The following is a 115,343-nucleotide window of genomic DNA, read 5'->3' on the forward strand; positions in this document are numbered from 1 at the left end:
ACGCCTGAACCTAGAACAGCAGCCTTTTTAATTTGGAACATCCAATTCTCCCCCTATTCTTGAATGAATGCTCATTCAATTTTTCGACATAAGTCGCAATCAATGAGTGAGCCTCTACTAATAAATATATGATACTGTTTAAATTTTCGCAATATATTTATTGATAAAATTTTCTGAAATAAATATTTTTCTTTCATTTGGCCATGCTATATATGTATTTTCTTCACTAAAATACACTTTCCCTTTTTATAATCTGACGAAACTGGAGGAATATATATGGCAAAACTTAAGAAGAACCCTTCAAAGGCTGGAATTAGTGCAGCTAGTGTAACTGGAAACGCAGGTCCGCATAACCACGGCGTGGAAAAAGGACGTCAAGGTAATAACCAACAATATAAAAAGCATAATATGGGCGAAAAATAACGCTATATTTTTGGGCAGAGAACGTGGCATAATGATTAATGGCTGCTTTTTCTGCCCAATTTATTTGTAACAAATGAGGGAATTATAATGAAACGAACAATAGTTATGATTGTAATGATTGCCACACTATTTACAGGGATGATTTTCTTCTCTTATGCACAAAGACAACAAGCTGTAAGAGCTGATCAACCCAACATTACTGGGCAATATGGGGTTACAATCGATGCAAACACAGGTGAAATTTTGTATGGGAAACGCGAAGACGAACGCTCTTATCCGGCTAGTATAGCCAAAATGATGACAACCCTTCTTTTACTAGAGAATGTAAAAGAAGATGAAGAAATTACGGTTACAGAAAACGCAATTAAAACAGAAAGTCAAAGCAAGAAAATTAAACTTCGTGCTGGAGAAAAATTAAAGCGTGATGAGGCATTAAAACTTATGCTTATCATTAGTGCAGATCCAATAGCTGAATCAATTGCAGAACATATTGCAGGATCAAAAAATGAATTTGTGAAAATGATGAATGCTAGAGCGAAGGAACTTGGTACAAAGCATGCGACTTTCAAAAACGCAAGTGGTGCTGATGCACTTGGAAATAAAGTATCGCCATATGACATTGCTATTATTACGAAAGAAGCATTAAAGTATCCAGTTGTTTTAGAATATATGAATTCAACACGTACAACTCTACATACTTCAGAACGCTCTCCAAACATCGCAAACTACGGACGAGAAGAACTATATGACGATCCATATGCGATTGGAAGTAAAAGCGGTCTATCAGCACTTGGCAAATATACAGTCGTAACAGTGGATGAAAAAGACGGTAAACGTGTCATTAATGTTGTATTATCTTCTACCCGCAAGCAACTGTATCCTGATACGAAGAAAATGGCACATTATGCATTTCAGCAATTAAAATAACCAAGGAGTATTTTCTCCTTGGTTATTTTTTAACCATACCTTTTAATACGAACGCAACGTTTGCTGGACGCTCTGCTAGACGACGCATGAAATATCCATACCAGTCGTTTCCATAAGGTACGTAAACTCGCATTTTGTAGCCTTCTTTTACTAGCTCAAGTTGACGCTCATTACGAATACCATATAACATTTGGAATTCAAATTGATCCCTTGGAATGTTGTGTTCTTCAGCAAGTTTTTTTGTATATTCAATAATCGCTTCGTCATGTGAAGCAATTGCAGTATAATTTCCATTTAATAAGTGCATTTTAATAATTTTTTTATAATTGTCATCTACATCTTTCTTGTCTGGGAATGCCACTTCTTCAGGTTCTTTATAAGCACCTTTTACAAGACGTAAATTAGGATTATAAGCATTTAAATCTTCAATATCTTTTTCTGTACGATATAGGTAAGCTTGAATAACAGTACCAATATTATCGTATTCAGATTTTAATTGTTTAAAGATATCAATTGTTTTCCCGCAGCGTGTATAGTCTTCCATATCAATGGTAACGAACACACCATTTTCTTTCGCCGCTTCTAAAATACGGCGCATATTGTTCATTACGATTTCATCAGAGATATCTAATCCCATAGAAGTCATCTTTAAAGAAAGCTGCGAATCAAGACCTTCTCTTCCAATTGCACGGATTGCTTCAATCGATTGGTTAGCCATTTCATTTGCTTCCGCTTCATTATCAACGAATTCCCCTAAATAATCGATTGTTACACAAAGTCCTTGCTTGTTCAATTGTTTAATAGCTGCTGTCGCTAATTCAATTGTCTCCCCTGCGACAAAGCGACCTGCACCAAAGCGTAAACCGTACTTTTTAGCCAGTTTTGTTAGCGCTTTATTTTTAGATAAGAAAAGAAACGAATTTCGCATTAATTGTTCCATGTAATTCACCCCTATGACTTGATTTATCTGTTTTTTACCCCTCTTCAAAATTATATCATTGTTTAAAATTATTGGATACAAATAATTATTTAGATAATTTATAAAATACTATAAAAACATTTAAAACCCTATATTTCCGCTTATAAATATAACTGAAATATTTTTCGACATTTAGAAAAATGGAGTTTACTAGGCATAAAATAGGCATGTCGAAAATATTCGACATGCCTATAAAACCCTTAATATTCCATGTAAATTATATAAGGATATTAATACAGAAAACTTACGATTATATTTCCCTCAGGTTTTTTTATTGCTCATTTCGCTTCTCTTCATTCAGCCTTTTAATATCCGTAATTAACTGCACCATCTCTTCTTTCGCATCGGGATACGTCTCATTCCAATGCTTCACTAAAGCTGGCATCGTCTTCGTTATGTAAGAATAAAGTGCCCACTTCTGTACCTGTTCTTTTCTCTCTTCATTGCTCTCTCCAAGTAACAGTTCCGTGTATTTCTCTAACAACCCGTCAAATTGTTCGTTAAACTTTTCACTCATCTTATTTACCTCCTATATGAAAAAAGCAGCGAAAATCGCTGCTTTTCTTTATAATTTTGATCGAACAGAGTTTAATTTTTTCTCCATTGTGCTTACTTTATCACGACGATCATCAATACGAATTGTTGTTGCAACGCGCTGCGCACCTTTCGTATATGGAACTTCATGCATTTGTTGAATTACTTCTAGAATGACAGGAAGATCTCCTTCAATAATTGTATTCATCGGTGTTAATTGATACTTCACGCGATCCGCATTTTTCTCTAGCACCTTTTGTACTTCTGCTACATATTCACTAACACTTGGATTACCTGTTCCTACTGGAATAATCGATACATCAACAATTGCCATAGTAGTCTTCCTCCTATAATCGTTTCTTATATATCCATTGTCTATTTTACCGAAATCCTCATCATTTTACTAATATGTTACTCTTCCACTTTAAACTGCTCGACTAATCTTTCTAAATCTCTCATATGTTCTGTCAAACTTTCCATCGTGTGAGCTACCTTTTCTAAATGATTCACCTGTGATTCCGTTGCAGCATGTACCTCTTCAGAAACAGCTGCACTTTCTTGACTCGTACCAGCAATTGTATGCATTACCGCTGTAATTTCCCCTTGCTCGTAACCTATGTTATGTACCTCTTCTACAATTTTTTCAACTGAAGTACTAATCGTATTTACGACTGACATAATTGTGCGGAACTCCATTTCCGCCTCTGTCGTCACTTTATTTTGCACATCTGCAATGTCTTTCAATTTACTTACAACTTCTACAACCCTTTTTACTTCTAATTGTACATCACCAATCATCGTTGTGATTTCTCCGGTTGCCTCTTTTGATTGTTCCGCTAATTTCCGAACCTCTTCAGCAACAACCGCAAATCCCTTACCTTGCTCACCTGCACGGGCAGCTTCAATCGATGCATTTAAAGCAAGTAAATTTGTTTGATCTGAAATGCCTTTTATAAGCTCAACAACATTTTGAATCGATCCAACTCTTTGTTCTAACTTATCCGATGCTTCTTCTGTATGAACAACAATCGAAGATGATTGTCCCCTCGTACGGATTAAATTCCTCATTGTATTTAATCCTTGCTTAGATGCCTCTTCCGCTTTGCCAGCCACTCCTTTTATTTCACCAACGGAGCTATTCATTTGTTCCACTGACTCCGCCATATTCTCGAGCTGAGCTGAAACTTCATCCACACTATTCGCAAGAGTAGAAGCTCCTCCACTCACATCATCCATTGCTCCTGAAACTTCTCTACTAGCCGCTACTGTTTCATTCGTTAAGTAATGTAAACTATTCGTTGATTGTTGCACCGTTGATACGCTGTTTTTAATTTTACTTACCATTTCATTCATTTGTTCAACCATATCATTAAAGTGCTTAGTCAACTCTCCAACTTCATCTTTACTTGTCACTTTCATTCGCAGCGTTAAATCGCCTTCTGCTACTTTTTGCACGTGATTCTTTAATAGTTGCAGTGGTCTTGCTAATCTTCTTGAGAACAAGTAGGAAGCTACGATTCCAACTAATAAACTAATACATGCCATTATAATAACTGTATTTCTCGTACTATTTAATAGCCCATCGATGGTTTCTTTCGGATAAAAGATTCCTATCGTCCATTTCATCGTATCAAATGATTGACTGTAAACAACTACATCTTCACCTTTTATTGTATTGACCGCATATTTTGTTACCTCTTTATTTAAGCTCTTTATAAGTGGCTCTTTAGAAACATCTTTTCCTATCTTTTCTGGATAAACAAGAGCCATATTTTTATCATTTATAATAAACATTTCTCCGTCATTATTGTATTGAATATTGTGAAGCAACTTCTGAATCGTCCCAAGCGATACATCCATCGCAACAACGCCTAATACAGATCCATCTTGAGCTGTAATTGCTTTAGAAACACCTACACTTAACTTTCCTGTTGCAATTTCATAAGAAGGTTGTCCCCAATGGACCTTTTTTACATCAGCCTCTGAATCTTTATACCATGGTCTTGTCGTTGGATCGTATCCTTCTGGCACTTGCCCACCTTCAGCAAGATTGGCACTTAATGTTTTTTTATCTTTCGTACCAATATATAAATCTAAAATACCAGGATGATTCTTTTTATACTCCGCAAACTCTTTCGTTAAAAACGCTTCCTCTTCTGGAGTAACCCCACCTTGAAGTATATTACGAATCATCTCACTGTTCGCGTAATACCCCATATCTTCATCCGTTCTTTGAACAAATGTCGTAAGTTGCTCTGTTACAAGATCCATCGCATTTTGAGAATACTCGTCTAAGGAACGCACTTCCTTTTCTTTCTGTAATTGATACACAGCTGTACCCAATATTACGAACATCATAGAAATAAGAACTGAAAACACTACCGCAATTTTTAAACGTAAACTTCTTAACATCTTCCCCCCAGCATCCCCTTCGCATTAAATTAAAATCTTATTAATCATTATATTAAGTATAATAGATAAAATTAAAAAATTGAAATTAATTCTCACCTTAATACAATTAGAAAACGGACTACCACTTGTGCAAAAACAAATAGTTCATTATCCTTAAAATATAATCTCATTCGTTCGGAGGGAACTATGTTACAAAAATTCGGTTTCTCACAATATGAAAGCCAAGCTTATGAAGTTGTCGTATCAAGCAATGAACCATTAGATGCTACAACGATTGTGAAGCATTCAGGTGTTCCAAAAGCAAAAATATATGAAGTGCTAGCACGCCTAATCGATAAAGGAATGGTAATGGATTCTGTTTCAGAAAAGAAAAAACTGTATACAGCATTACCACTAAAACTAGCAATTGAAAAATTAACGACAGAATTCCAATCAAATATTAAAGAACTGGAAACAAATATATCAAAAAAATCATTTACAGATGACCGTGTGTGGAGCTTAAAAATGCAATCTTCTATTCGAGTTCAAAGTAAGGAACTCATTGAAAGTGCAAAAGAATCAATCCGTATTTCAGCTTGGAATGATACTCTTTTAGAATATCTTCCTTTACTAGAACAAAAAGCAAAACAAGGTGTTCAAATTGAATCCCTTATTGTTGGAGAAGTAGAAACAGACTTAGAAAACATGCATTTTCTAATCCCAGCTGAAGAACCTAATGCATTAGAGCGCTACTTGCTACTCATCGTTGACGATCGTGAAATTTTATTTGCTGGCGTAGAACAAGAGTCATGGCAAGCAATGAAAACAATGTCACAACCATTCGTAAAGTTCTTTACAGAATTTTTCTATCATGACGTTGCACTTGCAAAGATTACCCAGAAACACCATGACCTCTTTATGGAAGATGAGGAAATTAAGAGTTTGTTAATGAAATTAAGATACTAATTAAATAATAAAAAGGAGTCTAGTTTTTCACTTAGACTCCTTTTCGTTTTGTTCCTTTATCTCAATCAACAGCTCAATGATTTTCTCATTTTGCTCCACTTGTTTCTCTGAATTTTTATAGATGAAACGAACCCATCTAAGTGCAAAAATAATAAGAAACAAAGGGAGCATTGAAATTAGAAGACCAATAATTGAAAAATTCGTATACATATACATCACCTCGCTACATACAAATTCTCCACCTTTCTACTAAAACCTGCAATTTTTTACAAATGAAAAAAGAACCTATCAAACGATAGATTCTTCTTTCACGAACTGAGTAGAGCGTCCTCTCGTAATCGAGAAAATCGCGCAAAGCAGTGCTAATACAATAAAGCCACCGCCTACCCAAGCATTATATATAACAGATGATTTTTCGATAACAACTCCGCCTACTGTTGAACCAAGGGCAATTCCTAAATGAAGGGCAGAGTTATTTAAACTTTGCTGAATACCAGCTGATTCTGGTGCAATTTCAATTAAATAGTTTTGTTGCGCTGGTGAAATCGCCCAGCTCAGCATACTCCAAAGTCCCATCATAATGATGAAGAGTGGGAATGAGAATGTCATTAATGGCAGTATGAAGATTGCACACGCAAATACGATAATGATGGAAATAATACTTTTCTTCGATCCCCATTTATCAGCAAGCCAGCCACCGAATCCGCCACCAATTACTGCTGCGATTCCGAAAATAAAGTAAAACACACTAATCCAGTTTGCTTCAACATACATGACATCTTTTAAAAACGGTGTTAAATATGCATACAATGTTAAATGCCCTGTTAAAAACAAAAATGATGTTAACTGTGCACTTACAATTTTTTTATCTTTTAAAGTAGCAAGTTGTTCTTTTATTGATAATACCGATGTCGGTGGTACTTTCGTTAAGAATAATGAAATACAAGCAATTGCCATAACTGTTAATACCGCAATTAATACAAATGGTGCACGCCATCCGTATGCATTTCCGAGCACAAGACCGAGCGGTACTCCAAGTACGAGTGATCCGCTAATTCCCATGAAAATGATTCCAATTGCACGCGCACGAAAATGCGGTTCTACAACACTAGAAGCAAGTGTTACCGATAGTGCAATAATTAATGAACCACTCGCCGCACAAATAACCCTTGAGAACATTAGCATTCCGTAATTCACACTAAATGCCGAAATAATATTTCCGATTAAGAAAATCGATAATGCTCCAACATACAATGTTTTTCTTTCAAACTTCCCTGTCAAAGCTAATAAAACTGGACCTGACAAAGCAAATACTACCGAAAATATTGTTATAAGCTGACCAGCTGCACTAATAGATACTCCTAAATCATTGGCAACTAAATCGAGCGTTCCTCCTATAATTAGCTCAACCGTTCCGACTACAAAAGCCGCGATAGCTAAAATATAAACACGAAAATTCAAGTCTTTCCCCACGCTTTCTGTTTTGGTTACTACGACTATAGTAACCAAAATAGAAAATGGACGCAAGTACAATTTTTTTACAGTAAAAAAGGTAGGCGTATAATACGCCTACCTTTTCATCATTCTGTTTCTTTCTTCTTATTTAAATACCAATACACCGGAAGTCCCGTAAATACAATTCCAATCGATAAGAAACAACTTACTGGATCGTTAATAATCGCACTACCGATTACAAAGAACGAACCTAAAATCGCTACGATTGGTACGATTGGAAATAACGGTACACTATATGCACGCTCTTTATTCTTATTACGTTTTCTTAAAATAAAGACACCAATAAACGTCATTACGTAGAAAATATAAATAATGAATACGGAAATCTCAGATAGCTTATTCGGATCACTAATAATCATTAAAATAATCCCTAAAATGATTTCAACAGTAATCGCATTTGCTGGTGTTTTAAATCTTGGACTTTCCTTTGCAATAAACTTAGAAAATGGAAGTTGTCCACGTTCCGCCATAGACATTGGAATACGTGGGAATGTTAAAATCTTTCCATTTAAACAGCCGAAAATAGAAACGATAATACCGATACTAATAATTTTTCCGCCATATTCTCCAAGTAACATGCCTGCAGCTGTCGCTGTTGCATTTTCTCCAAGGTCTACAATTTTCGCTGCTGATAATACATTTAATAATGCCAAGTTAATTAATACGTAAGCAGCCGTTACGATTAAAATCCCTACTGTCATTGCTTTCGGTAATAACTTTGTTGGATTCTTCATTTCTCCACCAATCGAAGCAAGTAAAATCCAGCCGTCATAAGCAAATAACGTTGCTAAAATTGCCATACCGATACTTTGATTTTCCGATATCGGCACAACTACGTTAAAAATATCGCTATTCCCTTTCCAGAAACCTAGCACAACAATTAACACAATCGGAATCATCTTCCCAATTGTCGTGATTGTTTGAACGATACCTCCGTATTTTGTTCCCATACTATTTACAACGCCAAGGAACACAACCGTTCCAATTGCGATTGGTAAATTCCACACTTTATCTAAATAGAAAAAATTAATCATTAAAGAACTAAAGTATAAACCTAATGTTCCGATAATAGCAGGTCCATAAACAATTGTTTGCATCCAACCTGATAAATATCCCCAAAAACTTCCGTAAATCTCCTCTAAATACGTATACAACCCACCATTTTTCGGGATTTGCGCTCCAATTTCAGCTACTGTTAAACCACTTGCTAGCGTCAACAGACCACCAATTACCCAAGCAAGAATGGCCATATTAGAACTCCCCGAGTAATCTAATACGCTCCCTGGTTTCATAAACACACCAGATCCAATAATCGTTCCTACTACGATAGAAAGTGCTACTGTTAAACCAATTTTGTTCTTCTCATCATGATGCATGCTGCGTATCCTCCTTCCAATCCTAGTGTGATGCAAAAATGAAATAAAAAAACACTCCTCCCTAAAAAAGGGACGAGTGTTGTATTCGTGGTTCCACCCTTGTTTCAATTCGTAAAGTAATACACTTCACCAATTTCTCAAGTCTAAATAACGGTTTTTGCCGGCAAGCAATTACTAGATGCTCGTTCACTGCTGCAGTTCAGAGGTGGTAATCTATTTTTCCGTATTAGGAAGCTCACAGCCAAAGGCTTCCCTCTCTGGAAATCGTAAAAAATTGATCGTGTCCTCATCATCACTTCTTGATGTCGAATTTTGTAGTTATTGTTCATTATATTGAATTGTTAGAAAAAATCAATATATTTTTTATATAACATAGGAAATATTTATCTTCTTATATTATAACAGAAGCTGTAATATTTCTCTAATTCCCTCGTATCTTTGGAGCAGTGTAGCTGTAAAAATTATATCAGCGATTTTTCAAATATATCGATTTACCAACAAAAAACGCCAACAATAAAAGGAGGTCTTTCAAAAGAAAGCCCCCTCACGCCTGTACCTTTCGGTTGCCCACACGAAAGATACGACTTCATTCAATTATTTCTCATCTTTTTTCATAAAAAACTTATGGTGCGGTAAATCAACATTCAATGCCTCTAATTGTTTCTTTTCATTGTCTAAAATCGCTTTTGCTTTTGTTTTTGTTGCTTCATCTAATCCTGCAAAGATGTCTTCATGCTTCTCTTTCTCTGGAAGTTTCACACCTAATTTTGTTAATTCTTCTTTTGCTTGCTCATGCGTTAATTTTCCAGATTTCTTTTGCTCTAAAATTGACTTTGCTTTTGCTTTTGCCTGTTCATCTAAGTTAGCAAACATGTCTCCATGTTTACCTTTCTCCGGCATTTTCACGCCTAGCTTTGTTAATTCCTCTTTTGCTTGCTCATGCGTTAATTTTCCAGATTTCTTTTGCTCTAAAATCGACTTCGCTTTCTCTTTCGCCTGTTCATCTAATTTAGCAAACATGTCTCCACGCTTACCTTTCTCCGGCATTTTTACGCCTAACTTTGTTAATTCCTCTTTTGCTTGTTCACGTGTTAGTTTTCCGGATTTCTCTTGCTCTAAAATTGACTTCGCTTTTTCTTTCGCCTGTTCATCTAATCCTGCAAACATGTCTTTACGCTTCTCTTTCTCCGGAAGCTTTACACCTAGTTCCTGTAACTGTTTCTTTGTATCGTCCATAATCGTTTTTACTTTTTGTTTTGTAGCGTCATCTAAATCTTTTTTCGCTGTTTTTGTCGCTTGCTCAGCTTTTGGAGTATTTGTTGCCGCGAATGCCGGAACACCGACTCCTCCAATGATTCCGAATGATAAAGCACCTGCAATCGCTAAATAACCAACTGTTTTCTTCTTCATAGGAAATTTCCTCCTTCATATTTCTAAAGCATGTACACTTTCGTATACACCGCCAATAGTAATATTGGTTTCTTAAAATTTCCTTAACGATTGAAATAAAAAACACCGCTCGTAATGAGCGGTGTTTCTCTATGCTTTTTGTAATTGTAACTCTTCACGTTCCATTATTTTTCTTAATACAATTGTTTGTGTCATTGTAAATAAGTTACCTGTTATCCAGTACAACACAAGTCCTGATGGCGCCGCAAACCCCATAAATAGAATCATTGCTGGCATCATAATTTGCTGCATCTTTAGCATCTGCACTTGTTCTCCAGGTGTAATATTCGATTGGAAAACTTTCATCTGAATAAATGTCGTTAACGCTGCAATAATCGGTAATATATGATATGGATCTGCATGTCCTAGGTTCACCCATAAAAACGAAGATGTGCGAATCTCTTCCGTTCTGCTAATCGCATAATACAAAGCAGAGAAAATCGGCATTTGTATAAAAATTGGCCAGCAACCAGCAAGTGGATTCCAACCGCCTGATTTCATTAGTTCTGACATTTCTTTTTGATACTGCTTTTGTTTTTCAAGGTCTTTGCTTACATCACCGTATTTTTTCTTTAGCTTCTGCAATTCAGGTTGCATTTTCTTCATTTTCGCTTGGCTGCGATATTGCGAAACAGCTAATGGAATCATGGCTGAACGAATAACGAGCGTCATAATAATGATAGCAACCCCGAAGCTAGCTCCCGGTATATGATGAGCAACAAATTGAATCATATACGAGATTGGATATACGAAATAATGGTTCCATATCCCCGTACTATGTGAATCAATTGTGCCTGCATTACTGCAGCCAGATAAAACAAAAACAAGTACTACTGATAAACTAATGAGCGCAGCTCGGTATGATTTTAACATGTTCATTCCTCCAATGTTTCGTAATTATTTAGCGAAACATTGGTGTATACGGACCAACCTCATCATTCTCTTCACTTGATTCTTGTCTGCGTACGGAACGAATCATTCCATATTTATAAAAAATTGAAAATAGCGGTACATTTCCCGCACTATCTTCACATGTATCAACTAACGTAAAAGCTCTTTGTCTACCGCTTGATGCTTGTTGACGCACAAAGCGAGAAACATTAGCAAGGAAGAAAACTTCTAATAAACAAAGTGCTGTCGTTACAAACGATATATATAGAATTGCATCCTGCAATAAAAATTCCATCGCTTCACATCCTTAATAAGGTCATTTTAGCACATCGGGCAAACATTCTCTATTTCCTTTTATTTTCAAAAAAAGTATTTTGCATATTTTCTCAAGAAAACAATAATTAAGAAACGTTGTATTCGCTTTCTTTAGTATATTCACACACATCAATGAATAGGCTTGATTTATTAGAAATTTATAAAATTTTTGCATTATAATAAAACTATTGCCAGTTTTTGAAAAAACCTTTATTCTCTTCTTGTAATCAAAAATGAATATGGAGATGAAACATACTATGGGTCAACTAGGAGACGCCGATTACGTTCCCGACACCGCCTTTTTATCCTTCCCAGCAGCTAAAACATTTCACTTAGAATTTATGATACAGTTGGTTGTTATTTTTATAGCTTCTATTTTGTATGCAATTTCTATGAATATGTTTTTTATCCCGCATAATATGATTAGCGGTGGATTCGCTGGTGTAGGGATGATTATCGGTTATTTAATGCACTACAATATCGGTGCACTTATCTTTTTACTAAACATTCCTCTTCTTATTTTAAGTCACTTTTACTTAGGAAAGAAGACAACCTTTTTAACAGCGTACTTTGTAGCTGTGTCATCGTTAGCGATGAACATTATCCCGGTACACCAAGTTTCAGACGATATTTTACTTTCTTCTGTATTCGGTGGTGTTATCTGCGGAGCAGCTTCAGGAATTATATTCCGATTTGCTTCTTCAACAGGTGGTTTTGATGTTGTTGGATTGATTGTAGCGAAATATCGAGATGTTTCAATTGGAGCAATCATATTTGTATTCAACTTAATCTTACTTGTAGCAGCAGGTTTTATTTTCGGATGGGATATTACACTTTATACGTTAATTAGTCGATTTGTAGTCAGCAAAGTTATCGACGCTGTGCATACGAAACATATTAAATTAACGATAATGACTATTACAGAAAAAGGCGAGGAAATAAAAAGCGCACTACTACATCACGGCATACGCGGGGTGACAATGGTAGACGCTGTCGGCGGCTATACAAACCATAAGAAAAAAATGATTTACACTGTCGTGACTCGCTATGAGTTAGGCGAAATGAAACGTATTATCCGTCAAGTGGATAACAAAGCATTTATGAACATTACTGAAACAGTTGAAATTGTCGGCCGTTTCAAACGCATATAAAACAGGTTAATAAATTAAAGGGCATAACATATTAGTCATATATGTTATGCCCTTTGTTATTCAACTAACGTACCTTTTAGCATAATAAAATCACTAAGTTTATTACTACAAATCGGAGGATAGCATTCCATATACAATACTATCTGTCCATTCATCTTTATTCCAAAAATCTTGTATGAAATGGGCTTCCTTTCTCATGCCTATTCGTTCACACAATTTTTGTGAAGCTGTATTACGTGCATCAAGATTAGCCTGTATACGATGTACATTACATTCATTAAATAATTTCAATACCAAACTACTTACTGCTTCTGTTGCCAAACCTCTCCCAGCTACTTCATTTGAAAAACTATAACCAATCTCAACAGTGTCTTTCATATTTGTGTACCATACTGATAAATCACCAACTACTTTAGTTTTGTATATAACTGCCAAACTTAATATTGTTTCTTTAGTAAGTACATTATTTGCTAGCTTCTTATTAAATCTTTCCTGCATATCTTCATGAGTCCACTTATTATGTAATAGGAACTTACATGTATCATCACTATTATAAATAGCAAATACATCCTGTAAATCAGTACTCTTAAAAGGTCTAATTATTAATCTTTCTGTTGTGAACTCCAAGTTAGCTCTCCTCCCTTACATTCATGCTATAAAACATTTTTTATAGTATTTAGGCCTCATTCTTAGATTTCACCTTGATTACATATTTCATCATAATAAATTAAAATCCTTCTTCCACTAAACTGCACCGTTAATGGTATTTCCTTACGCTTTTTATTTTTTACACTTATTACAAAATCAGATAATTCTATTATTATGTCCCTAAATGTGTTATAATGAAAGCAGACTCACAAAAAAAGAGTATATAGACTTGGAAGTTTCTCTTATTTTACAAGCAAAAAGAAACGAGCAGTCGGGTATATTTCAGACACCATACACGTAACGGTTTAAACAACCGATCATCTTAGTTACTCTTCAATGATCTTTTTATAAAAAGATACGTACAATTAAAACTCACTTCAATATACTATACCTACCTTTTTGACTTCCAAATCATCTTATTACATAGGGAGATGAACATATGAATCAATATATACGATATACAATAGCTGTCCTGTTTGCTATTATCGGCGGAACAATCTGCTTCTGGACAAACACTCAGCTTGGAGAGAATATCATTTTTAATGGAATCGAAACGCTTGTAAGCGCTTCAATTTTAGGCGGATACATTTACTTCCTCTTCAATCCAGAAGAAAATGCTCAAAAAACAATGTTATTAACAATGATCGGAATCGTTGGTGGATGTATTTCCTACTCAATGACAAACTATACATTACCACTTCAATTAAGCTCAGCTTTCTTCCACGGTCTATGGACTTGGTTCATTGCATTCTGCCTAGCAGACGTATTCAACCTATTACAAGACACTGAAGAAGATAGCGGTCGTCAAATTGAAAGTAACTCTTAAGCTGGAAGATACTCTTCCAGCTTTTTTATGTTGGTTTGCATACCCCGCATCACGATAAAAAGAAGTTGCCCTCACGGCAACTTCTTTCTCACATACCCCATCCAGTACCAACCGGATTATATCAGCGATTCTCCATATATATCGGCGATTTCTCCACTTATATCAGCGATTTTTTCATTATATCGACCGTTCGACACAGGATATCGACTTACCGGCAATTTTCGGCAACCTATTTATGCTCTATACCCTGCCACTACAATAAAAAGAAGCTACCCAACGGCAACTTCTTTTCCACATACCCCACTTCGTATTCACTAAAATATATCAACGATTTTTCAAATATATCGATCATTTCTCCACTTATATCAACGATTTTTTCATTATATCAACGGTTCAACACAAGATATCGATTTAACGACAACCTTCGACACTCGAAACGCACAATATACCCTATCCCCCAAGCAACTTACTGCCGAACTCTACGATTAAAAAGATAATTAATAGGATCGCGAGTATCTTTAATGCTACATATGCCACTTTAAAAACAACATAAATGAGCAAGACTATCAAAATAATTGATAAAATTTCCATATTTACTTCCTCCAAGCTTTGCTCTTCTTATCTCATTTTACTCGCCCCAGGCTATTTATGGAACGGCATAAGATGACATATAAAAAAGAGGATACCTCATCCATCGTAAGATACCCTCACCTTCAACTGCTCAAACCATTCTCTTTCTAATTGTAAATATCCAATCTCACTCTTCTCGGCGCTCTTTAATTCTTTATCAGCTTTCTTCATATAAGTATGGGAAGCTTCTAGATCATTCTCTAAATATTTGATAATTCCTTGTGTACGATAATATCCGTTTAAGTCCATTTTTGTAATAGCCTTTGCATGTTCCTTTGCTTCTTGCAAAGAAAGACTATCCATCTCATAAAGGGCTTTATATAAAAGATACCAACTATGAAAACTACTAACGAAAAACTTATTTTCTTTCGTTACAGGTAGTTGAACAATTCTTTCTATATACGGTATCGCTCTTTCCATTCCCTCTTGATCTGCACGAGCAAAAAAGACAAGCATAAGTCTACTCATTATCTCTCTTATCCCTTTATTCTCTTTTATTTTCTCCTCACTCAATTCTACTAATCTTTCATCCCAATCTTTCGGTCTTTTATAACTAAATAACTCACTCGATATTTGAATCTCATATAAATGATTTCTAGCTCTTTCATCATCTTTAATTAAAATAAGAAATTGCATCCCATCACTCATAAGCGTTCCTTTTATCGGCACAATTGTAACCGCAAAGATTGCAAAATGGAAAAAGGAAAAATATAAAAGATATTGATAATAACTCACCATGTATATGTAACCGGAAGTAATACCAAACAGTAAACTCGTAATTGGTCCACCTAAAGTGAGCCACGCCCATTTTTTCGAAAGATTCGGTGTCTCTATAGAAGGTGGTACTAGTGTTGCAACGCCTCCAAAGTAAGCCCATAATTTATTTGCTCGAATGCGTAATTTTCCCTTTTCTTTTTGAATAGTAATGGGTCCTACTGTCATAAATTTAAATGTTAAACCACCTATTACACCAAATACTACATGTCCTAGCTCATGAATGGCTAACACTAATAATGAAATTCCAACTATTGCCCATAGGTTCAAAATTACTTCTAATTTCCCAGTTCGGATTACTCCGTATAAAATGGACAGAATTAACGCCACTGTCATTGAGCCAGCTGGCCTTCTTAAAATATCCACCTTTTTCTCCCCTTAATAAATCATTTTCCTTTGCATTTCGTACATGAACTTCCCAAGATGCAATATCCAAATAAATGAGATTAAGCCAATTAATACAAAATCGATATTACTAGCAGCTGTATATATAACGGCAGCCCACCATACATATGCCAATATTGTATTCGTAAATTCATATGCTTTATATCCAGCCTCATGCACAATGTGCTTTAATCCTTCATCTGCGTTTTTCGTCCACATTTTCATAGATTCCATATACGTTACACCTTGTTCAGGATATAGCTTATTATAACGATTTTTTGTTATGAGTCCGATAATTACTACAGTAGTTAAACAAACAATAGAAGCTACTAAATTCCACACCGCAAATGAAACATTTGTATCCTGCAACAGTGCACGTCTACATGTAATAACTGCATATACAAACCATGCCTGCGTCACTATATCACCTACACGTAAATATATACTTATAATGCCTAATTTTCTGCCTTGTACGCTCTCTTCTTCATCGCGTGCCTCTGCTAACATACGTGTATTCTTCCAAGTATAGTACATCATTAAAATTCCAAAAATAGTACATATACCTATAAATGTATTGGATGATAATTTTCTCGGTTCATCCGAGAGTAAATTTAAAGCTATATAAGACGTTAAAAATCCTCCTATCATACTTAATGTTATTTTCCCCACAGAATCAAATTGTTTTTTTCGCTTACTCTTCATCGTCCTCTTCCCCCTCTACTAACGTAAATATTTCCTCCACCGGTACATTGAAAATTTGTGCAATTTTTAACGACAATACGATAGATGGTGCATAATCCCCACGCTCAATTAAACTAATCGTTTGCCGTGATGATCCAATCGCTTTCCCTAAATCCCCTTGTGATAAACGATGCTTTGCTCGCAATTCCCTCACTCGATTTTGAAGCTTCATGTCTTCCCTCTTTTTCATTTATTTAATTAAAATTGTAAATAATATCCTTATATTTGTCAATTATAATTGTCATTACGACTATAATAATTGACAAAACACTTATTTCTTATCCTGTATCAAATTCCTATAAAGAATGTAAAATGTGCATTAAACATAGTCTTAAAAATAAAATAAAAAAGGCAGTGCTTTTGCACTGCCTTCCTAAATTCTGACATAGAATGGATTTCATATTAACTTGCGTTTTGTAGTAATACTCGTTTTAACTGCTTACGGAAACGAATACCTAACGTAACCGCTACAATCACAATAACTCCAAAAATAATTTTACCGATATGACCTTCTAGCACTCCAAAGATATCATGTAAGTTTCCACCTAACCAGTAACCACCGATTAAGAAGAATGATACCCAAAATAGAGCGCCTGAATAAATTGTAATGGCCAAACGACGGAATGGTAAATTAATAATTCCTGCAAAGTATCCTGTGAAATGACGTACACCAGGAATAAAGAAACCAATAAAAATTAGGAAGTACCCATACTTATCAAACCACATTCTCGTTAAGTCAATTTTTCTTTGTGTTAAAAATACGTATTTCCCATACTTTTGAATGAAAGGCATACCTAATTTATTTCCTAAAAAGTATTGAATCGTCATTCCTACACTTGTCCCAATAAAGGATAGAATAATTAAAATCGGTAAACTTAAATCACCCTTATGTGCTAAAAATCCCGCATATGCTAATGTTGGCTCTCCCGGAAACGGAAGTGCAATATATTCTAACAGCAAGCCGACAAGTACAACATAATACCCGTATTGCTGAAATAATTCATGAATCCATTCCATGTCATCTCTCCTTTCAATCACGTACAACTTCTTACTATTATTGTATAAAAAAATTGTCGAAATAACTATCACAATAGCTTACATTTTTATTACATTTTTGTAAGGGTCACACTAATGATTTTCGTTCTTTATTAAATAGTAAAAATTATTTTCCAAGTCGCAATAGCGAAAAGACGCATTAATAACATGCAGATTTTATCCATTTTTTAGCACTAAAAAAGCTCTCTTATTTTGTTCTCAATAAAAAACCATCACAAACTCATGCTAACTTCATATTAGCTTCATATACGTATTGTAAGATTATATCGGAATTTGTTGAAAAATTTAACCAATATATGACTAGGCATTAATTTGAATAAATATAAGTCGTTTTTCGAAATTGAAAAAAGGGTGAATACGAAATGGAAGCATATAAAATGCACGATTTTATTAATACAAATGTTGAATCTCATCAAAATGAAACCGTTTTTAATTTACAAATATGTGAAACAAGTGAATTTGACGTAAGTTTAACAAAATCTACAACACTATCTTTTATCGTTTCAAAAAAGAATATTAAAATTGTCACGAAAAAATGGATTAATTCAAATCAAGAAAGCATGATTGGCAAAAGCTACATCATTCCAACAAAAGCTTTTCACTATTTCTTACCAATCATTTCTGAAAATGAAGATGAGCTAAATATTCAAGTTCAAAGTTTTGGACTACGTGGTGAGCTTTTATTAAATGAAAGATTACTTATTGATAACAACAAACACAACAGCAAAATCACTACATTCTTTGAAACATTAGATGAAAATGTAAATAAAGCATTACGAGGATTACAACTTCATTGTATGTAAGACTATTACGATAGTAAAAGGAGAATAACAATGAAAAAATTATTATTAAGCGCACTATTATCATTAGGATTTTTAACTCTTCCATTCGCTAGTGCAGAGGCAGCTACAACGAAAGATCAATTAATCGTAGACACTCAGTTAAATAAAATGGATTATTATCAGGATGGAAAATTTATAAAAAGTTTTACTGTCGCTACTGGAAAAGCTGCAACACCTACACCTAAAGGCACTTTTCAAATCGTAAATAAAATTAAAAACCGCCCTTATTATACAGGCAAAATTAAAGGCGGCGATCCACGTAATCCACTTGGTGACCGTTGGCTCGGATTAAATATGGCAGGAACTTACGGAACAACTTATGCGATTCACGGAACTAACAATAATCAAGCAATCGGCAAATGGACAACACTTGGTTGTATTCGTATGTATAACAATGATATACACTGGTTATTTGAGCGCGTTCAGCAGCAAGCTACTGTCACTGTAAAATAGCCTAAAAACAAGATTTATGTGTAGCCAAGAATTTTATGTCTTGGCTTATTTTATTTATTCATTTACAGTAGCAAAACAACTGTATTTACATATATAATAGGAATAGATTTGATTAGCTAATATCTAAACATTGATAAACGTAGATATTAAAATTATACAGTTATAATGTTTTATAAATTTTATAATACATACTATAATAGAACTACTGTAATTCTGAACTATTCAGTAACACTAAACTATTCCCCTTGCTACCTTCATGATTATTTTATAGCGGGGGCTTATTATATGTATAAACAATCTGAGTCACTCGAAAAATGATGAATTCGAATATTGCAGTAAAAAGCGTTATTTAGGAGGTGTTACTATGACGCATATACTGGTGATTGAAGACAACCCAGATATACAAGAACTTATTCGTGAATTTCTAATGGCACAAAACTTTACAGTTGATGTAGTTGGTGCTGGAACAGAAGGTATTCTTCTTTTCCAAAAAAATTCATACGATCTTGTCCTCCTCGATGTAATGTTACCAGATATAGATGGCTATAGTATTTGTAAAATTATGCGAGGACAATCTGATGTACCAATCATTATGTTAACAGGCTTACATAATGAAGAAAGTGAAATTAAAGGATTTGAGTTAGGTATTGATGACTATATTACGAAACCGTTCCATTACACTGTATTTATTAAGCGTGTAGAGGCTGTATTAAGAAGGGCAGCAACGAAGGAAGCAGAAGCTGCAACTATACTACAATTCCATGAATTGATGTTAAACTCTACAGCATATGCAGCTTATGTTCATGGTAATCAAATTGAATTGACAACAAAAGAATTTGAAATTATTTATACTTTACTGCAAAATCGAGGAAAAGTATTATCAAGAAGTGATTTGTTGAATAAGGTATGGGGCTATGAACATTATGGTGATGTAAGAGTTATAGATACACATATTAAAAACTTAAGAAAAAAATTAGGAATTCCTTATATTAAAACGGTGAAAGGCATTGGCTACAAAATCGAATCGTAGCAAAGACAACATCACCAAAAATATTTTCATCAAAACCTTATTATTTTGTATTCTTTTATCACTTTGTCTTTATCAAATTATTTACTTTCTAGCTTCAAACTACGATAAAGAACGTTTTGCGAAAGAAAATGGAACGCCGACTACAGAACAGGCCGATTCAGATAAGCAAAACGACGGAAGTAAAACGAAGCAAAATAAAGCTGTGTCAAAGGGGAGTATTTCTAATTTCCAATCTTCTATTATAGATTATAAATCTCTTTCTACAGCTATCAATCACCTTTTGCAGCCTAGCCAAACTGCAAAGGCAAAAGAACATACACAAAATCTTTCGGGGAAAAATAGCACTTCTAATCCGCCTACAGAAGCAGAAAAGAAAGCCGCTAATAATGATGCCTTACATACACAAAATGCAGCAAGTAAAACAAATGATACAAATGATAATCCAAAGTTAGCAGATGCGTTGCAGCAATTAGCTCCACATATTGGCGCGACAATGCTTGCATTATCACTACTCGGATCATTAATTTATACAAAACTAATTGCCAAACCTTTTCAATATATGAGTGATGCTTTAAAAGATATTATGAATCTTGATTTCTCCGATAAAAAGCTACTTAACAAAAATGCAGATCAAACAGATTTTAATTTGCAAGTAGCTGCTTCACAAGTACCAAATATTGTGAAGAATTTACATGCAAGCAATCAAGATTTAAGAAACGAGCTCAAGAAGGAACAACAATTAGAACAATCTCGTAAAGAATTTATGTCTATGGTGTCCCATGAATTAAAAACACCAATCGCAGCCGTTATGGGACAACTAGATGGCATGATTCACGGAATTGGAGCTTATAAAGATAGAGATAAGTATTTGAAACGTTCCTACGAGATGATGCAAGACATTAACATATTAACGGAAAAAATGTCGGAATTATCCAAAATACAAAACCCTCAATTTAAACCGAATTTAGAAGTCATTTCTTTATCTAATATTATTGAGGATGTTATGAAGAAAGTAGATTACTTTGTATCTGTAAAACAATTAAATGTACAATCTAATATTAAACACGACGTACAAATTTTAGCTGATCCTAAATTTATTCAAACTGCTATTTTTAACATTATTTCAAATGCAATTCATTATACAATTGACCATCAGCACGTATATATAAAGCTTTATGAAAAACCAAATGGTTACGCATTAGAAGTATTAAATACAGGTTCACAAATTGATGAAGATAAACTTGCTCATTTATTTGAGCCTTTTTATCGCGCAAACCCTGATAAACACGGTTTAGTACAAGGTAGTGGTCTTGGATTATATATCGTGAAACAAATATTAGATAAACATCAGTTTCCTTACGGGATACAAAACACAGCTCAAGGTGTAAAATGCTCCATTGTATTCCCAAAAGCAATGTAACATTCACTATAATTACATACCCCAAACTCATACTTCATGTGTGAGTGGCGGAATTTTGTAGAGTGTCTTACTCTGTTTCGTTCGCCCGTTATCCTTATTTGGATAGCGGGCGTTTTTTATTACTTAAAAGGAGGATTTTTTATGGAAAAGTTTAAATATTCATTGCTCGTTTTATTCGGTGCTTGCAGCTACGGCATACTTTCAACTATTTTCAAACTCGGATTCATAAATGGATTTTCAGCACATCAACTCCTAGGGGGACAATATGTCTTCGGATGGATTGGACTATTTCTACTCGTTCTTTTCTTTTCACATCATAAAGTAACAAAAAAACAATTTTTTTCATTACTAACCGTCGGAACAACAATGAGTATGACTGGGATTTTTTACGCTATTTCTGTAGAAGAACTACCCGCATCTATCGCTGTCGTCCTACTCTTTCAGTTCACTTGGATTGGTGTCATTATCGAAGCCATTGCAAATCGAACATTTCCAAGCCGCGATAAGATCATATCTATCCTTATTTTATTTGCTGGTACATTGTTTGCAGGTGGTGTATTTGAAGGCCTCGGACAAAGTTTTTCTACGAAAGGGATTATCTTTGGGCTATTAGCTGCGGTCTCTTTTTCATTCTATGTTTTTGCAAGCGGGCGCGTCGCTACGGATGTTCCGCCTTATACGAAAAGCTTTCTTATGACAACAAGTGCTACTCTTATCGTATGCCTATTCTTTCCGCCAACCTTTTTAACAGACGGTGCTTTGCAAGCTGGCCTATGGAAATATGCTTTCTTCCTCGGCTTGTTCGGTGTTGTCGTACCTGTCATTTGTTTTTCAATCGGTGTACCAAAGGTTGGAACAGGGCTTAGTACGATATTAGGTGCAGCTGAATTACCAACTGCTATTATTGCTTCAATTACACTTGTACATGAAGTCGTAACGTTCATGCAGTGGATTGGAATTATTTTTATATTGGTTGGGATCTTCACTCCTCAGCTGCTTACGGCTAGGAAAGAAAGGAAACACAATCGCGTGCACAGCGCTTGAAAAAATACAGAATTTATATAAAAGATATAACTGCAATTAAAATAAGTAAATTTATCTGGAGGTATAAATGACTATTTTAAGCATCGTATTTTTTGCTATTATGTGTATCTTCTTCCTAATAAGATATATGAAAGAAAAGAAATTTTACGATTTACTTCTCGTTCCCGTTTGTATATATGCAGGAGCAGTGAAAACTCCTTTCGTAGAGTACTTAAACTTTAATACTACATTTAAAATAACGTATGATATTGCAGCTATTATTCTTGTAATCCTTGCTGTACTTTTCTTTTTGAAAGATAAGAAAGAGAATCATACTGCATAACAAAAGACCTTTCATTTACTTGAAAGGTCTTTTTCTCTATCTCATTTTACCGCTCCATACAGCTTCTCTATCTCATGCTCAATTTGTTTTACATCGATTCGCTCAAATAATGGCTGCACGCTATCAATTCTACTTGGCAACGTATTTTGCGGTTCCCAATTTCGGTTCACAATCGACAATGTGTTTCGAACTCTTTCACTTGAAAATGGTAAAAATGGTTCAAGGAGATGGGCAAAATTAGCGATAAGATACACACAGTTATAAATCGTTTCTTCACATGAAACTGGATCATCTTCTCTTTGTTTCCAAGGCTGCTTTTCATCAAAATGTTTATTTGCAAAACGTACTGTATCAAATATTGTTTCTAGCGCCACCTTAAATTTAGTTTGCTCAATCGCCTCTCCTACACGCTTATATAATCCTTCTACTTTATCTTTGAGCTCTACCTCAATACTTCCCTTCGGCACGATACCACCATAATATTTTTCGATAAACTTTAATGTCCGGTTCACAAAGTTCCCGTATGCACCTAATAATTCACTATTATGACTGTAAATAAATTCCCGCCATGAAAAATCAGTATCGCGATTTTCTGGTGCGTTGACAGTTAAAAAGTAACGAATAGAATCTGGATCATAGCGTTCTAATATGTCAGGCACCCATACTGCCCAGTTTTTACTTGTAGATAATTTTCTTTTTTCAACTGTTAAATATTCATTCGAAACGATATGACGCGGGATTGCTTCCTCCCCTATTCCAAGTAATACCGCTGGCCAAATGACGGAATGAAACGGAATATTATCCTTTCCGTGCACATAATATGTTTTCGCTTCGCTATCCCAAAACTCTTGATCATCTTTCCCTGTTTCTTCAGCCCAATGTTTACTCGCTGAATAATAGCCTGTCACTGCTTCAATCCATACGTAAATTTTCTTATCTTCATACCCTTCTACTGGAATTGGTACCCCAATTGGTAAATCACGTGATACGGCCCTATCTAGTAATCCTTCCTTTACATATCTCTCTGTTAGTTGAATCGCATTGTCGCGCCATGTCCCTGTTTGTTTGGCAATTTCTACAGCTCTTTTAATTTGCTGCTGAAATGTATACAATGCAAAATAGAAATGCTCTGTTTCCTCTACAGATGGCGTACTACCACATAACTTACATTTCTTTTCTAACAAATCGAGAGGATCTAAAATAGCAGAACAAGCATCGCATTGATCTCCTCTTGCTGCTTCATGGCAATGTGGACATATTCCTTCTACATAACGATCCGGTAAAAACTGCGTACACGTTTCACAATACGCTTGTTCCACTGTTTTTTTATAAATATGTCCTTCTTCTAATAAACGTAAAAAAACATTTTGAACCGTTTCATGATGGTGCTCACTATCTGTACGTGTATAACAATCATAAGTAAAACCAAGGCTACGAAAACATCGCTGGAACTCTTCATGATACTTATCAGCAATTTCTTTCGCTGTCACACCTTCTTGTTTTGCTCTAATTGCAATCGGTGTTCCATTACAATCACTCCCTGAAACATACAGCACATTCTCACCTTTTGCCCTGTAATAACGCGCTAAAATATCTCCAGGTAACAAACTCGCAATATGGCCAAGGTGTAACGAACCATTTGCATACGGCCAAGCGCCTCCAATAAAAATACTCATCTTACATTCCTCCTTTTAAATATAAAAAGCCCCGCCCTTATCTTAAAAAAGATAAGGGCGGGGCTGTATAAACAGTCGCGGTACCACCTTATTTCGCTAATTACTCACATAATTAGCCTTAACAAGTACGGAGCAATATGCTCTTATACTGTGGTTTTGATAACGAGTACCAACTCTCGTCGCCGCCTACTATTATCATTTGATAAGTTCAGGACGAAGCTCAAAGGCCATTGTTCAAATGAATATTCTTGCTTCTTCTCAGCTACCGAAGCTCTCTGGAAAGAATGTGTTCATCCTACTTTTCCTTTTCAACGCTTTTACGTATAAAAAGTATTGTACGACTTAATCACGGAAAAATCAAACTTTTATCCAGAAAGAAAAGGAAATCCCATCCCCCTGCCGAATAACTATACGTTCACAAAAGGAGTGATAACATTGAACCAAAAACAACTAAGCACTATAAATGAAAAAAGCTGGAATGCAGCTGCTTATGAAGCTTAGACGAATCGCCACGGGGCACCAGCTGATTATGCGAAAAAAATCATGAAAGATCCCACGCGCGAAGTAGCACATTATTTACCTTACATAAAATCCCCAAAAGGAAAATGTATTATTAATTTACTCGGCTCAAAAGGAAATAAAGCTGTCGCACTCGCCCTTTTAGGCTCTGACGTAACAGTTGTTGATATTTCAGCAAGTAATGCAAAATATGCAAATGAACTTGCTGATGCCGCAGGCGTCTCTATTCATTACATCGTTTCTGATGTACTAGATGTAAATCTCTCCAAATCATTTGATATCGTATTACTGGAACTTGGTGTACTTCATTACTTTCTAGATTTAAAACCACTTTTCACAACAATCTCTCAACTACTAAAGCCCGGTGGAATACTTATCCTTCGCGATTACCATCCAATATACACAAAGCTATTAGGAGTAGACCATCCATCATTTCGAGCAAGTGGAAATTATTTCGATGAAGAATTAATTGAAGATGATGTTGCTTATAGCATCCTTCTTACAGAAGCACAGAAAGAATCGCTACCTAAAACAACCATCCGTCGCTGGACGTTAGGAGAAATCATTACAACACTCGCGGAAGAACATTTTAAAATTGAAAAACTAGTTGAAGAACACGGACCTCATCAAAGATGGCTCTTCCCTTCTACTGCACCGGAAAGAATCGAAGAACGTATCCCTGGTCTATATACAATAATTGCGACAGCATGCAAAAAAGGATCCCTTCACGGATAGGATCCTTTTTGCATGCTCACGCATATAAGTTGAGGTTGGAGATTACCATAATTCTGTAGAATAGGACACAAGATATTTCAACATTTCGTCTCTGACTTACGTCGTCAAAAAGGGGTATGACCAACATAACGAAGAGTAATGTTTTAGTTGATACTGATAATCGTTATCAACTAATTAGAAGTATACATGATGTCATTTCAAATTTCAATAGCATTTCTAATATTTATTTATGAATTTTATGATATGCAAATGTATACATTTTAAGAACTTTTTCTAATACCAATCTGACTCCTTCCATTATCTGCTATAATTTTCATTGAACAGATTAATAACTTCATAATAATGTTTTTATTAATTTCGTTTTAAATATCTATAAATTATAATAAATAGTTTAAATGAGGGTAGGGGTAACGATGAAATATGTTAGTATTCGAAAAAAACTACTGTTCACACTCTTAAGCATTTCTTCTTTATTTAGCATTGCTCTTATTGTTATTCTTTCATTCGCCATGAATCAAGCAAGTGAAATCGAAACGTTAAAAAATGATGTATCAAAAAGAGCGACGATTTTAAAAGAACGTGGCGATTGGTTCCAAGCACAAGTTGCTGGTTTACAAGAATATTTACTATCACATGATCAAAAAGGATTAGATAAGTTCAACCGAGAAGGGAAAAAATTAGCTGATACTAGAGAGAAAGTAACAAGTGACAAGAAGCTCCCAGAAGGAATGAAAGAAGCTATTTTAATGGGGGGAAAATGGCGTAGCGTCATAGATAATGAGGTACTACCTCTTGCGCATGAAGGAAAATGGGACGAAGCATCCAAAATTGCTTTAGCACAAACAGATTATGTAAATGATCTTTTAGGTCGTTTTAATAAATATACAAATGAAGAGAATGAGAAACGTGACGCATTAATTGCTGACGTCGAGTCTTCTTCATCACTTATTCAATATATTATTTTCTTCTCACTCATTACATGTACATTAACGTCTATTTTATTAGCATGGTGGTTCTCTGGTAAACTCGTTAAACCAATTCGACAAATTGATGAGAAATTAAAAGAATTAGCTTCTCAAGATGGAGATTTAACGGCTAGATTACACGTAACAAGTAAAGATGAAATAGGTGACATTGCAAATTCCTTTAATCAAATGCTCACTAACTTACAGCTTATAATAAAACAAGTTCAACAAACATCAACAAGTGTAAAAGAAGCTTCCGAAAATGTATTTATCGAAACGACTGCTTCTATGGAAAATACCGCAAGGACCCAAGAAACTATGAATGCTCTTGAACACAATATTCGTTCACAAGTTTCTAGCATTGAAGAAAGTTCAACTGCAATGGATGACATGGCAACGAGTGTTCAGCGTATCGCTGAGTCCGCCTCTTCTGTTACTAGTTTAGCTGTTACAACTTCAGAAAAAGCAGATGATGGGAATAAAGTCATTGAGAAATCTATTACACAAATGCACACAATTAACGAAGCTGTTAACGCTACATCACAAGTAGTTGAGCGACTCATTACACATACAAATCATATCGATACTGCACTTCAATCTATTTCGAATATCGCCGAGCAAACAAATTTACTCGCTTTAAATGCTTCTATTGAAGCAGCTCGTGCTGGTGAACATGGAAAAGGATTCGCTGTTGTTGCTGATGAGGTTCGAAAACTTGCTGAACAATCTCAACTAGCCGCAACTGACATTAACCATTTACTGCATCAAATTCAAGCCGATACTAAAATAGCAAATGACATGATGACACAAGGTCAAGCAGAAGCTTCTGAAGGAATTACTGTTATTCGTACTGCCGGATCTTCATTCTCAGAAATTGTTAACCACATTAACAAAGTCTCTACGCAAATGCAAGAAATGTCTGCAACTGCTGAAGAGATGGCTGCAAGCTCTGAAGAAATGAACGCAGCTTTAAATAATATCGCCTCTATTTCAAATGAAGTTGCTGCAGAAACATTACAAACAGCACATTCAGCTGGTGATCAAGTAAACAAAATGAGTATCGTGGCTAACAAATCATCTGAAATGAAAACAATCGTACAAGAACTTGAAGTTCTCGTCTCTCATTTCAAAACAAACGCTTAAAGTGAACCTTTCGCTTGTAATGATACAAGCCCAAAGGTATAGGAAAGAAAATTTTACAGTCTCTCTTTTTTCAATTTAAAATATCTCTTTCTATCTCTCATTCCGTCTGCTATAATTCCTAAAGGAAATAAGAAAGCTTTATTCCAACTGGAGTAAAGCTTTCTTTCAATTTTTTACATTTATTAATTCTAATACTAAGATTTCACAAAGGAGGCTTTTAATTATATGAATTTTGTAAGTATCAGAAAAAAACTTATGTTCATGATGGGAACGATTTGCGCTTTATTTGGCATCGCCTTAGCTTTTATTTTATTTTTTGCTATTGACCAATCTCGTAAAGCTGAAACATTACAAAAAGAAATTTCTCCACTGGCAACAGAATTGAAAGAGCGTGGAGACGCTTATCAAGTACAGCTATCTGCTTTAAGAGGTTATTTACTACAACATGATCAAGTCGAATTAGACAAGTTTAATGAGATGAGTAAACGTCTTGAGGATTCAAAAGATAAACTTCTTTCTAATCCAAATCTTCCTTCGTCCGTAAAAAGTACAATGGAATTAGGGTCTACTTGGAGAAAGTTCGTTGAAGAAAAAGTATTCACTCTTGCAAAAGAACAAAAATGGGAAGAAGCTTTACAAGTAGCTTCTTCAGAAAATGGCACTGTCTATAAAGTAATTGGTGACTTCACAAATTACAGTAATGAACAAGCTAAATTACGTGAACAATCTATTGAACAAATTGATCAATCTTCACTAGGAATTGAATATGCAGTCTTTCTATCACTTGTTATTTGTATTGTCGTTGCAATTATTCTTGCATGGTGGTTCTCTGGTAAACTGGTGAAACCAATTCAACAAATTGACACGAAACTAAAAGAATTGGCCTCTCAAGAAGGTGACTTAACGGCACGTCTACAAGTAAATAGCAACGATGAAATAGGTGCTATCGCAACATCATTTAATAAAATGTTAGAAAACCTACAACATATCATTAATCGTGTTCAAAAAACATCAGTGGAAGTGCAAACCGCTTCTGAAAATATGCTAGAAAAAACAAATACATCACGTGAGGCGACATTAAGAGTCCAAAGCTCGATGTCCAACTTAAATGCAAGTATTCAATCACAAACTTCTAGTATGGAAGAAAGTTCAACTGCAATGGACGATATGGCAGTAAGTGTTCAGCGTATTGCTGAATCTGCTTCATCTGTAGCGGAACTTGCTGTTGCCACATCTGAACATGCTAGCGATGGAAGTACCGTTATCCAAAAATCTGTTTCACAAATGACAACAATACACGAAGCTGTAAATGCTACGTCAGAAGTGGTTGAACGTCTAATCACTCATACGAAATATATTGATACTGCTGTACAATCTATTTCTAATATTGCTGAGCAAACAAACTTACTTGCTTTAAATGCTTCTATTGAGGCTGCTCGTGCTGGCGAGCAAGGAAAAGGATTTGCTGTCGTAGCTGACGAAGTTCGAAAACTTGCTGAACAATCTAAAACAGCTGCAACAGACATTAATCAATTACTACATCAAATTCAAAATGATACAGAAACTGCTAGCTCTATGATGTCTCAAGGCCGTTCTGAAGCATTTGAAGGTATCAATGTTATTCGTGAAGCTGGTACTTCTTTCACAACAATTGTGGAACAAGTAAATAAAGTATCTACTCAAATGCAAGATATATCAGCAACTGCTGAAGAAATGGCTGCAAGTGCTGAAGAAATGAATGCTTCACTTAATAACATCGCTTCTATCTCTACTGAAGTATCCAGCGAAACTGCCGCAACGGCACAATCTGCTGAACAGAAAGTTATCGTTATGAATGAAATGACAGTAACTGCTAGAAAAATGAAACAAACAGTTGAAGAGTTAGATCAGCTCGTATCTCATTTTAAAACAGAATAGATGTTCAAAAAATATCCCTCTTGCGAAGAGGGATATTTTTTTGAGCTCATTTCCTGCACATTATGCTCATTTCCGTTATAATGAGAATCGATATCATTAAAGTGTAGGAGGGGCTGCTTATGTCACAAGAAGCATTTGAAAATAAATTACTTGCCAATTTAGAAGCTGTTATTGACCCTGAACTAGGTGTTGATATCGTTAATCTTGGATTAGTTTATGATGTTACAGCAGATGAAAATAATAATGCTGTCATTACGATGACTATGACTTCTATCGGTTGTCCAATGGCTGGGCAAATCGTATCAGACGTTAAAAAAGTATTATCAACAAACGTACCTGAAGTTAATGAAATAGAAGTAAATGTCGTTTGGAATCCACCGTGGTCGAAAGAACGTATGTCACGTATGGCGAAAATCGCATTAGGTATTCGCGACTAAATAAAGTGGAAATTTCATCATTTGCGGATAGCGGGATAAAGAAAAGACCTGACTAGGATGTCAGGTCTTTTCTCTTATTATTTTACACCTACTGCATCATAAGCTTTCGTTACAGCTTGTACAGCTTTAGAGTTTTTACCGTATAAATCTTCAGCTGACTGAAGTGCCGCTTGACGCATCATTTTGAAGTCAGAGTTTGCAGTTAAATATTTCGTAAGAGCACGGTAGTAAATTTTTTCTGTCGCTTCACGGCCCACTCCAGTTACTTTCACGCCGTAATGATCCCCGCCTTCAGATACTAAGTATGCAGCTTTATTGTTAATACTGCTGTTAATATGAACGCCGCCATTATCAGCTGTTCCAGTGTAACGTTTACTATAGTGATCTGGGTAACCTTCACTTGGTTTTAATGGGTTTGGAATAGACGCTGGGTCTTTAAGAGAGCGAAGCGCATCACCAGGTTTATCAGGTGTATAAATATCAGCACCTAAATCCCAGCTCTTCTTCTCAACCATAACACCCATAATATCAGATAACGATTCATTTAACGCCCCTGACTCATTTTTGTAAACAAGGTTTGCTGTATGTTCAGTTACAGCATGCGTTAATTCGTGACCGATAACATCAAGTCCAGCAGATAATGGAATGAAAGTTTTTCCATCTCCATCACCATACATCATTTGCACACCATTCCAAGCTGCGTTATTCCAAGCTGTACCTACGTGAACAGTTGAAATAAGCTTCGCACCTTTATCATCGAAAGAGTTACGATTAAATGTCTTTTTGTAGTAATCATATACTTTCCCTGCATTTACATGCGCATCAACTGCAGCTTTATCTTCGAAGAACTTAGATTTACTTTCAACTTCTTCTCCTGTATATCCAAGCCATTGTGAGAATAAATTAAACCAGTTCTCGTCCATATTTTCTGCATCAAATGTATGAACACCTTGTCCTCGTTTACCATCAAACAAGTTGAATTGTCCTGTTTTCGTATCTTGAGCAATTTCAAATGATTGTCTAGCACCTAATACTCCGTAACCAAATCCAGTAATGTTATCTACAGCGTTATATTTCTCAATAACATTTCCATTCGTTGCATCAACAAAATAATGCCAATACCCTGGAGCTGGTTTTGAAATCGATGCCTTAACTAAGTATGCAAGGTAGTAATTACCGTCCTTTTCATATACAAATAAATCTTTTTTCACACCATCATAACTCTTTACTTTACCAATTTCTTTCTCAATATCTGCCTTTGCAATTGTTTCTGCTTGTTCCGCAGTAATGCTTGCAGCTGCAGGAATATTTTTATCATCTAAATTCGGAATAACTTGTCCGAAGAATGCTTTTACATTATTCTCTTTATCAAGTGTAACAGTTTGATCAGAACCGTACACAGGAATGTTATTATGTTTCTCAACTAGCTTCACATGTGTCGTATCAGATTCAGCGTCTTTTTCTTCCCCAACGATATTAAAATGCTTTTCAATATTTCCTGCTAATTTAAACATATCTTTCTTACTCTCTAAGTATTGAAAGACTGTCTCTTTTTTATCTAGTCCTTCCGGTGCTTTCCATTCTTCACCTATGTATGCAGGTGTTTTAAATTCTTGATGATATTGAATTTTTTGTTCTTCCGCTTTCGTTGTCGTTGCCCCAAACGCTCCAAATCCCCCGGCGATAACAGTTAACGCTAATGCTGATGAAATGACTTGCTTTTTCACTATAACATTCCCCATTCCCATAAAGATTTTTGACACTTTTATACAATTCTTATTTTCCCAGCCAATACCTCTACCCAAAATTTGAGAAACATTTTTCAGACAATTCCAATCAAAAAAAGAGGACATCTATCGGATGTCCTCTTTTCTATAAACCTTTTATTGTTTTTTCAATTCAATTGCTAAATAGTGTGATTGCTCTTTCGCTTGAATGTGAATATCTTCTTCTACAGATTCTGCCGCATCCCGCATAACAAACGTTTCACCATTGATTACACTGCTTCCTTCAATTTGTACAAGGTACAATTGACGGCCTTCTTTCACTGGAAAATGAATTTCTTTTCCAGCCTCTAATGATAAAGAATATAAATTCGCATCTTGGTGAATTTGAATTGGTGCATTTCCTTCTACTGAAGATACCATATGGAACCATTCATCTTCACGCTTGCTCCAATCAAATTTAAACTCACCATAGTTTGGTTTATGATCTGCGCGGTCTGGTAAAATCCAAATTTGTAATAAACGCAGCGTTTCATCGCCTAAATTATGCTCGCTATGAAATACACCCGTGCCAGCACTCATATATTGAACATGCCCACGCTCAATCGTTCCGCGATTTCCCATGCTGTCTTCATGTGTTAAAGCACCATCTACAACGTAAGAAATAATCTCCATATCACGGTGCGGATGCATATCAAAACCAGTTTGCGCCGCTACTAGATCATCATTAATAACACGTAACGCTCCGAAGTTCATTTTATTTGGATTGTAGTAATTGGCAAAAGAAAAATGAAAATGTGTATTTAACCAACCATGATTTGCTCTGCCCATATTTTTATGATCAACTTTTCTAAACATATCCTTCACCTCATACTATCTCGAATTCGAGATTTATTTTAAAATTTTTTCTTACTGTAACTTTTTTAATAGTGTTAATAACTGCTTTTGTTCCTCTATATTTAAATTATGAAACTTCTCTGCTTGGAACGTTTCTTGAGGTGGGACGATTTCCTCATATAAAGCTCTTCCCTTTTCTGTTAAAGAAATATATTTCGTAGTACCCTCTTGTTCACGCAAAATCCACTCAAGCTGCTCCATTTTATTTAAAAGCTGCGTTACATTTCCTTTCGTAACAAATAGCTTATTTCCAAGTTCTTGCTGCGTTAAACGATTATGTCCTCCAACTTGAGCTAACACATCAAACTGGGCGGCAGATATATTCCATTTTTTCAAATGCTGATTCGTCTCACGAATACTCTTATTATAAAAGCGTGACAAACGAAACCATAATAGTAGCCCTAGTCTATCTTCTGTTTTCATTTCATCACCTCGCTCGTTTCATATCATTAGTTTAGAACTAAACTTTATAAAAGTCAAATACTTATTTTTAATAAGTGAAAAAGCACAGCGCTATTTCTCCACTATGCTTTACTTTAACTTTCTACTCTTATATTCATCCAATTTCCTCTCCGCGAACTTCCTCGCATCTTTTTCAATCCACCGCTCTTCGTACCGTTCACTTCCCACATACAATATATCTCTCTTATGTTGCATCGCATGGCGAAATTCATGCAGTAGCGTTTTGAGAACTTGCTCATACTCTTCCCACATACAAACGAAAATTAATTTCTTTTCTTTATGATAAAAACCACCTACTGGGAATAGGAACTCTTCTTCCTCTTCCCCTAATGATAGAAGTACATCATTTGCATCACACGTATCACAAAAAATAACGGGTGTTTTACATACTTCAATAAGAGAACACAAATCCTCTCTCAGCTTTTTGACATCCCAAGGAAGCTCCGAATCCAACACATACCAATTCTCTACCTGTTGATATACATTTTGAAACTGGAGTTCCATTTTTCTTTATTCCCCTTTCCAAACTCCCTTTTCCTATATGTATGCCACAATATAGTAAATATTAAACGTATTCTTTCATCCTTGAAAAAATGCCAATAAAAAAAGAATCTATGTCGACATAGATTCCTTTTCTGTAATCACTTTTTTTTCATCATTTTTTTTAATACAAAATAACCAATTGCACAAACAATAGCAGCAAGTGCAAAGTATTTCACATATGGCCCCGCAACTTTATTAATACTTTCCCACTCTGTTCCTAATTTAAAACCTAAATATACAAACACAATTGACCACGGAATAACAGCTAATGTAGTTAGCGTAATAAACTTAGCATGTGACATTTTCGCAATACCCGCTGGTATCGAAATAGCATGACGCACAACCGGAATAAAACGTGCGGTAAAGATAACGCCAGTTCCATAACGATTAAACCAATCTTCAGCATAATCAATATGTTTCTTCTGAATTAAAATATATTTTCCATATCGCTCAAGAACAGGTCTTCCTCCATATCGACCAATCCAATAAATGAATAGTTGTGCAATTACACCACCAATTGTACCGAACGCGACAGCGCCCCAAAATGTAATGCTTCCTGTTGATACTAAATAGCCTGCATAAGACAATACGATTTCACTTGGAATAACCTCTAGCATTAATCCAAGCATAATTCCCCAATAACCAAGTCCTTCTAAAAAAACTAAAACCGAATGAATCAACTCTCCTAACATCATGTACCTCTCTTTACTGTTTTCATCACCAAAATAAAAGTACAAGCAGGAAATATCTTGTACTTTTATTTTTTTAATTTAGTTAGTCTTCGTATCCCACTTAAAGATTTTATTTAAGAATTTATATACATTCTTCGACTCTTTTGTCAGAAGTGGGCCTAAAATGGATAGTATAAGCACGTATAGTGCTGAGAATGGTTTCAGTACTGACATTAAACCACCGGCGATACCGATATTAGCCATAATGATGGAGAACTCTCCTCTTGAAACGATTGTTAATCCGATATTTGTTGATGCTTTATGAGATAATCCAGCTTGTCTTCCTGCAATCATTCCTGCTACAAAGTTACCGATTATCGTAAGAAGGACAGCACCTAACGTTAACCATATCGCTCCGCCTAATGAGAACGGATCAATACTTAACCCGAAGCTGAAGAAGAAAATAGCTCCGAAAAAGTCTCTAAATGGAACAACAAGATGTTCAATTCGGTCACTATGCTCTGTCTCAGAGAAAACTAATCCTAGAAGAAGTGCTCCAATTGCTTCTGCAACGTGAATTGTTTCTGAAAAACCAGCAATGAAGAATAACGAAGCAAATACTACAATAATAAAGATTTCATCTGAGCTAATATTGAGCAATTTATTTAATAACGGCGTAGCCTTTCTAGCTACTATAAAGAATAGAAGCATATATCCTAAAGCAATTCCAATTGAAGTAAGGGCACCTAAGAAGGAAGCGTGATCTCCAAGTACTAAACCAGAAACAACTGATAAATATACAGCAAGGAATATATCTTCAAACATAATAATTCCTAAAATTAATTCGGTTTCATTATTACCAGTTCTTCTTAAGTCCACTAACACTTTAGCAACGATAGCGCTAGAAGAAATCGTAATAATACCCGCAATAATTAAGATTTCTAGTAATGGGAATCCCATTATAAATCCGTATAACAAACCAAGTGAAAAGTTAATTAAAATATAAATCGTTCCGCCAATCGCAATAGAGCGTCCAGATTTAATTAGTTTTTTCATTGAAAATTCTAATCCTAGATAGAATAGAAGGAATAGAACCCCAATTCGTCCAAGGAAGGAAATTACACTTGCACTTTCAATAAATTTGAGATCGATAACACCTATTGTCGGTGCATGCGGTCCTACTAACATTCCAAGAACGATTAGAAAAGGAATTACTGAGAATTTAAATTTCCCAGCAATTACTGCTGCAATTGCCACTAAAACTAAAGCTGTACCAACTTCAAAAATTAACGTATCCATCTAATCAGTCCCCCCTATTTGAAAGTAATTCATTAATGATTTTTTTAATTTCTTCTCTCTCACCTGAAACTACAAGCATATCTCCTTCTTCAATTACTGTTTCTGGTCCTGGATTAAATAGCTTCTTCATGTTCTTCTTCATAACCGCGATTATTGTTACGCTATATGTTTTTCTTATTTCAAGATCGCCAATTGTTTTTCCGATTGCTGGAGCTGTATTCTCCACTTTGAACCACTCAATCGCTAAACCTTCAAAAACCATCTCAACATTTTCTAACGCCCTAGGCTTATATACCATTCCACCTAATATTGCAGCGATTTGTCTTGCCTCTGAGTCACGTAGTGAAATACTTGAGATGCTTTCTTCATGGTCTGAATCAAAATGATACATTTCTCTACGACCATCATCATGAATGACAATTACCATCTTTTCATTACCTTTCGTAACGATTTGAAACTTATAACCAATACCCGGAAGTTCACTTTCTCTAATATTCATTTTTAGCTCCTCCATAACTTGTTTATTTTAATTTTCTGTTTTTCTGTCTTTTATTCATCCAATCAACTTTAGAAATTCTAACCACTCAGGATATTTGTGATTTGGAAATCTTTTATTGTAATAATAAGTGGACCCTAAAAAGATACTTAAAGATGTAATGATAAAAAATATATTACTTCTCATTTTCAAACTCTCAAGGCTTACTTTCCATAAAGAATCTTCTTTCAAATTATCCCCACCTTCTCGCTTTAAATTTAGTTTTTTAAAATGTAAATAATTCTAAAAATATTACGATGTAACATAATCATAACACAAAAATGTTTTAAGTAACATAATTTTTTAGAAAAATTGATTCTCGTATATTTTTTGCATATAATTTTCTTATTACGAAAAAAAGGAAGTGTATTATATGGTTGATATCTTTAGCAGATTCCTTGAGGTAACGAATAATATTTTATGGTCATATATTCTTATTGCAATGCTAATCGGCTTCGGTCTTTACTTCTCTTTTAAATTAAAATTTGTCCAAATTACTCATTTCAGTGAGATGGTCAGCTTAATTAGTAAAGGGTTTAATCGAAAAGAAAAAAAGAAAGATAGCATCTCACCATTCCAAGCATTTTGCTTAAGTGCAGCAGCACGTATCGGTATCGGAAACTTAGCTGGTGTAGCATTAGCAATTTCAATGGGTGGACCTGGCGCAATATTTTGGATGTGGTTTATCGCAATTATCGGAGCAGCTACTAGTTTTGTAGAATGTACACTTGCGCAAATTTATAAAGTAAAAGATGGAAGTAGGTTCCGTGGTGGACCAGCATATTACATGGAAAAAGGGTTAAACAAACGCTGGATGGGCGTCTGGTTTTCACTTCTTATTACAGTTGCGTACGGATTAATTTTCAATTCAGTGCAAGCGAATACAGTAACAATAGCGTTTGAAAATGCTTTTGGACTAGAGCGAACAATCGTAGGAGCTCTATTAGCCTTATTAGTTGCAGTTATTATTTTTGGTGGCATTAAGAGCATTTCACGTATTACAGAAATGATTGTTCCGCCAATGGCAATCGTTTATATCGGCGTGGCTATTTTTGTCGTTATTAACAACTTCAGTATGTTACCAAGCATTTTCATGGAAATCTTTAACGGTGCATTCGGTTTAGACCAAGCCATCGCTGGTGGTATTGGAGCAGCAATCAAGTTCGGAATTCAGCGCGGTTTATTCGCTACAGAAGCAGGAATGGGTAGTTCTCCTAATGCAGCCGCAACATCTGATGTATCTCACCCTGTAAAACAAGGGCTTGTTCAAGCGTTAGGCGTTTTCGTAGATACATTCTTAGTATGTACATCAACAGCATTTATCGTATTATGTTCTGGACTTTACAAAGGATCAAATTTAGAAGGTATCGAATTAACACAAAACGCATTAAGTTCACAAATTGGACCGTGGGCAAGCACTTTCTTAGCGATTATTATTTTCCTATTCGCTTTCAGTTCACTTCTAGGAAACTACTATTATGGTGAAACAAATATCGCATTCATTAAAGAAAGTAAAACATGGTTAATGATTTATCGTGTTGCAGTTGTCGGAATGGTATTCTTCGGATCAATCGCTGCTCTTAAAACAGTTTGGAGTTTAGCTGATTTATTCATGGGACTAATGGTATTCACAAACTTAATTGCCATCTCATTCCTTAGCAAATTTGCTTACGCTGCATTAGTAGACTATTTGAAGCAAAAGAAACAAGGAAAAGATCCTGTCTTCGTTGCAAACTCTATCCCTGGCTTAAAGAATACAGAGTGCTGGGATGGGCAAGATGTAGAAGAAAAACAAAAGGCTGTTTAACAAATAAAAGCGGAAGCGGCTCGTTCAGAATCGCAGGACACTTCAAGCTCTCGCTCGACCTTGAAGCGCTTTTTGCTTCGAGCGAGAGAGCGAAATGACCGGAGATTCTAGCCGCTGGAGCTGGATATCAATTAAAAGCGGAGGTGACTTGCTCAGAACAGGAGGGCATTGGAGCTCCTGACGAAGAGGCGTTCTTTGCCTCACAGGAAGGCGCGAAATGACCGACTGGTCTAGTCACCGGAGCTGGATATCATTAAAAGCACAAGCGGCTCGTTTAGAACAAGAGCCATATCTCAAACAAAGGCCCTATTACTTCACCGTAATAGGGCCTTTTATTTACAACAGTTCATAATTTGTTCAAATTAATTCCAGCAAAAGGGTTGATTTATAGAGATTACTAGATTATAATGATTATAAATTAGTAATTGATATCACATAACAACTCAAAAGGAGATTGATCATAATGAACAAACAAGTAATCGAAGTATTAAACAAACAAGTAATCGAAGTATTAAACAAACAAGTAATCGAAGTATTAAACAAACAAGTAGCAGACTGGAGCGTTTTATTCACAAAACTTCACAACTTCCATTGGTACGTAAAAGGACCTCAATTCTTCACATTACACGAGAAATTCGAAGAACTTTACACAGAATCAGCTACTCACATCGATGAAATTGCAGAACGTATTTTAGCAATTGGCGGCAAACCAGTAGCAACAATGAAAGAATACTTAGAACTATCTTCTATTCAAGAAGCAGCATACGGAGAAACTGCAGAAGGGATGGTCGAAGCAATCATGAAAGACTACGAAATGATGCTAGTCGAACTGAAAAAAGGCATGGAAATCGCTCAAGACTCTGACGATGAAATGACATCTGACCTACTACTAGGCATCTACACAGAACTAGAAAAACACGCTTGGATGCTACGTGCGTTCTTGAATCAATAATATGTAAAAGCGGAGGCGGCTTGCTCAGAATCGCAGGGCATTGGAGCTCTCGACCTTGAAGCGCTTTTTGCTTCGAGCGAGAGAGCGAAATGACCGGAGATTCTAGCCGCTGGAGCTGGATATTACTTTAAAGCGGAAGCGGCTCGTTCAGAGTCGCTTTTTTCTATAGATTGGTCGCGCATGCTGGTACATGAAATTTATATCAGCGATTTTTCCAATATATCGGCGATTCCCTCCAATATATCAGCGATTTTCCAATTATATCGGCGATTCCCTCCAATATATCAGCGATTTTTTAATTATATCGACTTATCGACAAATCACGACAATATTAACAAACACCTCTCCCCTACTTTTATCAATATATTACAATCTCATCTATGTTAAAATATAGGAAACACCCTTTAGCTTTTCCAAATTCATCATTTACTACTTAAATGACGGGAGTGGTTCAGTTGAAAGACTACTTAATTAGAGCATTTTTTGCATTAATAACAGTTGGGATTCTCTTACTTATAGCTAATATTTTCAATATACGTGTCGAGGTTAAGGACTATGCTTTCCTCGTTGTCGTAGCAATTGGTGGCGGCTGGGGTGGCTGGTACCTGTATAAAAAACAAAGCAATCAAAATAATAAAGGCATTCCAAAGTAATACGGAATGCCTCTTTTTATTGCCTTCTGTAATAAATAATGAAATTCAGACCACTAATACAACCAATCGCAATAAGCATACAAAACGATTGTGGATCTCCACCTAGATTATACTCATCAACGATAAACCCAGACATAAACAACGTTATCGCGGAAACACCGATACACAATACCGAGATAAACCAAAGCGAAAATTCATTAATCAACTCTTTCTTCTGTCTCAAAACAATTAGCATAACAAGAATAGATGCTGCTAAAATACTTTTAAAGACCGGTCTTAAATACACAAACTCCTCCATCTCTTTCTCCTTTTCCAAAAACATTACATCTAAAATTAACATATTTAACCAAATTAAAAACACATGCCATCTTAAATTAAAACGACATGTGTTTCCGTATTTGCTATGATAGTTGCTTCCACTTCGTTCCCAAAACAGGACGCTCATAATTTTGGATTGCATGAATCAGTTTATCTGCTGTCTCTGCTGAAACGATCAATTCTTTATTTGATGGATTCATAAATCCTTCTTCCGCTGCACGTTCAACCATTTGCAAAATTGGTCCGTAAAAACCTTTTATGTTTAATAAACCAACCGGCTTATTATGTATACCAATTTGTGACCAACATACAACTTCAAATAGTTCTTCAAACGTTCCGTATCCGCCTGGAAGCGCAATAAAAGCATCTGCAAGCTCTGCCATTTTAGCTTTACGTTCGTGCATCGTCTCTACTTCAATTAATTCTGTTAATCCTGTATGCACAATTTCTCCTCGGAATAGACCGCGCGGCATAACACCTGTTACACGTCCACCTAAACGAAGAACTTCGTTTGCTACTTCTCCCATTAATCCGACACATGAACCACCATATACGAGCTCATAGTCGTTCTCAACAAACATTTTACCTAACTGAATTGCCTGCTCTTTAAATTCTGGTCTCTCCCCTAAATTAGAACCTGCAAACACACAAATCTTTCTCATCCCTACACCCCGAAACTATATATTGTTATGATACAATGAACATTGTACAACATATTGAGGAGATGAGGAAGAAATGGATATCGTTGCATTTCAAAGATGGGTTGAGGAATTTTACGAAAAACGAAGCTGGTCACAGTATAATGCCTTTATTCGCTTAAATTTCTTAACCGAGGAAGTTGGGGAAGTTTCACGAGTCGTTCGTGCTATTGAAATTGGCCGCGATCGCCCTGATGAAGATGCGAAAACAGAAGAAGAGCTAAAACAAGAACTAAAAGAAGAACTTGGCGATGTACTATCTAACCTTATTATTCTTTCGCAAAAATATGATTTAGACTTACAAGACATTATGGATGCACACGTCACAAAGCTTTCGAAAAGGTTCGAAGCATCTAAATGAGAATATTATCAATTATGTTATAATATTCTTGTCACAATACTAAGGGGGATTTTATGTTATCAAAAAAATTGCACGACGCATTAAATGAACAAATGAACTTTGAATTTTACTCTGCCCATGCTTATATGGCAATGGCTGCTTACTGTACAGCTGAGAGCTATGATGGATTCGCTAACTTTTTCCTTGTACAAGCTGAAGAAGAACGTTTCCACGCAATGAAGCTTTACAACTATATTAATGACCGCGGAGAGCGCGCTATTATTACTGGATTTGATAATCCGAATAACGAATACGAATCTGTATTAAACGCTTTTGAAGTCGCACTTGAGCACGAGCGTGAAGTAACGAAACGTATTTACAACTTATCTGATATCGCTTGGGACGAGCGTGAACATGCAACAATTACATTCTTAAAATGGTTCGTTGACGAACAAGTTGAAGAAGAAGCTTCATTCGATAGCATCATTCAAAAATTAAAACGTATTACAAGCGATTCAAACGCACTGTTTATGCTAGATGCTGAATTAGAGAAACGTACATTTACGCCTCCAGCTGAATAATATTTCAATCACCTTAATACATGAATTAAGGTGATTTTTTTGTTTGCTCTCTATCTTAAAATCACCTTAAATTTCCTCATATTTGACATAGTGCCAGCTATAAAATGGTATTATTTTCAATATAAAAACGAATATACGAGGAGAGGAAAAATGAATCAACGTGTAGAAGCTGTTGATGCAATTCGTGGTTTCGCTTTGTTTGGCATTTTACTAGTCAATATGACATTAATTCAATTCGGGTTCTTCACCAGTGAAAAACCAACTTATCTATTCGGCGATCTTGATAAAGGCGCTAATTGGTTTATTCAATTCTTCGGCACACATAACTTTATATCCCTATTTTCTTTTCTATTTGGACTTAGCATTATCTTGTTACAAAAAAGTATTATCGCAAAAGGAAAAAAATTCTTCCCCACATACATAAGACGTATTATCATTCTTTTACTACTCGGCTACATTCACGGCACTTTTGTTTGGGAGGGAGATATTTTATTTGCATACGGAATAATTGGGATTTTCTTAATGATGTTCATCAATCGAAAACCGAAAACTTTGCTCATTTGGGCGATTATTCTACTCGCACTTATTACACTTATGTCTTATCAAACTGATCCATCTACAAATATAAATGATTTTGCACCTTATACTGAAAAAGAACATAAAGTCCATCAAACTGGAAGCTATATGGATCACGTCAACTTTAGATTGACTGAAAATCCTTTTGATTACATGGGAATTGACGGTGCATTCGGATTATTTTTCATATCAGTTTTCGCAATAATTTTTATGTCTCCACTGTTCCTACTCGGAATGTATGTAGGGAAAAAAGGCTGGCTATTTGAGGTCAATAAACATATACCTGCTGTCAAAAAAATATGGTTTGCCACCGGTCTCTTCTCTTTTACAATTAAAATCTTAGCTATGTTCGTAAAGCACCCGCTTTTAATTATGTTACAAGATGGCCTTACACCAGTAACTATGACCTTCTTTTACGGAAGCACAATCATTTTATTATTCCATTACAAAAAAGCAACCCGTCTACTAACATACATGGCGAACATGGGGAAAATGTCCGTTAGTAATTACTTAGCGCAATCTATTATCGCAACAACTATTTTTTACGCATATGGATTTGGCTTATACGGGAAAATCGGCTATTTCTTCGGTATTCTTTTAACCATCGGAATTTATACGATTCAATTATTCGTTAGCACCTATTGGCTCCAGAAATACCGAATGGGGCCAGTGGAATATGTGTGGAGACTGGGAACTTATTTAGAGAAACCACGTTTTAAAAGAGACTTGGATAAAGCAAGTTAAACAAAAAAAGCAATGAGCCTACGCTCATTGCTTTTCTTAATTTATTAAAGCATAACCCCAACGATAATCGCTGATAATATACTTACTAATGTTGCACCGTATACAAGTTTTAAACCGAATGATGATACAACGTTTGCTTGTTTGCCATCGATACTCTTCGTTGCACCTGCGATAATTCCGATAGATGAGAAGTTCGCAAATGATACAAGGAAGATAGATAAAATACCTACTGTACGAGCTGATAAATCACCAGCTACTTTACCAAGGTCAAGCATTGCAACGAATTCGTTCGTTACTAATTTTGTTGCCATAATTTGTCCTGCTTGTAGCATCTCTGATGTTGGAATACCCATTACGAATGCTAATGGTGAGAAGATATATCCTAAAATGCTTTGGAATGTGATTCCGAAAATTGAATCGAATACACCGTTAATTGCTGTAATTAATGCTACGAAACCGATTAACATCGCCGCTACTGTTACAGCGATAGAGAAACCAAGCATAATATATTCGCCTAACATTTCAAAGAATGTTTGTTTCTTGTCTTCTTGTAATTCTAAAATATCGTCTTCTTCTTTTACTTCATATGGATTAATGATATGAACGATAATGAATCCACTGAATAAGTTTAATACAAGTGCTGTTACTACATATTTTGGATCAATCATTTTCATATAAGAACCGACGATTGACATCGATACTGTAGACATTGAAGATGCACAAAGTGTGTATAAGCGATTTTTCGGTAATTTGCTTAGTTGATCTTTTACCGTAATGAATACTTCCCCTTGACCAACGATTGCAGCTGCTACCGCATTATATGATTCTAGTTTTCCTAAACCGTTAACTTTACTTAATAGGAAACCGACTGCACGAATGATAATCGGTAAAACTTTAATATGTTGCAGAATCCCGATTAATACTGCTAAGAAAATAATCGGTAATAATACTGTTAAGAAGAATGGTGCTTGTCCATCGTTTGCTAGACCACCAAATACGAAATTAACCCCAGCTTCCGCAAATTTTAAAATGGCGCCAAATCCATCTGCAATCCCTTTTACTAATACGAATCCGACCTTTGTATTTAGTAAGAAATACGCAAGTACCAATTGAATGACAAGCATAAGTGCAATTGGTTTATATTTAATTTTCTTACGATCTGAACTGATAAGGAAACCTAGTACAAACACTACAAGTAAACCGACTAGAAACATTACGAACTTCATATGTGAATCCTCCACTTCTCCCACGAGTTATTGGTCGTATAACGTATAACGAATGACGTCTGACCATTGTTGTTAAAAAATTTAAAACCCCTAAAACTATTCAACTGTCATCTAAAATCAGTAAGCGTTTACATAAATTGCAATTTATAAAAGGTAGCTTCTTCTCTCCTACCATAATTGAAAGTCTGAAATTGATACCACCTACAAATCAAATTGTAAGCGTTATCTAGACGAAATGCAATATAAATTTTAAAAGATTTTTATATGTTAATATATTCCTAATTAATTGGTTTTTTCATGCAAATTTACCATAAAAATAGCCCTAGCTATGAGCTAGGACCATCTTTTTTTATAACATAACACCAACGATAATCGCTGATAGAATACTTACTAATGTCGCACCGTACACAAGGCGTAGACCAAATGATGATACAACATTTGATTGATTTTCATCGATACCTTTCGTTGCACCTGCGATAATTCCGATAGATGAGAAGTTCGCAAATGATACAAGGAATACAGAAAGGATACCAACTGTACGAGCCGATAAATCACCAGCTACTTTTCCAAGATCAAGCATCGCAACAAACTCGTTTGATACTAATTTTGTTGCCATAATTTGTCCCGCTGTTACCATCTCAGCTTGCGGGATACCCATTACGAATGCTAATGGTGAGAAAATATATCCTAAAATAGCTTGGAATGTAATACCGAACATTGAATCAAACAAGCTATTAATTGCTGTAATTAATGCTACAAAACCAAGTAACATAGCTGCTACTGTAATCGCAATCGTGAAACCAAGCATAATGTACTCGCTTAGCATTTCAAAGAATGATTGTTTTTTCTTATTTTCTAATTTCAGTGTATCTTCTTCTTCTGTAATATCGTACGGGTTAATAATATGAATGATAATGAAACCACTAAATAAATTTAATACAAGTGCTGTTACTACATATTTCGGTTCGATCATTTTCATATAAGAACCAACGATTGACATCGACACTGTCGACATAGAAGATGCACATAATGTATATAAACGATGTTTTGGGATTTTACTTAATTGATCTTTTACTGTAATAAATACTTCTGCTTGTCCAACAATGGCAGCTGCTACTGCATTATATGATTCTAGTTTTCCTAGACCATTTACTTTACTTAACAACGTACCAATAGCACGAATAAATATCGGTAAAATTTTAAAGTGTTGCAGAATTCCGATTAAAACCGCAAAGAATACGATTGGTAATAGCGCTGTTAAGAAGAATGAAACCTCTCCTTTATTAACAAGACCACCAAATACGAAAACGATTCCAGCTTCCGCATATCCAAGAAGTGCGCCAAATCCATCTGAAATTCCTTTTACTAAAATATAACCAACTTGCGTATTTAATAAGAAATAAGATAATGCTAGCTGAATAATAAGCATAATTGCGATTGGTTTATACTTAATCTTCTTTCGATCGGCACTTATAAGAAAACCGAGTACAAATACAACGAGTAATCCTACAAGGAACATAACAAACTTCATTAATAAAATCCTCCATTTAACTCTTCATTAACGTTGAACGTCTGACCATTCAAAACAAGAAATAATCCGAACTTTCCATTTCTCCTCCGTAACCTTCGATTGGATAGGAAATGTCATAAAAACTCTTGTTTCAAAGGCATTTTCCATTCTAACATAAATCACAACTCATATCCGCACTTTTCTTTAAAAAATTACATTTAATTATGAAATGCTCATAAATGTTCGTCTTTTACCATCTATAAACAACTGGATAAAACAAAAAATGAGCATCAAGTTTCACTTGATGCTCACCTCATTATACTGCTTTTTCTTTATCAGCTACTGCTGACTTATCCCAGCACTCTGTATTTTTCAAACCTGGAATAGAATCCGCATAGAATACCGGATCTTTCCCTTGTTTCTTTTGATTTACGTAATCTGATAATGCCGCAAAAGCATACTTAGAGAGGAATACAATCGCCACTAAGTTAATAACAGCCATAATACCCATGAATAAATCTGCTACATCCCAAACGATTTGAATTGTCGCTACAGATCCTAACATAACCATACCAAGTACAGCAATGCGGTACGCTGTTAATAGCACTTTACTTCCATTTAAGAATTCAATATTTGTTTCACCATAGTAGTAGTTACCTACTAATGAACTAAATGCAAACAAGAAGATTGCAACTGCTACAAATATAGAAGCCCATGGACCGATATGTTGACTTAACGCCTGCTGCGTTAATTGAATTCCATTTAAATCAGCTGCATTATGCACATCTGATAAAAGAATAATAAATGCTGTACAACTACAAATTAATAATGTATCTGTAAATACCCCTAAAGTTTGAATAAAACCTTGTTTAACTGGATGCGTTACGTTTGCAGTCGCTGCTGCGTTCGGCGCACTACCCATACCTGCTTCATTTGAGAATAACCCACGTTTTACCCCTAATAAAATCGCAGCTCCTAATCCTCCGCCTACTACTTCTTTAATTCCGAAAGCATGTAAGAAAATTTCTTTAAATACATATGGAATTGACGTAATGTTTGTTACGACAACGAATAATGCCACTGCTACATAAATAATTGCCATTACTGGAACAATCATTTCAACCGCGCGTGCAATTCGTTTTACTCCGCCGAAAATAATAACTGCAAGTAAACCAGCCATAACAAGACCGACTAATCTACTATCTGTTTTGAATGCCCCATCAAAAGCTGCCGCTACAGTATTAGACTGTACAGCATTAAAAATCAATCCGAAACTTACTGTTATTAGAACAGAGAACACAACACCTAACCAGCGTTTATTTAAACCCTTTTCCATATAATACGCTGGGCCCCCACGGAATGCATTCCCATCTTTCACTTTATAAATTTGCGCTAATGTGCTCTCTACAAATGCAGAAGCACCCCCAATTACCGCGATTAACCACATCCAAAATACTGCTCCTGGACCACCCGCTGAGATTGCGATAGCTACACCAGCTAAGTTACCAGTACCTACACGAGAAGCTGTACTCATACAAAATGCTTGGAATGATGATACGCCACTCTTCTCTTTTTGCGCTTTTCTCGTTTTCGAGCTTGCTCCATCCCCAAGTAATCGAATCATTTCACCGAAGTAACGAACTTGGACAAATTTCACACGAAATGAAAAATAGAGCCCTAACCCAATTAACATCGCAATAATGACATATGACCAAAGGATATTATTTACATCCCCAATTACCCTAGCTAAAAAATCCATATTTGCATTGCCCCCTCTTCCTAACAATAAGAAAATTATATTCTAAAAACTTTTAGTAATCAAGAACTTTATGTTAGGTTTTATGACATGAATACGTTAACTATATTAACATACGTGTTTTTTTCATAAAAATATAGCTATTACATGCATTTATCCAATACTCAATCTCTTATCCTCTTCGCCCAGCCATACTTTTAAAACAGTACGTTCCCCACAAATAACGAGAGGAACAAACAAAAAAGTTATATTAATAATTACCCCTCACCCTTTTCATCATTTACTACAACAAAAAAGGCGAGCATCAAATTTACCTCGATGCTCGCCTTTTCAATTACACTGCTTTTTCTTTATCTGTTACCACTGGCTTATCCCAGCACTCTGTATTCGTTAAACCAGGAATAGAATCTGCACTGAAGACTGGATCTTCCCCTTGTTTCTTTTGCCTTACATAGTCTGTTAATGCCGCGTACGCAAATCGGCCAAGAAGTGTAATCGCAATTAAGTTCGTTATTACCATTAGACCCATAAATAAGTCTGCCATATTCCATACAACTTGAAGCGTCGCAACAGAACCGAATAATACCATTCCAACTACCGCAATACGGTAAATTGTTAACCACGTTTTACTTTGCTTAATAAATTCAATATTTGTTTCACCATAGTAGTAGTTTCCTAGAAGTGAACTGAAAGCGAATAAGAAAATAATAATCGCTAAGAAACTGCTCGCCCACGGGCCAATTTGTGAACTTAATGCATTTTGTGTTAGTTCAATACCTTCTAAATTCGTTGCTTTATATGCACCAGAACATAGTACGATAAATGCTGTTGATGTACATACTAAGAATGTATCTACTAAAACCCCGATTGTTTGAATAAAACCTTGTTTGGCTGGATGCGTTACATCAGCTGTTGCTGCCGCGTTCGGCGCACTACCCATACCTGCTTCGTTCGCAAATAATCCGCGCTGAATACCATATTTCATCGCAGCACCGATACCACCGCCTACAGCTGAATCTAAACCAAATGCACCTTTAAAGATTTCTGTAAACACATCTGGTAGTAAATAGAAGTTTTTAATAACAACGAAAATCGCTACCGCAATATAAAGAATTGCCATTGGCGGAACAATCATTTCCGACATACGTGCAATACTTTTTACACCACCAAAAATAATAACCGCAACTAATACTGCTAATACAATCCCAACAACGTAACGCTCAATACCAAATGCATTTTTAAACGCTAATGTAACTGTGTTTGCTTGTACTGAGTTGAAAATTAAACCGTAACTAATTGTAATCAGAATAGAGAACCAAATCCCCATCCAACGTTTATTTAAACCTTTTTCCATATAATAAGCAGGACCACCACGGAAGCCACTGCCATCTTTTATTTTATAAATTTGTGCAAGCGTACTTTCTACGAAACTTGAAGAAGCCCCGATAATCGCAATAACCCACATCCAAAATACAGCTCCAGGTCCTCCCATAGAAATAGCTAACGCTACACCAGCTAAGTTCCCGATACCAATACGAGCTGCAGAACTCATACAAAATGCTTGGAACGATGATACGCTGCCCTTTTTACGTGTCTTTCCAGTTAGTCCATCACTCATTAAACGAACCATTTCCCCTAAATGAGTAATTTGTACGAATTTCAATTTAATAGAAAAATAAAGACCTAAACCAATTAACATTGCAATAAGAATATATGACCAAAGAATTGTATTTGTTGATGAAATAAATTGCTCTAAAATATTCATACAATTAACCCCTCCTTTTCTCCATAAAACGAATTATATTTAAAAAACATTCAAAAATCAACATTTTTCGACAATTTGCAATTTCCAAATATTAGCCAGGTTCACAGTAACAATATCTTTATGACTGACTACCCTCCCTCTAACTGTGCATACTAAAACAAAAAATAAATTCACAAACAACCCTATTGACAAAAATACCAACCTGTAACTATAATGATTACAACAGGTTGTAACAAACCTAATTACAACAAATTCATTTACTTTCAGATATACACTTTAACAAAACACTTTGGAGGGATTTATTATGAAAATCGGAATTATCGGAGCAACTGGTAAAGCAGGAAGTCGTATTTTAAAAGAAGCATTGGATCGCGGACATGAAGTAACTGCAATCGTAAGAAACGCTGCAAAAATTACAGAAGAAAACGTAAAAGTTTTAGAGAAAGATGTATTCTCTCTTACATCTAACGACCTGCAGGCATTTGACGTAGTTGTAAATGCATTCGGTGCTCCAGCAGGCGAAGAACACCTTCACGTAGATGCAGGAAACGTACTTATTGAAGCTATGAAAGGTGCACCAAATACAAAATTACTTGTAGTTGGAGGCGCTGGAAGCTTATTTGTAGACGAAGAGAAAACAACACGTGTATTTGAGACACCAGGTTTCCCGAAAGAATATCTTGCAACAGCTCAAAACCAAGGTAAAAACTTAGAAATTTTACAACAAACAAATGATATCACTTGGACATTCATCAGCCCTTCTGCACTATTCGCATTAGGAAAACGCACTGGTTCTTACAAAGCTGGCAAAGACAATCTTCTTGTTAACTCAAAAGGTGATAGCTACGTAAGTTACGAAGACTTCGCAGTTGCAGCACTTGATGAGATTGAAAACCCAAAACATGTAAACGAACGCTTCACAGTAGTTTCTGAAGCTGAATAATAGAAAAAGCTCGTAAAACATAATGTTTTACGAGCTTTTTTTATTATTACACTTGTTCTAAACCATTTGGAGTAACCTTAAAGGAAATTTCTTTAAACTTTTTCTTATCTCCTTTTCCAACTAACTCACTCTTTTTATACCAACTTAAACGATCTGACTCGGCATGATACACTTTCAATACGTCACCATACTCGAACGCCATACCATTTACTTGTTCTGCAAAATTCTGCGAAGTTTCTTGTCCTTCTGCGGTTACATGCTTTTTCTCAGTTCCATTTTGATCATAAATCGTAAGGCCTATATACTGTTCATTTACAAAGCGATAATGAATCTCATCATTTGTAAATGTTGCATGTAATTTCTTTTCAGCGTGGTTTAACGTAATAATTGAACGTGTAACATCGGACACACCTTGATAGACTAGACTATCCCCATATGTCACTTCTACAGGAACTTCCGTCACTTTCTTATTTCCAAATCGATCTTTCGTTTCTACTTTCACTTTTTGCTGACCAATTTTTGTCGTATCTATTTCCCCTACAAAACCTACTACTTCTCCACCCTGTACTTCAACAAAGTTCTTCGCGTCTAGCGTTTCGCTATTTGTTCCGATTACTACTTGCTGCGGATTTGCTTTTACTGTTTGCTCACCGTCTAATCTTTCAAATCCATTTTCAGTTATTTTGAAGACTAATTCCTTTATCTCTTTACTTTTTCCTTCGCCCACATATACATCTTTTTGATACCAATGTAAACGAGAAGATTCCGCATGATATACTTTCACTACATCTCCATACTCAAATGCAATTCCATTTACTTCCTTAGCAAATTCTTGCGTATTCTCTAAACCTTTTACTGCTATATTTTTCTTCACTCTTCCTTCTTTATCGTACAATGTGAATTCAAAATACTTTTCATCTTTAAAGTAATCATGAATTAGGTTCTTTGTATCTGTCGCACTCAGTTTTTTCGTATCATGATGCAAAGTTACAATTGATTTTAAGTCACCATCTCTATAGCTTAGCCCATATACAAGTAGGCTATCTCCATATGTTACTATTAGAGGAACTTCTGTCACTTTCTTATTTCCAAATCGATCTTTCGTTTCTACTTTTACTTTTTGTTCTCCGATTTTTGATGTATTTGGTTTTTCTGCAAAACCAACCACTTCTCCATCTTTTACTTGTACAAATTCTTTCGGATCTAGTTTGTCTACATCCATTCCGACTACTACTTTTTGCGGTTTCGCCGTCACTTCTTGTAAACTATCTTTTAATTCGAACCCTTGCTCAGTGATTTGGAATAATTTCTCTTTTTTATTTTTAGCCTTCCCTTGATCTACAAGTGTATTATTTTGGTACCACTTCAGACGATCCGGTTCTGCATGGAATACTTTTACTACATCACCATATTCAAAATCCAATTCATTTAGTTCCATCGCAAATCTTTTTCCCGTTTCTTGTCCTTCTGCAGATACACGTTTCTTTTCAATCCCATTTCGATCATATAGCGTTAAGCCCATATATTCTTCTTTTTCAAAACGGTAATGTATTTCATTATTAGTAAAGTTTACATTTAATTTCTTCTTATTGTGGTGAAGTGTCACTGTCGACATTACATCATCTGAAAGTCCTTGAAAAACTATACTGTCATCATAAAATCCGTTAACTTGGACAGGAATTGAATTTTTATTTCTTTTCTCATCCCCAATTTCTACTAACACTTCCTGTTTACCATTCTCTAGTTTAGGCCATACAATCTTTCCTGTTACTTTTACATTCTCACCTAAATTTCGAACAAGTTTACTTGCTTCATTCTCGTCAGAATCTGTACCAACTAAAAGATTTTGTACTTCATTAGCAGGTTCACCATATGGAACCTTATACGGTTCAACTTGCTTCTCACGAATATCATTACTATCTGTAGCTTTCCAGATTTCCTTTTCTAATTTAGGTAACTTTGATTTTTCTATTTTCTCTCTAATATCATCATTTGGTGTTAATCCCCATTCCTCAAAGAAAGGAATTAAATTTTGCCCTGCCACTTGCGATGTCATATAAATAAATAGCTGCTTTTTCTCTTCATCAGAATGAGGCATTTCACTCTGAGGTAACAAACGATAAGCTTGATGTAACCTAGGATAAAAATGTTCTCCATACACTACATTTAATTGCCAAAACATTGTAAGAGGATTAATGTCATCAATGAATCTTTCTGCTTTAGGCTTCTCTAAATACTCAAATGAGTTTTTATAGTGCTCATCCATTTCTAATTGATTCCCTAACGCCTTTTGAACAGCTAATGAGTAAATATTTACTGTTACTTCCCTTACTTTAGACCACTTCCACGGTTCTTGCTGATGTAAATGACCAACTTCATGCCACGGTCCCCATCCATCCTTCTCAAGTACCTCTATATCTAAAACTCTATTCATTGCAGTTGGAATATATCCTGTATGATAATGTTTTGCAAACATAAAGTCCCCTTTAGCAGGCTTCCGTTTTTCAACAAACTGAACATAATGAGTTGGAGATTTTGCAAACCCAACACTGTCCTCAGATAACCCTGCCACCGCGTTTTCTAAACGGATAATCTTATCATGCAATTTCATTAAATCTGTTGGATCCGTATTCTTCATATATTTCTGCACAGAATCGTAAGTAGTAGTAATTAAGCTTCTCTCACCTTTTAATTCAACTGCATAAGGATCCTTATATTTTTTTAACATTTCATCCCAATCTTTTTTTGTATGCTTACCTAAAATAAATAAAGGAAAGTGACTACCACCATTTGTAACGGAAGCTGTTACTTCTCCTTCGTTATTCATATTATAAAAATATAAAATACCGCCTCTTGAAGATGAAATAACATTTTTCCCTGGTTTTAAATCAAACTCCTCTGGGTCCTTTTCATCATAAGATCTCGTTCCAATAAAAGCTTGGATAGACTGCGTTCCTTTTATGTCAATTGTAATCTCTTCATTTGGCTCTGCATAAATTCCAGTCGGTTCATTAGCGGAAAGTTTCCAAGTAACTCTTAAACGATTATTTTCTTCTTCTACGCTACCTTTCCCCGGCAACTGAAATACTCTCTGCTCAAAATTATTCTCTTTTACCTCTTCTAATTTCCCACCTTTATTTTCTTCCAAAGGTGCTGCATATCCTTTCGATGCTTCGAAAGCTACTGGCGATAATAATGTAGATATACATATTCCAGCTACTAATACCCTACTCGTCTTTTTCTTCGACATAATCTGTGTCCCCTGTTCCTTTATTTAGATAAACTACCCTATATATTCATCTAATAAGTAATCCTATTATTTCTATAAAAAAATTTAATGAATGGACTAACACCTCGCGCACCTGTATCTATTACTACCGCATTTCTCTCCATGCATTCGCTTTCTTACATTGTAAAATTTATATGTAATATGCCCTCCTCACTTCTCTCTATTTGTGATGAGTTCTCTTGCTACATAAAAAAGAGAATAGTAAAAGATATTTTTCAGTATTGTCATCTATACATCTAAAAATAAAAATAACAATAAAAACTTACATTTTCTTCATATATGACCATCTATAGGTAGTTTTTCCAAATGAATTTTACACGCTTTACACTTTGTTTGATAGCCTCTCTAATTAGAATAATGTTACAATTTCGTGAATAAAATCTATTTATTGTAACGTTTAGATTTTGTCACATTTTATTATTTTCAAATACTTTTTAAAACGTTAAAATAGTGTTTCACTCGATTAATTATTATCTTGATATACCTTTAAAGAATTCATATGAAAAAGCATTGGCATACGCCAATGCTTTTTCATTATCTCTTTTGATTCGGTTTATGCGGTTCATTTGGAGTATATGGCTTATTTGGTTTATTTGGAGCCTCAGCCTTTTTCCAACTTACCGCTAACTCTGGACTTGTTTTTTCTTCACTACGCTCAAGTAATACTACTGCATTTTGAATAGTCGATGTACCTTTATGCGCAATCCCTTGTAATTTCGTTAAATTTCCTGATACTTTAAAGCTAAATCCACCAGCTGGTGTTTGTTTCGGAATTAAAATGCGGAACTTTTCTCCTACATTAAATTCTGTTTTTGTTTCGCCTTTTTCATTTGCAAATTTCACGCCCGCTGGCGCACCTGTTGCTTGCACTTTATACGTTCCGCTTTTTGCATTTGTTTCTACTGTATATAAACCTGTTTCAAAGAAATCATTTTTTAATACTGCTTCTTGTTCTTCTGTAGGAGTTACACTCATCGTAATTTCTTGTAACTCTTCACTAGCGCTTGCTTTTGCAACGATGTCTTTCGTTACTTTCTCTACATTTTTATTGCGGAAATCTAAATCATTAATATCGATTTGTTTTAACGCATTCCACACTGCAAGCTGCGTTGCGTAATGTGCTTCTCTCCAATCAGAAACACCTAATTCTTGTGGACTCTTTTGTGGATATCCATTCAATAGTACACGGTATACGTTAATATCCACTTTCCCCATTTCCGGTAAATCTTGACCGCTTGGAGATTTCAAATCTACATTTAAGCAAAAAGCAATTTTGCCATCTGCCGTTTTAATAAGCTCTGTTCGAATTGGTTTCTTCTTTGACTTACTATAACTCCAATTCATTTCATACTTTGTATGGTCCATAACTTCTGCAAATGCTTTTTGAAGCGGGAATAACACAAATAAAACACTTAAAAACATAGCTAAAATCTTGAACGATTGCTTTATATTCATGTTTACAGCCCCTTATCACAAACTTAATACTAAGTAGTATTTATTTAGAAACTATTTTTATGCACAAAAAAAGAGTGCTTTTACGCACTCTTCTTTCTTACTTTAATCTTAGAAATCGAAGTTATCAGGATCCGGACCAACGCGGTGATTTTGATTTAACGCATCGATTTTTTCCATATCTTCTTTCGTTAATTCGAAATTAAATATATCGGCATTTGCAATAATGCGGTGTTCTTTCGTTGATTTTGGAATAGTGATTACTCCATTTTGAAGATCCCAACGTAAAATAACTTGCGCTGTTGTTTTACCGTGTTTCTCAGCAATTTCTTGTAATGTTTCATTATCTAATAATTGACCTTGCATAAGTGGTGACCATGCTTCCATTTGAATACCTTGTTCTTTACAGAAAGCTTGTAATTCTTTTTGTGTTAAACGAGGGTGGTATTCTACTTGGTTAATCATTGGTTTAATTTCTGCATCTTTCATTACATCTTGTAAGTGATGAATTTGGAAATTACTTACCCCAATTGCACGTACGCGTTTTTCTTTATAAAGTGTTTCTAACGCTCTCCACGTATCTTTATATTTCCCTTCTACAGGCCAATGAACAAGGTATAAATCTAAATAATCCAGCTCTAATTTTTTTAAGCTTTCTTCATATGCAGCAAGTGTCGTTTCATATCCTTGATCCGAATTCCACACTTTTGAAGTAATGAATAAATCTTCACGAGAAATGCCTGCTTCTTTTATACCCGCGCGAATTCCTTCACCTACAGCTTTTTCATTTCCGTAAATTGCAGCTGTATCAATGCTGCGGTATCCTGCTTTAATCGCCGATTTCACTGCTTCTACAAGTTCTGGTCCATCCTCTACTTTAAATACACCTAAACCGAACCAAGGCATTTCTACACCATTATTTAATACTGTTTTACTTTGTAAGTTTTTCATTTTATTTTCTCTCCTTTTATTTTACTTGATCTCTTTTTTCTAATGTCATACTCCACGCAGTTAAAACAACAGCACCTACTACCATAATTCCACCTACCCAAGCCGTATGAATTAATCCTAACGAGTTCGTTACAATACCGCCCAAGTAAGCACCAAGAGCAATTCCTGCGTTAAATGCTGCAATGTTAATCGCCGATGCTACATCAACAGCGCTAGGTACAAACCTCTCAGCTAATATAACAACATACACTTGTAGCCCTGGAACATTCATAAATGCGAATAGTCCCATGAAAATAATTGTGATGAATCCAGCGACTTTAAATGGCGCTGTAAATGTTAAAACAAATAATACAATCGCTTGAATAAAGAACATGTAAAATAACGCTCGAATCGGATTATGATTTGATAATTTTCCCCCGACCATATTCCCAATCGCAATTGCAATTCCGTATACTAACAAAATAATTGTAACGGTACTTGCTTTAAATCCTGTTACTTCTTGTAATAACGGAGATAAATACGTAAATGTTACGAACGTTCCCCCGTATCCTAATGCAGTAATAATAAATACAAGTAACAGTCTTCCATTCGTAATCAGCTTAAATTGATCGCGAAATGATACAGACGTACCTTTTTTTAAATTAGAAGGAATTAGCATACTATTGGCGATTAAAGCAACGATTCCAATGGCCACAATAACAATAAACGAGGCCCTCCAGCCAAATTGTTGACCGATAAATGTTCCAATTGGTACACCTGTAATAGTCGCAACAGTTAAACCAGTAAACATAAATGCTATTGCACTTGCACGTTTATTCTCAGGTACAAGCGCAGCCGCAATTGTAGATCCAATTGACATAAAAACACCATGCGCAAATGCAGATACAACCCTCGCAATAAGTAACACAGTAAAACTTGTTGCTACCGCCGCAATTCCATTACCAATAATGAAAATAATCATAATCCACATTAATAACGTCTTTCGCGACATACTAGCTGTTAATGACGTTAATACTGGAGCACCAAACGCTACTCCTAATGCATATAAAGAAACAGTTAACCCCGCTGTTGTAACAGAAACATGTAAATCCTCTGAGATAGATGGTAATAAGCCGACACTAATAAATTCAGTTGTACCAATTCCAAACGCACTAATTGCTAGTGCTAATAAAGCAAACATACTTCTCCGATTCGTCTGCATAACCGAAGAAGATACTGTATATGAATTCAATTGAACTCCTCCTTAATGCGAGAAATCCAATCATAATAGTATGATAAAAAGGCCTTTTTATCTTCTACAAAAATAACTTTACTGTTGATATACGCTATTATGAATGGCTTTACTCTTTTTTTGAAGAACGCACTTAAAAGTACGATAGGTACCTAAAAGTAACATAGGCACTTTTTAGTACCGTACTACTCATTTCCCTCTTACGTATGCTATTATGGAACATATTCAACATGATAAAAAGTACGTACTTTAAAGTGCTATAGGCACTTTTTAGTAACATTTAATTATTTAGCTTCTTTTGTTGGAGAACTTAAATCTACATTCATCAAAGGAGATTTTTATATGAAGAAATACAATATTCCCGTTGAAGCGACTTTAGAGGTTATCGGTGGAAAATGGAAGGTTGTTATCCTTTGTCATCTAACGAAAGGCACAAAAAGAACGAGTGAACTAAAACGTTTAATGCCTGGGATTACACAAAAAATGTTAACTCAGCAATTACGTGAATTAGAAGACGATGGGGTTATTCAAAGAAAGGTATACAATCAAGTACCACCAAAAGTAGAATATTCACTTACAGAATACGGTTGGTCTTTAGAGTCCATTCTTGATTCTCTTTGTACTTGGGGCGAATGCCATCTTGAAAAAAGCGGTAACACATCCATGCTAATTGTAGAAGGTGAATAATAGGAAAAAGGAAAAAACGAACATGAATTTGTTCATTTTTTCCTTTTTTTCTTTATATGTATATACATTTCTAACTGGAACAAAATATTTTATACGCTTTCATACCTTGTCAGCACTACGTTATACACTTAATATCAAATAATTAGGAATCATTTTTATGTTAACATAGGTGTATATAGTATATAATATAGGATATATATTATATACACTTTCCGGTAACGGAGCTTTTCCATTATGCGGACAAGCCATGTATCGGACAGTTCATAAATAATAAGTAAGACGTTATGGTTTTAGATTTATGTTTGCAGCTTACTTGCTGTCATAAATTTAAAGGCATTTTATTGTGTTTTGTGAAACTTTGTATAAAGTTTCGTAAACGTTTACTATCTTACTTATAAAAAATAAGAGTATTGCTATCGTAAAGGAGAATTGGAGATGCCAGAAACTATGACTCAAACAAAGCCAGAACAAGAAACTGTACAAATTTCTGCTAGCCAAGGACAACTTGATGTACTTGATCAGTTGTTAAAACCTGAGGTACAAGAATCATTAACAACACTAGTAGAACAGCTTCCAAAATTAACTGAGCTTGTTAACATTTTAACTAAGTCTTATGACTTCGCTCAAACTGTTGCTACTGATGAAGTATTAAAAAGCGACACTGTTGGTGCAATTACAGAGCTTGTAGAACCTGTAAAAGATACAGTGAAAAGCATGGCTGCAACTGCAATCGAAGCGAAAGATCGTGCTGAAGAAAGCAACGAAGTTATCGGCCTATTCGGTCTGTTAAAATTACTAAAAGATCCACAAGCACAAAAAATGTTCCGCTTTGTGAACGCATATCTTCAAATTAGTGCAGAACGTAACAATAAATAATTTAACTTATAACAACAATTAGTAAAGACGGGGGATATCATACTATGTCAAAACAAATTGTCATCTTAGGCGCTGGTTATGGCGGTCTTCTTGCCGCTTTAAACGTACGTAAATATTACAGCAAATCAGAAGCACAAGTTACAGTGATTAACCAATACCCAACACACCAAATCATCACTGAACTACACCGCCTTGCAGCTGGTAACGTGTCTGAGCAAGCAGTTGCAATGCCACTTACAAAGCTTTTCAAAGGGAAAGACATCGATCTTAAAATCGCAACAGTTGAGTCATTCTCAGTTGATAGCAAAGAAATCAAACTAGCTGGTGGCACTACTTTATCTTACGATGCACTTGTAGTTGCTTTAGGAAGTAAAACTGCTTACTTCGGTATTCCAGGACTAGAAGAAAACAGCATGGTATTAAAATCTGCTGCTGATGCAAACAAAATCTACAAACACGTTGAAGACCGTATTCGTGAATACGCGAAAACGAAAAACGAAGCTGATGCTACAATCGTAATCGGTGGTGGCGGATTAACTGGCGTTGAGCTAGTTGGTGAGCTTGCTGACATTATGCCTAAACTTGCAAAAAGCCACGGCGTAAATCCAAAAGAAGTGAAACTTCTTCTTGTTGAAGCAGGTCCAAAAATCCTTCCAGTATTACCAGACCACTTAATCGAACGTGCAACTACTAGCCTAGAAGCACGCGGTGTTACATTCTTAACTGGTCTTCCTGTAACAAACGTTGCTGGCAATGAAATCGACTTAAAAGACGGTCAAAAACTTGTTGCTAACACATTCGTTTGGACAGGCGGCGTACAAGGTAACCCATTAATCGGTGAATCAGGTCTTGAAGTTAACCGTGGACGTGCAACAGTTGATGCATACCTACAATCTACTTCTCACAAAGACGTATTCGTTGCTGGAGACAGCGCTGTTGTCTTCGCTCCAGACGGACGTCCATACCCACCAACTGCACAAATCGCTTGGCAAATGGGTGAGTTAATTGGATACAACTTATACGCAGCACTAGAAGGCAAAGCATTAGAAGAGTTCGCACCTGTAAACTCTGGAACACTTGCTAGTCTAGGACGTAAAGATGCGGTTGCTACAATTGGAGCAAGCAATACTCCACTTAAAGGCTTACCAGCATCATTAATGAAAGAAGCAAGTAACGTTCGTTACTTATCACACATTAAAGGTCTATTCAGCTTAGCTTACTAATCTGAATATAAGCCCGAATCATGCCCTGCATGGTTCGGGCTATTTTTTATCCGTAATTTTCTCTAACTTATTTATTCGTCAAAAAAATTATATACCCTTTAAATTTATCTAAATATACTGACTTTTTATAATAAGAGCTGTCCCGTTCGGAACAGCTCTTATTGTCGCTTTTTGTCGGTAAATTGATATATTGGGAAAATCGCTGATATATTCGGATTTTCGCTGATATATTTCGAAAATCGCCGATATATTTTCCAGCCTTACTTATTATCCTAATTTCACAAGGCTGTAGTTCTTCTTCCCTTTACGAATAATAATAAATCTTCCATCAAATGAATTTTCTACAGTAACATCTGTACCCACATCTGTTACTTTCTCACCATTCATAGAAATCGCACCATTATTAATGTCCTCGCGTGCTTGTCGTCTAGACGGTTCAATCCCTAAATCGACTAGCCACTCTACGATGTTTTTCGTCTCTTTTGAAGCCTGGAATGTTGGCATTTCTTTAAAGCCTTGTTCAATTTCATCAGCTGTTAACGATTTAATATCTCCGCTAAATAACGCTGCTGTAATTTTCTCAGCTTGCAGGAACGCCTCTTCTCCATGAACAAATTTCGTCATTTCTTCCGCTAACACTTTTTGCGCTTCACGTTTATGAGGCTCTGTTTCTACCTTCGCTGCTAATTCATCAATACGCTCTTTCGTTAAGAACGTAAAGTATTTCAAGTATTTAATTACATCACGGTCATCTGTATTTACCCAGAACTGGTAAAATTCAAACGGTGTCGTTTTTTCAGGATCAAGCCAAACCGCACCACCCGCTGATTTACCAAACTTCGTACCGTCCGATTTTAATAATAACGGAATCGTTAATCCGAATACTTTCGCCTCATGACCTTCTAACTTACGAATTAAATCTAAACCACTCGTAATATTTCCCCATTGGTCACTACCACCAATTTGAAGTTGAACATCCTCTTTCGTGTATAAATGATGGAAGTCCATCGCTTGCAAAATTTGGTACGTGAATTCTGTGAAAGAAATACCTGTATCTAAACGACTTGCTACAATATCCTTCGCTAACATGCTATTGATGCTAAAGTTTTTCCCGTAATCACGTAAAAACTCAATAATATTTATTTCATGTGTCCAATCATAGTTATTTACCATCTTCACTTCGCTATTTCCACCAAAATCAAATAGCTTTTTCATTTGTGCTGTTAACGCATCTACATTATGCTGAACCACTTCTAACGTTTGAAGCTGACGCTCTGATTGTCGTCCACTCGGATCACCAATTGTTCCTGTTGCCCCGCCAATTAAAATAACAGGATGATGGCCAGCTAATTGGAATCTCTTCATCATCATAAACGGAATCAAATGTCCGATATGCATACTATCACCAGTTGGATCAACTCCGCAGTATAGTGAAATCTTTTTCTCTTCTACTAGCTTACGTAAGCCTTCTTCGTCAGTCTGCTGATTAACGGCGCCGCGCCATTCTAATTCATCAATAATATTCATCTTTTGTCATCCCCTTTATTTTTTAAAAACAAAAAAGCCCCTATGTCTACGATAGACATAGGGACGATTATTCACCGTGTTACCACCCAGTTTGCATAAATAGCATAGCTACTCATACCACTCTTAGCAATAATATCGATTGCTAGTCCGCTTAGCATTACCTAAGATACTCCAGAGTGTAATTCGCAAGTTTGTTTGTGCTAGGTTCCAGCAACCCCTAGCTCTCTCGTTAACAGTGACAAACTGCTACTGGGCTCTTTCAACGTATGTTATTTGTTAAATTATTAGCCATTATATTGAATTGAAAACAAATTGTCAACAATACCCAAATGTTATTTTAAAATAATTCATATCTTCATACGTATTTCGTTATTCTTTATCTTCTCCAATAATCCTTACTTCTCGCTCCAACTTCACGCCAAATTTCTCTTCAACTGTCTTTTGTACGAAGTGAATTAAATCGATGTAATCTTGTGCTGTTCCGTTATCAACATTCACCATAAATCCAGCGTGTTTTAAAGAAACTTCTACTCCACCAATTCGCTTACCTTGTAGTCCTGAGTCTTGAATTAACTTACCAGCAAAGTTATTTGGTGGGCGCTTAAATACGCTACCACATGAAGGATATTCTAGAGGCTGTTTTGACTCACGTTTAAACGTTAAATCATCCATTTTGGCTTTAATTTCTTCATGTACACCTTCTTCAAGTTCAAATCTCGCTTCAAGAATAATGTAATGGTTGTTCGCAAATACACTCTTACGATATCCAAATTCAAATGCTTCTTTCGTCAAAGTACGTAGCTCTCCATCACCTGTCATTACGACAGCTTCTGTTAATACAAACGAAATTTCACCGCCGTATGCACCAGCATTCATATATAATGCTCCGCCAACTGAACCTGGAATACCACAAGCAAACTCAAGACCCGTTAAGTTATGGTCTAAGGCAATACGTGATACGTCAATAATTGCTGCACCGCACTGTGCTACAATCGTCGTTCCTGTTACAGTAACACCTGTAATATGAATTAAACTTACTGTAATCCCGCGAATTCCACCATCTTTAATAATGACATTCGATCCATTTCCTAAAAACGTAACTGGAATATTATATTCGTTCGCATATTTAATAACTTCTTGAATTTCGTCATAATTTGTAGGCGCAACAAAAACATCTGCTTTTCCGCCAACCTTAATATGCGTATGATTCTTTAACATTTCATCTTGTTTAACATGTCCTTCAGGCAATACCGTACTTAAATATTTATAAACCTCTTGCATATTCATTTTACGATTCCTCTATTTCTATATTCATTTTATCCCGTTATACGGGCCCATAATACCCCCACGTACATGAAAGAACCTAAAGTGGTGGATACAGTGTACCCAAAATCAATTCGAGACACCTATAAACCTCTTAATTTATAAGAGGTGCCACTCATATTAAAATATATATTGCATAATAAAGCAACCCAAATGGACTACTAAACTTGACATGTCATCAGAAAGACAACAATTTGTAAAATATATGACTTTTTCAAAACACTATCCCTCAGTATCTTACTATACCACACAAAAAGAAAGTGGTATTTTTTTGTACTTTTTACTTTATTTACATCAATAAAAAAGAGCACATCCCACAGAATGTGCTCTTTCTATACTCTTTATATTACTTTTCGTTCTCTTCTTTTTCTTTATCAAACCATAACAGCTCATCGTTATCAACTTCACCATTATAATTGATTAAAATTTCTTCTCCTGCTTTTATATCTTTATAAGCATAGAAGTTAAATGTATGATTCTCAAAAACGATGTCATACGTTGCATTCGGTGTATATGAATGATTAAATAACATACCATATCCTAAAAGGATTGCCGTATGATTGATTCCATACTCAAATGCGTAATCAGCAAGTAACGTTTTCTCAATATGTTCATGCTGTTCATTCGGATAAGAGATAACTGGTGCTGCGTGTATCAACTCACCCTTTTTAATATCACGAGTTGCAAATACACCTCTATTAAATTCTCCATCACTAAGTTCAGAAGTCTTAACTTCGATCATATGCGTCACCTATATAATTCTTTCTTTGAAGTATTTTATTCCGCTATTTGCGGATAGCTTGATTGGTGAGGACTAATAATAAGTATGTACTAGTCTCACTTTATCTCCTTAAGCTTGGCAGAAAACGCGCAGAAAAGCAATTAAATTCCTATCAAGTATTCGTTTCAATGAAAAAAGAGCACATCATTCGTGCTCTTTCCAAGCAATATTACTTTTCTAAAATATCTTCTAACAACTTCACTTGCTCGCTAACAGTTTGTAACGTCTTCACTGACGTATCATTTCGATGTTTTTCTTCTTCCACACTCGCTAGCACTTCTTCTGTAGCTGTAGAAGTTTGCTGAATTACGTTAGAAGCATGCGTAACATCCTTTACGATATTCGTCGTTTTAACTTGGAAACTTTCTTGTTGAACAACAACCTCTCGCATTACTTCATTAATCGCATCAATAAACTTCCCTAAATCAGTTACATTTGTTAAAACGCTTGCTAACATCTCGTTACATTCTTCTTGTACTCTTTCTGACTTCTCTACTTGCACTTCTACCTTACTTGCTTGATTACTAAACTCCTTCAAAATCCCTTGAATTCTTCCCGCAGAACGATTTGATTCTTCAGCAAGCTTTAACACTTCACTCGCTACAATAGCAAAACCTTTTCCATGCTCGCCTGCCCTCGCAGCTTCAATATTTGCATTTAAAGCTAGCAAACTCGTCTGACTTGAAATATTCGTTATTACATCTACAATTTCATTAATTTGTTTCGATTGCATCATTAAATCTCTAAATATAATTCCAGACTGTGAAACAACATCATTTAAACTTCTCATGTTAGTTTCAAAATTTCTTAGAGTATGTACACTACCTTTTGAAATTTCTAAGCTTTCATCCACATGAGCCGATGCAGTTCTTACTTGAGAGATGATTTGCTCAATATTTCCCTCCATATCATTCAATACTTCTACCGAACGATACATCATCTCTGATTGTGATTGCGTACCAACTGCCACCTCTTCAAAGGCAAAATTAATTTCACTCATCGATTCCATCGACGTGTTCATATTTTGTCTTAAATGATTGAAATTACTATCTAGTTTCACAACTGTTTCTTCAATAAGTCTTTGCGTCTCTTCTAACTCCTGAGCTTTTCTCATTACTTCTTGCTTCTCATCACTTAAACGAAGGAGCAGATTAGAACCGATTTTCGTGACGCCCCACATAGCAATTGTTACAATCGCTAACAAACTTGCGAAATTAGCAGCTTCAGACGAGGCTGTATAAGCAAAAAATTGCTCCGGCCAATAGCTACAAAGGATAAATGTGATCACAACAGCTATCCCGCCAAGAATTAAAATGAGGCGCTCACTTAAGTAAATAAGTGAAACAGCTAATGTAAAATAGACCATTTGAAATACAGCCGGGCTTTCATTAAAAGCTTGTACCATAATGTAAGACATTGTAAGCAACATAAATGTCATGATATATTTATACGCTGATTCCATACTTTTTATAAAAGTAAAAAGCGTTCCAAATGCAACGACAGAAATACCACAAATCCAAAATGCTATGGCTCTCTCTGTAAAAATATATCCATAATACCCAATTGCGATTATCCCAAGGAAGAAACTACAAATCGTTATAAACAGTAATAAATGATTTTTCTGTGATTCTTTCTCAAGGTTAGAAAAACAAGTCCTCTTTAACCACTCCATATGAAGCCCCACCTTCTACTTATACATATCAATTACTTCAGTTTAAATACCGCACTTACTGGGTTATGATCGCTATTTTCAAACTTTAAATCTTTCCCTTGTACATTTACAATCTCTACATTCGGTGAAACGATAAAGCCATCAATAATAGTGACGAAATTTTCACCTTCTACATATTTCTTTACATCATCTCTTACAGTCATAACAGACGGATCTACAGCCCACTTAAAGCCACCGTCTGTAAAGTCCTTCGGTAACTCTACTAACCACTCAGGACGCTCTTTCACGAACTTCGGATCACTTAATTGAGCGTTCGAAACCAATTGATTCCAATCTCCACCCATTATTACGTAATCACCATTTTCATAATGCTTGTTCATATATTCTTTTAAATACTCTACTTGCTGTTTTCTAATTTTCCCGCCTTCATCATAAGCAGACAAATGTAAATTTACGAGTCTAACATGTTTTCCATTATTAACAGGAATTTTATATTCCACAATTGCTCGATCTAAATCAAACAAACGCTTTGGCCAAGGCTCCATTCCAGGCAGCTGGAACCTCTTCGCTTCTTGAACAGTGTATTTAGAAAACGTACTTAATCCAGCCTCCGCATATCCCATTGGATTTGTTATTGGCACTGGAACCCATTTCGTATCGTAGTTCTTGCCAAATGACGAAACATAATCAGGTAATCCTTTTTTCAAAAATTCATGTTCATTTACATCAAATGAACGAAGTGACTTTATATCAACTTCTTGTAATAGCGCAAAATCACTATTCTCATTTTGTAAAAACGAAAGCATATTCTTTAAATTAGTTTCCGTTTGCTCTTTACTACTTGAACCAGATCCCTTTCCACCATCCATAAAGAAATCTTGATCCTTATCTAACCCAGCATATCCAATATTAAATGTTGTAACTTTAAACTCATTTCCAGTCGCTAATACGCGCTCCTTATTATTCTCTACCTTCAAGCTTATAACATCAGCAGGCTGTTCTTTAGTAAGTGTCATATAAGCTAGAAATCCTCCTACAATGCCCGCTACTACTAAAACACATGTAAATACGATTTTTAAAAATTTCTTCAAATAAATGACTCCTTTTCACGCAAATTTATTTTTCTTTATTTTCAGTCAAATAAAACAAAACGACACACATAAGAAACATTTTATCATAATTAAAACCATATATCACTATATTTAGTTGATAAGTAATCGGTCCCATTTTAATTACTTAAAAAGCCTTCAGACATCAAAAAAAGAAAAGTTACACCCTCCTCCTCACTGGAAATTAAACGGTATATTTAGTACACTATATGTAATAATCATAGGCGATGGAGTTCGCCATAAACGCTGCTTAGCTAATGACTCCTACCAGTATGGATACTGGTAGGAGTCTATTTTTTTGAGCAAGCTATTTAAAGAGGTGAGAAAATTGATTTATATTATCGTTGGCATTGCTGGTATATTAGGAGCTCTTTCTCGTTATTATTTAGGTCTTAATATCAACACATTTTGGCATCATTCATTTCCATTGGCAACATTACTCATTAACTTAATCGGTTGCTTTTTCTTAGCGTGGCTAACTACTTATATCGCTCGGCTAAACATCTTACCTTCAGAGGTTATCACAGGCATCGGAACTGGATTCATCGGTTCCTTTACGACTTTTTCAACATTTAGTGTAGAAACTGTGCAATTGATCAATCATTCTGAGTGGAGCATAGCCTTCTTATATGTATCATGCAGCATACTTGGTGGCCTCATTATGTCTGGCCTTGGCTATACACTTGGAGATTTCTTAATTAAGAAATCTCTTACAGAAGGTGATTACTCATGATAGAAGCTTTATTAGTCGCAACAGGAGGATTTTTCGGTGCGATTACACGATTTGCAATTAGCAATTGGTTTAAAAAAAGAATTAAAACACAATTTCCAATTGCTACATTCCTTATTAATATAACAGGGGCATTTTTACTTGGATATATAATTGGCAACGGAGTTACTACAGGCTGGCAACTATTATTAGGTACTGGATTTATGGGCGCATTCACTACATTTTCTACGTTTAAATTAGAATCTGTTCAGCTTCTCAATCGTAAAAAACTATACATCTTCCTTTTATATTTAAGTGCTACTTACATAATTGGTATCGCCTTTGCCTTCCTTGGAATGAAGTTAGGCGGAATATAAAAAAGCGACTCTATTGAGTCGCTTTTTTTCATAAGAAATATGTCCCGCCATATGGAATGGAAAATAAACCAGCTGGGTGTACATCGTAATGTATAATTTGCATCGGAAGTTGTGAATACGGCATATACTGACTTTGCATCATTTGTGCAAAATATGCTTGTTGCTGCATTTGAATAGCTTGATTCACAGCATGAATTGTCCCTTGTGCCCCAGCCAGCGTAATAGCAGCTCCTACTTGTCTACCATTATAAAAATAATGATTCATCATGATTCATCTCACTTATTCTTTTTCTTCCATATGGTATGTTTCTATTTCATAGTGAGTGTTTTGTCCCTATCTATTGCCCTTTTTCAGCTTTGAAGTAATAAATCCAAATAGCAATATACCAATACCACTAAGGAACAATATATAACTTATCGGTACTAGGAAAAAGAAAGGTTCTTCAAGAAATCCATCCGCTCCTACTTTACTGTTTGAAGCATGTATCGTTAAAGAAATAATCGCTAAAATCATGAAAGAAATAGCTACTACGTATTTATTTTTCATTTCACATTCTCCTCTACTTATGTAATTCCCCTTAGATTCTTACCATCATATTATCTAAAAAAGAATTAACAGTCAATAATTATTTATTGTTAAACAATAAATAATTATTGACTAAACAAACAACAAAAAGGTTTGCAAAGCATCTTAAATCACTTCGCAAACCTTCTAAATTATAAATATTTACACTTCAAACCTCTTGCTTAATACAATATACATTGCGCAAAATAGCACGAATATCCCAGCATAAATTAACAAAATCTCTACACTAAACATATCCGACAACGGACCAAATATTATCATTCCTAAAGGAAGCGCGCATGAATTCGCAATTTGTACAAGGCTAAACATCCGTCCGTGCATTGATGGTTCTACTTTCTCCTGCAATAACACAGTAACTGGTGTATTGAAGCACGGCATTGTTATACCAATTAAAAAATTAAAGACTAAATACATAATAAATATCGGTGCTATTCCGAGTCCAATCATAAGCAGTCCATATAATGCACAAGCTAGCGCTGTTGTATGCATACGATTACGAAAACCACCCCACGCTGCAATCAATACGCCACCAGCTGCCGCACCCGCACTAAAGGTCATCTCACTAGCAGTAAGTCTCCACATTTCGGCCCCGAAAGAACGAGTTACCATTAAAGGTGTTAAAAAAGCAGCTGGACTTATTAAAATCATGACGATAATCAATAAAACGATTAGCCTTTTAATAAATACATTTTCTTTTAAATAAGTGAACCCTTCTTTAATTCCTTGTAGATTAGATTTTTGCTTACTTTCTACATTCACATGTCCTTCCACATGAATGACAAACATAATACTAATTCCAATCATAGCTGTAATAACATCAATAAAAAATGTTGTTTCAATGCTGGCAATAGAAAGAATCGCAGCACTTGCTGCTGGAGAAAGAAACATAATTAAAGATGTAATACTGCTATTTATTCCATTTACTTTCATAAGATACTCTTTCGGAACGATTTGCGGAATTAATGCATTCACAGCTGGCGTTTGTACTCCTGTTCCAGCTGAACGAATGAGTAACACAATAAAAAGTAACCAAATACTTTTATATCCTGTTAAAAATAAAATTGCTAAGACTAACGTCGCAATCGCTATAATTCCATCCGATAACATAATCATCTTTTTACGGTCATAACGATCAATCCAAACACCTGCAAACAAAGATATCGCAATTTGTGGTAGAAAACCGCAAACAGTTGAAATAGTCAACATCACTCCTGATGATGTTGTAAGGGTGATATACCATATAATCGCGTATTGCACGAGAGAGGAACCGAACAACGAAATAGTTTGAGCGGTCAAAAATAATATAATTTTGGTTTTCCAATTGTTTTCACTCATATGTTTCACACCCCCTTAACTAATCCCGTCTCTATATGAAAGATGCTATCTGCCCAATCAAGATAAAAACTTGCTTCGTGAGATACGAGTATAATGCTGCCCTTAAACTTAATTAACGCCTTTTGCAAAGCTTCCTTCGCTTCTGCATCCAAATGATTTGTCGGCTCATCTAAAATTAAGAAGTTACAAGGTGATAGTAATAATCCACACAGTTTCACCTTCGATTGTTCACCACCACTTAACGTACGAATTTCTTGCGAAACGTGCGTATCCTTCACTCCACACGCAGCTAAATGATGGCGTATTTCCTTCATATTCAGTTTAGGAAACTGTTCTGAAATAATTTGAAGCGGCGTTAAAGAATCATTGCTCCAATTTAAATCTTGCTCATAATATCCAATCTTTATTTGCTCTGAAAAGTGAAACTCTCCAGAAATACTAGCAATATTTCCAACGATTGTTTTTAATAAAGTAGATTTCCCTACTCCATTGAAACCTGTAATGACAAGTTTTTGCCCACCCATTACTGAAAAATTCAACTTTGGTAAGAGAGCGAAGTCGTAACCAACTTCAAGATTATTTACTTCAAGAACTGTCTGAACTGAAATGGGAAGTTCCTGAAAATGAATAGACGGTTTATGAGTAAAACTTGGTGGCGCAATTCTTTCCATACGCTGTAATTGTTTTCTACGACCTTGCGCTATTTTTGAATTCACCCCAGCAATATTTCTACGAATATACTCTTCCGTTTTTTCAATTTTCTTTTGCTGTGCATAATATTGGCGAATATAATCTTTTCGCAAATGCTCCTTTTGTCTTACAAAATCTGAGTATTTGCCGTAATACTTCTTAACTGTTCCGAACTCTACATCACATATGCAAGAAGTTACCTTTTCCAGAAAATCAAAATCATGTGATACGACAATAAACCCTCCTTCAAAATTCATTAAATAATTAGCAAGCCACTCCACATGCTCCTTATCGAGAAAATTCGTCGGTTCATCTAGCAATAAAATATTAGGCTCTTCTAATAAGAGCTTCGCTAAAATTACCTTTGCACGCTGCCCTCCGCTTAATTCACCAATCACACGATTCATCCCAATCACATCAATACCTAAACCGGCTGCCACCTTATTCGTAATACTATCTACTGAATAAAAATCACGAGCCTCGAGCAGTCCTTGAATTTCTGCCGCTTTCAATAGTTGATTTTCATCTCCAGTCATCGCACTTTCTTCATATAACTTGTTCATTCTCTTTTCCATTTCATACAAATCATAAAAGGCTCTCTTTAAATATTGTGAAATGGTATAACCCTCATCAATTTCTGCGTATTGATCAAGATGTCCAATTTGAATATTAGGTTGCCACTTTATGTCTCCCTTATCAGGAATAATTTCCCCCACCAATATTTTCATTAATGTGCTTTTTCCTGCACCATTCTGTCCAACAATTCCCATATGCTCCCCTTTATGCAAATCAAAAGAAGCATTTTCATATAATACTTTATCTATAAAACTATGTGATAAACTTTCAACTTTAAGTAAACTCATTTTTATTCCTCTTTTCCTGAAATTAAAAAAGCAGAGAGATAGCGTCATTCGACACTAGCCCTCTGCTTCGTGGTTTTTCCTATACTACTCCAATTTATAGTAAAGACTCATCGGAATAATATACACAAAGGGCCATAGACAAAGCATTGTCTATGGCCCCTTAATCTATTTTATACACCAGCTGAAAAACCATAACGAAATAAGCATAGATAAACTATACTTTTTTAGAAAAGTTATTCAGCCGATGAATATAGGGGATTTATGCCCCTTGATTAAGCTCCGTACAACGCTTCACCGTATACATTTGTGCGGAGCAAAGTTTTCTAATGAGTTTTACAAATTTTATATAAAGCATATTATGCACCTTCCTTAATACTTAAAAAGGATTTTAGCATACGGTTTTACGAAGCGTCAACATTACTTCCGAATCTTTCAACTATTTGTTTTCAAAATATTGCTTCTGAAACATACACATTCTTATTGCATTATGATAGTTACCATCAACGAAAAACTCATCGATAAGCTCACCTTCTACCATAAACCCAACTTTTTTATAAACATGTACTGCCTTTTCATTTTCCTTATCCACAACTAAATAAATCTTATGCATATTTAGTACGGAAAAAGCGTAATCCATTGCTAAACGCGTCGCATCCACTGCATAACCATATCCTTGATAATTCGGATCAATAATGATTTGGAATTCTGTTCTACGGTGAATATAATCGATTTCTACTAACTCAACTAATCCAACCATTTCATTGTCTTTCTCAACGATAAATCGGCGTTCGCTTTGATCATGTATATGTTTATCATATAAGTCTTGCAGCTCCACAAATGCCTCATACGGCTCTTCAAACCAATACGACATAATATGCGCATTATTATTCAGTTCGTGTACAAACTTTAAATCTTCTCGTTCTAATGGACGTAACTTCAATTCCTGATTCATTCCTATAACCTCCAAGTAAAAGAAACCTTTTCACTTAATTTCTCAATTTTTTTCGATTTCAAACGCCCTAATTTCATTGTAAACTTTCAAGCAACTTGAAGGTCAAGATGTAAAAAAGTAGTGCTGACTTATGTCTGCACTACTACTCTTTTCTCAAATCTCTCATATTTGATATGTATAAAGCAATAACTAAAACAAGAATTGCTCCTGCGTATAATAACGTCTCCATCGGTTCCTCATGAGACACAATAATTAATCGAATTAAGGCCGTAATTCCGATATAAATAAAATAGCGTAACGGGAAATGATAATTCGATTTAAAATACTTAATAATTAATGCAATGAACTCGAAGTATAAGAAATAGACGATGATACTTTCAACCAATTTATAAGACGTATACTCTTTTGCCGAAAAAATATACTGCACGAACGTAATTGTCTCATTCACTAAGAAAATTGATAACACAATGGATAATATAATTAAGGCTATATTTAATATCCATTGCAAAACACTAGCTATAACATGATCGATATTAAATGACTTCATTTTCTCTTTAGACTCCCCTTCGTATAAGTACTTATTTATTATAGCAAAATTACGATTGGAAAGAAGTTAAATCATATATTCGTCCTTTGTTGTTGCCAGTGTAGGGGATATTCATTGTTTGGAGGAGTCTTTTAACCGCAGAACTAGATTCCATATTAAGAAATTCCCTCAATTCGCTATTAGTAGTTATCATACTAAACAGAAGTGTGTAATCTTGTACAGCACATAAATGAGCATGTTTAGACATACTATTGCAATTTGAACAACGCCATCCCTGTCTTTCTTTTAACATTGCCATTGTAAAACATTCCTCACACTGTACACCCTTTAGCAATTCCTCTTTTTTAATTTTATATTGCGCAAGAACATTTTGACGTTGCGGAATGTGCTCATTCATAATCTGGCCTATAAGTCCATTTATATTATCAATCACTTTTTCTTTATATTAATTTTTAATCTGTTTTATTCTATTAGGTAAATTTGCACTGTGGATAATTTTACTAGACAGTATTTCATCTGAAGTTTTAATAATTGTACGAGGGGAACTAATTACAACGAGGGCTTCAATCGGAATATTATGTAAATCATGTAGATTCAGCCATTTTCTCAGTTGCATCTCTTACCGTTTCAGTTGTAAAAGCGGATCTGGGAATCCTTCTTCCGTATTACCATCTACTATTCGAATAAGTTGATTGAACTTTGTATCAAAAATTAATGTACCAATAATATTTTTTATTTCAAGAAAAAGAAGAAAATAAGATGAAACTATGAGGGTATCAATTTGGAAATAATGTTTTTGATCAAATAACCTAATATCATGTAAAATACTGTATTCTGTTTCGGGTAAAAAACTAAGTGGATACTCATTCGCCTGCTCTCCTTTATAGCCGGCCATAAATTTCGCTAGACTTTCAACCACCACATTCCTTTTTGGATGATGAGCAGGCAATCTTCTAAGTAAAGCTTCTAATTGCAGCAAATATACGGGCAGTTTCCGCTCTTTCACAATCATTTTTATCCCCCTCCAAAATATATCAGCGATTTTTCAAATATATCAGCGATTTTCGAAATATATCGACTTATCGACAAAAACCGACACAACATACACACATAAAATCTTATACACAGTATAACATCACATCTAAAATCGCAATGTAAGCATAATGTGTATACCCCAATGTGATTACGCCATTTTCAAAATAAGAAATTTACATTCCCCCATGTAAAAGACCTTTTTATAAGTATGAAAAAATTTTAGGAATTAATTTATCTTTTTTTAATGTTTTATTTAGAGGCAGTTTATAGTCGGGGATTAACATAAGAAACGTAGCGACTAAGTTTATATATGACGCACTGCTACTATAATCGCTAACCGTACTACTTGAAATCATAAAATAAGGAGACGATAAAACATGAACAAAAAAACAAAAGCACTATCATCCGTACTGCTCGGATTCACATTAGCATTAACAGGGTGTGCTGGTACTAAAGCTGAAGAAAATCATGGGAAACAAAAGCAAGAACAAGTTGCTAAAGAAACAAAAAAGGAAAATAAATTAACTAAAGGGCAAAAAATGGCTAATATTCTTAGCGAGACAAATTGGCAAGGTACACGAGTGTATGACAAAGATAAGAATGACTTAACAAAAGAGAATGCAAACTTCATTGGTCTTGCAAAATATGATGCGAAGTCCGGCAGATATGAATTTTTTGATGCTAAAACAGGTGCAAGTCGTGGCGATAAAGGAACTTTCTTTATCACAAATGATGGGAAAAAGAGAATATTAATTTCAGAATCAATGAAGTATCAAGCTGTCGTTGACATGACAAAACTAAATAAAAATGTATTTACTTATAAACGAATAGGGAAAGACGCTAACGGTAAAGATGTAGAAGTTTTCGTTGAACATGTTCCATATAAAGAAAAAGAACTTTCTTTCACTGATCCGGACAAGCAGCTGAACACGACTACAGGAGATATTGTTAAAAACGTTGATGGAGATAAAATTTTAGGCGGTACCCTTTGGCACGGAACAAAGGTATTAGACGAAACTGGTAACGATGTAACACAGTTTAATTCGAATTTTATAAGTCTAGCAAAATTTGATGACAAATCTAATAAATATGAGTTCTTCAATAGCGAAACAGGTCAAAGCCGCGGTGATTATGGCTACTTCGATGTTGTACACGAAAATAAAATAAGAGCCCATGTTTCAATTGGAAATAACAAATACGGTGCTGCTCTTGAACTTACTGAACTAAATAAGAATAAATTTACGTATAAGAGAACTGGTAAAGACCAAGCTGGTAAGGATATAACTATATTCGTTGAACATGAACCTTATAAAGGTGATATGAAACCACAATTTAGCTTTTAAAAACGTTTGATTAAAGATCCTGTACTGAGTTACAGGATCTTTCTTATTAAGCAAGAGAACAAAAAGACGAAAAACATGTAGCTTTTCGTCTGCACAATATTCCCACCTTATAGTTGATGATTTACAAAACTTAAAAACATACCGATACAAAATAAAATTTGTGACCAAGTAAAAAGCGCCCTACTTATAGGACGCTTGTTTTATACTTAATGACTAATACTAGCTGTTGGGTATAATGTTGTTCCTCCAATTGAAACTTTTATTTCATTTGTTAATGGAACATTTTGTTCATTAATAATTGTTCTCCACCATTCCCATGCAAGACCTGTACATTCTCTTGCTACAATTTTTATATTTTTTGAGTTCGGTGGAAGAGGGATAACTGTAGAGTAATGAGCCGTTTTGTCTTTTCCGCTACCATCCCACGTTTTATGTGTTAGTACTTCGTTACCCTTTTGGTCAAATGTGAATTCATCCCAAGATACATCAAATTGAGCAACGTAAGCACCGTAATGATCAAGTGTCATTTTAGCACTTGAATATTCTGTAGTTGTCGTCTCAATATAATCTGTATTGTTATGAACAGCAGCAGTTGCATTATCTTTTAAGAAAGTGCTTGTATATGAAATTGGGTATGCTGGATTTTTAAGACTTAATTCAGCATTATCTTTAATGATATTTTGGATTTCATTGAAATCTTTAGTAACAACCTTGTTATGCTCTTTCGCATCTCCGCCTAATACTACAGCAGTAAAGGTACTTTCTTCAAAAATATCTTTATACTGTCCACTTGTTTCAACGCTGTTATTCTTAAGTAAGGCTTTAAAAGCAGCTTGTACATCTTTGCTCTTAGATGTTGTTTCTAATTTTACATAAATCGTTCTACCATAAGCTACATTTGAAACCATAACAGGTGGAGCCGAATTACTTACGCCTTTTCGAGTTAACTCGTCAAAAGTAACGCTATTATCAAAAAGGTCGGATGGATTGTTAGGTAGTTCAGCACTTACCGTATAAAATATTTGCTTATATGCGGCAACCATCACTTTTTTCTCTCCATTTGCAACCGCATTAAAATCAATGTTTAGACTATTATCAAGATATTTAGCGTTAACATTAAGAGCACTTGCGATTTGTGATTTACTATAAACCATAGATTCCGTATACTGCATTCTTGCAGGTAACGTATGTGTTGTAGAATACTTTTCATTCCAAGTAGATACTAAATCGTCTACTGCTCCAGCTACATTACCATATGTCGGATTTTGGACAGTGATTGTATTTTCTTTTCTCATGCCCGGTAAGTCTATACTAATATTCAAAGGCTTTCTCTTAGCCACTAATAAACTCGGTTGATTGTCTGCAAAAGCTTTATTCGCAAGTTGTACAGCTCCTGGATACGTGCGATTCACTACAGAATCAATAATTGAAATATCGACCGGTGACGTTGTAAGTGATTTTTTCTCACGTTCCACTACTACGAATTTACCATTTGAATTGATACTTTCTTTCGGAACAAAACTTTCTACTTTATCACCATTTACAGCTAAAACCTCTTGATTATTATATTTAAGATTTGCTATACCAGTATTAATGCCACTAGCATTTTTGGTTACATCAGTTGCATTACTTGCTTGTGTTTCTGCGAAGGAAATAGATGAATAATTAATAGTGCATAGACTAACTAATAAACATGCAAGGAACTTTCTTCTTTTAGTGTTTTTCTTAATATTCAGAAAAATCACCCCGTTCTTTTTTTAGTAAAATATGATAATGATTGATAAATGATAGCTAACTAATAAACTTACATAAATGCTTTTAAAAGTTCTTGAATTAACGGGATTACGCCACCTACAAATTTTAAAACTGCCATTGCGATTTCCATATTATTTCCTCCTTTTTATTGCTACGAAAATGTGATTTATCTTTATGCCCTCATTATAGTGACCCCTTACACTTTTATCAATACACTCTGATATGCAATATTACATATCAAAAAACAAGCTGAATTCTTTTAAAAAGTTATACAGGGATATTTTTTTCGTTTAGTACATACTTGAAAAGGTGAAGCATTCTTTTGCATTTTATGAGTAGTCACATAAAAAAGCTGCTGCCTATAAAATACAGACAGCAACTTCAACTAGAGTAGCTTGCATAATCTACGCAAGCTACGGTATTTTTTTACATTTTATAACTAATAAACTGCGATTGGCCCATAAGGACCATTAATAATTTCTATTTTTGTTTCAAAAATATCTGTCAAAAGTGTTGAGTCCATAACCTCTTCTACTGTTCCAAAAGCAGCAATTTGTCCATCTTTCATAGCACAAATTTTATCCGAGTATTTAGCTGCAAAATTTATGTCATGCATGACAGTCAAAATTGTTCTTCCAAATTCATTAGCTGCACGTCTTAAATGCTCCATCATTTGAACAGAACGAGCAACATCAAGGTTGTTCAGAGGTTCGTCCAAAAGTACATATTCCGTCTCTTGGCACAATACCATCGCTACATATGCCCTTTGTCTTTGACCACCAGAAAGCTCATCTAAATATCTATTCTCTAAACTAGTTAAATCTAAGAAATCGATATATTTAGAAATGATAACCTCATCTTCTTTAGTCAATCTTCCCTTTGAATAAGGAAAGCGCCCAAATCCAACTAATTGTCTAACTGTAAGCCTAGTTACAAAATGATTTTCTTGTCGCAATATAGTCAAAACTTTTGCTAAGTCTTTTGATTTGGATTCAGAAACATCCATATTTGCTACCTGAATTTGGCCTTCATCCATATCTAAAAGTCTGCCAATCATCAAAAGTGTTGTTGACTTTCCAGCACCATTTGGTCCAATTAAAGAAGTAAAGCCTGCTTTTGGTATTTCAATATCCAAAGGTCCTATTTTTACCTTATCAGTATAGAACTTTTTAACATTATCAATTTTTATCATAAAGCCCTCTTCCTTAAAACTATAGTTAAGAATATGATTCCACCAAATAATTCAATAATAACTGAAACTACACCTTGAGCATGGAATACATGATACATTAAAAAGTATGCGCTCGTCATTATTAAAAATCCTATAGCAAAAGCCATCGGAAAAATATATCTATGATCATAAGTTGCCGCTGCCTGATAACTCAAAGTTGCTACTAAAAAGCCGTAGAAAGTAAGTGGCCCAATTAGAGCGGTTGAAATGGACATCAGAATAGCAACTAATACAAGTGTATAAATTACACTAGGTTGATATTTAACTCCAAAAGAAGTAGCAACATCCTTTCCTAGTGACAAAACATTCAAATTCTTAGAATGAGCAAAAATTAATACTGCTACAATTATGATCATCGGAATTACAATAGGAAAATATGCAGGATCTGCATGATTAACAGAACCAAATAATCTTGCTTGTAAAATATCAAATTCTGAAGGCGCAAGTAGTTTTCTCATGAAAGTTGACACAGAATTTAGCCCGGTACCAATAATAATTCCAACTAAAAGCATAAGTTGTAAATTCCCGTATTTACCGGAAAGTAACCATCCATAAAGTATCAAACTCATGAAGACCATAACAACAACTTGGAATAAAAATGATCCAATTCCATTAAAATTTATTAACGCACTAGCACCAAAGAAGAATACTGTACTCGTTTGAATTGCTGAATAAAGTGATTCGAAACCTAAAAGTGAAGGAGTAATAATTTTATTATTCGTAATAGATTGGAAAGCAACTGTCGACAAGCTATGGCAAACCGCAGCAATAATCATTGCAACAATAGCTACTATCCTTCTCTTAACGACTGGGATAAAAGAAGGTGAATCTATCGGAACTGGATTGTTATAAACTAAAAGTCCATATGAAGAAAGAAGACCTAAAGCAATCAATGTTATGAGTAAAATCCAATAACGTCTTGCTTCCTTCTTAGACCGAAAAGCGCTAGCTGATCTACTTTCATTATGAAGGCTAGAATCGATTTCGACATTTTCTTTTTTTCTATATTCTAATGTGATCATCGTAGCCTCCTTGGTTTTCTTTGTCTCAATAAAATAGTAATAAACACGACTGCTCCCACTGTTGCAAGTATTAAAGAAACAGGTAATTCAAAAGGCTGTATAATTGTTCGAGAAATGATGTCACAGGCAGTTATTGATCCCATTCCGATCACACAAACCCAAGGTAAATTACTCCTAAGATCATCACCTCTAAACATTGAAACGATATTTGGCACAATTAATCCTAAGAAAGGTAAGTGTCCAATAACAGCTGCAACAATTCCAACTGCAACAGAGATAAGAGCAGTCCCAAAAAGAACAATTCTATTGTAATTAACTCCAAGACTTGTTGCGACATCTTCTCCTAGTCCAGCTAAAGTCAATCTATTAGCATACATAAAAATAAGAAAAGTAATGATAACAATCAGCCATAAATATTCATATCTTCCCACCTGAATGTTAGCAAATGAACCTACAAACCAAGTTTCAATACTTTGCGTCTTTTGAAAAAGGAGTCCTAAAAAAGTGGACACTGCAGAAATTACTGCTCCAAGCATCAATCCGATAATCGGAACAATTAAAGACGAACGAAGCTTAACTCTTCTTAAAAATAGAAAGAAAATCATAGTTCCTATAAAAGAAAAAATGATTGCACCAGTCATTCTTTGAACTAAAGTCGGGGCAGGAAATAATAAATACACAAAAAGCAGGCCTAAGCCTGACCATTCAATCGTCCCCGTTGTAGTAGGTTCAACAAAACGATTCTGTGTAATTAATTGCATTACGAGTCCTGCCATCGCCATTGCAGCTCCAGTAAGCATTAATGCAACTGTTCTCGGAACACGAGTGATGAAAAACATCTCCATTCCGTCCTCTTGTCCACGTATATCATAAACTCCAGTAAACAGTGATATAATCCCTAAAATTATAACAACTATAACCGCTATTATAAAAGGTTTTGTCCATATTTTATTGTGATTATAAAACTGGGGTTGAGAAATATTCTCAACCCTAGAAATCATATTTTTTGACACTGTTTCGTACCCCTTTACACTACTTAGCTAAAGTTTTTGCAAGATTTCCAAATAACTCTATATAAGTTTGAATTGATTCATTTGTGTAAGTATCTTCTGGTGCATAAACAACTTGTTGTTTAGAAACAGCAGTTGTGTTTTGAAGAGCTGGTGATTTAGAAATAACATCCTTAGCAGGTGTTGACTTAGCTGCATCAGATGTTGCAGCATCACGATCTAATACGAAAAGCCAATCAGGATTTGTTTGTGCGATAGCTTCAACAGAAACATCATCACCTTTATGACCTGCAGTAGAATTCGAAACTTCTAATGCTGGAGTCCAACCGAAAATTTCATACATAGGTCCCCAAACGCGACCAGAGTGCGGCGCAGCAAAGCCAATATTTCCACCAGTAACGATAACACTCATAACTTTATCTTTTCCGTTATAAGCAGATTTTGCCTTTTCAATAGATTTATCGAAATCAGCTACTAATTGTTTAGCTTCTTTATCTTTAGCAAAGATTTTACCTAAAGTAGTTGTAGAATCTTTAAGTCCTTTTACTAAGTTTTCTCCAGGCTTAGTAGCCTTCTCAGAAACATCAAAATTAAGATCAATAACAGCTGCATTTGGCACTAATTTTTTGATTTCTTCATAATGATCAGCAAATCTTTGACCAACGATTACAAGATCAGGGTTTGCCGCTGCAATAATTTCTAGATTTGGTTCACGGTGATTCCCAATATTTTGAACTTTTTCATCCTTTTTATATGCTGAATCAGCAGGCATGATATCCTTTGGAGCAGCCGCTAATTTAATTCCCCAATCAGATAAAGTTTCAAAAGTTCTGTTATCCAAAGCAACTACATTCTTCGGGTTTACAGGTACTTTAACAGTTCCATGAGCATCAGTGATTTCAACCGTTTTTGGCTTATCACTACCATTATCTTTATTATTAGCCTTCGAAGTTTCTTTACTTGAATCTGAGCAAGCCACTAACATTAAAGTAAAAATTGCTAGAATACTCACTAATTTTAAAAGCATAGATTTTTTCATATGTATACTCCTTATAGTGTGATTTATTTCGAAAATGATGACATCCATAGATTGAATTAGAAGATAACTTTTATTCAATCGAATCGCTATTGATAATCATTTTCATTTGAACATCCTGTTAATTAGTATAGTCATTAATTCTGTGAAAATCTTGTGAATCGTATGAATTCATAAAAAGTAATATGTGCGGTCAGGACTGTTGATTAACCTTCATTAAATACTTTCTCAACAAATACGGGACAGAGACCTTCCCTTACAAAATACGCGCAGTAATAGCTAATATTTCACAGAAACTACTTTATTATCTTATTTTTATCATTCAACCATTGAATAGCCTCTGCCATGTATCGTTTGAATATATCTATCTTTCTTCTCGCACTTTAGCTTTTTTCTTACATACCCAATATATAAGTCTACTACATTCGGATTTACTACTACGTCATATCCCCAAACTTGATTCAAAAGCATTTCACGGCTTAATATCGTATTTTTATTCTTAATTAAAAATACAAGTAAATCGTACTCGCGCTTCGTAAGCGAGAGATTTTTGCCACCTTTTTTCACAATATTGCTAGATGCATCAACAAAGAGATCTTTAAACTGAAAAAAGTTTGTCTCATTTTGCTGGTTATAGTCACTTCTTCTTAAAATAGCTTGAACTCTCGCTACTAATTCTTCCTTCACAAATGGTTTTCTAATATAATCATCTGCTCCTGCTTGTAACCCTGCTATGCAATCCTCGCTAGAAATATTGTTGGTCACAATAATGATTGGTGTCGTTTTAACAAGTCGTATTTGTCTACAAATTTCTGGTCCCGATATACTTAATGAATCCCAATCCAATATGATAATATCCCAATCTTGCTCATATGCTATATTTAAACCTTGGTTTTCATTGTGAAGTTTTAAAATGAAATGGCCCTCTTGCGTTAAACCGCTTACGATTTTCTTTGCTGAAGACCGTTCATTTTTAATCACCAACACCTGCTTCACCGATGGTTCACCTCTACTTCAATATAAATTATTTAGATAAAAAAATTATCCCGAAAAAATAATTTAAGATTTATAAATTTAAAACCCCTAAATAATCCATTAAAACAGTTTATTAGGAGAACTCTATATAATCTTACAATAGGTATGGATAAAAACACAAAACATATGAAGATTCGAATAAAGTAAAAAAATAATAACTACTTAACAATTGAGCGTTTACAATCTGCTATAGTATCTACCCGCTTATCATCAATAACCATTTTTTATTCTCTCTTTCAGGGATACCGTCCCATCAACTTCAGCATTCTATAAAACCACAAACAAAAAGAACCATAACCTCACCAACCTGGCAAAATTATGGTTCATATTATACAAAATAAAAAACCACCAAATATGTATTGGTGGAGACGGTGGGAGTCGAACCCACGTCCAAAAATATCGGCACTTAAGCTTCTACGAGTGTAGTCGATATATTAGCATTTCGCGAACTCTTCGGCCTATCGACAGGCTTCCAAGTTGCTAGTCTGGTTGTTCTCTTCCTTTGTCCTCAGACGGCGAACTCCGGCGTAGTCCACTTAGTTTGAGTCCCTTACCCTACCACATGGACGATGGAGGGAGGAACCTTTAGTGCAATTAAGCAGCTAAAGAAAGATTGTTTTGTTTGCCAATTATAGGCTTTGACGTTTTAACGAGGCCGATCCCCTCGACTCGCAACCTAAGCTCGAACTATCCCTGTCGAATCCGTAACGTCCCCATGATAAAAATGGAGCATACGAAGAAAATATCGTGATAGCTACTAAGAGCTGTTTTTCAATGTGCAACAATCTTACATAAGTTATTATAACATACGCGCTCCATTTTACAAATGTAAATATCTGTATTACATCTTTTGGCGATCACGGAACGCGCGTGCAATTTCACGTTTAGCTTCTTTCTCTTTTAAATCGTGACGTTTATCGTATTGCTTTTTACCTTTTGCTAAACCAAGTGCCATCTTTGCAAATCCATTTTTTAAATAAATTCTAAGTGGAACTAATGCGTAACCTGTTTCTTTCGCAGCGCCCGCTAGTTTATCAATTTCTTTTTTATGCAGAAGTAATTTTCTCGTACGAAGTGGATCATGGTTGAAACGATTCCCTTGTTCGTACGTATTAATGTGCATATTATGAACCCATACTTCACCATTATGTACACGTGCAAACGCATCTTTCAAGTTTACGCGTCCAGCGCGAATTGACTTAATTTCCGTTCCTTGAAGGACAAGCCCTGCTTCGTATGTTTCTTCGATGAAATAATCATGAAATGCTTTTTTATTCTGTGCAATAACCTTACCTGTACCCTTTGGCATATAACGTCCCTCCTCTATTTTTACTATTGTAACAAATGTTAATAAAAAGCGAAAGTGGCTCGCTCAGAATCTTTGGACATTGGAACTCCCGACAGAGAAGCGCTTTTTGCTTCGTCCGAGGGAGTGAAATGGCCAACAGATTCTAGCCACTGTAGCTGGATTCCATTAAAAGCGAAAGTGGCTCGCTCAGAATGTGAGGTAGCTGGAGCTTCTGACCTTGAGGCGCTCTTTGCCTCTCGGGAAGAAGTGAAGCCGCCGAACATTCTAGCCACTGTAGCTGGATTATATAAAAAGCGAAAGTGGCTCGCTCTCAAGCCACGAAGAAAAAAGAAAACGGCCCCGCTTTTCATCAAAGCGAAGCCACTCTTTTCTTACTTACGCTTTTTCTTTTTCTTCTTGAATCCTGGTACGTTTTCGAAGAATGCTTTTTTCTTCTTACCGTTACCATCTTTTTTTCCTGGCTGGCTAGCAGAAGCGGATGCAGATGCGGATCCTCTTCCTTTTCCTTTGCCACCACGGTCAAATTTTCTACCTGTGCCACGTTCACCGCCGCGCTCATTACTGCGCTCGCTACGTCCACCGCGTTTCTTTCTGCCTGTTCTTGGCTGTTCAATAACGACTGGACGATCTTTGAACTTACGGCGAGGTGTGCCTTTCATGCCAACGATTTCAAAGTCGATTGCACGCTCGTCTTTGTTTACGTTAATAACGCGAATTGTAATTTCATCACCGATGCGGAATACGTTTCCTGTACGTTCTCCGATCATAGCGAAATGTTGCTCGTCATAACGGTAGTAATCATCCGTTAAGTAGCTAACGTGTACAAGACCTTCAATTGTATTTGGAAGCTCTACGAATAAACCGAAGTTTGTTACAGAACTAATCATACCGTCATACTCTTCACCGATCTTATCAACCATATACTCTGCTTTTTTCATCTCATCTGTTTCACGCTCTGCTTCAACAGCACGGCGTTCCATATTAGAAGAGTGCTCTGCAATCTCAGGTAATTTTTCACGCCATTTTGCTTGCGTTTCGTTGTCGACTTTACCATTAATAATGTATTCACGAATTAATCTATGAACGATTGTATCTGGGTAACGACGAATTGGTGATGTGAAATGTGTGTAGAACTCAGTTGATAAACCGAAATGTCCTAAACTATCCGCATCGTAACGAGCTTGCTTCATAGAACGAAGCATAACTGTTGAAATAACTACTTCTTCTGGCTGTCCTTGAACCATTTCAAGAATTTGTTGCAGCGCACGAGGGTGCACTTCATTCGCACGTCCTTTTACCGCATATCCGAAGTTCGTTACAAACTCGAAGAAACGCTCAAGCTTATCTTCTTTCGGATCTTCATGGACACGGTACATAAACGGTACGTTCATCCAGTGGAAGTGCTCTGCTACTGTTTCATTCGCAACAAGCATAAATTCTTCAATTAACTTCTCTGAAACAGAACGATCACGCATAACAACATCAGTCGGTTTTCCTTCTTCATCCACTAATACTTTCGCTTCTTTAAAGTCAAAGTCAATTGCACCACGGCGCATACGTTTTTCACGTAAAATTTGTGCCAATTGACCCATCTCTTTAAACATCGGTACGAGCGGCTCATAACGCTTAATTAACTCTTCGTCCTCATCTTCTAAAATGCTTCTTACGTCAGCATACGTCATACGCTCTGTCGTTTTAATCACACTTTGGAAAATCTCGTGTTTAACAACATCACCTAAATTGTTGATTTCCATTTCACAAGATAACGTCAGACGGTCTACTTTCGGATTTAATGAACAAATACCGTTAGATAGACGATGCGGAATCATCGGGATTACACGGTCAACAAGATATACACTCGTCGCTCTTTCCGCTGCTTCAACATCAATTGGAGAGCCTTCTTGAACGTAATGACTTACATCCGCAATGTGAACGCCTAGCTTGTAGTTACCGTTCTCAAGCTTCGTTACTGTAACAGCATCATCTAAGTCTTTCGCATCTGCACCATCAATCGTTACGATCATTTGATCGCGCAGGTCGCGGCGATCTTTTAAATCTTCTTCTGAAATCGTTTCTGGTACACTGTTTGCATGCTCCATCACTTCCTCAGGGAATGCTAAAGGTAAATGATGTTTATGAATGACAGATAAAATATCTACTCCTGGATCATTTTTATGACCTAGAATTTGAATAACTTCACCTTCTGCACTTAAACGATTCTCTGGATAGCTCGTAATTTTCACAACTACTTTATGACCTTCTACAGCACCCATTGATGCGCTTTTCAAGATAAAGATATCACTCGTCCAGCGCTTATTGTCAGGTATAACAAATCCAAAGTTTTTCGATTCTGTATATGTACCAACTAGCTCTTTCGTGCCACGTTCTAAAATGCGTACAATTGAACCTTCTTGACGCGAACCGCTCGATTGAGAACTAAGGCGTGCTAATACTGTATCGCCATGAAGCGCACCGTTTAATTCTGTAGGCGGTATGAAAAGGTCATCGTCTCCCGTTTTCTTCTCATCTGGTACAACGAATGCAAAACCACGTGCATGTCCAATTAATTTACCTCGTACTAAATTCATCTTTTCAGGAAGACCGTAACGGTTGCTACGAGTACGAATAACAAGTCCCTTTTCTTCCATCGTTACAAGTGCCTTTACGAAATCTTTAAAGCCCTCAGAACCTTCAATCCCAAATGCCTCTTCTAACTCTTGTATCGTTAGCGGTTTATACGCTTCTTCTCTCATAAATAATAACAACTTATCAATATGTTCTTGTATGATTTCTTCCAAGCAAAAATACCTCCTTTAAAACCTTATATTATTTAGTGTATCCGAAAGATAGGGGATGTATAAAGTGAAACTTCAATACTCCCCTTATGATTTTTACAGTTTTCACAAAAAATTCCTTATGAAAAAAAGAGGCAACTAGATCTTACCAATCTAGTTGCTCCAAGAAGTTATATACATCCTCATGTAGCTCGTCACGTTGTTTATCAAGTGTAATGACATGCGTAGAGTCTTCATACCATTTAATGTCTTTTAACGTAGATTCTACACCGTTATAAATAATGTTAGCACTATCTGTATTAATCATTTCGTCATGACGTGCTTGTACAACAAATGTTGGCGCATAAATCATATCCACATTGTTACGTACGTCAGCAATTAATTGTTGTAATGCTTTTAATGTATTCATCGGTGTCTTTTGGAATTCCAACATTTCTTGTTCAATTTGTTCTGGTGATTTTTGCTCACGTTTTTTATATTCGCGGGCATATGCCAATATACCTTGGTACATCGTTTCTTCGCTCTTAATATACATCGGTGCACACATTGGTACTACACCTAAAACCGGTACTGTATAACCTAATTTTAAAGAAAATACGCCGCCAAGTGACAATCCAACAACAGCAATTTTCTCAAAACCTTTATCTTTTAAAAGCTGATATGCCTCCGTTACATCTTGCCACCAATCTGTAGGCCCTGTATGAACAAGCTCTTCTGGTGGTACACCGTGCCCTTTATAAATTGGCGCATGACAAGTATAGCCTTTCTTTTCTAAGAAACGCCCTAACATACGTACATCAGCTGAGTTCCCTGTGAATCCATGTAGTAATAAAACAGCGCGGTCTCCACCCTCAAATGTAAATGGTTTCGGAGATGCTAATTTCATCATGTATTTCTCCTCTTTCTCTTCTGTAATCTAGTCGTATTCTTTCTATATCTAGTGTACCATATTTGTATTTCTATAATCTAATTAGAAACATCTTTCAAATAGCAAAACAAAAAAAGAAGAACCATTAGTACCATTCACTAACGCTTCTTCTTTCAATTTTATAAATTGAAGTACGTAACACCAATTGTTAATACAAAGAACAATACAGCTAAAACAATTGTAATACGGTTTAATACCGCTTCAATTCCACGTGCCTTTTGCTTACCAAATAATTGCTCCGCACCGCCTGAAATTGCACCTGAAAGGCCTGAGCTATTACTAGATTGCATAAGTACCATAACAATCATTAAAATCGATACAATAATAAGTAAAACTGATAATAACGTATGCACTTGGCGTACCTCCTACAAAGATTCAGTTATTGTAACTGTAGCATAAATTCTATAGAAAAGCGAGAGCTATAGAGGCGCTCTCGCTTTTCTTCTATTACATAAACATCATCGCAAATAACGGTCCAAGTAAACATGTCAAAATTGCTGTTAATGTCATTGTTACCGATCCAATAACACCTTCATGCTCATTATTTTTCATTGCTCTCATCACGCCCATAATATGAGAAGCACATCCAAATCCGATACCTTTACCAACTGAGTTTGTAACACGGCTCCATTTTAATAAAAGGGGTCCTGTAATCGTTCCAGTAATACCTGCGATAACAACGAAAGCTGCTGTTAAGGAAGGTACACCACCAACTTGCTCTGAAACACTCATCGCAACTGGCATTGTCACCGATTTTGGTAATGACGATAAGATTAAGCTTTTATCCGTTCCCATAAGTGAAGCAATCGCAAAATCACTAGCGATTGCAACTGTTGTACCTACTAATACCCCGCCAGCAATCGGTACAACATATTTTTGCAGAACATGACGTTGTTTATAAAGAGGAATTGCAAATGCTACAACACCGGGTCCAAGTAGCTTTGCAATCCAGCCACCACCACTTTCCATATAATGTTGATATGGTATATCAAGCACGATAAATAGGAAAGCCATTAATCCAGTTGCTACAAGCATTGGAATGGTGAATGGTGTTGGAAATAATTTATAGATTTTTTTAGATAATTGATATAATAGCACCGTAAAAAGAACCCAACCGATTCCGATTAATATTTGGCTCATCGCGACTCTCTTTCCTTCCTATTCGCAAGATATTGTCCTGTATGTCCTGCGACAATAATAATTAAAAATGTACTCGCTACAACTGTAATGAAAAGAGAAATTCCTTTACTCATAAAAAAAGCACCGTAATTCATTAGGCCAAGCGTTGGCGGAATTAATAAAAACGGCATAATAGCAACGAGTGTTTCTGCTCCTAAATCGAACCATTTCACTGGAAGAACTTTTAGGCTAAGTAAAACAAGTAAGAGGAACATTCCAATCAAACTTCCTGGAATTGGAATATTTAACATTTCTTGCACCCAAGTTCCAACCATATAAAACACGTAAAGAGCAGCAATTTGGACAAGAATCTTTGTAAATTTCATGTTCATCATCCCTCATGTTTATACGATCTTCTGTTAATATCTTTATCATAGTATAAATTGTAAAAAGCTGCAATTTATCAACTTGACAGCAAAAACAGCCTATGTTATACGCTTACAACCTTGATATGGCTGCATTTCTAAACAAAAATTATGTCAAAAACCTTGACCTAATATAAAAAGTTTTTATTTTCTGAATTTAAAAGACTATTATTTCAATAAAATAACCTTTTTATCCTTAAACTTACATATATATAAAGTGAAACTTTAATCATTGAGGTTTTCCTCATCCCCATTAATTATTAGCCCTCACCAAGCGGATTTGTACCGGATAAACAAGATAGGTGGTGAACATATGCCCAAAAAAGTTCTCATTTTTTGTGATCCTGGGATTGATGATACGATGGCTCTCCTCTTAGCATTCTTTATCGATGAAATAGAAATCGTCGGTATCGTTGCTGATTACGGCAATGTTCCAAAAAAAACGGCCGTAGAAAATGCTCATTTTTTTAATAACGAAACAAAGAATAGAAATATCAAGATATTCGGTGGTTCAGAACGTCCCCTTACTGGTGCCCCACCTGCGTTTTTTACGGATGTACATGGGAAACAGGGGCTCGGTCCAATTATTCCAAAGGTGAATGTGACTAACGGAGAAATGGAGAATTTTTTTGAAGTCATTCCTCTTATTGAACAGTATAAAGATGAATTAATCATTGTGAGTTTAGGAAGACTTACCTCCCTAGCAATTTTGTTTATCATGTGCAAACAGTTAATGAAACAAATTAAATCTTACTACGTAATGGGCGGTGCCTTTTTACATCCTGGTAATGTTACCCCTATTTCCGAAGCAAACTTTTATGGCGATCCTACTGCTGCTAATATAGTCCTTCAATCCGCAGTTAACATGTACATATACCCATTAAACGTCACTCAATACTCCATCATTACACCAGAAATGGCAGAATACATTGAGGCAAAAGGAAAAGCTCCACTTGTCAAACCGTTATTTGATCATTATTACTACGGATATTATAAAGACGCCCTACCACATTTAAAGGGGAGCCCCTTCCATGACACAATGCCAATACTCGCTTTATTTGATAACTCTATGTTCACGTATCATAAATCACCTATTGTTGTCATGACAGAATCCTCTGCACAAGGAGCAAGCATAGGGGAATTTCGCTCTTTAGTGAACCAGAAGCCATTTATTGATTGGCCGGTTCATCAAATCGCAATTGATTTTGACTATAACCGCTTCTTCAAACATTTCATGTCACTTATGACGGGTGAACAATTTTAGCATAAAAAAACAGACCGTGATTTCTCACGGTCTGTCGTTTATTTCCTACAATTATCGTTTGATGTTATAGAAAGATTTGATACCATCGTAAACAGCGATTTCGCCTAGTTCGTCTTCGATGCGTAATAATTGGTTGTACTTAGCAATACGGTCAGTACGGCTCATAGAACCAGTTTTGATTTGGCCAGCGTTAGTTGCAACTGCGATGTCAGCGATTGTAGCATCTTCAGTTTCACCAGAACGGTGAGATACAACTGCTGTGTAACCAGCACGTTTAGCCATTTCGATAGCTTCGAAAGTCTCAGTTAAAGTACCGATTTGGTTAACTTTAATTAAGATTGAGTTAGAGATACCTTTTTCGATACCTTCAGCAAGTTTTTGAGTGTTAGTTACGAATAAATCGTCACCAACTAATTGTACTTTATCACCGATACGCTCAGTTAATAATTTGTGACCATCCCAGTCGTTTTCGTCTAAACCATCTTCGATAGAGATGATTGGGAAGTCTTTGCAAAGCTCTTCATAGAAATCAACCATTTCTGCAGAAGTTAAGCCAGTACGGCCTTCGCCTGCAAGGTCATATTTACCAGTTTCTTTGTTGTAGAACTCAGAAGAAGCAACGTCCATTCCTAAGAATACGTTCTCGCCAGCTTTGTAACCAGCTTTTTCGATAGCTTCGATGATTACTTCTAAAGCTTCACGGTTAGAACCAAGGTTTGGAGCGAATCCACCTTCGTCACCTACTGCAGTGTTAAGACCTTTGTCATGTAATACAGCTTTAAGTGCATGGAATACTTCAGCACCCATACGGATTGATTCTTTGAATGTTGGAGCACCAACTGGTAAGATCATGAACTCTTGGAAGTCAACGTTGTTATCAGCGTGAGAACCACCGTTGATGATGTTCATCATTGGAGTTGGTAATTGTTTTGCATTGAATCCACCAAGGTAACGGTATAATGGAAGACCTACGAAGTCAGCTGCTGCGTGAGCTACTGCCATAGATACACCAAGGATAGCGTTAGCGCCTAGTTTACCTTTGTTTGGAGTGCCATCTAATTCGATCATAGCACGGTCGATACCAGCTTGGTCAGTTACATCGAAACCAGCGATTTCTGGAGCGATAATTTCGTTAACGTTGTTTACTGCGTTAACAACACCTTTACCAAGGTAACGAGATTTGTCACCGTCACGTAATTCTACTGCTTCGTGCTCACCAGTAGATGCACCACTTGGTACGATAGCGCGTCCGAAAGCGCCGCTTTCTGTGTAAACTTCTACTTCTACAGTTGGGTTACCACGAGAGTCAAGGACTTCGCGAGCATAAACATCAATAATTGTTGACATAATAAATTCTCTCCTTTTTATATAAGCAAATTATTTAATAATTGTTTTACCTGTCATTTCTTTCGGTTGTTCCACATTTAAAAGTGTAAGCATTGTTGGAGCGATATCTCCTAAAATACCACCTTCACGAAGCTCTACATCATTTTTTGTAACGATGAAAGGAACCGGGTTAGTTGTATGAGCTGTCATAGGACCACCATCAGCAGTTAACTCCTGATCAGCATTACCATGGTCAGCAGTAATAAGTGCTACACCATCTTTTGCAAGAATCGCTTCTACAACTTTTCCTAAACATTCGTCAGTTGCTTCTACTGCTTTAATTGTTGGTTCCATCATCCCAGAATGGCCAACCATATCACAGTTCGCAAAGTTAAGAATGATAACATCATGTTTATCATTTTCGATTTCATTTACTAAAGCGTCCGTTACTTCGTAAATGCTCATTTCAGGTTTCAAGTCATACGTTGCAACCTTCGGTGAGTTAATTAAGATACGTTCTTCTCCTGGGAATTCAGCCTCACGACCACCGCTAAAGAAGAATGTAACGTGCGGATACTTTTCAGTTTCCGCGATGCGAAGTTGCTTTAATCCCGCTTGCGCAACAACTTCACCTAAAGTGTTATCAAGGTTCATTGGCTTGAATGCCACGTATCCATCTACAGTTTCACTGAAGTGTGTCATACATACGAATTCTGGAATGTGAGGTACTTTTTCACCACGATCGAACTCACGGAAGTCTTCGTTTGTAAATACACGAGCAATTTGAATTGCACGGTCTGGACGGAAGTTATAGAAGATAACTGCATCATCATCATTGATTGTTGCAACTGGCGTGTTATCTTCGTTAACAATTACAGACGGCAATACGAATTCATCATAGATACCGTTCGCATAAGAGTCTTCTACACACTCTTCTGCTGATTTATAAGTAGGGCCTTCACCATTCACCATAGCACTGTAACATTTTTCTACGCGATCCCAACGCTTGTCACGGTCCATAGAGTAATAACGACCAGAGATAGTCGCGAATTGTCCTACTCCTGTTTCTTTAATTACTTCATTCGTTGCATCGATATAACCTTTTGCTGTTTGTGGTCCAACATCGCGGCCGTCTAAGAATGCATGGATATAAACTTTCTCCACGCCTTCTTTTGCTGCTAAGCGAAGAAGAGCAAACATATGGTTCATGTGACTGTGCACACCACCGTCAGAAAGTAAACCGAATAAATGAAGTGCAGTACCTTTTTCTTTTACGCTTTTAATTGCATTTTGAAAAGTTTCGTTCTTATCGAACTCACCTTCACGAATTGCAACGTTAACGCGTGTTAAGCTTTGATATACTACGCGGCCAGCACCGATATTTAAGTGACCAACCTCAGAGTTACCCATTTGACCTTCTGGAAGACCTACTGCCTCGCCACAAGCTGTAAGCGTTGTGTGAGGGAATTTGTTCCAGTAACCATCAAAATTAGGTTTCTTAGCTTGTGCTACAGCATTCCCGTAAGTTTCTTCACGAAGTCCGAAACCGTCAAGAATGATTAAAGCTGTTGGCTTTCTCATTTTACCGCCCCCAGAAGACCTAAGAACGAAGCAGGCTCTAAGCTAGCACCGCCAACTAAAGCGCCGTCGATGTCAGATTGTGCCATATACTCTTTAATGTTTTCTGGTTTTACGCTACCGCCGTATTGGATACGAACAGCTTCTGCAGCTTCTGGAGAAACAGCTTCTGCAACAACTTTACGGATGTGCGCACATACTTCGTTTGCATCTGCAGAAGAAGAAGATTTACCTGTACCGATAGCCCAGATTGGCTCATAAGCGATAACAGTTGCTTTAACTTGCTCTTCTGTTAAACCTGCAAGTGCTTTTGTCACTTGACCTGCTACTAGATCAAATGTTTTTCCGCTTTCGCGCTCTTCTAAAGTCTCACCACAACATACGATTGGTGTTAAACCATGTTCAAATGCTGCGATAGTCTTTTTGTTTACTGACTCATCTGTTTCAGCAAACATTTCACGACGCTCAGAGTGGCCAAGTACTACATAGCCAACTTTTAAGTCGCTAAGTGCTACTGGGCTAATTTCGCCAGTGAATGCACCATTTTTTTCGAAGTGCATGTTTTGTGCACCTACTTGTAAGTCAGTTCCTTCAGTTGCTGCTACAAGGCGCTCTAAGAATAGAGCTGGAGAGCAAACTACTGCATCAACAGCTGAAGCTGCTGGGATTTGACCTTTAACTTCCTCTACGAAGCTAACTGCTTCAGATAGAGTTTTATTCATTTTCCAGTTACCTGCGATAATTGGTTTACGCATGCTTTGCACCGTCCTTTTTCTTTGGCTGCTACTTATTTGTCGTTAAGACAAACTACACCTGGAAGCTCTTTACCTTCCATGAATTCTAATGACGCACCGCCGCCAGTAGAAATGTGGCTCATTTTATCAGCCATACCGAATTTTTCAACAGCTGCTGCAGAGTCACCACCGCCGATAACAGAGTATGTATCTTCTGCATCTGCTAATGCTTGTCCTACTGCTTTTGTACCTTCTGCGAATGGAGTCATTTCGAATACACCCATTGGTCCATTCCATACAACAAGCTTAGAATTTTTAATTACATCTGCATAAATTTCACGTGTTTTAGGACCGATGTCCACGCCTTCCCAGTTAGAAGGGATAGAGTCGATACCAACGATTTTAGTTGTTGCAGTTTCAGAGAATTCCTCAGTGATTACAACATCAACTGGCATGTAGAAGTTTACGCCTTTTTCTTTTGCAAGTTGCATAAATTCTTTAGCTAGTTCGATCTTGTCGTCTTCACATAGAGATAGACCAATTTCATGACCTAAAGCTTTAACGAATGTGTAAGCAAGTCCGCCACCGATGATTAAGTTATCTACTTTGTCTAATAGATGACGAATTACACCGATTTTATCTTTTACTTTCGCGCCACCGATGATAGCTGTAAATGGACGTTCTGGGTTAGAAAGTGCTTTACCAAGTACATCTAACTCTTTTTCCATTAATAGACCAGATACTGCTGGTAGGTAGTCTGCGATACCTGCTGTAGAAGCGTGAGCACGGTGAGCTGCACCGAATGCATCGTTTACGAAGATGTCAGCAAGTGCTGCAAATTCTTTCGCAAGTTCTGCATCGTTCTTTTCTTCGCCCGCATAGAAACGTACGTTTTCAAGAACTAATACGTCGCCTTCGTTCATTGCTGCAACCATTTCTTGTGCAACTGGTCCGAATGCTTCGTCCGCTTTTTTAACGTCTTTACCAAGAAGCTCGCCTAAACGTGCTGCTACTGGAGTTAAACGCATTTCTTCTACTACTTGACCTTTTGGACGGCCTAAGTGACTTGCTAAAATAACTTTCGCACCTTGCTCTACTAAATATTGAATTGTAGGAAGAGCTGCACGGATACGAGTTTCATCTGTAATTTTGCCTTCTTTCATAGGTACGTTGAAATCAACGCGGCAAAATACACGCTTACCTTTTAAATCTACGTCACGAATTGATTTTTTGTTCATTGGATTTCCCTCCGACTACTAGTTAGGATTGACAAAACCCACTCAAAAGCTTAACACATTTGCTTTTAAAACGAAAGAAGAGAGAGAGGGAACAAACCCTCTCCCTCGTTTTGTCATTGATAACTTATATAATTAAGAATTAAAGACCTTTTGAAGTCATGTAAGCTGCTAGGTCTACTACGCGGTTAGAGTAACCAGTTTCGTTATCGTACCAAGAAAGTACTTTAACCATGTTACCTTCCATTACCATTGTAGATAATGCATCGATTGTAGAAGAAGCTGTACATCCGTTATAGTCGATAGATACTAATGGCTCTTCGCTGTATCCAAGGATACCTTTTAATTCGCCTTCAGCTGCTGCTTTGAATGCTGCATTTACTTCTTCAACTGTTACTTCTTTGTCAAGTTCAACAACTAAGTCAACTAGAGAAACGTTAGCAGTTGGAACACGTACAGCGCCACCGTTTAATTTACCTTTAAGTTCTGGTAATACTAATGCTACAGCTTTAGCTGCACCAGTAGATGTTGGAATCATGTTTTCAGCTGCTGCACGAGCACGACGTAAATCTTTGTGTGGTAAGTCTAAGATTTGTTGGTCGTTAGTGTAAGAGTGAATTGTTGTCATCATTCCGCGTTTTACGCCGAATTTTTCGTTTAATACTTTAGCGAATGGAGCTAGACAGTTTGTAGTACAAGAAGCGTTAGATACTACGTTGTGGTTAGCTGCATCGTATTGTTCGTGGTTAACACCCATAACTACAGTGATATCTTCGTCAGAAGCTGGAGCTGAGATGATAACTTTCTTAACTGATCCACCTAAGTGTTTCTCAGCATCTGATTTTTTAGTGAAACGGCCAGTAGATTCTACTACTACTTCTACTCCGTAGTCGCTCCATGGTAATTGAGCTGGGTCACGCTCAGCGATAACTTTAATTTCTTTACCGTTAACAACGATGCTGTTTTCGTTAGCAGATACTTCTGCATTTAAAGTTCCGTGAACTGTGTCATATTTTAAAAGGTGAGCTAATGTTTTAGCATCTGTTAAGTCGTTGATTGCTACTACTTCTACCTCAGAGTTGTTAAGAGCTGCGCGGAATACGTTACGCCCGATACGTCCAAATCCATTAATACCAATTTTAGTCATTTGAATTTCCTCCTTGGGGGATTATATTAAAGGGTAAAACCCTTTGTTAACTGTTTTGCTGCACCTTCATCTGTAATTAGAATTGAAGTGTGCCCTTGTTTAATTACAGCCTGTATTGCTTTTGCCTTTGAAGAACCTCCAGCGACTGCAACAACATGAGATACATTTTGTAAGTCCTCTAGTTGCATACCAACTGTTCTTACTTTATGAACAACATTTCCTTCTTCATTAAAGTAGTAACCGAAAGCTTCGCCAACTGCTTCGCTTGCCTGAATCTTTAACCAATCTGCTTCTGAAGTACTTCTGCGACGTGCCATTGTTAACGCATCACCTATTCCATGAATGACGATATTGGAAGATCGAATCAACTCAAGAACTTCTTTCACGGAAGGCTCTGTCACAATAGACGCATATGCTTCGCTACTAACATGGTCTGGAACATACAATAAGCGATAATTACTCATCGTATTTTGCGCCATCTTGGCACAAATGGTATTGGCTTCTAATTCAACACCTTCTCCAATTCCACCACGTGCTGGGACAAACAGCATATGTAAATCTTTGCAATCAAGTTGCATCATGTCCGCAGCAGCAGCTAGCGTAGTTCCTCCAGCCACAGCAACGATATTATTCGCTGTCAGACGGTCTTTTATACAAGTCACACAAGCACGGCCCATCTCCAGTTTGACCCAAGGTGATTCATCACTATCACCAGGGACAACGAAAACTTCATCCAAGTCTAATGTTTCCTTAAGTTGCTTTTCTAAAACCTTTAACCCGGAAATTTCTTTCATAAAGTCTTCCAAAGCAAGAACTAAAGCTGTTCCTTCTTCTGTCAAAGTCATTCCAGAAGAAGCGACGTGAACTAAGTTTTGTTCTTTCAAAACTTGAACTTCACTTCGCAATACTCGTTCTGTCATACCGAGACTTGCTGATAAATTTCTTCTTCCAATCGGCTGCATGAGCCTAATGTATTGAAGAATTTGCATTCTCGTTTGCATAACAGGTAGCAGATCAGGTAATAATTTTTTTGTGTTCTGAATCCATGAGCGCATATCTTTTCTCCTCACTACATCGGTTCATTTTCCCTCGTGGTCACTTTACGTCCCGTAGTGACATTTTGTGTCCCACATAGGTTAAAAAAATAATCCCTGCTACGTGTATTATTGTAACAGGAGATAGAAACTTATTCAACTCTTAACTGCATTCTTTATATAGTTTATTATGACACCTTTGTGAATGTTACCATATTCTACTTGTTTTCCGTCCATTTCTACAACCGGAATCATTAAGTGATATTTTTCTAAAAGGTCATTATCTTCATATATATCTATTTCCTCGATTTGAAAAGAATATTCACATTGTACTTCCTGTAAAACTTGTTTTGCCTTCACGCAAAGTCCACAATCTTTTTTAGTATACAGTACAACTTTCATCTTCTTCACCTATCCGATCGTTTTTCGTAATGACGAAGCTGGAATATGCATTTGTTCTCTATACTTCGCCACTGTTCTTCGAGAAATAACAATTTCATGCTCTTCTTCTAATAATTTTGAAATCTTTTGATCTGAAAGTGGCTTTTTCTTATCCTCTGCCCCAATTAGCGTTTGAATAAATTGTTTTACACGTTTTGTAGAAACTGCTTCATCTTCAGTCGTCGAAACGGCATTGCTAAAGAACGATTTCATCTCAAATAAACCGTGTGGTGTTTGCACATATTTATTTCGCGTCGCACGACTAATTGTCGATTCATGCACACTTAACTCTTCCGCTACCTCTTTTAAAGCGAGAGGTCTTAAATACTCTGGACCTTTCCAGAAGAAATCACGTTGTTTTTCCATAATAATAGTCATTACTTGCAGCAATGTCTGTTTTCTCTGCTTCAAACTGCGCATAATCCACTGCACATGCTGATACTTTTCTGATACGTAAGATGCTACTTCACTTTCACTATTATTAAGAAGCGCACTATATTCAGAATGAATTTCAATTCTCGGCATATTTCTCTCATTCATTTGTAAAACGAGGCGATCGCCATCTTTTTTCACCGCCATATCAGGTACAATGTAAAGTGGTTTATCTGAAGAAAACGCAAGACCTGGTTTTGGTTGTAATGACGTTATACAATTTACCGCAATCTGCAATTCCTCATTACTACATTTCAACACTTGAACGAGCTTTCGCCAATCTTTCTTCACAAAATAAGCGAAATGATCTTCTACAACCTCTTCTGCTAATCCATCACGTCTTTGTAAGCGCTTCAATTGTAAGGTTAAACATTCCTGAATATTACGCGCCCCTACCCCTGCTGGCTCCAGTGATTGGACAAGCTCTACAGAACGGTCGACTACATGAATATGTGCAGAAAGGAGCTCTGCTAACTCTTCATTCGTTTCTTGTAAATATCCATTTCCATCCATGTTCATAATAATGAAAGAAGCTACTTTTCGCTCTTCTTCATCTATTTTATAATACTGTATTTGATTTAATAAATGTTGCTGAATCGTTGTAGAATCCACACTGTAGATCTCCATCTGATTCTCGACTTGTTTGCTGGTACTTTTACTGTTGTTAGAGCTCTTTTTCTTCTCCCTCTCAAAACCACCTAACTCAATAAGGGGATTCTCTAACGATTGCTCATACAAAAACTCCGATAATTCTTGTACATTATACTGGAGCATTGTAATCGCTTGCCTTAACTCTTGTGTCATTGCCAAACGTAAGCTTTGTTCTTGTAAAAGACTTGCCTTCAAACTAATCTCCCCCTTGTTTCTATTGTACAATAAGTTTGGTAAAAGGAGAATCCTCACGCAGACACCCATTCCAAAATATTATTAATTTATATGTATTAATGAGATTTACAACTTACAACCGAAATTTGAATAATATTGAAAGAAAATAATAAAATTAAAAATTATTATCAAGTACTAATAGTAAATCTTATTACTAGATATAACAAGAGGTAAATAAAAAAAGTCCTAACCTACAAAACGTAAGTTAGGACTTTTTGACGCGCCCAGAGGGATTCGAACCCCCGGCAGACGTGGTACCGGAAACCACCCGTTAATTTTTACGTGAAATATCAGTAAAAACAAGGTATTTCCTTATATATAATGTAGAAATAATCTTTTTAGACATGAACATACAACGTTATGTATGCTTGTATCTTTCGATTATAAAGGCTTATGTACCTTTTTACAATAGCGATTAATATACCGCCCGTCTTCGACTGAAAATCATATTGTGTATTGTCAGAATACCCTACAAGGCAAACTAAGAGGGGCGTCCCCCGTGGTGAGGGGTCTTTACCTTTATTCGATTAAATTTATATGTATATTTTGTATGGAATGGATTCTTCAAGAAGGTTTGTTGACGAAGAAGTAATGAACGAAGAATTGAATATTAATAATCAAAATGAAGCAATCCAAACAAAGAAAATAATTCGGAAACTAGAAAAGGTTTTGATACAAAGTTATGAAACAAATTGAATGTTGATTTAAAGGGATTCAGTAACAGTGACAAATATTGTTTCATAAACGATGGAGTTTTGAAACAATACAACAGTATTAGATAGTAATGGTTATAATGTGGGGTAGGATATGGAGTATAATAACGAGATGCAATCTGCCAAACGCTATAATGCATTGCTTACGCTTTGGTTGCAATAGACAGTAATAAACTACAGGCATAAGCATCCTGCCGTGCGATAACGTGCCCTGTCCTTGTCCACACTATACTAAAGTAATAGCATTTGGAATGGCGGGTTATACGCGATGCCGGGGCGTTTAAATACACGCCTTTTCGAATTATACCACCCTTCAATTTACATACCCCCTGTTATTACGATGCCCCTATTAATTTGCGGTGACCTTGCAACGACTTCGCGAAGACAGGGCGGGGATATGATGCACCGCCCCTTTAATTTTAATAACAAGAAACTTGCATATTAATATTGGATAAATGAACGACAATATCCTATGACGGAACTTTCAGTTTATTCATCGTGTAGCGAAAAAACTAAGGAATCCCCTCTTTGAAAACGTTGATTTAACGCCAATGTATAAAATAGTGTATAACGAGAAACTAACAGAGAAATAGCAATCTATTGATATGAGTGTATTTGTTTGTATTTCAGTTTACATAACCAATGTTATAGGCAGTCGTTTTGAATACGTCATTCATTAACATACATTGTAACTTGTAAAGAGACCTAATATCTTCCCCCATCCTTTCACACTTCCTTTTATCCCCACTATTCGTAATTACCTACAAATCCAGTAATGATATAGGTTTCTTCAGCTTCATTACACAAATATCAAAACAAAATCTGTTACATATTTGGGACGGATTATGCGTATTTACAACGTACGCATTTTAACGCATCTAGCGTCCTCATAGCGACGTTTTAACAATCCACAGACTAATAGTATTCATTTAGACACACAAAAAAAGAGAGGAACAACCGCTATGTGCCGTCGTTCCTCATATGTACGCCCTATTAAATTAAACCAACTGATTCAGCTTGTTCCAAGTGTGCCAATCGTTGCATATCTGCTTCAAGTTTCTGCTTTTGCATGTGTTCTTCGTTTGCCTTCTGTGCTTTCGCTTCCAACTCTGCCAAACGCTTCATTTTCGCTTCAATTAAATCCTGTTGTTGTCGTTCTTCACGTCGTGACGTACTGTCGCTATACGCTTGACGCATATTAAGAAATGGATTCCCAAAACTTAGGGCCGCTTCTTCTGCCTGTTGCTTTTTGCGGGCTTCTAGTTGTTGTACCGCCGTTGTTTTTTCTGCGTCGGTAAGTCCCTTGTTATAACCAATTGATAATAATTCGATTGCTGATAATCTATTCATTAATAATTCCTCCTAATTAGTATGCTTTTCGCATGTAGTTTTGTTCATATTGTCGGGTAGCGTACGGTAAGGCACCTTCATACGCCGTACCAATTTCTTGTGGTGTAACATACGGTTGGTAATGGTTATCTCCATCCGCTACTGGATACGGATAAACAATTGTTGCCGTTACGTCTATTGGATTTTGACCAATACATTTCATGATGTCATCGTAAAGACTCACATCTGCAAACGTATCGTCCGCTAGTCCCTTTAATGCCATTACACTCTTTAGATACTCTACTTTTGTGCGTTTAATCTCACTTGCAAGACCTTCTTGTCGGTCTTTACCCGCTTTCAGAACCGCTAATCTTTCACGTAACAGGTCGTCCCGCATTGATTTTAATTCTGATAGAAACGCACCATTAAGGCGATTCAATTCCGTTTCAACGTTGGCTTTCTCTTCTAGCCGTTCATTTAACGTCCCTTGAAGACTTTCATTCCCCGATGCGATTTCACTTTGTAAATAAGCTATTTCATCATTTAACTGCATAAGACGAATATGTAACTTATTGCGTTCCGCTGCCGTCTTTTGTACGACGTTTTCCGCTTGTGCTAATACTGGTTTATTAGTTATTGTCATAATTATTACTCCCCCTTTAAAATCGCATCAAGGTCGCGAAGAAACTCGTCCGATACGCCGTCTTGTACGATGTTGTTATTAACATGAACTTGTGTGTTATCTTGTTCTTTAAGCTTTCCTTGTGTTTTCAAGTACAACTCAATGAACTTGGGAGAACGTCCTTCAATCGCCCGACGAACCAACGTATCCATGACACTAAAGTAAGCATCTGATATAAGTTTCTCTTTTAATTGACGTTCCATCTCAATCCACTCTTCAGATTTTCGCCAATTGTAGATATTCCTTCGAGAAACTCCCATATCTTTTGCGATGGCTGTTAACGTTTTTCCACTTCTTTGACGTTCGAATACTTCGGTCAAAATTTCTAGTTGTTTCGGCGTGAGTCTTCTACATGGTTTCATTAACAACCGCCCCCTTTATGATTTACGAATTCGTTTATTACATAAATCTCTTCAACGGAATAACCAAGCCCCGCTAAACCTTTCCATAAACGAACATTCATTAAGTCCGTAATTGGTGCATATCCGCTTTCTACCTTCTTTAAAGACGAATGACATATGAACATCCTATCCGCCAGTTGAGAAGCCGTAACACCCTTGATTTTTCGTAAAATACCGATTGTTTTATGATTCAACGTAACTGGTATTTTCAGTTCTTTTTGTTCCATAACGTAACCCCCGTTTTTATATGTAAATTTAATTGTGTTAAAAGGAAAAAAGACAGACGCAACTCCTACATTACGTCTGCCCAATTTAGGAAGGATTTGTTACCAATAGTAATAACTCTATCGGAAATGATTAGTGAGAAAGTAGTGTAAGACTTCCTCAACTAATAGGCTTACTAAAGCCCCTAAATACAAGAGAAAAAAGAAACTTTTTATATTATTTGTGAAAGTAACAGATACAAAAAAGAACCCCGCGATTCGATCGCGAGGCAAAGGAAGGAATATTGATTTACTTCAACAACAAAGCGGAAAGCAACTCTTATCATTTATCTTGTGGTTTGTTGGAAATAGATAATTAATCTTTTTCTTTTAAACAAACAAGGGCGATAGCCCCAATGAGACCTTTAGGTCGAATTGTGTCTTTTATCTTTAATAACGGTTTATCGTAAGATAAACAAACTTATTCATTAAAGAAAAGATTATAAGCTAAAGCTTAATGCTAAAGCATTTTGTTTTTAATAACGTTTTATTTTTCGTTTCTTTTCTTTTCTACTTATATCACAAACTAAATGATACTTTTACAAGAAACATATAAAAATTGGAATATTAAAATATAAAACTAATCGTTGGTACGACTGAATTTATTAATAATCACAATCTTTGGGATTAAGGTCAAAATCACTTGTATACATTTCTTTCCAATATACTATTATGTGTCCTCTAGTTAGTAATCACAAATTATAGGACACATTCGCATATGACGCACTACTTCCCGAAACACTGATTCTATGCGGTATAAACTCCATTAATAATCCCAATCACAAAGGACTATGATTCTTAGAATGTTAGCGTCAAGGATATATGCTTCTTCATTTGTAACAGGGAACCCCTATCGTGTCCTATAGAAATGTAAATAGGTAACAGGGGGCGTCACTTGACCTAACGGTCGATAGGTAACGGGTGGGGTGCTACTAAAAGAACTTAATAATATCTTTAAAAGAATTAATAATTAATTAAAGAAGAATCAGGGTTTATAGCGGCTTTAATAGTGGGCTTAAATGAAATGGCAGAACGATATGAATATATTCCAAAACGCTTTTTACTGTTATCGTATGTATTACTTGGAATTTTAGCTATGTTTTTATTACACCAGTATTCAATTCAAGAATCGACATTTATCGGAATCGCAAATGGATTATTCGATATGTCGAGGTTAGTAACGAAACGATAGATAATCAAACAAACAAGAAACCGCCCATTAGACGTCATATTTTGACTTCTAACGGTCTTTTCACCTTCTAGTACACCTCCACCAGTGCATTTGTATTCTGAAACTCTTAAATCAAACGATAGACGCCTTTAAACGATATTGAAGGTAAAACAAAAGAAGGTAGAAAGAGACTTCTAAGAATTGTATAAGACCGCTTGGAGTAAGAAGACCATATTTTGTAATTGTTAGCGTTTATATAATATTTATATTATATATAATTAATATTGTTTAAATGATTATAGTTACATACCATTTCTTGTGACTGACGCGTCACATTTTGTGTGACACTAACGTTTGTGTTTATTAATTAAATCGGATTTTTTCCGCATATCCTGAAACGATTTCTAGCAGCTTTACTGGTACAAATGTCCTTGATTGCGTTTATATCAGAATGAACCCCATTCAACATTCTTCAAATCTATTGCATTGTAAAATGTATCAAAGTTTGAGTTATCTGGAACAAATAAACATAGACGTGTACAAATGCTAGTTTTTTTGTCTACAATTATAGATAAGAAATAAAAAACCTCCTCCAGCATTTGCCATTTCATGACAAAAAACATTGTTAACTTTAAAAAAAGAAAATAAAGTTCGTCGACAACTTTTTTGAAAAGCACTTTATTGACATGAGTTTTAGAATGGTGTTTCATAGTCTTTGTATTAAAAAACCCGATGATTATGTCAAAAAATAAAAGTTAAAAAAAGAAAGAATTTATACATATATCTTGGGTCTTAGTTTGAAACGTAATATAATAAGAAGGCAACACCATCAACCCCTCTATTACTGATGAATTACCGATGACATTACATATAAATATGAATGTTTTTATACAATCGAGAATTTGTTCTTTTTCTCAATCGGTATTTTAGGCTACAATAATAGAGAAAAGAAAAAAGCCTTCCGTATTCCCGTACGAAAAGCTTTTTAGAAAGTAGGTGAACGTATGAAACCACATCAAACCATAACTGCGTTGTGTGCCGTTTTAATGGTTATTTTTACTGTGATGTTTGGCGTGCTAAACCTTATCAAATAGTTTCACCCATATTTTATTAAAAGCATCATAAGTGTTCCCGCACTTACGGTGCTTTTTTTCTTTACAAAATAAAATATTACCTGAGTAATATCCGAAAACGGATAGAAATAATCAGACGAACCTACCTATGTTACTCGGAAAACAAACGTTCGTCAAGACTGAATCAAAACCGATTTCACATCTTCATTATACATATAATGTTTAGTGTTTTTCAACATTTCAACTCAAAGTTTCCAAAACGAACATATATTTAAAAAGATACTTCCCATTTAATAGTCTAGCCAAAATTACTATTTTGAATCACCGAGATTCGCATTCTGACACTATTAACTTTTAATTTACGTACCATTTGCACATTGCATTGCAAAGAAGATTCTAGACCTTTTTGTTATACCAATTTGCTATTAGTTTAAGTCCGATTGCTGCGATCAGTACAATTGTTGATGCAATTCCAACGTAATCAGATAATCCGGGGTTTTTAAAACTTGTTGTCGATGTCACCAAGATAAGAAACAACGTTAGAACGATGAATTCACTATCTTTTCTTAATGGCTTAATACTTACTCCTTCTGTCTTTCTGTTCACTTCTCCACCTTCTTACTTTAGTTTTTAATCTACACATCGTTTACATTCTATATTACCACCATCGTAAGTAATAGTTGCTTATATATTCCTCTATCATAGCTAGATGTTTTTCTATTTCTTCTTATTTGCTGATTTTTCACCTGAATCCGTTACAGGATACGTTACCCCGTCGGTTTCTCTCCACCCCTTCCAAACTCTATCATTATACCGTTTCTTTGCCCTTAATTCCGCACTTTGTTTCTCTTTAGTACTCATTGGTTTACTACTATTCTTTTTAGGTTTCAGTATATATTTAGCCTGTGCCTTCTCTAATCTCTCTTTTGCTTCCCAATACGCTTTATTTTTCTTACTTACTAACCTACCCGAACCATTCTTCTTACTCATAGTTCTTCATATCCCCCTGATAATTCATAATCTACATATCGTATAAATCCCGTTCTTCTCTACCATCGTTATTATTAGTAATAACTTTTTAGAAATCTTTTAAATTCACTTGACTTTACGGTCTTCAAACTGACAGTCGGCTGAACGGTGGACAACGGCTGGGCATAATATACCCGTTGCAAACACTTTTACAGTGAAACAACGAGTATATTTGATACTGACGTGCCGTATGTCACGTATTGAATCCGTATGTATCACCTTGTTAATATTGACCTTTCGTCATAGTTATCTTTCTATATTCATTGTGTCTGACAAATACCATGAATACTTATATCTTATAACTAACCCTGCACCATAATGCAAGACAACCCACCCAGTCACGCTTCTTTTGGAGGTTTATTCCCTCAACAGGCATCAATAGACTTATGATTCCTATAACGTTCCTACTAGTCGTTAACAAGGCAAACGACGTTACTTGTAGGCAACGGACGAACTACACATTCCTCATGTGCTAGGCGTATACTAGTACCCCCCGCATCGGCTTCGACAAACCATTTCAGTTTTTAACGTGGTTTCAGGCAATTCCACATTCGGAATTAACGCACACCTACGCTTCTAATCATCTAAAAAAGACAATAAGAAACTACGCCCCTTGCTATCCATTTTTCAAAAATGGTATAATACAAGTGCTAGGTATGCGGAACATCCGCTATTTAGTTTTAATTTGATTCTTTAAATTTCGGGCTACCTATTCGCACTAGGTAGCTTTTTCCTTTGTTCTAAACCTCTAAATCATCGTTATCACTAGCCTTCATATACTGTTCAACTACGTGAGTATCTGAATAACTTAGATATACTTGCGTGGTCGATAAATCACTGTGACCCAAAATAAGACTTAATGTTCGTATATCTCCACCATTTTTTAAAAAGTTAACGGCAAAAGTGTGACGTAAACTATGTGGTGAACATCTACATTCTTTCGTTAAACTTGCTTCCTTCCCGTAATAGTTCATTCTTTTTCGTATATGGTCAGGATTCAAAGGGTCACCAAACGAGTTAACAAATACAGATGTTCCTAGTCCTTCAAAATACTCTCCTGTTTCTGTTACTAGTTGGGCTAATTCATTTTGAACTTTTTTAGACATCGGAATTACTCGACTCTTTCGGTTCTTGTTTTTTCTACCCGGTAATAAAATAACTCCATTATCAAAGTCAACGTCATCAATTTCCAAGGCGTTAATTTCGTTAATACGCAAACCACATTTAAGCATTACTAACATAGCTACATAATCCCTATATCCCGCATAAGAGGTCTTATCAACCATTGCAAATAGACGCTTTATTTGATTGTCGGTCAAAGTATAAATTTTTTGTTCATCGACTTTTAATTTTCTAACACCCATCACGGGATTGTTTTCGATAACCGTTTCTTTTTCTAAACGATTAAAAATCGCCCTAATAGCAGACAAACGAATATTAACCGTTACAGGCGATAACTTTCTAATTTTCAATAGATGATTCACATATTTCCTTATATCTTCTTTCGTAACTTCGGTAATGAGTTGACGATTAATAACATTAATGAACTCCGACCAAAACATTCTATAATCGCTTATAGTACGTTCTCTGTATCCTTCTGACACATAAATATCCATAACACGTTCTAAGGCCCTATTAACCGTAATAGAAGGCTTAAAAAGAACGATATCTGTATCGATGTCACGACGCTTTCCAATCGCACGTCTTTTAACTCTTTTCATAACGAAAAAACCCCCTGTACACGATTATTTCTAATCACATACAAGGGGTTTCCCTAATCTTACTACTATTTTTTCTACGTGTTATTAACGTTATTGAGTGACACTTACTTAATATCATAAACCTTTCCGTTTTAGACTAGAACGTGTCATAGTAACGCTAAATATATGACGTTTATCCAAAAGGTTTCGCAAAGGAATGTAGATATAGTAAGGCTTTCGCGGTATATAACGCACCCAGAGGGATTCGAACCCCCGGCAGACGTGGTACCGGAAACCACCGCTCTATCCGACTGAGCTATGGGCGCATGATTATAGAAAACACTTCATTTTCTTCTCATAATAATAGCAATAAAATCCATCTAAATCAATAAAAATATCCCTGTAATACCTTATGCATCTTAGCTAAAAGCATATAAAATCCATTCCACCCCTAAATTTTCCAATCATAAATTCTCCCCAACTCACAAATTATAATCTTTGAATTGATATTCCAAAGGGGGCTTCATTCAATGACTGTAATTACAAAATTAAAGCAGACTGTTTCTGGATTAAAAAGTGCACAAGCTAGCTTAGAGGGATTCGCTCTTGATACGGATAACCAACAAGCTAAGCAACTTTTCCAAACAGCTGCGCAGCAAACACAAACGATTATCGATTCTTTAAACCCACGTGTTGAAGAAGTCCAACAAGAAGAACCACAATACTCACAGCAATAACGAATCAGTCTTGCTGTGAAATAGAAAAAGGATGATATGCAGTCATCCTTTTTCTATCACATTACATATTGCAATAGAAATGGAATGATGATTATGCGAAAGATTGGACTTATAACCGCGTTATTTATACTTCTATTTAGTTCTTTTACCGGTTGTGATCATAGCCCATTAGATAAAAAGGTAAAGAAAGAAGAAACAAAACGAACAGAAAAAGAAAAGGGTCCAAAATTAACAAAGATGAGTACAGAATCCTTTAATCAATCTATATCGCAAGGAGCTAAGAAAAAGGCCCTCGCTATGGATGAAATTATAAAAAGCGCAGCAGTGAATTCAAATTTAGATCTCTACATAGCGGTTATACCTGAGCATCATGAAAGGTTTGGATTAAAACCTTTGCGCAAGAAACTTCAAAAGCAACTAAGTGATGAATATCCTACTTTCGATGTTCGTGTTAGTACAGATAAAAAAATCTTTATGTTACTCGAAAAGCTTGCAAACAAAATTAAGAAAAAAGAAGTATCTAAAGATGAGATCAAAAAACAGTTAAAGCTAATCGGATCAGAAATGGAATCTAACACTTAACGCTTTCGAATAGAAAAGGAAGGATTGCAATGTCAAGTAAAGATAAAAACTTAACCCCTGTACAACAGGAATACAAAAAATTTGAGCAAGAACGCGAACCGAAACGCCCTGTTCTAAAAAATTGTTTAAAGGCCTTTTTCGTTGGTGGTTTTATCTGCCTAATCGGGCAACTGATATCAACTTTTTATATTACGTATTTCGATTTTACCGAACGCTCAGCAGGAAATCCAACAGTCGCAACTCTCATTTTTATCTCAATGTTGCTAACCGGATTCGGTGTATACGATCGTCTCGGTCAGTTTGCAGGTGCTGGAACAGCTGTACCTGTCACTGGATTTGGTAACTCTGTTATCTCCGCGTGTATTGAACACCGAACGGAAGGTTTTGTACTTGGTGTCGGCGGTAATATGTTTAAACTAGCTGGTTCTGTTATTTTATTTGGTGTATTTTCCGCTTTCGTCATCGCACTTATTAAAACTATTCTCGTTCAATGGGGAGGGCTATAAATGTTACAAGGACACCGAACGTGGGTATTTGAAAACAAACCAGTCATTATTTCAACAGGGGTTGTCGGTGGACCATTTGAAGCAAAGGGGAACATCCCAGAAGACTTCGATATCCTTCATGAAGATTTATGGCTCGGACAAGATTCCTATGAAAAAGCACATAAGATTTTATTCGAAGAAGCTTGTAGTCGCGCTACTGAAAAAGCAGAACTTCGTAAAGATGATATTCAATTCGTACTCGCAGGAGATTTAATTAATCAAATTACTCCAACAAGCTTTGCTTGCCGCACACTTGGGACTCCTTATCTCGGATTATTCGGGGCTTGCTCTACTTCTATGGAAGGTTTAGCACTTGGGGCAAGTATCGTAAATGCAAAAGGTGCAAAATATTTATTAACTGGAGCTTCAAGCCATAATACAGCTGTAGAAAAACAATTCCGCTACCCTACCGAATACGGTGGACAAAAGCCGCCTACTGCACAGTGGACAGTAACCGGAGCAGGAGCCGCTATTTTAAGCGATACTGGACACGGTCCAAGAGTAACCTCTGCAACAATCGGCCGAGTGGTTGATATGGGATTAACGGATCCGTTTAATATGGGAGGCGCAATGGCTCCAGCTGCAGTTGATACAATTGAAGCCCATTTACGTGAACGTCAAATTGATGCCTCTTACTACGATTTAATCGTAACAGGCGATCTCGGACATGTAGGACGCGAAATTGCTTATGACTTACTACATAAACACGGAACGAAAGTAACGAGCGAACAATTTCAAGATTGCGGAATTATCATTTATAGAGAAGGACAACCTGTCATAGCTGGTGCTAGCGGACCTGGATGTTCTGCAACAGTCGTGTACGGTCATTTATTAAACCGAATGAAAAGAGGAGAGTTCAAAAAAATACTTGTCGTTGCGACAGGCGCTTTACTATCTCCACTTACATTCCAACAAGAAGAAACGATTCCGTGTATCGCTCACGCCGTTTCGATTGAATTTGGAGGTGCAACGCAATGATTTTTTTCTGGGCTTTCGTCATTGGCGGACTCATATGTGTAATCGGCCAACTTATGTTTGATGTCGGCAAACTAACACCTGCTCATACAATGGCAACACTCGTTGTTGCTGGAGCTATATTAGATGGATTTAATTTGTATGAGCCATTAATTGATTTCGCTGGAGCCGGGGCAACTGTACCTATTACAAGCTTTGGTAATGCCCTCGTTCATGGCGCAATGGAAGAAGCTGCAAAACATGGCATCGTTGGCGTTATTACCGGCATGTTTAAAGTAACGAGCGCCGGTGTATCAGCGGCTATTATTTTCGGCTTCATTGGAGCATTGTTATTCAAACCGAAAGGATAAGAGGTGTTTATATGACTGTTATCGCTAGCGTAAAAACTTGCCTTGCTAGTGTAAGGGGCGCTCAAGCAAGTTTAAGCTCCCTTTCATTAAATTCACAAGACGAAGAATCAAAACGCGTATTTCATGAATGTATGTTAGAAATGGACAGCGTCATCGCTGATTTAAAGGATAGAATTTCAGTATTAGAACGTGAAGAACCTCAATATAAAGGGTTTTAAGTAGACTGGAGGAAACGACTATGTCTCACCTGCCGGAATGGACACTTGTCATTCTTCGCTCTGTATTCATATTAATTATTTTATTCGCTATTACGAAATGGTTAGGGAAAAGACAAATCTCTCAGCTTTCCTTTTTTGAATACATAGCCGGAATGACGATTGGTGACATCGCTGCCCAAGTATCTACAGGGCTCGATTCAAAATTTTTTCACGGCGTCTTTGCGATACTCATTTTCGCTGTGGTACCTTTTTTAACAGGAATCCTCTCTTTAAAGAACAAAACAGCTCGGGACTTCTTTGAAGGAAAATCTACCGTATTAATAAAAGACGGAAAGATACTCGAAGATAACTTAAAGAAAGAAAAATATACGAGTGACGAATTACTGGAACTTCTCCGTGGAAAAAGTGCGTTCAGCGTAGCTGAAGTCGAATTTGCTGTCTTAGAACCGAGCGGAGAATTAAATGTATTATTAAAGAAAGATTCCCAGCCACTTACAGCAAAAGATATCGGTTTAAAAGTACCAAACGAGAAAGAACCACAAACTGTTATTATGGATGGAAATGTACTAGATGAACCTCTTTCAGCAAGCGGACATAACCGCGCTTGGCTACATTCAGAATTAGAAAAACTCGGTGTTGTTATTGAAAATGTCTTCCTCGGTCAAGTGGATTCATACGGACAACTTACTATCGACATTTACAATGACAAACTCCAAATGCCTTCTCCTCAAAACAAACCTTTATTATTAGCATCTTTAAAAAAATGTCATGCTGATCTTGAACTATTTTCCTTAGAAACAAAGTCGAAATCAGCAAGTGAAATGTATAGTAAAAACGCGAAACAAATCGAAAAGATTTTAAATAAAGTAACCTATCTTTTAAAAGACTAATTATCGAAAGAACGCTTCAGTTAAAAGGCGTTCTTTTCTTTTTTTCTCCAGTTTTCATAACGTTTAAATTTATGTAATTCGGTTATGATGTTGAAGATACATAAGCAGGGAATTTCGAAAACATAGCGAATATTTCATGGTACAACTACATATTTTTTTGATTTAAAGTGGTTTCGTTTGACCTTTATTGACCATAATTGTATTATAAGACTAAGAAAGCTTTATAAGGAGGAAATAACAGATGAATTTAATTCCTACAGTAATTGAACAAACAAATCGTGGAGAACGCGCTTACGATATTTACTCTCGACTATTAAAAGACCGCATCATTATGCTTGGTAGTGCAATTGATGACAACGTAGCTAACTCAATCGTTTCCCAGCTTTTATTCTTGGAATCTCAAGATCCAGAAAAAGATATTCACATCTACATCAACAGCCCTGGTGGTTCTATCACAGCGGGTATGGCAATCTATGATACAATGCAGTTTATTAAACCACAAGTATCAACAATCTGTATCGGTATGGCAGCATCTATGGGTGCATTCTTACTTGCAGCAGGTGAAAAAGGAAAACGTTATGCACTTCCAAACAGTGAAGTAATGATTCACCAACCACTTGGTGGAGCACAAGGTCAAGCAACTGAAATCGAAATCGCTGCAAAACGTATCCTATTCTTACGTGAAAAACTAAACCAAATTCTTGCTGACCGCACTGGTCAACCACTTGAAGTACTACAACGCGACACAGACCGCGACAACTTCATGACAGCAGAAAAAGCTTTAGAATACGGTTTAATCGATAAAATCTTTACAAATCGTTAATACTTAAAAGCGAAAGCGGCTCGTTTAGAATCGCAGGTCGCTGGAGCTGGATACAACTAAAAGTGGAAGCGCCCTATAATTGGGCGCTTCTTTTATATATTGTTCCCCGCTCACATACCTCATCCAGTATCTCTCTAAATATATCAGCGATTTTTCAAATATATCGACCGCAACTCCGATTATATCGGCGATTATTTTAATATATCGACGTTTCGACATAACTTATCGACTTACCGACAATTCTCGACAAGCACGTACCCCTTAAATACCCCTCCTCGCTAATTCGCACAGACAACAAAAAAGCTATCGCATATACGCGATAGCTTTTTATTGTACATATGCAGCTAATGCTTCTAAAGCCTCTTCTGCATCTGAACCTTCTGTTGTAATTGTTATCATGCTTCCAGTTCCAATTGCTAAGCTCATAATCCCCATTATGCTCTTTGCATTTACTGTCTTTCCATCTTTCTCGATGAAGATATCTGCATGAAAGCGATTTGCCTCTTGTACAAACAACGCAGCCGGACGTGCTTGTAAACCGTTTTTTAATGAAACCTGAACTCGTTTTTGAACCACAGCTCCATTTCCCCTTTAACCTCTTATTTTTTTGCTACCGTTTCCCCCGCGCGTAATTTCTCTGCAATTTCATCGATTTTACGCAAACGATGATTAATACCCGACTTACTAATCTTCCCCCCGGATACCATCTCACCTAACTCTTTCAATGTTACATCTTGATAATCTCTTCGTAATTGTGCAATCTCTTGTAGTTTATCCGGCAATATATCAAGACCAACTGTCTCATCAATGTAACGAATATTTTCAATCTGCCTTAGTGCTGCACCAATTGTTTTATTTAAATTAGCTGTTTCGCAGTTCACTAAACGATTTACAGAATTACGCATATCACGTACGATTCGAATATCTTCAAATCTTAAAAGTGCATTATGAGCACCTATAATATTTAAAAACTCTGTAATTTTTTCTGCTTCTTTCAAATACGTAATGTACCCTTTTCTTCTTTCCAACGTCTTACTATTTAAATCAAATCCGTTCATCAGTTCACATATAGCATCATTATGTTCCTTATATAACGAAAAGATCTCTAAATGATAAGATGATGTTTCTGGGTTATTTACTGAACCACCTGCTAAAAATGCGCCGCGTAAGTACGATCGTTTACAACACTTCTTCTCAATCAATTCTTGTGATATATTTCGAATAAATGAAAAGTCATCTCGAACGATATGAAGATCAGCTAATATTTCACGAGACTTCTCAACAAGCCGCACAATATATACATTATTTTTCTTCAAGCGCATTTTTTTACGAACAAGCAATTCTACCGTCACGTCATATCCTTTTTTCAAAAGCGTATAAATCCTTCTTGCAATTGCCGCATTTTCCGTTTGAATATCGATAGATAGACGACGGTTTGAAAAAGAAAGCGACCCGTTCATTCGAAGTAACGCTGATAATTCTGCTTTCTCACAGCATTCCTTCATCTCAAGATTCGTCAACTCTTTCTTTGTTTCTGATGCAAATGACACAGTCAACACCTCCTTATACGATTATTATGGAACAAAATTCTTGTCCTATATGAATGAGGAGCGCTACCTCAAACGAGGCAACGCATATTTATAACAATGAATATAAAATGGAAGCTAACTTTAACGTATCATGCCTTACAACATGATCATCATACTTCGCTAATCCCTCTTGAATAACATCAATATTATTTTCAACAAAACGTTCTTCATCCACTACAACTGGTGTAGACATTTCTTCATCATATAACTTACGTAATTCACAAGGAATCTCACGGTTATTTACAATTGCAGTATTGATAAATGGTTGCCCTAAATGATCGTGTAACGCCTGCACATGATCAAAAGCAGTATATCCCATCGTTTCACCCGCTTGTGTCATAACGTTACATACATATACCTTCTTCGCCTTTGCAGCAAGAACAGCGTCTCCAATTTTGTTAACAACTAAATTGGGCAATATACTCGTATACAAACTGCCAGGACCGAAAACAAGTAAATCAGCTCGTTTAATCTCAGCCAACGTTTCATGCAATGGCTCTACATCTTCTGGAGTTAAAAAGACACGATTAATCTTCTTTCCGTAATAAGGAATCTTTGATTCACCTGTTACAATTTCCCCATCTTCAAGTTCCGCATGAAGTACCGCACTTTGATTCGCTGCTGGTAATACACGTCCTCTGACATTTAATACTTTACTTGTTTCTGTAATTGCATGGAAAAAGTCTCCTGTAATCGAGGTCATACCTGCCAATAATAGATTTCCTAACGCATGACCTTTCAGTCCGTCTCCTGTTGTGAAACGGTGCTGAAATAAAGCTTCCACCAGTGGCTCTACATCCGATAACGCAACAAGTACGTTACGGATGTCACCTGGAGGTGGAATTTCTAGCTCATCACGTAATCGACCCGAACTGCCACCATCATCAGCGATTGTAACAACTGCTGTAATATCAACAGGATATTGCTTTAATCCTCTTAATAAAACTGAGAGTCCAGTTCCGCCTCCCATGATGACAATTTTAGGTTTTCTCTCTTTTTTCATCCCTTAATGGCCCTTTCTCTTCTCCACATCACGATGAGATACATGAACACTATACTCTGGTTTCAAATGTTTCCCAAGGTATTCTGTAAGCGTAACAGAACGATGCTGTCCACCTGTACATCCAATTGCAATTACAAGTTGACTTTTGCCTTCTCTTTTATAATGAGGCAGCATGAAAGTAATCAGATCCGTCAACTTCTCTAAAAACTTATGTGTCTCATTAAATTTCAGTACATACGAAGAAACTTCTTCATCTAGTCCTGTTAATGGCTTCATGTGTGGAATGTAATATGGATTTGGTAAAAAACGAACATCAAATACTAAATCTGCATCAATTGGAATACCGTACTTAAATCCAAATGACATAACATTTACACGAAATGCTTGCTCAGTTTCTGTTGAGAACAAGTGAACAATTTTTTCACGTAATTCTTTCGGTTTTAAATCCGATGTATCAAGCACAATATTCGCTCGTGCTTTCATATCTGTTAA

Annotated in this window: 114 protein-coding genes, 1 tRNA gene, 1 other RNA gene, 2 pseudogenes, 1 riboswitch and 3 other annotated features (2 of these 122 running past the window's edge); of the genes and pseudogenes, 38 read left to right on the plus strand and 80 right to left on the minus strand. The window is 36.0% G+C overall.

The annotated features are described in order from the left end of the window. Positions 1–41 carry the 5' end (the start) of a 3-hydroxyacyl-CoA dehydrogenase/enoyl-CoA hydratase family protein gene (locus DN407_RS24800; protein ID WP_098281370.1) on the minus strand. 2,341 nt of this gene lie to the left of the window's left edge, so only the first 41 of its 2,382 coding nucleotides appear in the window; its start codon is at positions 39–41; the stop codon falls past the left edge of the window. 235 nt (positions 42–276) lie between these two features. Between DN407_RS24800 and DN407_RS24805 the strand changes: the two genes are divergently transcribed. Together DN407_RS24805 and DN407_RS24810 are read left to right on the plus strand one after the other, a co-directional pair. Further along, on the plus strand, positions 277–423 hold the full coding sequence (locus tag DN407_RS24805) for a YuzL family protein (protein WP_001096344.1): 147 nt from the start codon (positions 277–279) through the stop codon (positions 421–423). Positions 424–510: 87 nt separating this feature from the next. Continuing rightward, the gene (locus tag DN407_RS24810) at positions 511–1,350 is read left to right on the plus strand and encodes a D-alanyl-D-alanine carboxypeptidase family protein (protein ID WP_000831467.1); all 840 of its coding nucleotides are present in this window, start codon (positions 511–513) and stop codon (positions 1,348–1,350) included. Positions 1,351–1,372: 22 nt separating this feature from the next. On the opposite strand, the gene DN407_RS24815 is transcribed toward DN407_RS24810, so the two are convergent. The 4 genes from DN407_RS24815 to DN407_RS24830 form a co-directional block, all read right to left on the minus strand. Then, positions 1,373–2,290 (minus strand): proline dehydrogenase family protein, encoded by a 918-nt coding sequence (locus DN407_RS24815; protein WP_000436772.1) that lies wholly within the window; start codon positions 2,288–2,290, stop codon positions 1,373–1,375. A gap of 310 nt (positions 2,291–2,600) precedes the next feature. Further along, complete coding sequence (locus tag DN407_RS24820; protein ID WP_149216685.1) at positions 2,601–2,846, minus strand: YusU family protein; 246 nt, start codon at positions 2,844–2,846, stop codon at positions 2,601–2,603. Positions 2,847–2,894: 48 nt separating this feature from the next. Then, positions 2,895–3,197 carry an MTH1187 family thiamine-binding protein gene (locus DN407_RS24825; protein WP_001018860.1) on the minus strand — a complete coding sequence of 101 codons (303 nt, stop codon included), beginning with the start codon at positions 3,195–3,197 and terminating at the stop codon, positions 2,895–2,897. A 77-nt stretch (positions 3,198–3,274) separates the two neighbouring features. Further along, entirely contained in the window at positions 3,275–5,275 is a 2,001-nt protein-coding gene (locus DN407_RS24830) for a methyl-accepting chemotaxis protein (protein ID WP_098281368.1), read from the minus strand. 186 nt (positions 5,276–5,461) lie between these two features. Here DN407_RS24830 and DN407_RS24835 point away from each other — a divergent pair, with 186 nt between their 5' ends. Further along, a complete protein-coding gene (locus tag DN407_RS24835) occupies positions 5,462–6,220 on the plus strand; it encodes a TrmB family transcriptional regulator (RefSeq protein WP_000939479.1) in 759 nt (252 codons plus the stop codon). 27 nt (positions 6,221–6,247) lie between these two features. On the opposite strand, the gene DN407_RS24840 is transcribed toward DN407_RS24835, so the two are convergent. The 6 genes from DN407_RS24840 to DN407_RS24865 form a co-directional block, all read right to left on the minus strand. Then, complete coding sequence (locus DN407_RS24840) at positions 6,248–6,430, minus strand: hypothetical protein (protein WP_098294025.1); 183 nt, start codon at positions 6,428–6,430, stop codon at positions 6,248–6,250. A gap of 78 nt (positions 6,431–6,508) precedes the next feature. Continuing rightward, a complete protein-coding gene (locus DN407_RS24845) occupies positions 6,509–7,753 on the minus strand; it encodes an MFS transporter (protein WP_149216686.1) in 1,245 nt (414 codons plus the stop codon). A gap of 47 nt (positions 7,754–7,800) precedes the next feature. Further along, positions 7,801–9,111, minus strand: a complete 1,311-nt coding sequence (locus DN407_RS24850; protein ID WP_149216687.1) for an APC family permease — start codon at positions 9,109–9,111, stop codon at positions 7,801–7,803. A gap of 65 nt (positions 9,112–9,176) precedes the next feature. Further along, positions 9,177–9,413: a binding site (T-box leader), on the minus strand. Positions 9,414–9,705: 292 nt separating this feature from the next. Next, the gene (locus tag DN407_RS24855) at positions 9,706–10,521 is read right to left on the minus strand and encodes a hypothetical protein (RefSeq protein WP_098283600.1); all 816 of its coding nucleotides are present in this window, start codon (positions 10,519–10,521) and stop codon (positions 9,706–9,708) included. 129 nt (positions 10,522–10,650) lie between these two features. Continuing rightward, positions 10,651–11,433, minus strand: a complete 783-nt coding sequence (locus DN407_RS24860) for a membrane protein insertase YidC (RefSeq protein ID WP_000920519.1) — start codon at positions 11,431–11,433, stop codon at positions 10,651–10,653. Positions 11,434–11,461: 28 nt separating this feature from the next. After that, positions 11,462–11,746 carry a hypothetical protein gene (locus tag DN407_RS24865; protein WP_000394934.1) on the minus strand — a complete coding sequence of 95 codons (285 nt, stop codon included), beginning with the start codon at positions 11,744–11,746 and terminating at the stop codon, positions 11,462–11,464. A gap of 277 nt (positions 11,747–12,023) precedes the next feature. On the opposite strand from DN407_RS24865, the gene DN407_RS24870 reads away from it, so the two are divergent. Next, positions 12,024–12,917 (plus strand): YitT family protein, encoded by an 894-nt coding sequence (locus tag DN407_RS24870; protein WP_000530044.1) that lies wholly within the window; start codon positions 12,024–12,026, stop codon positions 12,915–12,917. 105 nt (positions 12,918–13,022) lie between these two features. Here DN407_RS24870 and DN407_RS24875 read toward each other — a convergent pair whose 3' ends face one another. After that, a complete protein-coding gene (locus DN407_RS24875) occupies positions 13,023–13,544 on the minus strand; it encodes a GNAT family N-acetyltransferase (RefSeq protein ID WP_016110904.1) in 522 nt (173 codons plus the stop codon). A gap of 460 nt (positions 13,545–14,004) precedes the next feature. On the opposite strand from DN407_RS24875, the gene DN407_RS24880 reads away from it, so the two are divergent. Next, positions 14,005–14,391: a DUF3938 domain-containing protein gene (locus DN407_RS24880; RefSeq protein ID WP_001077776.1), complete on the plus strand. Its 387-nt coding sequence runs from the start codon at positions 14,005–14,007 to the stop codon at positions 14,389–14,391. 450 nt (positions 14,392–14,841) lie between these two features. Here the strand turns inward: DN407_RS24880 and DN407_RS24890 are convergent, their stop codons facing one another. From DN407_RS24890 to DN407_RS24910, 5 genes are all read right to left on the minus strand, one after another. Next, entirely contained in the window at positions 14,842–14,982 is a 141-nt protein-coding gene (locus DN407_RS24890) for a DUF3985 family protein (protein WP_000404758.1), read from the minus strand. A gap of 96 nt (positions 14,983–15,078) precedes the next feature. Next, entirely contained in the window at positions 15,079–16,131 is a 1,053-nt protein-coding gene (locus DN407_RS24895; RefSeq protein ID WP_033668377.1) for a site-2 protease family protein, read from the minus strand. Positions 16,132–16,173: 42 nt separating this feature from the next. Next, positions 16,174–16,881 (minus strand): DUF3169 family protein, encoded by a 708-nt coding sequence (locus DN407_RS24900; RefSeq protein WP_000837723.1) that lies wholly within the window; start codon positions 16,879–16,881, stop codon positions 16,174–16,176. Then, on the minus strand, positions 16,871–17,092 hold the full coding sequence (locus DN407_RS24905; RefSeq protein WP_000776168.1) for a helix-turn-helix transcriptional regulator: 222 nt from the start codon (positions 17,090–17,092) through the stop codon (positions 16,871–16,873). Before DN407_RS24905 ends, DN407_RS24900 begins: the two co-directional genes overlap by 11 nt. Positions 17,093–17,322: 230 nt before the next feature. Beyond that, positions 17,323–17,937 (minus strand): DedA family protein, encoded by a 615-nt coding sequence (locus tag DN407_RS24910; protein WP_149216688.1) that lies wholly within the window; start codon positions 17,935–17,937, stop codon positions 17,323–17,325. Positions 17,938–18,338: 401 nt separating this feature from the next. Between DN407_RS24910 and DN407_RS24915 the strand changes: the two genes are divergently transcribed. The 6 genes from DN407_RS24915 to DN407_RS24940 all read left to right on the plus strand — a co-directional run bounded on the left by DN407_RS24915 (position 18,339) and on the right by DN407_RS24940 (position 23,087). Then, the gene (locus DN407_RS24915; RefSeq protein WP_000388768.1) at positions 18,339–18,779 is read left to right on the plus strand and encodes a DUF3978 family protein; all 441 of its coding nucleotides are present in this window, start codon (positions 18,339–18,341) and stop codon (positions 18,777–18,779) included. 30 nt (positions 18,780–18,809) lie between these two features. Continuing rightward, positions 18,810–19,271, plus strand: coding sequence for a L,D-transpeptidase (locus DN407_RS24920; RefSeq protein ID WP_000735058.1), 462 nt, complete (start codon positions 18,810–18,812; stop codon positions 19,269–19,271). Positions 19,272–19,635: 364 nt separating this feature from the next. After that, positions 19,636–20,301, plus strand: coding sequence for a response regulator transcription factor (locus DN407_RS24925; RefSeq protein ID WP_000148833.1), 666 nt, complete (start codon positions 19,636–19,638; stop codon positions 20,299–20,301). Next, positions 20,279–21,721, plus strand: a complete 1,443-nt coding sequence (locus tag DN407_RS24930; protein WP_000201959.1) for a sensor histidine kinase — start codon at positions 20,279–20,281, stop codon at positions 21,719–21,721. Before DN407_RS24925 ends, DN407_RS24930 begins: the two co-directional genes overlap by 23 nt. 141 nt (positions 21,722–21,862) lie before the next feature. Further along, complete coding sequence (locus DN407_RS24935) at positions 21,863–22,765, plus strand: EamA family transporter (RefSeq protein ID WP_048568696.1); 903 nt, start codon at positions 21,863–21,865, stop codon at positions 22,763–22,765. Positions 22,766–22,832: 67 nt separating this feature from the next. After that, a complete protein-coding gene (locus DN407_RS24940; protein WP_000154132.1) occupies positions 22,833–23,087 on the plus strand; it encodes a hypothetical protein in 255 nt (84 codons plus the stop codon). Between the two features lie 41 nt (positions 23,088–23,128). Here DN407_RS24940 and metG read toward each other — a convergent pair whose 3' ends face one another. Continuing rightward, positions 23,129–24,763 carry a methionine--tRNA ligase gene (gene metG / locus DN407_RS24945; protein ID WP_149216689.1) on the minus strand — a complete coding sequence of 545 codons (1,635 nt, stop codon included), beginning with the start codon at positions 24,761–24,763 and terminating at the stop codon, positions 23,129–23,131. A gap of 50 nt (positions 24,764–24,813) precedes the next feature. Then, positions 24,814–25,084, minus strand: a binding site (T-box leader). Between the two features lie 114 nt (positions 25,085–25,198). Between metG and DN407_RS24950 the strand changes: the two are divergent. The 4 genes and pseudogenes from DN407_RS24950 (at position 25,199) to DN407_RS24965 (ending at position 30,479) form a co-directional block, all read left to right on the plus strand. Then, a pseudogene (locus tag DN407_RS24950) lies at positions 25,199–26,017 on the plus strand (class I SAM-dependent methyltransferase). Between the two features lie 413 nt (positions 26,018–26,430). Then, entirely contained in the window at positions 26,431–28,125 is a 1,695-nt protein-coding gene (locus tag DN407_RS24955; protein WP_098281365.1) for a methyl-accepting chemotaxis protein, read from the plus strand. Between the two features lie 225 nt (positions 28,126–28,350). Then, a complete protein-coding gene (locus DN407_RS24960; RefSeq protein ID WP_001012195.1) occupies positions 28,351–30,042 on the plus strand; it encodes a methyl-accepting chemotaxis protein in 1,692 nt (563 codons plus the stop codon). Between the two features lie 119 nt (positions 30,043–30,161). Then, positions 30,162–30,479, plus strand: coding sequence for a metal-sulfur cluster assembly factor (locus DN407_RS24965; RefSeq protein WP_000076422.1), 318 nt, complete (start codon positions 30,162–30,164; stop codon positions 30,477–30,479). 77 nt (positions 30,480–30,556) lie between these two features. On the opposite strand, the gene DN407_RS24970 is transcribed toward DN407_RS24965, so the two are convergent. The 7 genes from DN407_RS24970 to DN407_RS25000 all read right to left on the minus strand — a co-directional run bounded on the left by DN407_RS24970 (position 30,557) and on the right by DN407_RS25000 (position 36,574). Then, on the minus strand, positions 30,557–32,206 hold the full coding sequence (locus tag DN407_RS24970; RefSeq protein WP_033685825.1) for a M4 family metallopeptidase: 1,650 nt from the start codon (positions 32,204–32,206) through the stop codon (positions 30,557–30,559). Between the two features lie 156 nt (positions 32,207–32,362). After that, complete coding sequence (locus tag DN407_RS24975) at positions 32,363–33,061, minus strand: pirin family protein (RefSeq protein WP_000488922.1); 699 nt, start codon at positions 33,059–33,061, stop codon at positions 32,363–32,365. 51 nt (positions 33,062–33,112) lie between these two features. Next, the gene (locus DN407_RS24980) at positions 33,113–33,523 is read right to left on the minus strand and encodes a MarR family winged helix-turn-helix transcriptional regulator (RefSeq protein ID WP_000845467.1); all 411 of its coding nucleotides are present in this window, start codon (positions 33,521–33,523) and stop codon (positions 33,113–33,115) included. Positions 33,524–33,631: 108 nt separating this feature from the next. After that, positions 33,632–34,066, minus strand: a complete 435-nt coding sequence (locus DN407_RS24985) for a DUF3920 family protein (RefSeq protein WP_000422794.1) — start codon at positions 34,064–34,066, stop codon at positions 33,632–33,634. A gap of 137 nt (positions 34,067–34,203) precedes the next feature. After that, on the minus strand, positions 34,204–34,797 hold the full coding sequence (gene uptA, locus DN407_RS24990) for an undecaprenyl phosphate transporter UptA (RefSeq protein ID WP_000900214.1): 594 nt from the start codon (positions 34,795–34,797) through the stop codon (positions 34,204–34,206). A gap of 78 nt (positions 34,798–34,875) precedes the next feature. Further along, positions 34,876–36,075, minus strand: a complete 1,200-nt coding sequence (locus DN407_RS24995; protein WP_000380223.1) for a cation:proton antiporter — start codon at positions 36,073–36,075, stop codon at positions 34,876–34,878. Positions 36,076–36,079: 4 nt separating this feature from the next. Then, on the minus strand, positions 36,080–36,574 hold the full coding sequence (locus DN407_RS25000; protein ID WP_001026075.1) for a cation:proton antiporter regulatory subunit: 495 nt from the start codon (positions 36,572–36,574) through the stop codon (positions 36,080–36,082). A gap of 409 nt (positions 36,575–36,983) precedes the next feature. Between DN407_RS25000 and DN407_RS25010 the strand changes: the two genes are divergently transcribed. The 3 genes from DN407_RS25010 (at position 36,984) to DN407_RS25020 (ending at position 40,022) form a co-directional block, all read left to right on the plus strand. Further along, on the plus strand, positions 36,984–38,417 hold the full coding sequence (locus DN407_RS25010) for an alanine/glycine:cation symporter family protein (RefSeq protein ID WP_000227591.1): 1,434 nt from the start codon (positions 36,984–36,986) through the stop codon (positions 38,415–38,417). 463 nt (positions 38,418–38,880) lie between these two features. Further along, on the plus strand, positions 38,881–39,369 hold the full coding sequence (locus DN407_RS25015) for a Dps family protein (protein WP_149216690.1): 489 nt from the start codon (positions 38,881–38,883) through the stop codon (positions 39,367–39,369). Between the two features lie 455 nt (positions 39,370–39,824). Further along, a complete protein-coding gene (locus DN407_RS25020; RefSeq protein WP_000656313.1) occupies positions 39,825–40,022 on the plus strand; it encodes a hypothetical protein in 198 nt (65 codons plus the stop codon). 16 nt (positions 40,023–40,038) lie between these two features. Here DN407_RS25020 and DN407_RS25025 read toward each other — a convergent pair whose 3' ends face one another. Together DN407_RS25025 and DN407_RS25030 are read right to left on the minus strand one after the other, a co-directional pair. Next, positions 40,039–40,320 carry a hypothetical protein gene (locus tag DN407_RS25025; RefSeq protein WP_098022373.1) on the minus strand — a complete coding sequence of 94 codons (282 nt, stop codon included), beginning with the start codon at positions 40,318–40,320 and terminating at the stop codon, positions 40,039–40,041. A 103-nt stretch (positions 40,321–40,423) separates the two neighbouring features. After that, positions 40,424–41,002 (minus strand): LOG family protein, encoded by a 579-nt coding sequence (locus DN407_RS25030; RefSeq protein WP_001225751.1) that lies wholly within the window; start codon positions 41,000–41,002, stop codon positions 40,424–40,426. Between the two features lie 73 nt (positions 41,003–41,075). Here DN407_RS25030 and DN407_RS25035 point away from each other — a divergent pair, with 73 nt between their 5' ends. The 3 genes from DN407_RS25035 (at position 41,076) to DN407_RS25045 (ending at position 43,279) form a co-directional block, all read left to right on the plus strand. Further along, positions 41,076–41,399 carry a MazG nucleotide pyrophosphohydrolase domain-containing protein gene (locus DN407_RS25035; protein ID WP_000355746.1) on the plus strand — a complete coding sequence of 108 codons (324 nt, stop codon included), beginning with the start codon at positions 41,076–41,078 and terminating at the stop codon, positions 41,397–41,399. A gap of 53 nt (positions 41,400–41,452) precedes the next feature. Next, positions 41,453–41,959 (plus strand): ferritin, encoded by a 507-nt coding sequence (locus DN407_RS25040; RefSeq protein WP_000949403.1) that lies wholly within the window; start codon positions 41,453–41,455, stop codon positions 41,957–41,959. Between the two features lie 150 nt (positions 41,960–42,109). Further along, the gene (locus DN407_RS25045; protein WP_016110912.1) at positions 42,110–43,279 is read left to right on the plus strand and encodes a DUF418 domain-containing protein; all 1,170 of its coding nucleotides are present in this window, start codon (positions 42,110–42,112) and stop codon (positions 43,277–43,279) included. Between the two features lie 44 nt (positions 43,280–43,323). Here DN407_RS25045 and DN407_RS25050 read toward each other — a convergent pair whose 3' ends face one another. The 4 genes from DN407_RS25050 to DN407_RS25065 all read right to left on the minus strand — a co-directional run bounded on the left by DN407_RS25050 (position 43,324) and on the right by DN407_RS25065 (position 49,536). Further along, a complete protein-coding gene (locus tag DN407_RS25050; protein ID WP_000673874.1) occupies positions 43,324–44,505 on the minus strand; it encodes a NupC/NupG family nucleoside CNT transporter in 1,182 nt (393 codons plus the stop codon). A 349-nt stretch (positions 44,506–44,854) separates the two neighbouring features. Then, complete coding sequence (locus DN407_RS25055) at positions 44,855–46,036, minus strand: NupC/NupG family nucleoside CNT transporter (protein WP_000673839.1); 1,182 nt, start codon at positions 46,034–46,036, stop codon at positions 44,855–44,857. A 295-nt stretch (positions 46,037–46,331) separates the two neighbouring features. Next, positions 46,332–47,774: an alanine/glycine:cation symporter family protein gene (locus DN407_RS25060; RefSeq protein WP_016110914.1), complete on the minus strand. Its 1,443-nt coding sequence runs from the start codon at positions 47,772–47,774 to the stop codon at positions 46,332–46,334. Between the two features lie 331 nt (positions 47,775–48,105). Continuing rightward, the gene (locus tag DN407_RS25065; RefSeq protein ID WP_149216691.1) at positions 48,106–49,536 is read right to left on the minus strand and encodes an alanine/glycine:cation symporter family protein; all 1,431 of its coding nucleotides are present in this window, start codon (positions 49,534–49,536) and stop codon (positions 48,106–48,108) included. Between the two features lie 304 nt (positions 49,537–49,840). Here DN407_RS25065 and DN407_RS25070 point away from each other — a divergent pair, with 304 nt between their 5' ends. Further along, entirely contained in the window at positions 49,841–50,479 is a 639-nt protein-coding gene (locus DN407_RS25070; protein ID WP_000689896.1) for an NAD(P)-dependent oxidoreductase, read from the plus strand. Between the two features lie 46 nt (positions 50,480–50,525). Here the strand turns inward: DN407_RS25070 and DN407_RS25075 are convergent, their stop codons facing one another. From DN407_RS25075 to DN407_RS25090, 4 genes are all read right to left on the minus strand, one after another. After that, positions 50,526–53,729 carry a putative mucin/carbohydrate-binding domain-containing protein gene (locus DN407_RS25075; protein ID WP_139894706.1) on the minus strand — a complete coding sequence of 1,068 codons (3,204 nt, stop codon included), beginning with the start codon at positions 53,727–53,729 and terminating at the stop codon, positions 50,526–50,528. 573 nt (positions 53,730–54,302) lie between these two features. Further along, on the minus strand, positions 54,303–55,223 hold the full coding sequence (locus DN407_RS25080; protein WP_001022515.1) for a thioester domain-containing protein: 921 nt from the start codon (positions 55,221–55,223) through the stop codon (positions 54,303–54,305). 108 nt (positions 55,224–55,331) lie between these two features. Then, positions 55,332–56,171, minus strand: coding sequence for an aldo/keto reductase (locus tag DN407_RS25085; RefSeq protein WP_000793550.1), 840 nt, complete (start codon positions 56,169–56,171; stop codon positions 55,332–55,334). A 16-nt stretch (positions 56,172–56,187) separates the two neighbouring features. After that, positions 56,188–57,372 carry an MFS transporter gene (locus DN407_RS25090; RefSeq protein WP_162840098.1) on the minus strand — a complete coding sequence of 395 codons (1,185 nt, stop codon included), beginning with the start codon at positions 57,370–57,372 and terminating at the stop codon, positions 56,188–56,190. 372 nt (positions 57,373–57,744) lie between these two features. Here DN407_RS25090 and DN407_RS25095 point away from each other — a divergent pair, with 372 nt between their 5' ends. The 3 genes from DN407_RS25095 (at position 57,745) to DN407_RS25105 (ending at position 60,188) form a co-directional block, all read left to right on the plus strand. Then, entirely contained in the window at positions 57,745–58,089 is a 345-nt protein-coding gene (locus DN407_RS25095; protein ID WP_000760475.1) for a winged helix-turn-helix transcriptional regulator, read from the plus strand. Positions 58,090–58,524: 435 nt separating this feature from the next. Next, positions 58,525–58,965, plus strand: a complete 441-nt coding sequence (locus tag DN407_RS25100; protein WP_001115311.1) for a DUF1641 domain-containing protein — start codon at positions 58,525–58,527, stop codon at positions 58,963–58,965. Between the two features lie 44 nt (positions 58,966–59,009). Next, positions 59,010–60,188, plus strand: coding sequence for an NAD(P)/FAD-dependent oxidoreductase (locus DN407_RS25105; RefSeq protein WP_000043203.1), 1,179 nt, complete (start codon positions 59,010–59,012; stop codon positions 60,186–60,188). A gap of 267 nt (positions 60,189–60,455) precedes the next feature. Here DN407_RS25105 and tyrS read toward each other — a convergent pair whose 3' ends face one another. From tyrS to DN407_RS25130, 5 genes are all read right to left on the minus strand, one after another. Beyond that, a complete protein-coding gene (tyrS, locus tag DN407_RS25110) occupies positions 60,456–61,715 on the minus strand; it encodes a tyrosine--tRNA ligase (RefSeq protein ID WP_001021092.1) in 1,260 nt (419 codons plus the stop codon). A gap of 56 nt (positions 61,716–61,771) precedes the next feature. Then, positions 61,772–61,987, minus strand: a binding site (T-box leader). 97 nt (positions 61,988–62,084) lie between these two features. Continuing rightward, on the minus strand, positions 62,085–63,002 hold the full coding sequence (murB, locus tag DN407_RS25115) for a UDP-N-acetylmuramate dehydrogenase (protein ID WP_001057102.1): 918 nt from the start codon (positions 63,000–63,002) through the stop codon (positions 62,085–62,087). A 382-nt stretch (positions 63,003–63,384) separates the two neighbouring features. Further along, positions 63,385–63,780, minus strand: coding sequence for an SET domain-containing protein (locus tag DN407_RS25120; protein ID WP_000573649.1), 396 nt, complete (start codon positions 63,778–63,780; stop codon positions 63,385–63,387). Positions 63,781–63,988: 208 nt separating this feature from the next. Further along, a complete protein-coding gene (locus DN407_RS25125; protein ID WP_087875929.1) occupies positions 63,989–65,491 on the minus strand; it encodes a DUF4077 domain-containing protein in 1,503 nt (500 codons plus the stop codon). A 32-nt stretch (positions 65,492–65,523) separates the two neighbouring features. Continuing rightward, positions 65,524–66,582, minus strand: a complete 1,059-nt coding sequence (locus DN407_RS25130) for an endonuclease/exonuclease/phosphatase family protein (RefSeq protein ID WP_000714051.1) — start codon at positions 66,580–66,582, stop codon at positions 65,524–65,526. Positions 66,583–66,814: 232 nt separating this feature from the next. Continuing rightward, positions 66,815–66,874: riboswitch (Fluoride riboswitch) on the plus strand. A gap of 54 nt (positions 66,875–66,928) precedes the next feature. On the opposite strand from DN407_RS25130, the gene crcB (DN407_RS25135) reads away from it, so the two are divergent. Then, positions 66,929–67,333, plus strand: a complete 405-nt coding sequence (crcB, locus tag DN407_RS25135; RefSeq protein ID WP_000639312.1) for a fluoride efflux transporter CrcB — start codon at positions 66,929–66,931, stop codon at positions 67,331–67,333. Further along, a complete protein-coding gene (gene crcB / locus DN407_RS25140; protein WP_000568572.1) occupies positions 67,330–67,686 on the plus strand; it encodes a fluoride efflux transporter CrcB in 357 nt (118 codons plus the stop codon). The genes crcB (DN407_RS25135) and crcB (DN407_RS25140) overlap by 4 nt, the downstream gene beginning before the upstream one ends. A 28-nt stretch (positions 67,687–67,714) precedes the next feature. On the opposite strand, the gene DN407_RS25145 is transcribed toward crcB (DN407_RS25140), so the two are convergent. The 7 genes and pseudogenes from DN407_RS25145 to DN407_RS25175 all read right to left on the minus strand — a co-directional run bounded on the left by DN407_RS25145 (position 67,715) and on the right by DN407_RS25175 (position 73,671). Continuing rightward, the gene (locus tag DN407_RS25145) at positions 67,715–67,954 is read right to left on the minus strand and encodes a DUF3947 family protein (RefSeq protein WP_000980955.1); all 240 of its coding nucleotides are present in this window, start codon (positions 67,952–67,954) and stop codon (positions 67,715–67,717) included. A 66-nt stretch (positions 67,955–68,020) separates the two neighbouring features. Continuing rightward, the gene (locus tag DN407_RS25150; RefSeq protein ID WP_000792610.1) at positions 68,021–68,233 is read right to left on the minus strand and encodes a DUF3955 domain-containing protein; all 213 of its coding nucleotides are present in this window, start codon (positions 68,231–68,233) and stop codon (positions 68,021–68,023) included. Between the two features lie 180 nt (positions 68,234–68,413). After that, positions 68,414–69,607 (minus strand): MFS transporter, encoded by a 1,194-nt coding sequence (locus DN407_RS25155; RefSeq protein WP_001293750.1) that lies wholly within the window; start codon positions 69,605–69,607, stop codon positions 68,414–68,416. A gap of 5 nt (positions 69,608–69,612) precedes the next feature. Further along, positions 69,613–71,160 (minus strand): ABC-F family ATP-binding cassette domain-containing protein, encoded by a 1,548-nt coding sequence (locus DN407_RS25160; protein WP_098869925.1) that lies wholly within the window; start codon positions 71,158–71,160, stop codon positions 69,613–69,615. A 436-nt stretch (positions 71,161–71,596) separates the two neighbouring features. After that, positions 71,597–72,112 carry a spermidine N1-acetyltransferase gene (speG, locus tag DN407_RS25165; RefSeq protein ID WP_001071092.1) on the minus strand — a complete coding sequence of 172 codons (516 nt, stop codon included), beginning with the start codon at positions 72,110–72,112 and terminating at the stop codon, positions 71,597–71,599. A 142-nt stretch (positions 72,113–72,254) separates the two neighbouring features. Next, positions 72,255–72,659 carry a phosphate-starvation-inducible protein PsiE gene (psiE, locus tag DN407_RS25170; protein ID WP_000834708.1) on the minus strand — a complete coding sequence of 135 codons (405 nt, stop codon included), beginning with the start codon at positions 72,657–72,659 and terminating at the stop codon, positions 72,255–72,257. Between the two features lie 49 nt (positions 72,660–72,708). Beyond that, a pseudogene (locus tag DN407_RS25175) lies at positions 72,709–73,671 on the minus strand (nuclease-related domain-containing protein). A gap of 400 nt (positions 73,672–74,071) precedes the next feature. Here DN407_RS25175 and DN407_RS25180 point away from each other — a divergent pair. After that, positions 74,072–75,037: a DUF4822 domain-containing protein gene (locus DN407_RS25180; RefSeq protein WP_001036620.1), complete on the plus strand. Its 966-nt coding sequence runs from the start codon at positions 74,072–74,074 to the stop codon at positions 75,035–75,037. Positions 75,038–75,243: 206 nt separating this feature from the next. Here the strand turns inward: DN407_RS25180 and alo are convergent, their stop codons facing one another. The 13 genes from alo to DN407_RS25250 form a co-directional block, all read right to left on the minus strand. Beyond that, the gene (gene alo / locus DN407_RS25185; protein WP_149216692.1) at positions 75,244–76,782 is read right to left on the minus strand and encodes an anthrolysin O/cereolysin O family cholesterol-dependent cytolysin Alo; all 1,539 of its coding nucleotides are present in this window, start codon (positions 76,780–76,782) and stop codon (positions 75,244–75,246) included. A gap of 449 nt (positions 76,783–77,231) precedes the next feature. Further along, on the minus strand, positions 77,232–77,984 hold the full coding sequence (locus DN407_RS25190; protein ID WP_000590071.1) for an iron ABC transporter ATP-binding protein: 753 nt from the start codon (positions 77,982–77,984) through the stop codon (positions 77,232–77,234). Continuing rightward, on the minus strand, positions 77,981–79,045 hold the full coding sequence (locus tag DN407_RS25195) for an iron chelate uptake ABC transporter family permease subunit (RefSeq protein ID WP_000631244.1): 1,065 nt from the start codon (positions 79,043–79,045) through the stop codon (positions 77,981–77,983). Before DN407_RS25195 ends, DN407_RS25190 begins: the two co-directional genes overlap by 4 nt. Next, positions 79,042–80,058 (minus strand): ABC transporter permease, encoded by a 1,017-nt coding sequence (locus DN407_RS25200; RefSeq protein WP_000042063.1) that lies wholly within the window; start codon positions 80,056–80,058, stop codon positions 79,042–79,044. Before DN407_RS25200 ends, DN407_RS25195 begins: the two co-directional genes overlap by 4 nt. 19 nt (positions 80,059–80,077) lie before the next feature. Beyond that, the gene (locus DN407_RS25205; RefSeq protein ID WP_000749436.1) at positions 80,078–81,094 is read right to left on the minus strand and encodes a siderophore ABC transporter substrate-binding protein; all 1,017 of its coding nucleotides are present in this window, start codon (positions 81,092–81,094) and stop codon (positions 80,078–80,080) included. Positions 81,095–81,409: 315 nt separating this feature from the next. Beyond that, a complete protein-coding gene (locus DN407_RS25210; RefSeq protein ID WP_000815809.1) occupies positions 81,410–82,087 on the minus strand; it encodes a response regulator transcription factor in 678 nt (225 codons plus the stop codon). 399 nt (positions 82,088–82,486) lie between these two features. Then, positions 82,487–82,841: a transfer-messenger RNA gene (ssrA, locus tag DN407_RS25215) on the minus strand. Positions 82,842–82,967: 126 nt separating this feature from the next. Next, entirely contained in the window at positions 82,968–83,435 is a 468-nt protein-coding gene (gene smpB / locus DN407_RS25220; protein WP_001123919.1) for an SsrA-binding protein, read from the minus strand. A 371-nt stretch (positions 83,436–83,806) separates the two neighbouring features. Beyond that, positions 83,807–86,233, minus strand: coding sequence for a ribonuclease R (gene rnr, locus DN407_RS25230; protein ID WP_000391096.1), 2,427 nt, complete (start codon positions 86,231–86,233; stop codon positions 83,807–83,809). A gap of 142 nt (positions 86,234–86,375) precedes the next feature. After that, positions 86,376–87,116 (minus strand): carboxylesterase, encoded by a 741-nt coding sequence (estA, locus tag DN407_RS25235; protein WP_000761986.1) that lies wholly within the window; start codon positions 87,114–87,116, stop codon positions 86,376–86,378. A 161-nt stretch (positions 87,117–87,277) separates the two neighbouring features. Then, positions 87,278–87,511 (minus strand): preprotein translocase subunit SecG, encoded by a 234-nt coding sequence (gene secG / locus DN407_RS25240; RefSeq protein WP_000557264.1) that lies wholly within the window; start codon positions 87,509–87,511, stop codon positions 87,278–87,280. A gap of 94 nt (positions 87,512–87,605) precedes the next feature. After that, a complete protein-coding gene (locus tag DN407_RS25245) occupies positions 87,606–88,298 on the minus strand; it encodes an LrgB family protein (protein WP_000078304.1) in 693 nt (230 codons plus the stop codon). Next, the gene (locus DN407_RS25250; RefSeq protein WP_000673222.1) at positions 88,295–88,663 is read right to left on the minus strand and encodes a CidA/LrgA family holin-like protein; all 369 of its coding nucleotides are present in this window, start codon (positions 88,661–88,663) and stop codon (positions 88,295–88,297) included. Before DN407_RS25250 ends, DN407_RS25245 begins: the two co-directional genes overlap by 4 nt. A gap of 352 nt (positions 88,664–89,015) precedes the next feature. Here DN407_RS25250 and DN407_RS25255 point away from each other — a divergent pair, with 352 nt between their 5' ends. Next, on the plus strand, positions 89,016–89,966 hold the full coding sequence (locus DN407_RS25255) for a nucleoside hydrolase (protein WP_074553718.1): 951 nt from the start codon (positions 89,016–89,018) through the stop codon (positions 89,964–89,966). A 51-nt stretch (positions 89,967–90,017) separates the two neighbouring features. Here DN407_RS25255 and eno read toward each other — a convergent pair whose 3' ends face one another. The 12 genes from eno to DN407_RS25315 form a co-directional block, all read right to left on the minus strand. Further along, complete coding sequence (gene eno, locus DN407_RS25260) at positions 90,018–91,313, minus strand: phosphopyruvate hydratase (RefSeq protein WP_000103951.1); 1,296 nt, start codon at positions 91,311–91,313, stop codon at positions 90,018–90,020. A 30-nt stretch (positions 91,314–91,343) separates the two neighbouring features. Further along, positions 91,344–92,873, minus strand: coding sequence for a 2,3-bisphosphoglycerate-independent phosphoglycerate mutase (gene gpmI / locus DN407_RS25265; RefSeq protein ID WP_001231158.1), 1,530 nt, complete (start codon positions 92,871–92,873; stop codon positions 91,344–91,346). Beyond that, positions 92,870–93,625, minus strand: coding sequence for a triose-phosphate isomerase (gene tpiA / locus DN407_RS25270; RefSeq protein ID WP_001231038.1), 756 nt, complete (start codon positions 93,623–93,625; stop codon positions 92,870–92,872). The genes gpmI and tpiA overlap by 4 nt, the downstream gene beginning before the upstream one ends. A 32-nt stretch (positions 93,626–93,657) precedes the next feature. Continuing rightward, entirely contained in the window at positions 93,658–94,842 is a 1,185-nt protein-coding gene (locus DN407_RS25275) for a phosphoglycerate kinase (protein ID WP_001036350.1), read from the minus strand. Positions 94,843–94,981: 139 nt separating this feature from the next. Beyond that, positions 94,982–95,986: a type I glyceraldehyde-3-phosphate dehydrogenase gene (gene gap / locus DN407_RS25280; RefSeq protein ID WP_000161236.1), complete on the minus strand. Its 1,005-nt coding sequence runs from the start codon at positions 95,984–95,986 to the stop codon at positions 94,982–94,984. 26 nt (positions 95,987–96,012) lie between these two features. After that, the gene (gene cggR, locus DN407_RS25285) at positions 96,013–97,041 is read right to left on the minus strand and encodes a gapA transcriptional regulator CggR (RefSeq protein WP_001258185.1); all 1,029 of its coding nucleotides are present in this window, start codon (positions 97,039–97,041) and stop codon (positions 96,013–96,015) included. A 135-nt stretch (positions 97,042–97,176) separates the two neighbouring features. After that, a complete protein-coding gene (locus DN407_RS25290) occupies positions 97,177–97,422 on the minus strand; it encodes a glutaredoxin family protein (protein WP_000869730.1) in 246 nt (81 codons plus the stop codon). A gap of 9 nt (positions 97,423–97,431) precedes the next feature. Further along, positions 97,432–98,739 carry an RNA polymerase factor sigma-54 gene (gene rpoN / locus DN407_RS25295; protein ID WP_149216693.1) on the minus strand — a complete coding sequence of 436 codons (1,308 nt, stop codon included), beginning with the start codon at positions 98,737–98,739 and terminating at the stop codon, positions 97,432–97,434. A 1,745-nt stretch (positions 98,740–100,484) separates the two neighbouring features. Then, positions 100,485–100,841: a hypothetical protein gene (locus tag DN407_RS25300; protein ID WP_149216694.1), complete on the minus strand. Its 357-nt coding sequence runs from the start codon at positions 100,839–100,841 to the stop codon at positions 100,485–100,487. A gap of 16 nt (positions 100,842–100,857) precedes the next feature. After that, a complete protein-coding gene (locus DN407_RS25305) occupies positions 100,858–101,463 on the minus strand; it encodes a hypothetical protein (protein ID WP_149216695.1) in 606 nt (201 codons plus the stop codon). Positions 101,464–101,468: 5 nt separating this feature from the next. Then, positions 101,469–101,864, minus strand: a complete 396-nt coding sequence (locus DN407_RS25310) for a phBC6A51 family helix-turn-helix protein (protein ID WP_149216696.1) — start codon at positions 101,862–101,864, stop codon at positions 101,469–101,471. Further along, positions 101,864–102,130: a helix-turn-helix domain-containing protein gene (locus DN407_RS25315; protein ID WP_149216697.1), complete on the minus strand. Its 267-nt coding sequence runs from the start codon at positions 102,128–102,130 to the stop codon at positions 101,864–101,866. The genes DN407_RS25310 and DN407_RS25315 overlap by 1 nt, the downstream gene beginning before the upstream one ends. Before the next feature lie 1,060 nt (positions 102,131–103,190). On the opposite strand from DN407_RS25315, the gene DN407_RS31755 reads away from it, so the two are divergent. Beyond that, on the plus strand, positions 103,191–103,358 hold the full coding sequence (locus DN407_RS31755) for a hypothetical protein (protein ID WP_179955808.1): 168 nt from the start codon (positions 103,191–103,193) through the stop codon (positions 103,356–103,358). Positions 103,359–104,806: 1,448 nt separating this feature from the next. On the opposite strand, the gene DN407_RS25325 is transcribed toward DN407_RS31755, so the two are convergent. The 4 genes from DN407_RS25325 to DN407_RS25340 all read right to left on the minus strand — a co-directional run bounded on the left by DN407_RS25325 (position 104,807) and on the right by DN407_RS25340 (position 107,465). Continuing rightward, positions 104,807–105,016, minus strand: coding sequence for a hypothetical protein (locus DN407_RS25325; protein ID WP_047387166.1), 210 nt, complete (start codon positions 105,014–105,016; stop codon positions 104,807–104,809). 111 nt (positions 105,017–105,127) lie between these two features. Continuing rightward, positions 105,128–105,400 (minus strand): hypothetical protein, encoded by a 273-nt coding sequence (locus tag DN407_RS25330; protein ID WP_149216698.1) that lies wholly within the window; start codon positions 105,398–105,400, stop codon positions 105,128–105,130. 779 nt (positions 105,401–106,179) lie between these two features. Then, entirely contained in the window at positions 106,180–107,160 is a 981-nt protein-coding gene (locus DN407_RS25335) for a tyrosine-type recombinase/integrase (protein WP_098610802.1), read from the minus strand. A 229-nt stretch (positions 107,161–107,389) separates the two neighbouring features. Beyond that, positions 107,390–107,465: transfer RNA gene (locus DN407_RS25340), tRNA-Arg, on the minus strand. Positions 107,466–107,669: 204 nt separating this feature from the next. Here DN407_RS25340 and DN407_RS25345 point away from each other — a divergent pair. The 8 genes from DN407_RS25345 to clpP all read left to right on the plus strand — a co-directional run bounded on the left by DN407_RS25345 (position 107,670) and on the right by clpP (position 112,259). Next, positions 107,670–107,876 (plus strand): DUF1657 domain-containing protein, encoded by a 207-nt coding sequence (locus tag DN407_RS25345; protein ID WP_000216166.1) that lies wholly within the window; start codon positions 107,670–107,672, stop codon positions 107,874–107,876. A 93-nt stretch (positions 107,877–107,969) separates the two neighbouring features. After that, entirely contained in the window at positions 107,970–108,458 is a 489-nt protein-coding gene (locus tag DN407_RS25350; protein WP_001226064.1) for a YhcN/YlaJ family sporulation lipoprotein, read from the plus strand. Between the two features lie 29 nt (positions 108,459–108,487). Beyond that, positions 108,488–108,964, plus strand: coding sequence for a stage V sporulation protein AC (gene spoVAC, locus DN407_RS25355; RefSeq protein WP_000095408.1), 477 nt, complete (start codon positions 108,488–108,490; stop codon positions 108,962–108,964). Beyond that, positions 108,965–109,981 carry a stage V sporulation protein AD gene (gene spoVAD, locus DN407_RS25360; RefSeq protein ID WP_000938972.1) on the plus strand — a complete coding sequence of 339 codons (1,017 nt, stop codon included), beginning with the start codon at positions 108,965–108,967 and terminating at the stop codon, positions 109,979–109,981. It begins immediately after the preceding gene. After that, positions 109,978–110,328, plus strand: coding sequence for a stage V sporulation protein AE (gene spoVAE, locus DN407_RS25365; RefSeq protein WP_000575919.1), 351 nt, complete (start codon positions 109,978–109,980; stop codon positions 110,326–110,328). Before spoVAD ends, spoVAE begins: the two co-directional genes overlap by 4 nt. Before the next feature lie 11 nt (positions 110,329–110,339). Then, the gene (locus DN407_RS25370) at positions 110,340–110,546 is read left to right on the plus strand and encodes a DUF1657 domain-containing protein (protein ID WP_000215909.1); all 207 of its coding nucleotides are present in this window, start codon (positions 110,340–110,342) and stop codon (positions 110,544–110,546) included. A gap of 20 nt (positions 110,547–110,566) precedes the next feature. Continuing rightward, positions 110,567–111,436 carry a DUF421 domain-containing protein gene (locus tag DN407_RS25375; RefSeq protein WP_000018924.1) on the plus strand — a complete coding sequence of 290 codons (870 nt, stop codon included), beginning with the start codon at positions 110,567–110,569 and terminating at the stop codon, positions 111,434–111,436. 241 nt (positions 111,437–111,677) lie between these two features. Further along, positions 111,678–112,259, plus strand: a complete 582-nt coding sequence (gene clpP / locus DN407_RS25380) for an ATP-dependent Clp endopeptidase proteolytic subunit ClpP (protein WP_001049162.1) — start codon at positions 111,678–111,680, stop codon at positions 112,257–112,259. 327 nt (positions 112,260–112,586) lie between these two features. Here clpP and DN407_RS25390 read toward each other — a convergent pair whose 3' ends face one another. The 4 genes from DN407_RS25390 to rapZ form a co-directional block, all read right to left on the minus strand. Then, positions 112,587–112,835 carry an HPr family phosphocarrier protein gene (locus DN407_RS25390; RefSeq protein ID WP_000250307.1) on the minus strand — a complete coding sequence of 83 codons (249 nt, stop codon included), beginning with the start codon at positions 112,833–112,835 and terminating at the stop codon, positions 112,587–112,589. Positions 112,836–112,858: 23 nt separating this feature from the next. Continuing rightward, complete coding sequence (gene whiA, locus DN407_RS25395; protein WP_000006560.1) at positions 112,859–113,809, minus strand: DNA-binding protein WhiA; 951 nt, start codon at positions 113,807–113,809, stop codon at positions 112,859–112,861. 88 nt (positions 113,810–113,897) lie between these two features. Continuing rightward, a complete protein-coding gene (locus DN407_RS25400; protein ID WP_000712186.1) occupies positions 113,898–114,851 on the minus strand; it encodes a gluconeogenesis factor YvcK family protein in 954 nt (317 codons plus the stop codon). A 3-nt stretch (positions 114,852–114,854) separates the two neighbouring features. Then, positions 114,855–115,343: the 3' portion of an RNase adapter RapZ gene (gene rapZ, locus DN407_RS25405; RefSeq protein ID WP_000138459.1), read on the minus strand. 393 nt of this gene lie beyond the right edge of the window; only the last 489 of its 882 coding nucleotides appear in the window; the start codon falls outside the window, past its right edge; it ends in the stop codon at positions 114,855–114,857.

The organism is Bacillus sp. JAS24-2, assembly GCF_008274905.1.
GTDB classification, from domain to species: domain Bacteria; phylum Bacillota; class Bacilli; order Bacillales; family Bacillaceae_G; genus Bacillus_A; species Bacillus_A cereus.

Bases quoted from the DNA above. Each gene is read 5' to 3' on its own strand.
- DN407_RS24805 (WP_001096344.1), top strand. From the start codon at position 277: ATGGCAAAACTTAAGAAGAACCCTTCAAAGGCTGGAATTAGTGCAGCT.
- DN407_RS24810 (WP_000831467.1), top strand. From the start codon at position 511: ATGAAACGAACAATAGTTATGATTGTAATGATTGCCACACTATTTACA.
- DN407_RS24815 (WP_000436772.1), bottom strand. From the start codon at position 2,290: ATGGAACAATTAATGCGAAATTCGTTTCTTTTCTTATCTAAAAATAAA.
- DN407_RS24820 (WP_149216685.1), bottom strand. From the start codon at position 2,846: ATGAGTGAAAAGTTTAACGAACAATTTGACGGGTTGTTAGAGAAATAC.
- DN407_RS24825 (WP_001018860.1), bottom strand. From the start codon at position 3,197: ATGGCAATTGTTGATGTATCGATTATTCCAGTAGGAACAGGTAATCCA.
- DN407_RS24830 (WP_098281368.1), bottom strand. From the start codon at position 5,275: ATGTTAAGAAGTTTACGTTTAAAAATTGCGGTAGTGTTTTCAGTTCTT.
- DN407_RS24835 (WP_000939479.1), top strand. From the start codon at position 5,462: ATGTTACAAAAATTCGGTTTCTCACAATATGAAAGCCAAGCTTATGAA.
- DN407_RS24840 (WP_098294025.1), bottom strand. From the start codon at position 6,430: ATGTATACGAATTTTTCAATTATTGGTCTTCTAATTTCAATGCTCCCT.
- DN407_RS24850 (WP_149216687.1), bottom strand. From the start codon at position 9,111: ATGCATCATGATGAGAAGAACAAAATTGGTTTAACAGTAGCACTTTCT.
- DN407_RS24855 (WP_098283600.1), bottom strand. From the start codon at position 10,521: ATGAAGAAGAAAACAGTTGGTTATTTAGCGATTGCAGGTGCTTTATCA.
- DN407_RS24860 (WP_000920519.1), bottom strand. From the start codon at position 11,433: ATGTTAAAATCATACCGAGCTGCGCTCATTAGTTTATCAGTAGTACTT.
- DN407_RS24865 (WP_000394934.1), bottom strand. From the start codon at position 11,746: ATGGAATTTTTATTGCAGGATGCAATTCTATATATATCGTTTGTAACG.
- DN407_RS24870 (WP_000530044.1), top strand. From the start codon at position 12,024: ATGGGTCAACTAGGAGACGCCGATTACGTTCCCGACACCGCCTTTTTA.
- DN407_RS24880 (WP_001077776.1), top strand. From the start codon at position 14,005: ATGAATCAATATATACGATATACAATAGCTGTCCTGTTTGCTATTATC.
- DN407_RS24890 (WP_000404758.1), bottom strand. From the start codon at position 14,982: ATGGAAATTTTATCAATTATTTTGATAGTCTTGCTCATTTATGTTGTT.
- DN407_RS24895 (WP_033668377.1), bottom strand. From the start codon at position 16,131: ATGACAGTGGCGTTAATTCTGTCCATTTTATACGGAGTAATCCGAACT.
- DN407_RS24900 (WP_000837723.1), bottom strand. From the start codon at position 16,881: ATGAAGAGTAAGCGAAAAAAACAATTTGATTCTGTGGGGAAAATAACA.
- DN407_RS24905 (WP_000776168.1), bottom strand. From the start codon at position 17,092: ATGAAGCTTCAAAATCGAGTGAGGGAATTGCGAGCAAAGCATCGTTTA.
- DN407_RS24910 (WP_149216688.1), bottom strand. From the start codon at position 17,937: ATGGAATGGATTCATGAATTATTTCAGCAATACGGGTATTATGTTGTA.
- DN407_RS24915 (WP_000388768.1), top strand. From the start codon at position 18,339: ATGGAAGCATATAAAATGCACGATTTTATTAATACAAATGTTGAATCT.
- DN407_RS24920 (WP_000735058.1), top strand. From the start codon at position 18,810: ATGAAAAAATTATTATTAAGCGCACTATTATCATTAGGATTTTTAACT.
- DN407_RS24925 (WP_000148833.1), top strand. From the start codon at position 19,636: ATGACGCATATACTGGTGATTGAAGACAACCCAGATATACAAGAACTT.
- DN407_RS24935 (WP_048568696.1), top strand. From the start codon at position 21,863: ATGGAAAAGTTTAAATATTCATTGCTCGTTTTATTCGGTGCTTGCAGC.
- DN407_RS24940 (WP_000154132.1), top strand. From the start codon at position 22,833: ATGACTATTTTAAGCATCGTATTTTTTGCTATTATGTGTATCTTCTTC.
- metG (WP_149216689.1), bottom strand. From the start codon at position 24,763: ATGAGTATTTTTATTGGAGGCGCTTGGCCGTATGCAAATGGTTCGTTA.
- DN407_RS24955 (WP_098281365.1), top strand. From the start codon at position 26,431: ATGAAATATGTTAGTATTCGAAAAAAACTACTGTTCACACTCTTAAGC.
- DN407_RS24960 (WP_001012195.1), top strand. From the start codon at position 28,351: ATGAATTTTGTAAGTATCAGAAAAAAACTTATGTTCATGATGGGAACG.
- DN407_RS24965 (WP_000076422.1), top strand. From the start codon at position 30,162: ATGTCACAAGAAGCATTTGAAAATAAATTACTTGCCAATTTAGAAGCT.
- DN407_RS24975 (WP_000488922.1), bottom strand. From the start codon at position 33,061: ATGTTTAGAAAAGTTGATCATAAAAATATGGGCAGAGCAAATCATGGT.
- DN407_RS24980 (WP_000845467.1), bottom strand. From the start codon at position 33,523: ATGAAAACAGAAGATAGACTAGGGCTACTATTATGGTTTCGTTTGTCA.
- DN407_RS24985 (WP_000422794.1), bottom strand. From the start codon at position 34,066: ATGGAACTCCAGTTTCAAAATGTATATCAACAGGTAGAGAATTGGTAT.
- uptA (WP_000900214.1), bottom strand. From the start codon at position 34,797: ATGTTAGGAGAGTTGATTCATTCGGTTTTAGTTTTTTTAGAAGGACTT.
- DN407_RS24995 (WP_000380223.1), bottom strand. From the start codon at position 36,075: ATGGATACGTTAATTTTTGAAGTTGGTACAGCTTTAGTTTTAGTGGCA.
- DN407_RS25000 (WP_001026075.1), bottom strand. From the start codon at position 36,574: ATGAATATTAGAGAAAGTGAACTTCCGGGTATTGGTTATAAGTTTCAA.
- DN407_RS25010 (WP_000227591.1), top strand. From the start codon at position 36,984: ATGGTTGATATCTTTAGCAGATTCCTTGAGGTAACGAATAATATTTTA.
- DN407_RS25015 (WP_149216690.1), top strand. From the start codon at position 38,881: ATGAACAAACAAGTAATCGAAGTATTAAACAAACAAGTAATCGAAGTA.
- DN407_RS25025 (WP_098022373.1), bottom strand. From the start codon at position 40,320: ATGGAGGAGTTTGTGTATTTAAGACCGGTCTTTAAAAGTATTTTAGCA.
- DN407_RS25030 (WP_001225751.1), bottom strand. From the start codon at position 41,002: ATGAGAAAGATTTGTGTGTTTGCAGGTTCTAATTTAGGGGAGAGACCA.
- DN407_RS25035 (WP_000355746.1), top strand. From the start codon at position 41,076: ATGGATATCGTTGCATTTCAAAGATGGGTTGAGGAATTTTACGAAAAA.
- DN407_RS25040 (WP_000949403.1), top strand. From the start codon at position 41,453: ATGTTATCAAAAAAATTGCACGACGCATTAAATGAACAAATGAACTTT.
- DN407_RS25045 (WP_016110912.1), top strand. From the start codon at position 42,110: ATGAATCAACGTGTAGAAGCTGTTGATGCAATTCGTGGTTTCGCTTTG.
- DN407_RS25050 (WP_000673874.1), bottom strand. From the start codon at position 44,505: ATGAAGTTCGTAATGTTTCTAGTCGGTTTACTTGTAGTGTTTGTACTA.
- DN407_RS25055 (WP_000673839.1), bottom strand. From the start codon at position 46,036: ATGAAGTTTGTTATGTTCCTTGTAGGATTACTCGTTGTATTTGTACTC.
- DN407_RS25060 (WP_016110914.1), bottom strand. From the start codon at position 47,774: ATGGATTTTTTAGCTAGGGTAATTGGGGATGTAAATAATATCCTTTGG.
- DN407_RS25065 (WP_149216691.1), bottom strand. From the start codon at position 49,536: ATGAATATTTTAGAGCAATTTATTTCATCAACAAATACAATTCTTTGG.
- DN407_RS25070 (WP_000689896.1), top strand. From the start codon at position 49,841: ATGAAAATCGGAATTATCGGAGCAACTGGTAAAGCAGGAAGTCGTATT.
- DN407_RS25075 (WP_139894706.1), bottom strand. From the start codon at position 53,729: ATGTCGAAGAAAAAGACGAGTAGGGTATTAGTAGCTGGAATATGTATA.
- DN407_RS25080 (WP_001022515.1), bottom strand. From the start codon at position 55,223: ATGAATATAAAGCAATCGTTCAAGATTTTAGCTATGTTTTTAAGTGTT.
- DN407_RS25085 (WP_000793550.1), bottom strand. From the start codon at position 56,171: ATGAAAAACTTACAAAGTAAAACAGTATTAAATAATGGTGTAGAAATG.
- DN407_RS25090 (WP_162840098.1), bottom strand. From the start codon at position 57,372: ATGCAGACGAATCGGAGAAGTATGTTTGCTTTATTAGCACTAGCAATT.
- DN407_RS25095 (WP_000760475.1), top strand. From the start codon at position 57,745: ATGAAGAAATACAATATTCCCGTTGAAGCGACTTTAGAGGTTATCGGT.
- DN407_RS25100 (WP_001115311.1), top strand. From the start codon at position 58,525: ATGCCAGAAACTATGACTCAAACAAAGCCAGAACAAGAAACTGTACAA.
- DN407_RS25105 (WP_000043203.1), top strand. From the start codon at position 59,010: ATGTCAAAACAAATTGTCATCTTAGGCGCTGGTTATGGCGGTCTTCTT.
- tyrS (WP_001021092.1), bottom strand. From the start codon at position 61,715: ATGAATATTATTGATGAATTAGAATGGCGCGGCGCCGTTAATCAGCAG.
- murB (WP_001057102.1), bottom strand. From the start codon at position 63,002: ATGAATATGCAAGAGGTTTATAAATATTTAAGTACGGTATTGCCTGAA.
- DN407_RS25120 (WP_000573649.1), bottom strand. From the start codon at position 63,780: ATGATCGAAGTTAAGACTTCTGAACTTAGTGATGGAGAATTTAATAGA.
- DN407_RS25125 (WP_087875929.1), bottom strand. From the start codon at position 65,491: ATGGAGTGGTTAAAGAGGACTTGTTTTTCTAACCTTGAGAAAGAATCA.
- crcB (WP_000568572.1), top strand. From the start codon at position 67,330: ATGATAGAAGCTTTATTAGTCGCAACAGGAGGATTTTTCGGTGCGATT.
- DN407_RS25145 (WP_000980955.1), bottom strand. From the start codon at position 67,954: ATGATGAATCATTATTTTTATAATGGTAGACAAGTAGGAGCTGCTATT.
- DN407_RS25150 (WP_000792610.1), bottom strand. From the start codon at position 68,233: ATGAAAAATAAATACGTAGTAGCTATTTCTTTCATGATTTTAGCGATT.
- DN407_RS25155 (WP_001293750.1), bottom strand. From the start codon at position 69,607: ATGAGTGAAAACAATTGGAAAACCAAAATTATATTATTTTTGACCGCT.
- DN407_RS25160 (WP_098869925.1), bottom strand. From the start codon at position 71,160: ATGAGTTTACTTAAAGTTGAAAGTTTATCACATAGTTTTATAGATAAA.
- speG (WP_001071092.1), bottom strand. From the start codon at position 72,112: ATGAATCAGGAATTGAAGTTACGTCCATTAGAACGAGAAGATTTAAAG.
- psiE (WP_000834708.1), bottom strand. From the start codon at position 72,659: ATGAAGTCATTTAATATCGATCATGTTATAGCTAGTGTTTTGCAATGG.
- DN407_RS25180 (WP_001036620.1), top strand. From the start codon at position 74,072: ATGAACAAAAAAACAAAAGCACTATCATCCGTACTGCTCGGATTCACA.
- DN407_RS25190 (WP_000590071.1), bottom strand. From the start codon at position 77,984: ATGATAAAAATTGATAATGTTAAAAAGTTCTATACTGATAAGGTAAAA.
- DN407_RS25195 (WP_000631244.1), bottom strand. From the start codon at position 79,045: ATGATCACATTAGAATATAGAAAAAAAGAAAATGTCGAAATCGATTCT.
- DN407_RS25205 (WP_000749436.1), bottom strand. From the start codon at position 81,094: ATGAAAAAATCTATGCTTTTAAAATTAGTGAGTATTCTAGCAATTTTT.
- smpB (WP_001123919.1), bottom strand. From the start codon at position 83,435: ATGCCAAAGGGTACAGGTAAGGTTATTGCACAGAATAAAAAAGCATTT.
- estA (WP_000761986.1), bottom strand. From the start codon at position 87,116: ATGAAATTAGCATCTCCGAAACCATTTACATTTGAGGGTGGAGACCGC.
- DN407_RS25245 (WP_000078304.1), bottom strand. From the start codon at position 88,298: ATGAGCCAAATATTAATCGGAATCGGTTGGGTTCTTTTTACGGTGCTA.
- DN407_RS25250 (WP_000673222.1), bottom strand. From the start codon at position 88,663: ATGAAATTTACAAAGATTCTTGTCCAAATTGCTGCTCTTTACGTGTTT.
- DN407_RS25255 (WP_074553718.1), top strand. From the start codon at position 89,016: ATGCCCAAAAAAGTTCTCATTTTTTGTGATCCTGGGATTGATGATACG.
- eno (WP_000103951.1), bottom strand. From the start codon at position 91,313: ATGTCAACAATTATTGATGTTTATGCTCGCGAAGTCCTTGACTCTCGT.
- gpmI (WP_001231158.1), bottom strand. From the start codon at position 92,873: ATGAGAAAGCCAACAGCTTTAATCATTCTTGACGGTTTCGGACTTCGT.
- tpiA (WP_001231038.1), bottom strand. From the start codon at position 93,625: ATGCGTAAACCAATTATCGCAGGTAACTGGAAAATGAATAAAACTCTA.
- DN407_RS25275 (WP_001036350.1), bottom strand. From the start codon at position 94,842: ATGAACAAAAAATCAATTCGTGACGTAGATTTAAAAGGTAAGCGTGTA.
- gap (WP_000161236.1), bottom strand. From the start codon at position 95,986: ATGACTAAAATTGGTATTAATGGATTTGGACGTATCGGGCGTAACGTA.
- cggR (WP_001258185.1), bottom strand. From the start codon at position 97,041: ATGCGCTCATGGATTCAGAACACAAAAAAATTATTACCTGATCTGCTA.
- DN407_RS25290 (WP_000869730.1), bottom strand. From the start codon at position 97,422: ATGAAAGTTGTACTGTATACTAAAAAAGATTGTGGACTTTGCGTGAAG.
- DN407_RS25300 (WP_149216694.1), bottom strand. From the start codon at position 100,841: ATGAATAGATTATCAGCAATCGAATTATTATCAATTGGTTATAACAAG.
- DN407_RS25305 (WP_149216695.1), bottom strand. From the start codon at position 101,463: ATGACAATAACTAATAAACCAGTATTAGCACAAGCGGAAAACGTCGTA.
- DN407_RS25310 (WP_149216696.1), bottom strand. From the start codon at position 101,864: ATGAAACCATGTAGAAGACTCACGCCGAAACAACTAGAAATTTTGACC.
- DN407_RS25315 (WP_149216697.1), bottom strand. From the start codon at position 102,130: ATGGAACAAAAAGAACTGAAAATACCAGTTACGTTGAATCATAAAACA.
- DN407_RS31755 (WP_179955808.1), top strand. From the start codon at position 103,191: ATGGCAGAACGATATGAATATATTCCAAAACGCTTTTTACTGTTATCG.
- DN407_RS25330 (WP_149216698.1), bottom strand. From the start codon at position 105,400: ATGAGTAAGAAGAATGGTTCGGGTAGGTTAGTAAGTAAGAAAAATAAA.
- DN407_RS25335 (WP_098610802.1), bottom strand. From the start codon at position 107,160: ATGAAAAGAGTTAAAAGACGTGCGATTGGAAAGCGTCGTGACATCGAT.
- DN407_RS25345 (WP_000216166.1), top strand. From the start codon at position 107,670: ATGACTGTAATTACAAAATTAAAGCAGACTGTTTCTGGATTAAAAAGT.
- DN407_RS25350 (WP_001226064.1), top strand. From the start codon at position 107,970: ATGCGAAAGATTGGACTTATAACCGCGTTATTTATACTTCTATTTAGT.
- spoVAC (WP_000095408.1), top strand. From the start codon at position 108,488: ATGTCAAGTAAAGATAAAAACTTAACCCCTGTACAACAGGAATACAAA.
- spoVAD (WP_000938972.1), top strand. From the start codon at position 108,965: ATGTTACAAGGACACCGAACGTGGGTATTTGAAAACAAACCAGTCATT.
- spoVAE (WP_000575919.1), top strand. From the start codon at position 109,978: ATGATTTTTTTCTGGGCTTTCGTCATTGGCGGACTCATATGTGTAATC.
- DN407_RS25370 (WP_000215909.1), top strand. From the start codon at position 110,340: ATGACTGTTATCGCTAGCGTAAAAACTTGCCTTGCTAGTGTAAGGGGC.
- DN407_RS25375 (WP_000018924.1), top strand. From the start codon at position 110,567: ATGTCTCACCTGCCGGAATGGACACTTGTCATTCTTCGCTCTGTATTC.
- clpP (WP_001049162.1), top strand. From the start codon at position 111,678: ATGAATTTAATTCCTACAGTAATTGAACAAACAAATCGTGGAGAACGC.
- DN407_RS25400 (WP_000712186.1), bottom strand. From the start codon at position 114,851: ATGAAAAAAGAGAGAAAACCTAAAATTGTCATCATGGGAGGCGGAACT.